This window comes from Pseudoalteromonas sp. CO325X, assembly GCF_004208955.1.
Taxonomy (GTDB): Bacteria; Pseudomonadota; Gammaproteobacteria; order Enterobacterales; family Alteromonadaceae; genus Pseudoalteromonas; species Pseudoalteromonas ruthenica.
This window is the reverse complement of record NZ_SGPG01000014.1, coordinates 461371-576713: the sequence shown is the minus strand read 5'-3', so window position 1 is coordinate 576713 and position 115343 is coordinate 461371. Positions and strand designations below refer to the sequence as shown.

Genomic DNA, 115343 nt, shown 5'->3' with positions numbered 1-115343 from the left:
CACCCACGGTAACGGTGAAGAAGGTACGGCCATGGAAGCCTTTGTTAAACGCGATGATTTTTGCTTTCTTTTCGCCGAAATTATCCAACGCCCAACGACGAGCCAGTTTTAACGCCGCCTCATTGGCTTCAGCGCCGGAGTTAGCAAAATACACTTGATCGGCAAAGGTTGCGTCGGTGAGTTTTTTCGCTAAGCGCAGAGCCGGTTCATTGGTCATAACGTTGGCAAGGTGCCAGATTTTACTGCCTTGTTCTTTCAGTGCGGTAACCAGTGCCGGATGACAGTGACCTAGGCAGTTTACCGCGATGCCACCGGCGAAATCGATAAATTCATTACCTTGTTGGTCCCAAACGCGAGAGCCTTCCCCTTTTACCGGAATAACCGCTGACGGGTTGTAGTTTGGCACCATTACTTCATTAAATAGTTCACGATTTACTTGCATGACACACCTTTATTTTTACTGTGCTTGGCTGAGTCATTGCTGCACCAAGCATAGATTCATTAAAACTTACTGCTATGGTGCCGTTAATCAAGTTCAATTTGCAGTGCCATATTGTTAAAATTGATTATAATAGCCATCAAATTAACGAAAAAGGCATGCAAAATGATTAACGCACAAGATGAAAAGTTGTTGTCCTTGCTGCGCACCAATGCTCGCGCCAGTATTTCTGACTTGGCCAGAGCACTGGATTTATCTCGTTCGACGGTACAAAGCCGGATGCAAAAGCTAGAAGAAAGTGGCGTTATAAAAGGCTACAGTGTGGAGTATGGTGACGCCTATTTATCATCCATGGTGTCAGCCCATGTGTCGATTAAGGTGAAACAAAAGCTCACCACGAAAACCAACATTGAACTCAAGCACATAGATGCGATTACCGACTTATATGCTATTAGTGGCGAGTTTGATCTGATCGCGGTAGTGCAAGCGCAAAATCTCGAAAAGCTTAGTCACTTGCTTGATGATATTGGCAACCTAGATGGCGTTGAGCGCACCAATTCATCAGTCATTTTAGAAACAAAATTCAAGCGCTAATGTAGGAAAATGTTGCCTTGAGGTTCAATAAATAACCTTAAAGTGCTGGCTTTTTGAACTCTTACACCAAAATATGACAAATTCATGCTTTAGTTGTAAAGAGATGTAAATACTCTATTGAGTGTATGTTCCTATTTGCGTAAATTCGGTTCCTTCATTCACAATGAAGGAAGGTCAATGAACAACAATAAAATAAAATTAAGCGCCTTGACCAGCGCAATGCTTATCGCATTAAGTGGTTGTGGTGGCAGCGACAGCGACGATCAACCTGTAGTTGATACTGCACCGAAAGCTGGGGAAGTCAGTCTTGAGGGAGTGAAACAATGGCAGCCGATGACCGGCACCTTGATTGCTCACGATCAAGATGGCGATGCTATCACGCTGACATTCTATGACGAAGACCAGACGGTTGCGGCCGAAGACGGTATCTATACGTTCTCACACGGCACTTTAGCACTTGGCGAAGACAAAGAGTTTATCTACACCTCTTTATCAGGACAGCCTGCTGTTATCAATTACGATGTATCCGCCAATGGTAAAACGTCGACTGGCAGCATCACTATCAGCGATGTTACTGGCGACCCCTTAGCAGCGCAGCAGTGGCACTTACACAACAATGAGCAGCGCGCTTTTGCTCAAAGTGATATCTTCAAAGAACAGCTTGCTGTGCTTAATGGCATCGCCGAGCAAGACCAAGAAGCGTACTTCGCCCAACTCGAGGATTCGTTTGTTTCTAGCCGCGCTGCCGGTGCGGACATGAATGTATTGGAAGCGTATAAACTGGGGATCACGGGTAAAGGCAGTATTGCCGTCGTGGTCGACCAAGGCGTGGAAATTGGCCATGAAGATTTGGCTGATAACGTGCTTGCTCACCGCTCTTTAAACCTGCGTGATGACGCCCTCGATCCAACTAACCCGACCGTCACCGGCGATAAAACATCGCGTCATGGTACTGCGGTGGCGGGTCTAATTGCGGCTAAAGCACACAATGGTGTGGGTGGTCGTGGTGTGGCCCCTGATGCGGGAATTATCTCCATGAACTACCTGGATATTCCCAACCAAAATGCCGCGCACATGGGCGCCTTGATCAGTGGCTTACCTGCCAGTGGTATCCAAAACCATGAGCAGGTAGTGTTTAACCGTAGCTATGGCTATAACCCACCGGCGTTCTTACCAGAGGACCCGTTCGAAGAGGCAAACATGGCCTACGCCAGCGATGTGTTGCGCGATGGCAAAGGTGCTTTAAGCATTAACGCAGCGGGTAACGACTTCGAAGAAGGCCGCCACAACGGCAATTACTGTAGTTCTTCAGGTGTTAATGACATCGGCCTAAGCTGTATTGATCTCAACGTTTCGCAGGCTAACCGTAGCTTACACAGTGTTTCTGTGGCGGCACTTAAAGCCAATGGCGAGCGTTCAAGCTATTCTATTGCCGGTAGTGCTATGTTTATTGCGGCCCCTGCCGGTGAAGACGGCAGCTGGGAGCCAGCAATGGTCACTACGGACGAAATGACTTGCTTGCAAGGTGCGTCGGGACTGCCGATGATGGATGCCCTAGAGAGTGCATGGGGTGTGCCGCTTTCGTTCCTTGAAGGATATAAGAACTTTGACTTCCCGGGTCACCCAATGAACCCAAGCTGTCACTACAGTAACTCTATGAGTGGTACGTCATCTGCGGCGCCAAACACGGCGGGTGTGGTCGCGCTACTGATGGAAGCTAACCCAGATTTGAGCGCTCGCGACATTCAACATATTTTGGCGACAACGGCGAGCATGACTGACGCTGATAACGCCGCTGTTACGCTCAATACGGCTAACGGCGAGTTTGTCGCCCACCAAGGTTGGGTAGAAAATGCGGCAGGTTACCACTTCAATAACTTCTATGGCTTTGGCCGTGTGAATGCGGGTGAAGCGGTTAAAATGGCGTTGAACTATGATGTTGACTTAGGCGAGCGTCTGCAATCAGACTGGCTTTCAGCGGGTGTTCAAAATGATGATGCATCATTAGCCCTAGTGGTTCCAGATAACAACGCGGCAGGCGCAACGCACAGCATCGAAGTGGCGGATGACTATACTATCGAAGCAATGCAGTTTAGCTTCACAGTAGCTAACGAAGAAATGCGCTCCGATTACCGTCACCCAGAAATCCCGGGCCTGATTCAAAGCTCTGCGGGTTCAGACTTGGCTATCGAAGTGACTTCGCCAAGTGGCACTAAGAGTGTGGTTCTTGCATCTCATCATGCGCAGCTTTACCCAGCATTGGATGCCAACTTTAACTTTGCTCAAGGTTATGTTCACTTGCCAACGGTGCATTTCCGCTCAAACGCTTTCTATGGCGAGAGTGCGAAAGGAACCTGGACTGTGAAAGTCGTTGATACGGCGCAGCCTAATCAAGTTGCGTTTAGTATGAACGGTCAAACCAGCGTAGTCTTCCCGAACGAGGCAGAATCTGTCCTCGAGGGATGGGGTTTACGTGTAACTGGTCGTCAATAAGGAGCATAATAATGAATAAGTTAACAACTCTTGCAATAGCGCTAAGCGCTGCGATTATGGCGCCAGTTCATGCTACAACGCTAAAATCGACTATGGACCAAGATAATAAGCTAAGCACTCAAGATGTGCCTGCGATCAGTGCCGCTAAGTTAGAGCGAAAGGCCAGCGTGGGTCTGTATGAAAAGGTGGACAATGTCCGTATCGTACCTGCTTACTTAGCCGATCCGGCTAAAACTGTGAGCGTGCAGGGCACGAATGCCTATGTGCAAGCCAATGATGGCGCTGTAGCCAGTGACCGTGAGGGGCTGTGGCAAGGCGATGTAATGCGCCACTCCCTACGTGGTGAATTTGCTACAGTAAGCGGCAATTTAGTGCTCATCCCTGCGGGCGATATTGACGCCGTGCTTAACACTTTCGACTTACAAATGGTTCAACAGTTTGCTAATGGCACCGTTTTGGTTAAGCCAGCGACGGCCACAGAATTGCAGCAACTTAATGACCAGCTACAAGCTTCTGATTTGGTTAAAGCCAGTAAAGTAGAAGTGTTACACAAGGTCGTTGATGCTTTCTAAGCACATTTAAGCGAAGTAAAAAGCCCCACTAGTTGGGGCTTTTTTGTTGGCGAATATGCAACTCACCATCAATATGCACGTCTCGTTGTGGGAATGAGATAACCACATCATGTTCGGCAAACTTTGCGCAAATTCCAAAACGGATATCGCTTTTTATTTTCCGTACGTTGGACTCGGCCTCCGCATTAACCCAAAAGACTGCATCGAAGATAAGCGCACTGTCGCCAAAATCTTCAAAGATAACGCTATGGGGTGGGTTATTGAGCACGGTGGGCACCTCTTCTAGCACTTCGGTGATAAGCTGAGCCACTAAATTCACATCACTGCCATAGGCCACGCCAACTCGAACATAGGTGCGCGCCATGGTATCGATCAGTGTCCAATTGGTTACGGTATTCTCTAGCAGCTGGCTGTTAGGAACCAGTAGGTGCACGCCATCGTTACGGCGAATACGGGTCGAACGGGTGTTAATCGTTTCCACAACGCCCTTGGCATCACCGACCTCTAAAAAGTCGCCGATACGGATGGGGCGCTCACCGATGAGGATCCAACCACTGATAAAGTTGTTTATAATATTCTGTGCGCCAAAACCAACGCCAATCGCTACTGCCCCTGAGACAAATGCGAATGCGGTGAGCGGAATATTAAGCACTTCAAGGGTGGTAAAGATGATAATAATGATGCACAGCACCAAATAAATACGTTTGAATAAAAGCGCCGCATCTGGCCCCATTCGCTTTTGTATAATACGGCGATGGATAAGCCGACCAATGTAGCGCACAACGAGCCACACGCCGGCGATGATAAGTGGGATTTGAATCAAGGTCGCTAGGGTAAACGCGGAGCCACCGTAGCTGAATATAACGGTATCCAAGGATTCAGTAATTTGTTTTAGCATAGGACTATCTAGCACCCTATTACTCCTTAAATAGGTGGTCAGTGAGGCGCTATACTACAAGGCTTTGGAGCCATCGCTGACACGCTCTCTTTGTTGTTGTGTTAATTTTATAACATAGACATTGCGGCCAATCCCATTAAATTCCTCATCGGTGATAACCAGGGTGTCATTGTCGTAAAACGTGACGGCTTCTTTTTGTGTTACCAAACCGAGATTGATCTTATCTATGGTACCGGAGAAAAAATTATCGCCTTGCCAGTTCTCGAACAGCCATAAATGGGTGGAGTCTAGCAATACCAGCTTTTTCCTATCTGGGCTCATGGCTGCGGATGTCACCCAACATAACTTTTCGGCGGTGGTACAGGTTTGAAACGAGGCGATAAATTGCGCTTCATAATTACCCGCGTGATTGCCAATACGGTACAAGTTCGTTTTACCATCAAATGGTTGAGTTCTATTTTTGGTAAATAAGTACAGTTGGTGTCGATACTCAACAAAGGCTTCTAAATCAAAGTTCTTACGTTCAGGCGTAAGCGGCTGCTCCCACAATTCTTTGTAGGTGAATTTAATGATCTCTGCGTTGGTTTCATCAGATTTAATATCAATGGGGTTTTCTATTTTATAAATTGTCAGCCAGCGGCGCAGATTATCGTTGTTACCAAAGTCGCCTAAAAAGAAATGACCAAATTCGTTTTGGGTCATGTCTTCCCAATCAATGTTCTTGGCATTGACCACTTGCACGCGCCGTTGCACTTTGCCTTTGTCATCGACCTGATAGAGAAATGGGCCATCGCCACTGTCGTTAATGGCCCACAAGCGGCCACGTTTATCAAACTCAATCCCCGACACCTCTTTAAGTTGTGGATCTAGAGTGACAAACTTGTTCTGGTATAACTGATAACTCAACCAGACAGCGCCGCCGCCAAGGACGATTGCACTGAGGGAAATAAGGGTAATAAGCGTTTTTTTTATCATAATCTGGATGGTGTGGAAAAACGCTGGGCATTATAGCAGGGCCAATGTAGGGATGCCTGTACCTGAGTATGAATTTTTTCAATAAAAAACGCGGCACTAGGGCCGCGTTATGATGCGCTTATAAAGCGTTTATTTACTCTTTGCTGTCTTCCACGAGACCACGGCGTTTAAGCAATGCATCGGTGGTTGGCTTTTGACCACGGAATTCAATGTAGCTTTGCATTAAATCACGGCTGTTACCACGCGAGAGTACTTCTTTGCGATAGTGATCACCGTTTTCACGAGTCAAGCCACCTTCGTTTTGCATATGTGCGAACGAGTCCGCTGCAAACACTTCTGTCCAAAGGTAGGCGTAGTAGCCCGCGCTGTAACCGCCAGCAAAGATGTGGCTAAAGTAGCAGGTTTTATAACGCGGCGGCACTGGGTAGTAATCAATGCCGTGTTTCTCAAGCGCGTTTTGCTCAAACTGGGCAAAGTCTTCAACCTTGGTACCCGGTGCAATAGAATGCCATTCCATATCCAGCAACGCTGCGGCTAGGTATTCAGTGGTATCAAAACCTTGGTTAAAGGTATGCGACTTCAATAACTTATCTAGCAGCTCTTGAGGGATAGGCTCGCCAGTTTTGTAGTGCTTAGCATAGTTAGCGAGTACGCTCGGCTCAATGTTCCAGTCCTCGTTAGCTTGAGACGGGAATTCAACGAAGTCACGGGCAGTGGCCGTACCGGCAAGCGATGGGTATTTTACATCGGAGAACAAACCGTGAATGGCATGACCAAACTCGTGGAACATAGTCGTTACTTCAGAGAAGGTCATCAGTGTTGGCTGACCTTCAGCTGGCTTGGGAATGTTCTGCGCGTTATAAATAACAGGCTTGGTTCCTTTAAGGTGGTTTTGCGATACATAGGCACTCATCCACGCGCCGCCACGCTTACCTTCGCGAGCATAAGGGTCAAGGTAGAATAGGCCAATTGAGCTGCCATCTTCATTGAACACTTCCCATACAAACACGTCTTCGTGGTAGGTTGGCAAGTCATTGCGCTCTTTCATGGTAATGCCGTAAAGCTTGTTCATAGCGAAGAACAGGCCGTCGTTAATAACGGTATTCATTTCGAAATAAGGCTTTACTAAGCTTGCATCAATGTCATATAGCTCGGCGCGCACCTTCGCTCCGTAATAAGCCCAATCCCAAGGCTTAAGCTCAAAGTCTTTACCGTCTTTTTTGATTGCTGCTTGAATGAGTTCAGCTTCAGATTTAGCTTTAGCGACCGCTTTCGGCGCAAGATCATCAAGCATAGTAAACACTGCATCCGGCGTTTTCGCCATGCGATCGTCTAGCTGGTAATGTGCCCATGATTCAAAACCAAGCAAAGCGGCTTTTTCTGCTCGCAGCTGCGCTTCTTTAATAGCAATTGGGCCATTGGTTTGTTGCGCGCGCTGCGATGACGTGCGCCACACTTTTTCACGTAGCTCACGATTTTCGAGGCTTGAAAGAATGGGCTGACGGGTGGTGTTGACCAAGGTGATCATGTAGCCGTCTTTGCCTGCTTTTTCCGCAGCTGCCTTTAAGCTGGCAATTTCATCTTCAGCTAAACCCGCTAATTGCGCTTTGTCTGTGACTAAGATGGTGTCTTGTTTGAATGACTTTAAGATATTTTGCGAAAACTCAGTGCTGAGCTTAGAAAGCTCAGAGTTAATCTCGCGCATACGTTGCTTTTGGCTTTCATCCAGCTTCGCACCCGCACGCACAAAGCGTTTATAGTAATATTCAACAAGGCGTTGGTCTTCTTTATTCAGCGTGTCTTTGTTGTCATAAACAGCAGCAACACGGTCAAAAAGGGCCTTGTTTAGATAAATATTGTCACGGTGCTCGGCCAATACCGGCGCCATTTTGGCATCGATACGCTGATATTCATCATTTGAGATCAGGCCCGAGAGATTGTTGAAAGCGGCGCGTACACGGTCCAAAATGGCGCCGGATTGTTCCATTGCAACCAAGGTGTTTTCAAAAGTAGGCGCTTCAGAATTGTTAGCGATAGCTTCAATCTCAACACGTTGCTCTTCAATCCCCGCATCAAATGCCGGCTCATATAAACTGGTATCAATCTTATCAAATTCGGGCGCCATATATTGCAATGGGCTAGGGCTTAAAAAGAGATTTTCTTGTACAGCGTCAGTGGTGGTTTTGGCTAATTGTTCGGTTTGAGCTTGGTTTTGTTCGTTGTTAGCAGGTTGCTCGCTACAGCCTGTAACTAGGGTAGTCGCAGCAATCGCTGCGGCAATCATAGATAAACGCATTGCTTACTCCATTATCAGGAAGTTATTGTTGTCAGTTATCGCATGAGCAAGCCACGTCCCCGGGAGAATGCAGTGACTTGCACTGTGTAATCATGAAAAGAAGGGTGGGGCTCTTTCATTTTGATAGGCTGTAACATTACTGGCAAAGTGTGCTGACAACAAGTAACTTGGCCTTAATTCTGCGCTTTTTCGTCGATTTGTTGGTGTTTTTTTCATCTTCAGCCATGCTTAACACCCAGGTAAAGCGTTAAATTCTTCTCCAACCCTATGCTTTTGTTCGATTGTGAAGTTTTTTGCGGTGGGTATACTTGCGTCGTAGTGAAGATTGAGTGCGAATTTGGTAGCCGAGGAGAGCAGGGTTGGACGTTTTTGTAGCGCGCCAAGCAGTATTTAACAAGCAACAGAAGGTGGTTGCTTATGAGTTGTTGTTTCGCGATGGTGAAGATAACCGCTTCCCGAATGTCGAGGATAAAACTGCGACAGCCAAACTGATCTATGACAATCAACTCAATCAAGGTTTATCATTTCTCACCGGTGGGCGAAAAGCACTGATCAATTTTGGTGAGCAATCGCTACATGCCCGTTTAGGGGAGTTTCTTCCTACCGATAAAGTGGTGATTGAGATACTCGAGACTGTTGAGCCCAGTGAAGAGCACTATCAGTTGTGTCGAGAGTTGTTTCACCGTGGCTTTCGTTTGGCGCTCGATGATTTTCAATACCACCCACAATGGGAAAAGTTTCTAAAGCTAGTGCGGCTTATTAAGTTTGACCTTATGCACAGCAGCTTTGAGGAAATAGACCAAACCCTTGCAGTGTTAAAAAAGTATCCAAATATAAAGTACCTAGCGGAAAAAGTAGAAACGCAAGAGCAATACGAGCAAGCCAAAGCACGCGGTTTTGATTTTTTTCAGGGCTATTATTTTGCTCGCCCGCAAATGGTTAAACAGCGCGATTGTGTTGCTCGTTCGGCATTGATCATGATGATTTACAGCATGACCCTCAAGCCCAATATTAATCTCAATAAACTCAGCGAGGTGTTTTCTCAAGACACCGCCTTAGCTTACAAATTATTACGCTTTATCAATTCTGGGCTGTTTCCGCTTAAAGAGCGTATGGACTCCATTAAGCAAGCTTTGGTGTATCTTGGCGAGCTGCGGGTGCGGCGTTTTGTGTCACTGATAGTGACCGCCCATATCGCCCACGAAAAACCGCTTGAGCTGACCAAGATGTCGTCAATTCGCGCCCGCTTCTGTGAGCTATTAGCAAAGCGTTATTTCCCCCACCTCAGTAGCAGCGCGTTCCTTGTAGGGCTCTTTTCACTCATTGATGCCATGCTCGATAGACCCATGCAAAGCATTGTAGAGCAATTGCCTTTCCCCGATGATATTGCCAATGCGCTAAATGGGGAAAACAACACCTTGTTTTATCTGCTCGAGCTGGTAAAAGCGTACGAGTCTGGCAGTTGGTGGGCGATGCAAAGAGCCTGTGTACCGCTTAACATCAGTGATGAAGGGTTGCCCAATTTACACCAATCGGCCATTACCTGGTCGCAAATGTTCGATGATTTGTAAAGCGCGTCGATAGCGCTTAGCACCCTGTTGTTTGGCGTGCATAAGTAGGTGGCTGATCGGCAGATTGCGCTTGTGTGTAAAGCACATAGCACTGGTCATCTTGCACCGCGCCGTCGTCATCAAAGTCATAGCCAATATAGGTAAAGTCAATGCCTTGTTCTTCAAATACCAAGGCGTCGCTAAATTCCACCCGCTTGACGACATCGGTGTTATCTAAGAAAAACCATTTCAACCTCACATCCGGGCTATCGTCGCTGAGGTCAATGACACCGTCTCGGTTTAAGTCAACATCAATCAGGTCATTGCGCCCGGTCACCGCAGTGGCTCGGTAGCTAGGCATCTGCGCCTTCATCTGCATCAGTGTATTCGCCTGCTCGATACTGGTTTGCGCATTGGTCAATACGGCTATGCGCGCATCATTTTGTAAATTCAAAAAACGCGGCAACACGGTGATACTCAATACCGCCAGAATAACTATCACGATGATGAGTTCAATCAAGGTAAAACCCTTTTGCAAGCGGTGCTTATTAGAGGGGGAACAACAGATGAAGGAATGCATGAAACTGATACCGCGTATAAATACAACCGTGCTATGGTAATGTTTTTTATCGACAATGTCAGCGCTATTTGTATCGTGGAGGGGGAGTGTCTAAGGCCAGTTTGTTCGCCGAACAAGGGTATTATCGGCAATTAATCACCGATGCGCGCCGCACTGAAATTGATGCGTTGCGTGGGCTTGCCATCCTTGGCTTGTTGTTCTTGAATGCCCCTTTTTTCATTTATTTCGATTATGGTTACATCGCACCGCCCGGTACCCATTTAGCCGACTCGCTACTCTATGGCATACAGGTTCTACTACTTGATGGGCGCTTTCGGGGACTGTTTGTGGCGCTCTTTGTGGTGGGGTTAATTATCCAGTGGCAGCGCCGTGCCACGGACTCGCGCGACGAACCTATGCACTATTTACGCGTCAGACTCTATTGCTTAGCGGTCATTGGTCTGGTGCATGGGATGCTATTGTGGGCAGGGGATATCTTACTCGGGTATGCCCTTGCCGGGCTGTTGTTAGTGACGATGTTAGATTCACCCGCGAAACAGCAGATGCGTCAAGGCATACTGTTTACTGTTGTTGGAAGTGCAGTGCTATTGACCTTAAGTGGGTTATACATTGAACCTGCACTCACCTATGACGACGAGCAATACCAAGGGTATCTCAATCAAGATAACTTTCACTTTTTAGCTACGCGCTCAAGCAACGCTATCAATATGCTGCTGATGACCTTGGTATCCCTATTTTCTGTGCTGTGGCTGGAGTTAGGGGCGATGCTGTTGATTGCAGCGACATGGCGCAGTGGTTTTTTATCATCGCCTTGGCCACATCAGGTGAAGCTCTCTGTCGGAGCTGGGTTGCTGCTCTGTTTACTGCTCAGCGGCATTCATCTTGGTTATGGTAATAGCTTTACGGCAACGCTAAGCCTTATTGCGAACTCCATTAGTGGCACAATCACGGCGTTGATTGCCTTGCATTGGCTCAGTCGTAGACGCTTACGTATGGGTGTAGGGATTAGGCTGCTTGCCAATGTTGGGCGCTTATCGCTCAGTTGTTATCTGGCACAAAGCGCATTGATGCTGGTCATTACCCATTACTTTGGATTGTATATCGCACAAAACTTTGCGCTAGCGCATTACGCGCTATTGGCCTTTGCCATTATCATTGTGCAATTGCTCGGTGCGAACGCGTATCTGCGCATCTTTACTCAAGGCCCCGTAGAATGGGTTTGGCGCAAAGCGGTAGAGCGATGGCGCTAATACCATCAACATAAACTATACTCAGCGCTAGCCAAGGAGTCCCTGTGAAAAACTATGTTATCTTATTTGCCATCCTTTATGTGTCATCTTGCTTTAGCGCACATGGCGCAATGCGGGTTCTGTTTGTTAACCCATCTACAGCGGGCGACCCTTTTTGGCATAAAGTAGAGACTTTTGCGGTGCAAGCTGCCGGGGACTTAGACATCAATTTAGACATTGTTTATGGCGACGGTCATCGAGAGTTTCAGCATCGAGCCATCGCCCGGTATTTAGCCACTCATCCTGCGCCGGATTATGCGGTGCTTATCAATTACCCCGGCGGCAGTGGTCAGTCTATGCAGTTACTGGAGCAGCGCGAGGTTTATTTTGTCACGTTGGAAGAGACACTGTCCCAACAAGAGCGGGAGCTTGTGCAAAAGCCTGGTGAGCGCTTCCATTATTGGTTGGCGGAGCTGTCCCATGACAACCAGCACGCAGGTCAGCAACTCGCTTCTTTTTTGCACAACAAAGCCGTTGAGCAAGGCATAGAGTCACCGCAGGTGGCGGCGATAGGGGGGCACTACGGAGGAGAAACAAACCTGCGTGTGAATGGATTGCGCGACTTTTTAGCAGACCACCAAGGGCAGCTAGTGCAAGTCGTGCATGGTCGTTGGCAGCAAGAAATTGCCCGTCAACAAACAGCCAAACTATTACGGCGCTATCCTGAGTTAAGTATCATCTGGTGCGCCTCGGACGCCATGGCGCTGGCGGCTGCACAACAAGCCCAGCAACATGGCAAAGTAGTCAATAAAGATATGTTTATCGGTGGTTTTGATTGGCTGGCCGACTCCTTGAACGCTATAGCCGATGGTAGGCAGACGGCGTCAGTGGGTGGACACTTTTTGATGGGGGCTTGGGCTTTGGTCAAGGCCTATGATCACCGCTTTTCAGTGTCAAAAAGTAGCACTCAAGAAGTGCGCTTTAAACTGGCAATCGCGCATCAGGGAAACGTCAAGCGCATCCTCCCTTTGGTGGACCCCGATAATTGGCAGCAAATTGATTTTAAAAGCTACACAAGAACCCATAACAGCACGCTTGATGAGTACCCCTTCGATGTGCAAAGTATCCTCAATCAACACTTTTAATTCTGATTTTTGTTGGTAACTGCTTTACAATGCGCAGGTGAAAAAGAAGCAATAAGTAGAACTATGAGTCAACCTACGCGCCTTAATAAATACATAAGTGAAACCGGATTTTGCTCGCGCCGTGAGGCGGATGCGCTGATCAGTGCGGGGCGAGTCAGCGTAAATGGTCATGCGCCACAAATGGGCGACAAAGTGACTGATGCCGACACCATTCACATTGATGGTAAAGCGCTTAAAACTAAGCCTAAACGTGTCTATATCGCCTACAACAAGCCAACGGGTATTACTTGCACCACTGAAAAGAAAATAAAAAGTAATATTGTGCGAGCGATTAACTATCCCGAGCGTATTTTCCCTATTGGTCGTTTAGATAGGCCCTCCGAAGGACTTATCTTCCTCACCAACGAGGGCGATATCGTCAACAAAATATTGCGCTCGGGGAATAACCACGAAAAAGAGTACGAAGTGCGGGTTGATAAGCCCCTAAATCGGCGCTTTGTTGAGCGTATGAGCGCGGGTATTCCCATTCTTGGCACTGTTACCAAGAAGTGTAAGGTTGAGCAAACCGGGCCGGATAGCTTTCGCATCATACTGACTCAAGGCCTGAATAGGCAAATTCGTCGCATGTGCGAGTATCTTGGCTATGAAGTAGTTACGCTCAAGCGCACGCGCATCATGAATGTGACATTAGCCGGGCTGAAAAGTGGCCAATGGCGCCATTTAAGTGATGCAGAAATGGCCACTATTAATGATCTAATAGCGGACTCTGGTAAAACCGAAGAGCATTCTAAAACTGAGCACAGTGTGCCCTCTGAGCAACATTCCAATACACCGAAGACTGCACCACCAAAGCGAAAAACCGTACCTCGAGCTCGCACAGCGCCTGTTCACAAGCCAAAAAGTAAGGCAAACAAGCGGGTGAAAGGAACATTGAGGCTAAAGAAATGATGCGCTTTATTGGCCTTGTGCTGCTTGTTTTTATAACCGGTTGCTCGCAATCAGACAAAGTGACGTTGCATGCTGGCGATTCTATTTTAGCGTTCGGTGATAGTTTAACCGTGTCAGTGGGTGCAAAAAACAGCACCTATCCCCAGCAACTCGCTCAGCTAACAGGGCTGGAAGTGATAGCCAGTGGTGTCTCTGGCGAGCAAACAGCGCAGGGCCTTGAGCGCTTTAAACGTGCACTCGACACGCACCAGGTTCAGGCGGTGGTGTTACTTGAAGGCGGAAACGATTTTTTGCGTAACCAAGATAGCGGGCAAACAAAAGCGAACCTAGGCGCGATGATAACGCATGCGCAAAGTAAAGGGATTGCAGTGATCCTTGTGGCGGTGCCGACCAAGTCTTTGTTTTTGTCTGACGCGCCGCTATATCAACAATTAAGCGAGCAGTATCAGGTGGTGCTGGTGGCAGATATACTGTCTGAATTACTAGGCGATAACCGTTTTAAATCTGACGCTATTCATCTTAATGACCAAGGCTATCGACGCCTAGCGTTAGCCATAGCCGATGTGATAGAGGTTGAACGCTAACGAAAAAAAGCCAGCTTAAGCTGGCTTTTTAATGACTGCTGATCTCATCCGTTGCGACGGTGGCTGTGTATGGCAAAGAACTTACAATAAAGCACCGGGACCACAACCAGCGTGAGTATGGTGGCAAAGCCGAGACCAAACATGATGGTCACCGCCATGGACTTAAAGAACACATCAAATAGCAGCGGGATCATCCCTAAAATAGTGGTGATAGCCGCCATGGAAACCGGTCTAACCCTGGAAACGCCAGAGTCAAATACCGCCTCATAAGGGTCTTTACCCGCAGCTAACTCGATATTGATTTGATCCAACAACACGATGCCGTTTTTAATTAACATGCCTGAGAGGCTCAATAGCCCCAGCAGTGACATAAAGCCAAAGGATGCGCCCATGGCCAGCAAGCCAGCGCTGACACCGACGATGGCCAAAGGCACTGTGGCCCAGATCACCAGCGGTTTACGCACCGAGTTAAACAGCAACACGGTGACCGCGAACATCGCTAGATAACCCAGCGGTAGCGAGCCAAAAATGGCTGAGCGTGCTTTGTTGGCAGACTCATACTCGCCACCCCATTGCAGTTCATAGCCACGGGGGAGCGGGATGGCTTCGATATCGCCACGTACACGGGCGAACAACTTCGCAGGGGTTTCATCGCCAAGCAAGTCGTGATCCGCCATCACGGTAATAGTGCGCTTGCGGTCGCGGCGCATAATGAGAGGGTCTTCCCAGCGAACGGTGAAATCATCCACCACTTGCGTCACTGGCACAAACACGCCCAATACGGGACTGTAGATTTGCAAGTCGCGCAGTGATTCAACGTTTAAACGCTCGTCTTCTGGAGAGCGGGCAATGATTGGCAACAACTGGGTGCCATCGCGATATAGTCCCACTTTCTTACCCGACACACTGGTGAGCAGCAACTCGTCTAAATCGGTTTTACTTATTCCCAAACGGCGGGCTTTTTGCTCATTGAGCTGTGGGCGGATGAGCTTTGTGCGGTGGCGCCAATCATCGCGAATGTGAAAGGCTCCAGCGTCACTTGCGAGAATTTGCTTCGCTTGTTCAGCCAACTGTCTTAACACCACAGGGTCGGGGCCAGAAAAGCGTGCTTCGATTTTGGCATCGGTCGATGGCCCGATTTCCATGCGTTTGAGCTTTAGTTTGGCATCAACAATATGGTTGCGCTCGTAGTCACGCACTTTAGCTATCATGGCTAATACGGCTTCTCGGTCCTTCACCCGAACAATCAGCTGACCATAGGCAGGGTACTGTTTTTCTGGTGCATAAGTCAGCATAAAGCGCGGTGCCCCTTGACCTATGGTGGCGGTGACCTCCTCAACCAACTCCTGCTCGAGTAAAAACTGCTCAAGTTTGGCGATACCTTTGCTGGTGGTGCGAATATCAGCGCCTTGGTAATGCCAATAATCTATGTAAAACATGGGCGTGTTAGAGGCAGGGAAGAATGACTGTTTGACCGATTTAAAGCCCACCACTGCGCCGACTAAAAGGATTAGCATTAATACGATAGTGGTTTTGCCGTAATGCATGGCATGGCGCAAGATAAACTTATAGCCACTAAATAAGAATCCTTGGTAGGGATCTTCATCGCCTGTTTGTGCTTGGTTGTTGTTCTTTGGGGTGCGGAACATCACATCAGCAAAAAACGGCGTAAGGGTGATGGCGGTGATCCAGCTCAGTAATAGCGAGATCATCAACACCCAAAATAAGCTACCGGCAAATTCGCCACTGGCATCCGAGCTCAGGCCAATGGGGGCAAAGGCGGTAATGGCGATAACCGTAGCCCCGAGTAAGGGCCATTTGGTTTGGTTAACGATATTGACTGCTGCCTTTAGTTTGCTTTGCCCGCGCTTCATATTAATAAGAATGCCTTCGGTGATCACAATGGCATTATCCACCAACATCCCTAGTGCGATGATCAACGCCCCAAGGGAGACGCGTTGTAGGTTGATATCAAAGAGCACCATAAAGATAAAGGTGCCGAGCACGGTGAGCAGCAAAATACCACCAATTAAAATACCGCTTTTAACCCCCATAAACAGCAGCAACACCACGATGACAATGGCCACCGCTTCGACCAGGCTGATAATAAAACTGGACACCGACTTGTCGACTTCCTGGGGTTGGTTGTAAATGGCCGCGACTTCCATGCCATGGGGGCGCTGATACTCCAGCTCCGCTAAATGGGCATCGATACGTTGACCCACGTCTACGACATTGACGTTGCTGGCAAAAGAAAGACCTATTAACAATGCCTGTTGTTGGTTGTAACGCACCATATGCGAGGGCACCTCAGCATACTCGCGATAGACCTTGGCGACATCGCCGAGATAGATGAGCTCGCTGGCACCGGGCTTAGAAATAAGCACATGTTCAAGTTCAACAACATTGTCAAACTCGCCGGTGGGATGCAGGCGAATAGACTCGCCATCGACCATAACGCGACCGGCGTTAGAAACGGTGTTTTGCGCTTGCAACAAGGAAAAGATGCGCTCAGGACTGAGTCCCAGTTGCGCGAGCTTATGGGTCGAGACCTCAACAATCACTTGGCTTTGCTGCTCGCCGGCTACGGTTACTTTGCCAACGCCATCGACCAGCACCAGTTCACGCTTGAGAAAATCAACATAGTCTTTAAGCTCATCATAGGAGTAGCCATCACCGGTCACTGCAAGGGTAACACCATACACATCGCCGAAGTCATCAATGACTTGGCTGGGGTACACCCCTGGTGGCATAGATGCCGAAACATCGTTAATTTTGCGGCGCAGTTCATCCCAAATTTGCCTTAGATCCTCTTTGCGATAGGTGCTTTTCATCTCCACCGTAATCTGGCTTTTGCCGTTAGAGGAAATGGAGGTGACATAGTCGACGTAGGGCAATTCTTGAATCGCGTTTTCGATTGGATATGTTACTTCTTCTTCGACCTGCTGCGGTGAGGCCCCAGGGTAGAGGGTAATCACCATGGCTTTTTTCAGAGTAAACTCTGGGTCTTCTAACTGTCCGAGAGAAAAGTAAGAGACCGTTCCACCAATGAGCAGAAACAGCGCAAACATCCAACTAATAACTTTGCGTTCAATGGCAAATGCAGCAAGATTCATTTATAGGCCTCGCTCTTTTTGCCATGGGCGCACCTGCATCCCTTCTTTGAGATAGTGTACGCCTGCGGCCACTACTTGCTCTCCGCTATTTAGGCCTGAGCGTATCTCTAGTCCGTCTCGGTGCATTTGCCCGACTTCCACCTGGCGTTTATGCACAGCGCCGTCTTTATAGACCCATACATAGCTGTTATTCGCTAGGCCTTGTTGCGAGTCTGAAAAGACCGCTTCCACCGGAATTTTATGCCATGACTCGGCATTTCCGGTTATTTTACTGATATCAATATACACATGGCCGCTCATCCCCGCTAACAAGTTAAAATCTTCGGGCACGGGTAATGAAAATACCACTTTGTAGGTCAGCGTAGCAGGGTCGGCTTGGGTGTCGTACTCTTTGATGGTGAGCGTATAGGCTTTATCTGGATAGCCGTCAAAGATCACCGTGGGTTGATACAAGGTATCCTTGTTGACGCGGGCCACCAACTTCTCGGGTACCTGGATAACTACGTCCATTAAATCTCGGGTTTCTAAGCGTAAAATATTTTGCTTTGCCTGAATGTTTTCAAAATTCTTAACGAATACTTTGGCAACGGTACCGGCGAAAGGCGCCCTTAACTCTGAGTTGTCTAAGTTAGTTTTAGCAATATTGAATGCCGATTCGGCAACTCGGGCGTTGGCGACTGCTTCATCGAGTTCTGCTTGGCTGGCAATGTTGCGCTCATAAAGTGTTTTTACGCGCTTTAGCTGCGACTGAGCTAGGTCATAACGGGCCTTGCGCTCTTCATACTGTAGCTGGAAATCTTCAGGGTCGAGCTTAGCGAGTAACTCGCCTTTTTCCACTTCCTGACCCGCTAACACCGGAAATTCTATGAGTTCTCCATTGACACGGAAGGCTAAGTAGGAGCCTTGGTGGGCGACTACTTCAGCAGGAAAGCTACGCATAACCTTTTCATCAGCGTGACCCACGCTAAAGAGTTTAACCGGCCTGATGGTCGGCTTTTTATCGGTTTTGGGCTGCTCTTGTGAGCACCCCGTTAGTGAAATCATCGCGAGCAAGACTAATACGAATAGACTGCGAGACATGAATGAGACTCCCTGTGAATAGTGTGTATGTATGCCAGTATAAGAGCACGCTGGTGCGTTAGCTTACTTTGCCGTAGACTAAAATAAAAATTATAAATTACTTATAACTTCATAAGGTAATGTTATGAAGCTGGAATGGCTAAAAGTACTTGATGTGTTATCTCAGTGTCGCTCGCTCAGTGAGGCGGCAAAGCGTTTACATAAAACTCAGCCGGCGCTGACGATGATGGTCAAGAAAATAGAGCAGAGCGTCGGTTTTGCTGTGGTCAATCGCGAAGGTTATCGGTTTTCACTCACTGAACAAGGTCAGGCGTTTTGTCGGCGTGCTCAATATGTGCTGCGCGATATGGACGAATTGAGTGAGTTCTCCAGCGAGCTCGCTAACGGTAATGAGCCAAAGTTTCGTATCAGTTACGAGCAAGTTTGTGTTGGCGAAGAGCTCAGTATTTTGCTGCGCGATTGCTATCATGCCTTTGCTCACACCGAGTTTGAGATTGACAGTGGTCGGCGATTCACCGCGCTAGAGCAAGTTAATAGCGGAAAAAGTGATTTAGGGATTGGCCCTTGGTTTGATATTTTTCACGCCACCGGCGACTTAGAAAGTTTGCCGCTTGGAGATATTGAAGTCGGTGTTGTGGCTTCACCGCAGCTTATTCTGCAAACTCAGATCAGTTACCGAGAACTCCAAAGTTACCCCTGTGTGGCGATGTTTGAAAGTGATCTGCATTTCGAAAGTGGGCGGATGCCGTTTTTAAATCAAGCGGCGATGATGAAGCTCGACGATATATTCGCGCTGCGCTCCATGTTGCTTGCGGGGGCGGGCTGGGCCTTAATGTGTCTCGATTTGTGTCAACAAGAAATAGCGACCGGGCAACTGCAAGTGATTCACCTTAGCGATAGGGAGCACGCGTTTCGCGCGCAGATTCGTGCGTTTCGTCGACATTCCCGTCATCACGGTCCCGTAGCTCGACATGTGTGGGCAAAATTGCAGGAAATAGCCCATGGATAAAGCCGCGATGATTTATCAAGTGGTCGCCGCCATTCCCAAAGGCAAGGTATGCAGTTATGGCGAAGTAGCCAAACGAGCTGGCTTACCTGGCTATGCCCGTTATGTGGGTCATACCCTTAAAAACCTACCCTCTGACTCTCGCTTGCCTTGGCATCGGGTGGTAAACAGCCAAGGCAAAATATCCTTTGCGCAAGGCAGTGAAGGGTTCACACGACAACAACAAGCACTGCTTGGCGAAGGCGTGCTTGTAATCGACGGGAAGATCAATATGCGCCGATTTGCTTGGCATATCTAACAGCGAGCTTGCGTTATTGGCAACTAAATAATGTATAGGTAAATGGCCAAAAAGTGGCAGGTACAGGCAACCAGCACGAATAGATGCCAGATGGCATGGCTGAGGTGGCGATGTTTGGCGCTGTAAAACAAGGTACCCACACTGAATAATACCCCACCCAATACCAACAACCACATCGCGCCACCGGGCAGTGCAAGATAAAGCGGATAGATAAACGCAAGTGCTATCCACCCCATCACTAAGTAGGTGGCCAAAGAAATTCTCGGTCGCGGGATTTTTGCGGTTAATTTGAATATCACGCCAAATAAAGCCAACCCCCAAATAGCAAACATGCCTATCCAGGCCCAGTATCCGCCTAGCGCAAGTAATAAAAAGGGCGTGTACGTACCGGCAATTAATAGGTAGATGGCACTGTGGTCAAGCTTTTTCAGGACGCGTTTGGCCTTGTCACTTACACTGGCGTGGTAAAGGGTTGAACTGACGAACATTAAAATGAGGCTGGCACCGTATACGCTGGTCGCTACCACAGCGGTTATGGATTCGCTGACGAGCACCATAGCGACCAAGGCCACAATAGCGAGTAAGGCACCAAGACCATGGCTTAACCAGTTTAACTTTTCTTCAAACGGGGAATAACCACTCACTTGCATCTGTTTTAACTCATTATTACTTGCTACGACGAACCAACTATAACCGTTCAGCGTACACATGTACACCCAAATAAAGGTGTTAATTCGGAACAAAAATTCGGTTGGTTTAATTCGCTAATTGCAGTGTGAAAAAAGCTAAAAAATAGTTTTTATTTTATGTGGCTAATTTTCCATTTTGCCTGTTGGAAAATAAAAGTTCATTTATTACATGCACTTAAAAAATTTATTGGTTCTGGCACAACCTTTGTAATAGATGATGCGACTAATTAAACAATACCTTAACAACAGGAACATCATCATGAAAACGTTAACCAAGGCAACAATTCTGACTTCCGCTTTATTTGTAAGTTCAATGGCAAATGCGAACTCTCTCACGCAAGAAATTGAACAGGCTGTTCGCTCTGCTGCAAACGAAGCGTATTCATCGCTCATCCAGTCACAGAAACAGGCACTACGTGATGCAACTCAGATGTTATTTTCCGAGCAGCGCCAAGCAGCTGATAAAGCGTCTGATAAAAAGAATGCGAAGGAGCAGGGTGATGACGCTTAATTTTGCCTTACTAGGGCTTATGCTGCTACCCGTAGCAAGTTTGTTTGGTACCTACCTAGGCATTAGTGTCTGCCGTAATTTCGGTTGGTGGGGAGAGTAGTTGTCCTCACCCTAACTATTTCACTGGCGAGTTGATCGGCATTAACAGACATGACGTAGTATACGCACTACTCACCGTCCTAGGATTTTTATGAAGTATGCCGTGTTCCCTCTGCCGCTGGTGTTGTTGCCGCAGGGCGTGACCAAGCTCAAAATTTTCGAGCAGCGATACATTCACATGGTAAAAGAGTGTCTGCGCGAACAACGCGGCTTTGTTATCACCCCATTAGCCAAGGAAAATGACGACCAGACAAGCGAATTTGGTTGCCTAGTTAAAATTATCGATTTTGACCAAGACCCGACAGGCCAGTTGTTGATCACTGTGCAAGGTGAAAGCCTGATGCGCATAGACAACATAACCTACCTCGATAACGGCTTACGCTATTGTACTCATCCCACTGAAATAGAGACTGCGACCGTGCCTGAGGTTGAACTAAGCGATTTGGCGCAGGCGTTAAAATGGGTGTTAGACAATAATCCAGAGCTCAAATGCCTATATGATTGCCCTAACTACGACGATGCTAAGTGGGTCGCTTATCGTTGGTTAGAGATATTACCTGTTGATTATAATCAAAAAAAGTTAATAATCCGTGATCACAACTTTGAACAACTGCTCGACTTCCTCCATACTGTAATTAATTTCAACGAGCGATGATCTATCGCGCCACTCCTTGCGTAAATCTCACAAATAAAAGCATTACTGAGGCAGCCAATGGGATTGCAAAGCGTGTTAGACAAGCCGTGTAACAAGTCTCCGCAGCAAAGTATTGCACCAAGCGGTGGCAATCAAAGCAAAGGAAGAAACATGGGCAGTGAAACTGAGCATTTGTCGGATGCGTTAGTGCGCGTCGCAGAGCATCGGGACAGAAGCGCATTCGCAACGCTGTTTTCTTATTTCGCACCAAAGATAAAACGCTTTGGCATTAAGCAATACAACAATGAGGCGTCGGCGATGGAGCTGGTGCAAGACACCATGACGTCAGTTTGGCGTAAAGCTCACCTTTACCACCCCAGCAAAGGCGCGGCGACGACTTGGGTTTATACCGTAATGCGTAATGCATCTTTCGATGCGTTGCGCAAGATGCGCAGCAACAAAGAAGATACCTTAAGTGAAGATATCTGGCCGTTGGTGCAGCATCATGAAGAAGAGCAAGACGTGTTTGGCGATCATTTGCAGAGCCAACTCTTGCAGCAGCATATAGACAAGCTTCCCATCGCCCAACAGGAGGTGGTTAAGGGAGTGTACTTTCAAGAAATGTCGCAAGAGCAACTTGCGAAGCAGTTAGGCGTACCAGTTGGAACCGTGAAGTCGCGGTTAAGATTGGCGCTCTCAAAGCTAAGAAATCACCTGGGAGCAGAGCATGATTAAATTTCACCCGAACACACAGTTGTTAGAACAACATGTGCTTGGCGCATTGCCAGCTTCGCTGAGCGTGGCAATTTCAGCTCACCTTGAGCTTTGCGACGACTGTTGTGACACTGTCGCAGCGTTAGAGCAGCGCATTGGTGAACAAACGTTTACAGACGACGCCGGTGAGGAGCTTGCCGGGTCACACGAACTGCTTGATGCGCAGATGAGCGCCATGCTCAGTGATATTACTGCAGATACAGACGTCGATGATTTTGCCATTCAAAGCGCAAAACGAATATCCGTCGGTGATAGAAACATTACTTTGCCACGTGCATTGAGCCATGTTGGCATGTCGAGGTTTGTTCAGGCCGGGAAGCTTGCGCGTTCGCGCCTGGAGCTTGATGAGGGCAGTATTCGCACCAGCTTATTGTACATTGCTCCAGGGGGGACGATTCCCGAGCACACGCACACAGGTTTTGAGTTGACGCTATTGCTTGATGGCACCTTCACCGACGAAGAAGGAGAATACCAACCGGGCGATTTTATATGGCTTGATCATAAGCACGACCATACTCCTTACACCGAACAGGGGTGTTTGTGCTTGGCAGTAGTCAATAGTGCACTACACTTCAATAAAGGCTTAAGTAAATTGCTGAACCCCATTGGCGAGCTTATATATTAATGGATAAATCGTTGAAAATAGGTATTAGTGCGTGTCTCACCGGTGAAAAAGTTCGCTTTGACTCAGGACATAAGCGCTCCAACTTTTGCATGGACGAGCTTGCAAAGCACGTCCAGTACGTGCCCTTTTGTCCAGAGGTGGCGATTGGTTTACCCATTCCTAGGCCGACCATTCGCCAGGTGCGCAAAGACGATGTGATAACGGTGTGTCGCCCTGATGGCAGTGGCGAGGTTGGCAATGACCTTAAAAACTACGGGCAGCAGGTGGCTCAGAATCAAGGCCAACATCTCGATGGCTTTATATTCTGTGCTAAAAGTCCTAGCTGTGGCATGGAACGAGTCAAAGTTTTTAATGAAGCTGGGACGGGCAATACTTCAGAGGGTGTAGGCTTTTTCAGCGCTGAAATAATGAAGGCTAATCCGCTGCTACCTTGTGAGGAAAATGGCCGACTCAATGACATGCACCTACGCGAAAACTTTGTTATGCGGGTTTATGTTTACCATAGCTGGCGCAAGCTGCGCGAGTCAGGATTAAGCGCTCATCGGCTGACTACTTTTCATTCTTTGCATAAATATCTATTAATGAGCCACAACTACCAAGCCTACCGTGATTTAGGGCGGTTGCTCGGCAGTATCGAAGGGGATGACATCGAAGCTATTGCCGATGAATATATCCTTGGTTTAATGAATGCGTTGAAAAAGCCTGCTTCGCGTAAGGCACACACCAATACTTTGATGCACTTGCAAGGGTATTTTAAACAGCACCTCGGTAAAGAGGAAAAGCAAGAATTACGTGCGGCAATCGAAGACTACCGCCAGGGGCTTGTGCCTTTATATGTGCCACTGACGTTATTGCGTCACCACCTTACGGTGCACCCAAATCCCTATTTAGCGCAACAAGTCTACTTTAATCCCCACCCAAACGATTTAAAGCTGAGGTATGGTATTTAAATGAGTTCATTGTTCTGGTTTCGGCGCGACATGCGCCTTTATGCAAACGAAGCTTTAATTGAAGCATTAAACAACGGCGCAAAAGACGCCGTTTTCTTTGTCTGCGAGAAACAGTGGCAACGGCACGACATGGCGCCCATTCAACGGGATCTCATGCTGCGACGTGTCGATTATTTGGGTCAGCGCTTGAGTGAGCATGGTATTCGCTTGCACGTATTGAATGTTGATGAATTTAGTGACGTACCCGCATCGTTGCAAGGGTTATGTAACAGCTTGAGTGTCAAGCATGTTTACGCCAACCGCGAATATGAAGTGAATGAACGCCAGCGTGACAGTCAATGTGCGCAATTAGCTCTTGAGTTTCATTGGTTTGATGGCGATGTAATTGCCCCGCCAGGCTCGGTGTGTACAAAAAGCGGCGACATGTTTCGCGTGTTTACCCCATTCAAGCGTCAATGGCTAAAGCAATATGAACAAAGCCACTTTTCATTGCCGTCATGGCCGTCGTTACATAACGCGATAAAGTGGCAGACGCCTCGTTGTTTGCAAAGTGACGGTGAATCGCAAAAATGGCCGGTTGACGATGATTCACTTAGCGCCATTGTTGAGCGCTTTATTGACGATAAGCTCACCACCTATGAACAGCAGCGAGACTTTCCAGCGATTAAAGGCACCTCCGGGTTGAGCCCATACTTGGCGTTAGGAGTGATCAGCGTTAAACAACTGCTCGTTAATGTACAGCAGCGCCACCCTGATATTTTGCAAAGCGCAAAAAGTAATCTCTTTAGTTGGGTTAACGAACTGATCTGGCGAGAGTTTTATCGCCATCTTATTGTTGCCTATCCGCGTTTATGCAAACACGCTAACTTTAACGCCAAGTACGACGCCGTGAAATGGCGGCAAAGCGATAAAGACTTTAACGCTTGGTGTGAAGGAAAAACGGGTTACCCTCTGGTGGATGCAGCAATGCGACAATTAGTGCAAACAGGATGGATGCACAATCGCCTACGTATGGTGGTGGCAAGCTTTCTGACCAAGCATTTACTGATCGATTGGCGCGCTGGTGAGCAGTTTTTTATGCGTCACCTGATTGATGGTGACTTGGCGTCAAACAACGGCGGGTGGCAATGGGCGGCAAGCACCGGCTGCGACGCGCAGCCTTACTTTCGTATTTTTAACCCAATAACGCAAAGTGAACGTTTTGATCCAGATGGCGAATTCATCCGTAAGTACCTACCAGAGTTAGAAAAAGTGCCTGCTAAGCAGATTCACTTTCCGCACCAATATCTAGCAGCAACTCAAAGCAACAAGTATTGGCCGGCGATAGTTGATCATAAAGCAGCACGCGAACGTGCCTTAGCACGATTTAAGGTGGACGATGAATAACGCGCTTGAGCAATTTGTGTCAGTTTATCAGCGTTTGGACAAGCATAACCTAGACTTGCTGCATGAAGTTTATGGCGAAGCCATTCATTTTCAAGACCCGCTTCATGAAGTAAAAGGGTTGCAGCAACTAAGGCGATATTTCGCCAACATGTATGCCAATGTTAATCACTGCACATTTGATATTAGCCAACAATTTGCCTTTGATAATCATGCATTCTTGTATTGGACCATGCGCTTTTCACACCCCAAGCTAAATGGTGGCAATGAGGTCTCCGTTGCAGGGCATAGCTTTTTGCAATTTGATCAAGGCAAAGTCATCCACCATCGCGATTACTTTGATGTAGGCGCTATGTTATACCGACATATCCCTTTACTTGGCAAAGTAATCAAGCTCGTTGACAACAAAGCAGGGAGTTAGGGTATGAAAGTATTAATCACAGGGGCAACATCGGGTATCGGTGAAGCCCTAGCTAAGCGCTATGCGCAGCAACATGATGTTATTGCGTGTGGGCGAGACGAACAAAAGCTTAAAGAGCTAGAAGACAGTCAAGGCCAAGGGCGTATTAAAGGGTTGTCCTTTGATGTCACCGAATTAGAGGCTATTAAATCAGCCACCACCAACATAGACGAGCTTGACTTGGTGGTGCTCAACGCCGGTAACTGCGAATACGTCGATGATGCGCGTCATTTTGACAGTGCATTATTCGAGCGCGTTATTACCATCAACCTACTGAGCCTTGGTTATTGCCTTGAGGCGCTGTTGCCGAAACTCAAATCCGGTGCCCACCTCGCCATTGTCTCCTCCAGTGTGACATATTTACCACTGACGCGGAGCGAGGCATATGGCGCATCGAAATCAGGCGCGACTTATTTGGCAAAATCCCTGGCTGTGGATCTCAAAGACATTGACGTGAGCGTTATCCACCCAGGTTTTGTGAAAACGCCATTGACAGATAACAATGATTTTCCTATGCCCATGGCCGTCAGTGCAGAGCAAGCCGCTGAGTACATGTATAAGGGGCTGCAAAAGCGCCGAAAAGAGATTCATTTTCCAAAAAGATTCACATTTATTTTAAAACTGCTGCGCGTGCTGCCTTGGCCGCTGTGGCGCAAAATTGCAAAAGGAATGGTGCGGTGAAAAAAATCGCAGTAATAGGTAGTGGTATCGCGGGCCTCAGTAGTGCCTATTTGTTGAGTAAAAAGTATCATGTTGATGTTTTCGAAAAGAACGATTATATCGGTGGGCACACCGCCACAGTGGATGTTGAAGTCGGGGGACGGCAATACAGCGTCGATACTGGTTTTATTGTTTTTAATGACCGCACCTATCCGCGTTTTGAAAAGTTGCTCGCTGAAATTGGTATAGGCCGCAAGCCTACGCAAATGAGCTTTAGCGTGCACAACGTGGACACAGGTTTTGAATACAATGGTCATACATTGACCACTTTGTTTGCCCAGCGTCGCAATTTATTGCGGCCGAAGTTCTGGCATTTGTTGTGGCAAATAGTACGCTTCAACCGGTTGTGTAAGGATCTTTATCACAGCGGCGAATATGAGCAAGGCGACACCTTAGGTCGCTTCCTTGATAGACATGGGTTTAACGATTTCTTTCGCAATCATTACATTTTGCCTATGGGGGCGGCGATATGGTCAACGTCTATCAAAAAGATGCAAGACTTTGGCATCGAGTTCTTCATTCGCTTCTTTTACAACCATGGCCTGTTAGATATTACCAATCGCCCGCAGTGGTATGTCATCCCTGGCGGTTCTCGCGAATACATCGGCCCGCTAACGAAACCCTTTAAAGACAATATCCATCTAAATGCGAATATAGAAAAGGTGTTTAGGCACCCAGATGGCGTGACGATTCATATGCAAGGCGGTGAGATTTATCACTATGACGCGGTGGTGTTTGCGTGCCACTCTGACCAGGCCCTTGCGTTGTTAGGCGATGCCACTGAAAGCGAGCAGCAAGTGCTAGGCGCGATGCCTTATACTGCCAATTCTGTTGTCCTACATACTGATACTAGTTTGTTACCTGAGCGTCGTGCAGCGTGGGCAAGCTGGAATTATCGCCTTGATAACAACACCGAGCAAGCCGCAGTTGTCACTTATCAAATGAATATTCTCCAAGGTTTGCACAGCAACCCACCGTTGTGTGTGACTCTCAATTGTGATGACGCTATTGATGATAGTAAGGTGCTGCGCCGTTTCACTTATCATCACCCTGTATTCAACAGCGACAGTATCGCTGCGCAACAACGCCGAGATGAGGTTAACCTCGCAGCTACTTACTATTGCGGCGCATACTGGTACAACGGTTTTCACGAAGATGGCGTGCGCAGTGCTGTGGATGTGGCCAAAGCGCTAGGGGTCGACTTTGAGCACTGAAACCGTGCAGGAACCGCTACTGACCCTAGGGTGCGCGATCATGCTTGGCGATGTGCGTCATCGGCGCTTCGAGCCCGTGTTCCATGGTTTTAATTATCCACTGTACATGATGTGGGTTGATACTCAGCACCCAGAGCAGCTTGATGGTATCCACCCTTTGGTTGGGACTCAGGGCTGGAAGGTGCTGCGGTTTAACCAAGGCGATTACTTGCGTGATGAGCAAGGCTCGCTGTTTGAACGCGCTGTGCATAAAGCACAGCAACTGGGCGTAGAGCAAGAGATAGCCCAAGTTTACATGTTGGTGCAGCTGCGCTGTTGCGGTATTTACTTTTCTCCGGCCAATTTTTACTTCTATCGTTATCGTGGTGACAGCGATTTCAGTGTCATGGTTGCCGAAGTGAGTAACACTCCTTGGAATGAGCGTCACTATTATTTAGTTGATTTACAAACTAAAGTGAACTTTAAAAAGCAGTTTCACGTATCGCCTTTTATGAATTTGGATATGCATTACCATTGGCGAGTGAAAGCCAAGAACCGGGCGATGTTTATTCATATTGAGAACAAACGCCAGCGGCAGAAATTATTTGATGCCACCATGCGATTGCAACATCAAGGGTTAGAGCGCCGTGCGTTCACTAAGGTGTTGCGGCGTTTTCCTATAATGACACTGAGTGTCATGCGCGGGATATACTGGCAAGCATTAAGGTTATTGTTAAAGCGTGTGCCGTTTTACGCTCACCCAGGAAAGAAAGATGGATAGAGTTACCCAAGTAGAAGCAAATAAATCAATCAGTTGGAAGTCTCAGATCGCTAAACGCTTTGTCTTGGCAGCAATGAGAACCTTAAAGCACGGCTTTGTAGAAATGCACTTCCGTGATCAGAGCTATCAGTTTGGCAATAACACCTCTTCGCTTAGAGCGCGTGTGGATATAAGCGATGCGCGTATGTTCGATGCGTTTGCCTTTGGCGGCAGTATTGGTGCGGCGGAGTCCTTTATAGACGGTCATTGGCAATGCGATAACTTGACTGCCTTGGTGGAGATTTTTGTTCTCAATCAAGACCAGCTCGATGAATTTGAAGGTCGCTTCGCCTTTTTTAGCGCGATCGCCTACCGACTCAAGCACTTGCGTAATCGTAACAGCACGCAAGGCTCGAAAAGGAACATTGTTGCTCACTATGACTTGGGCAATGAATTATACGAGTCGTTTTTAAGTGATGAAATGCTTTACTCCTGTGCCGTTTATCCTCAAGCAGATGCAACCCTTGAGCAAGCGCAGGCACATAAATTAAAGCTGATATGCGAACGTGTGCAGTTGGCCGATGGCGATCAGGTTGTCGAGATTGGCACAGGGTGGGGCGCTTTTGCTATCTATGCGGCTACCCACTACGATGTGCATGTAACGACTACAACCATCTCAGATCAACAACATGCCTATGTGCAGCAAAAAATCGCGCAACACGGTTTAGAAGATAAAATTACTCTGTTAAAGAAAGACTATCGACTACTTGAAGGACACTACGACAAGCTTGTCTCTATAGAAATGATTGAGGCGGTAGGCCATGAGTATCTCGGTGAGTTTTTCAGCAAATGCAACAGCCTTCTAAAGCCCAGTGGTGCCATGCTTATTCAGGCTATCACCATCAACGACCAGCGCTACAGTAAATACGTAAAGGAAACTGACTTTATTCAACAATACATCTTCCCTGGCGGGTGTTTGGTGTGTGTTGATGAAATGAGTAAGCATTTGCGTAAAAACACAGACCTGGTCATGCATGAATTACATGATATTGGCCTTCATTATGCTCGGACTTTAGCCGATTGGCGCACTCGCTTTGAGCAGGCGTGGCCGCAATTGCAAGGAGCTAAATTCAACAGCGCCTTCTACCGCCTTTGGTTGTATTACCTAGCTTATTGCGAAGGGGCATTTCGCCAGCGGGCAATTAGCACTGTGCACCTAAGCGCGCGTAAGCAAGGCTTCAACGGCGGTGGTGATCATGTGGCGCTTAGCTACTAATTTTATTTTGTTTCAAAGCTGCTGGTGGGCAGCTTTTTTTTGGCAAAACGATGCGTTGCCAATGATGGCGGCGCTGATTGTGTTGATGCTTGCGCTCTCTGAAAAGCGCAAGCGAGACATACTGTTACTTGCCAGTCTACCTGTAGCTTTGTTACTCGAAACGAGTGCTGCGCAATTCGCGCTACTGCAATTCGAAGGTCCTTGGATACCCTGGTGGCTCGTCTTATTATGGGTTTCTCTCCTGTTAACTATCAATCATTCATTGCGGTTCATTACGCGATTACCGCTGTGGCAATGCTTTGTCTTGTGCTGGGTATGTGCACCATTTAGCTACCTAGGTGCTGCTCGCTTCGACGTGCTGTCAACGCCCTTACCTTGGTGGCAATTCTACTTTGTGTATGGGCTGCTCTGGGCCAGTGCTTTTACCGTGATTATTGTGATCAATCGCTTTGCAGGACGCGTAGAAGATAATACCTAGTTATTACGGATGATTTTTCATGAAATACCTTCCTATCATTATGGCATTGACCCTGGGTGGTATGGCGCCATTACCGGCGTGGTCACAGGTATCCTTCAAGGCGGTTGGTGAAGGGGTTATGAGCTATATGTTCTGGGACCTATACCGCGCGAAGTTAGCAACGACCGATGGCGACTACCAAGCCGGAGAGCATCCAGTGCGATTGACCCTCACCTACCTCAGAGATATAGAAGCAAGCGACATTGTTAAAGCTACATTTGATCAGTGGCGACACCTTGATAAGGCGCAGTACGTCAGTGAATATGGCGATACGTTACAAGGCTTATGGCCGGATATCACAGAAGGGGATTCATTGGCTTTTGAGACCAATGAGCAGGGCGTGGGTACTTTTTATTATAACGGTGAAAAGTTACAAACCATCGAGCAACAGGCTTTTAGCGAAGCCTTTTTGGCAATATGGTTGTCGCCGGACACCAGCGAGCCAAAACTGCGTCAGAAATTAATAGGAGCAAGTGAATGAAGTCATTACGCGTTTATTTAGGTTTGTTTGTATTGGCGATGTTGACTGCCTGTTCGGCCTCCATCGAGGATTATAAAGGAACTGAACCGAAATTTGATTTTAAACAGTTTTTTTCTGGCGAGTTAGTTGCCTATGGCATAGTGCAAGATTACTCAGGTGAGGTCACACGGCGTTTTCGCGTTGATATGCAGGCCTCATGGCAGGGAAACAAAGGCGTTATTGACGAGCAATTCTATTATCAAGACGGCGAGCAGGACACGCGTGTATGGCGTATCGAGTTGGGTGAAAATGGCACCCTTACCGGGACCGCCAATGATGTGGTTGGCACCGCGCAAGGGGTGACCAGAGGCAGTGCATTCAATTGGAAGTACACTCTCGAAATTCCTTATGACGGTGATACTATGACGGTAGACCTAGACGATTGGATGTACCTTGTCACAGAATCGAGGTTGATCAACCGCACCGCAATTGATAAGTTGGGATTGGAGGTTGGCGAAATCACGTTGGTGATAGAAAAACGCTAAAACTCTGTGCCTAAGGGCTCTCCAGAGGAGAACTTTTTCAGAAAATGTGTGATTTGCGGTTGCCAAGTCAGTAAAAATGCATAATGATAGATTTGCTAAGGCAAAAAAATAACGAATAGGAATCAAACAATGAACAAAGCTCAATTAGTCGAAAAGATCGCCAGTGATGCAGAAATTTCAAAAGCAGCGGCGAGCCGTGCACTGGACGCGTTCACAGGTGCGGTGACTAACTCTTTGAAAGATGGTAACTCTGTCGCGCTAGTAGGCTTCGGTACTTTTTCAGTTAAAGAGCGTGCAGCTCGTACCGGCCGCAACCCTCAAACAGGCGCAGAAATCCAAATCGCTGCTGCGAATATCCCAAGCTTCAAAGCGGGTAAAGGTCTAAAAGACTCAGTAAACTCATAATCAGTTTACTAACAATTGTGAAAAAAGGGCGGTTTCGCCCTTTTTTACGTTTAAAGCTCCGCAATTCATAATTAGTCAATGAAATGCCAGCCGTGTCGTTGCTATCCTTTCAAGGCTTTATCGCCACGTCCTAAACCAATAGCTCCAGAACGCACCATTTCTATGACCTCAGTCTCATGACGCAAGGTATCCAAAAACGATTCTAGCTTCTCAGTACTTGCGGCGAGTTGTAATGAATAGCTGATGCGCCCCATATCCAAAATGGCGCCGCCAAATACATCAACAACTCGGGTTACTGCTGCGCGTGTGTTCTCATCTTGGGCTACAACCTTAACTAAGAGTAATTCACGCTCAATATGACTTTGTTCGGTCAGATCAATGACCTTGAGCACATCTACTAATTTGTTAACTTGTTTGAGGATTTGCTCAAGGATACGATCGCCGCCCTGTGTGGTAATAGTAATGCGCGATAACGATGCATCATCGGTGGTGCCCACCGCGAGACTATCGATGTTATAAGCTCGCTGGGAAAATAAGCCGACGATGCGCGAAAGTGAGCCAGGTTCATTTTCCAATAAGATTGATAATATTCTACGCATTATGCTTTCACTCCTTTTTTCAGCCACATATCATCAACTGCGCCTAGTTTGATTTGCATCGGGTAAACATGCTCTAGCTCATCAACACGCACATCTAAAAAGACCAATCTATCGCTGATACTGAGCATCTCTTCAATGGCGCTATCAAGCTCATCGGGATGATCAACGCGTATACCGACGTGACCATAGCTTTGCGCCAGTTTGACAAAATCAGGTAGGGACTCCATGTAAGACGACGAGTGACGGCCGCTGTACATCATATCTTGCCATTGACGCACCATGCCTAAGGAACGATTGTTCAGTGATACAACTTTGACCGCCAAGTTATACTGCAAACAAGTTGATAGCTCTTGTATATTCATCTGAATGGAGCCATCTCCAGTGATACATATAGACTCGCTATCACGATAAGCAAGCTTAACGCCCATCGCTGCAGGAAGACCAAACCCCATGGTTCCAAGGCCTCCGGAATTGATCCATTGGCGCGGCTTTTTAAAGGGGTAGTACTGGGCAGCAAACATTTGGTGCTGACCCACATCTGAACTGATGTAGGCATCGCCGTTAGTGGCTTTATAAAGCTTTTGAATAACAGTCTGTGGCTTGATTTTTTCACTGCCTGCACTGAAGCTAAGGCACTTTTGTTCACGCCAACGATTGATTTGCTGCCACCAATCCTCTTGGGCACTTCTATCAATGGCAATGTTCGATGTATTGATAGCGGTTAATAATTGTGTCAGGACAGTGTCTAAGCAGCCAACCACCGGAATATGAGCGCTGATAGTTTTAGAAATTGACGTTGGGTCAACATCAACATGGACTATGGTTGCGTCTGGGCAGAACTTATTCACGTTATTGGTAACCCGATCATCAAATCGAGCACCTAAAGCTAAAATAACATCGGCATTGGCCATGGCTTTGTTTGCTTCTAAAGTGCCATGCATGCCTAGCATACCAATAAAGTTCGGATGTTCACCGCTCAACCCACCCAGTCCCATTAACGTATTAGTACAAGGGGCGTTAAGCGTCTCTACCAGTTCGGTAAGCTTATCGCTGGTGTCGGAAAGAACGATCCCCCCCCCTGAATAAATGACCAATTTTTTAGCGTTAAGAACAGCATTGACCGCTTTTTTAATTTGTTTTGGGTGGCCTTTCTTGTTGGGATTATAGGTTCTTATCTGGATGTCACCTGGAAATTCAAATGGGAATTTCTGGGTTGGGTTAAGTACGTCCTTGGGGAGTTCAACAACAACCGGACCCGGGCGACCGCTACTGGCAATATAAAATGCTTTGGCAAGCATAGTGGGAATATCTTTTGCGCTACGGCAGTTGAAACTGTGTTTAACGATAGGCCGTGAGCAACCGACAATATCCGTTTCTTGAAAGGCATCGTCACCGATAAGGTTGCTGGGTACTTGTCCAGAGATCACCACCATGGGGATTGAGTCCATGTAGGCAGTAGCAATACCGGTTACGCAATTAGTCGCTCCGGGACCGGAAGTGGCCAAGACCACACCCACTTTTCCGGTCGCACGGGCGTATCCGTCAGCCATGTGCGTAGCCGCCTGCTCGTGACGCACAAGAATGTGCTCAAGGTCCTGCTGCTCAAAGAGCGCATCGTATAAATCTAATACCGACCCCCCTGGATAACCAAATATATATTGAACGCCTAGTTCTTTTAGCGCGGCGACGACTAACTCTCCACCGTTAAACTGTTGCTCATTCATCCTCATTCCTTAAAAAAAAACCCCCGCTTAAGGGCGGGGGTTTGTTAGCGTTATATGCTCGCTCACGTAGGCCCCGCAGTCTTGGTTAAGACCACCACGAGAATCACAACGAGAACGACAACATTAAACATGGGTAAACACTTTTATACTCAACAATGGTTTCTATTGTTAAGCTTTTGAAAGCACACTGTCAACCCCGAATAACACTAAATTTGAATAAAAAATACGTAATGAGAGTTTAAATTAACCTGTTTAGAATAAAGTTGCCCTAGTGATAAAGTTAAACGCAAAAAAAAGACCGGTATCGAACCGGTCTTAGTCAGGTTATTCAATCATCATGACCACCTGTATGCAGTGTTTTTTTCCTGCTTACAGACGCTCAATAACGGCAGCGGTAAAGTCTGTGGTGCCGTGCTCGCCACCCAAGTCGCGAGTGGTGCGGTCGCCACTTTTAATGACATCAGCAACTGCTGCACGAATTCGCTCTGCTTTATCACCCATGTCTAAGTATTCAAGCATTTGAATGGCTGCAAGAATAACCGATGTTGGGTTTGCCAGGTTTTTGCCTGCAATATCTGGAGCACTGCCGTGAACAGCTTCAAAAATAGCCGCGTCTTCGCCAATATTAGCGCCTGGGGCCATACCTAGACCACCTACTAAACCAGCACATAAGTCCGAAAGGATGTCACCGAACAGGTTAGTGGTTACGATAACGTCAAATTCCTCAGGATTCATGACCAGTTTCATACACGTTGCATCAACGATCATTTCCGCTGATTCAATATCAGGGTAACGCTCACCCACTTCACGAGCCACTTTTAAGAACAGCCCTGAGGTTGATTTTAAGATGTTTGCTTTGTGTACAGCTGTGACTTTTTTACGGCCTTCACGACGTGCTAACTCGTAAGCAAAGGTGACGATTTTCTCAGCGCCATCGCGAGTAATTTTAGACATCGCTTCGGCTTCGTTACCGTCCTCTGAAACCACCTGGCCTAAACCAGAGTACATACCCTGGGTATTTTCACGAATGGTGATAATGTCGATGTCGTCATAGCGCGCCTTGGTGCCAGCAAAGGACTTTACTGGGCGAACATTAGCGTATAGGCCAAACTGTTTACGAAGTGTGACGTTAATTGAAGTAAAACCTTCGCCTACAGGTGTAGTTAATGGACCCTTTAGCGTGATTTTATTACGGGAAATGGCTTCGAGCGTTTCTGGTGGTAAAAGTTCACCAGTTTTTTCAAGCGCGGCCAGACCAGCATCAATGTATTCGTAATCAAACTCACAACCGACGGCATCAAGAATTTCAATTGCCGCGTCGATAATGCTTGGACCGATGCCATCGCCTTTGATGACGCTAATGGTTTGCTTAGCCATGTAACCTATTCCTTAAAACTGATAGATGTGTCCACCAACGACGCCAACGCTGCTGCCAAGAACAGTAAAATGAACGTTTAGGGTGGATAAATTTACGTGAGAATTCAGGGCGTTTTATAGCAGCAAAGGCGTTATTTTTCCAGTATATGGCTTTTAAATATACCTTATACCGACTATAAATATGGTGAATTAAGCTCAGTTAGATGCCATTGTGTGGTGCGCAAGATAAGGCACGATCGACCAGCCGCTCGATTTTGGTGCTGGGCCCTTGCCAATCGACCATAGTTTGCTTAACCAACTGCTGTTGCCAAGCACTTGCCGTCGCCGGCCCGGAGAAGGTGTAAAACAAGATGATTTTTAACGTACAGCATAGCCGCGCATTGCTGTTCAACTGGTCAAATGGTTGTTGTTCACTGTTTAATAACGCATTGACCCACTCATTGCTGCCAATATGACGGGTCAAATAATGGCGCAACGCTTCGTTATCATAGTGTTGTACTCCAAGGAGCGTCGCCAACGGGCGCGCTATGTCTTGTTGCATGGGTGTTTTCAACGGGTTTAACGCAATAGTACGAGACAACCGCTGTGGGCACTCAAAAATAAAGAAATTGAAGTAACATAGCAATAAGGCTGATAGTCGCTCATGCTGGAGGTCTTTTGTTTGCCTTGCGATATCTTCAACGATGCGAATGGCACTGTGTACTCGAGCTTGTAGAAACTGTGCCATTGGGTGACACAGTTGCAGCATCTTTTCTTCCAACATCACTCGGGCAATAAAATCCCCAACGCTGTAAAGCCCTACCATGGAAAGCGCGTGCCGCAAAGAGCTGGCCTTTTGTGCACCGCGATTATATTGGCTCGCTTGCATCATGATTTGCGCAACGAGCGTGTCGTCTTGTGCGATGACTTTCTCAATATCGCTATAACCATGGGCACCACGAATTTGTGCGACGATGGCATCATGATCGCGCTGCGCCTGAGGGTCGGGGCTAGCGCGTTGCACAGGGACACTGGCGCGGGCACTCACTGACGACCAATTGCGGTAACGCACCGGTTGGCGGTATTGCCAGTGAGGGTTGGCGAGCAGTCGAAAACGAGACTTAGTCGCCTGCGCATCGGTGAAAATATACTGACCATCAGGGTGGCAGCCCATGTATAAATAGTCATTCTCTTCAAAGCGCTGTCGCGAACCAAGAAGTTGTGGAGAATAGAAGTTAACCAACGTATCGCAGTCTTGCTGTATGGCAACATTATGAGTGGCTTTATACAACTGCGCGCAGGCATTAAAGAGGTGTAACGGCCGTGCTGCTGTCATTTGCTCTGCTAAAATGCTGGCGCAGGCCACAATACGCGTATAACCATCATATAAAGGTGCGCGTTGATGGCTGATAATTTCGCGGCGATAGCGTTTTAGCTTGGCGATGATCTGCGTTAGCGCAGGTTGCTCTTCGCCACTGAGCGACAGCATCTTCAGGCTCAGTAATGCGCTTTGGCTAAACCTTTGGCGCTCTGCACTGCTTAGGGCCTCGCCATTATGACGCTTATTGAGCAGCGATAGTACTGATATGTCAGCGCTGAGCGCCGCCATCATCATTACTTGCGTATCACTGCGGTGATAATTATGAGCGCGGCACAACCCGGCTACGATGGCGACGCGTTTTAGACGTAGGCTCTGTGCATAAGCAAGGTTTTGTATGTGGGTCGATAGCAGCCATTGAAACAAACCGTTTTGCTTATGGGCTAACACACTTAAACGCTCGCTGAGACCGAGCAGGGCAGGGTATAAGCTAGGCCATTGCGAGCGCGACAGTGCGGCTTTGTCAAAGCGTACTACATAGTCAATAACGCGGTCGAACTGCTCGACGTATTTAGGATTGTAAGTCGACTTTGTCATAGGCAAGCTCGGCTTGCTGCCCCCATACTAAAAGCTTTTTATTTTTAAACAGCAGCCCGGTGCATTCATCTTTGGTGGTGATGCCATCGGCCTTTTTGTGCTGAGTGCGATAAAAGACTATTTGATAAATATCATCGCCTCGGCGTTTTACAAAGGTTAGATCCGGTGTACCTAAGGTATCAAGGACCTCTTCAATGGGCATTGAATCGGCAGAGTCGAGGCTCGCGATAAACCGTTTGTTATAGGCTTCTCTGTCCTGCCATACCATGGAGCCAGGGTCATCCTTGTAAAAGGTCATCACGAGTGTCGCTATCAGGGCATACACACCGATACCTAACACCACATAACGTAATACTTTTTTTAACATTGTGATACTGCGTCCACCAGCCAATTTAACTCAGTATACCGGGCTTGGCGCTGCTTTGCGAAGTCGAGTGCGGTGGAAGAACAATTTGCTGCGCCCCGTTGTGCACTCGAAACTGCTTTAGGCTTACGCCAAGATCAATATCACAGCGCAGCGATACCAAATGTAAAGCGCGCACGTACTGTGGCAAATTATTGGTTAATTGTCGCTGAATTTTATTTTCAGGTGCTTGCGCTAGGGCGTGTTGAACGCTGTCGTACTGGGTGAGTAATGCCTTTGCTGATTTTATACCTATGCCATTTACACCCGGGATATCATTGGTTTTGTCGCCGACCAAGGCGAAATACTGGGTCAGTTGCGCCACGCTAACACCGTATTTGTCCTGTACCTGCTGAGCATCGCGAAAAGATTTGCCAAAGTAGTCATATACTTTGATTTGCTCACTTAACAGTGGCAAGTAGCCTTTGTCGGTGGACACAATAATACATTGCATGCTCTGCGGCGCTTTACTGGCCAGGGTCGCTAATACGTCGTCCGCTTCTTCGTTATCTACACTCAATGAGCTTATTTGGGCGGCGTGAAACGCCTGCGCAAAACGGTCTAAATTGGTTTTTAGGCGCTCTGGCATCGGCTTGCGCGATATCTTGTAATCAGGGTAGTAAGCATGACGCCAGCTGCTTTGTCCATCGAAGGCCGCAACCGCATAATGGGGCTGATATTGGTGCATTAGCTTATTAATGGCGTTGCTGGTTCGCTGCAGCGCTGCGTCAATGGCGGCGTCGCTATCAGTACCATGTTGAGACTCGCACACCGCATAAATGCGCCGAATCAAGTTCAGCGCATCAATAAGTAAAAAGTGCATCATGTCTTAATGGTATAACAAGGGATGTAGGTGCTGCCAGGCAACTTCATGCGCCCTTGGGCCACAAAGGCACTTAATAAGGTATCCATCTTACGCATTAACTCAGGATCGCCAGATAGTTCAAACACCCCATGCTGTTTGATGGCGCGGATCCCTTCATCTTTAACATTGCCAGCAACAATCCCCGAGAAAGCACGGCGTAAGTTGGCGGCAAGTTGTTGCTTAGGCTGCTCTAAATGCAAGTTCAAAGACGCCATATTATCGTGGGTTGGGGCAAACGGTGCCTGGAATTCAGGCTCAATACGCAGCGTCCAATTAAAGTAGTAGGCATCACCTTGTTGGCGACGATAGTCGCGCACATCTTGCATTTGCGCTTTTAATTTACTGGCGACTAATGCTGGGTCGTCAATGATCACCTCAAATTTGTCCAGTGCTTGCTCGCCTAAGGTGTCGCGTACAAAGCTGACTATTTCATCGAAATAGTCTTTACTTTGTGCGGGCCCGGTAAGTATCACTGGCAGTTGTTGCTTTTGATTCTCCGGGTGCAACAAGATGCCAAGTAAATATAACAGCTCTTCTGCAGTGCCTGCGCCACCTGGGAAAATGATAATGCCATGGGCAACGCGAACGAAGGCTTCCAAGCGTTTTTCAATGTCCGGTAGAATGACCAACTCGTTAACAATCGGGTTGGGAGGCTCTGCAGCGATAATGCTGGGTTCGGTGAGGCCGAGATAACGCGGGTTGTCAACGCGTTGCTTGGCATGGCCTATCGTTGCGCCTTTCATTGGCCCTTTCATGGCACCAGGACCGCACCCCGTACATATGTTCAGGCCACGCAGACCGAGTTGATAGCCCACTTCTTTGGTGTATTTATACTCGATTTCATTAATAGAATGGCCACCCCAACACACTATCATGTTCGGATCGGTGTTCACTGGCATGGCATCGGCATTGCGAAGCATGTCGAAGACCATGTGGGTTATCGCTTTTGGATCGGGTTCTACCATCGCTTGGTGTTTTTGACAAATGAATAAGATATCGCGAATGACTGAAAAAATATGCTCATGGATACCACGAATGATATCGCCATCGACAAAAGCGGTTTCAGGGGGATTAGTCAGCTCTATTTTTATGCCTCGCTCGCGGGCGACTAAACGAATATCGAAGTCCTGAAAGCGATCGTAAATCTCGGCGCTGGAATCGGTATGACTGCCCACGTTAAGGACCGCGAGCGCGCAATTGCGAAAGAGTCGATAACGGTCAGTGGTCGATTGCGCGAGTAAATCCACTTCTAACTGTGAAAGAAGGTTTAATACGCCAGTAGGATTAAGCTGTACTTGCATTGCTGCTCCTTAATTTAATGCATGTGGCGAGTGCTAAAAATAGCTAGCACTTAAAAATAGATGGTCAGCTTGAGTTGTTTTTGACACAGTCACAGCAATAACGCAATGCCTTGGAGGTTAACTGGACAAAATTAACCGGTCTCTCCCTGCATTCTTCGCCTCATAAAGCGCTTTATCAGCGCGGTCGAAAGCACTGAGTGCAGTGTCGTCGGCGTTAATTTGGGTGACCCCAATAGACACCGTAATTTGCACCTGCTCGTTTTTGAACTTAAAAGGAATACTACGAATAGTGTGGCGCAGCTTCTCTAGCGGACGAACAACGTTATCGATAGACACGTTTGGCATCAGCATTACGAACTCTTCGCCGCCAAAGCGAGCAATAAAGTCAGTGCTGCGAATCGATTTTTTCATCGCCGTGGCCAATACCTGTAGGGTTTTATCACCGGCGCTGTGGCCATAATTATCATTAATGGACTTGAAGTGGTCGACATCAATGACCACCAAGCACAACGGGGTCTGATGGCGTTTAAAGTGTTTCAGCTCAAGATCCATGCGCTCATCAAAGGCAATACGATTTGGCAATTTGGTCAGCCCATCTTGCAACGACACCAGACGTTGGCGCTCAAGCTTGGTTTCATATTGTGCAACTTGCTGCTCCAAAGCCTCGACTTGAGATTGCATACTGTGCAACGCTTGGCTTAGGGTGTCCCGTTGCTGCGCCTCTAATTTCTCTTTACTCAGTAATTGCTCGGTCAGGGCAGAGAGCTTAGATTCAACAGTTTCTTTAAGCGTTTGAATATCGGTCGCTTGCGCGGTTTGCTCACTTAAGTGATTGATGTTTTCATCAATTTGGCGATATACAGCACTGATTTTGCTATCTAATTGCTTGGAGCGGTCGCTGGTTTTAGCAATGGCTTGCTGCAATTCCGACAGGTTGTGATTTAACGCGGCAAGAAAGTGCTGAGCAGACTGGCGCTCTTTACTCAGGCTCAAGACGATGACGCGCATAATTTCAACGCTGGCATTGAGTAAGTTATCGATTGTACTGGCAGCATTAATTTGTGATTTTAATTGCCGTAGATGCTCAGCCAATTCCCCTTCTAAGGAGATCTCACTACTCAGCGCGTTAAGCTCATCAATTAAGGGCTGTAGTTGAGTATTATCGCTTGTGTCATCATCCCCTTGCTGACTACGACTGGCCATTACTTGGTCGTATATGGTGACTAATCGCTCTAGTATCGGCAAAAAGTCGACAGCGGTTTGTGCGTCGACCAGCTCAGTATTAAGTAGATGGCGCAGGGTGCGTCTTAGCTCGGCGGGAATACCTTTACGCTTTTGCAAATTCACGCCGGCCGCCTGCACACCCTGATGCAAGGCACGAAAACGCGCTTCCAGATTGGCTTCATGGCGAGACAGTAAGTCAGTGAGCTCGTCTATCACAGGGAGCAGGTCTTGATAGTTGGCGCCTTTGTGTAACAACTTTCTAAATGCGGCAAGACGGTTATCTAGCTCGATATCCATGCCTTTACACACCAAGGATAACTTGGCAATAAATTGCGCGAGGGTACGAACTTGCTCTTGGCGGGTGTTCTCGATTGTTTGCCGTTGGGAGACGGCGGAATTAAGCTTTTTTCTTAAGGCGTCGAGCTGCTCAGACACACCCGTTTTCCTTCTGTCTTACTATAGATTTTAGTGTACAACAATTTTCTTCGCTTTTCTGAACTACTCACCGATTTTTTGTTGTGAATCAGTAATTGGGCGCAAATGCTTGTTGTTTGTGCGCCCGACTTGGTAGGGTGGCGGCCATAGTATCATTTCTCTTTAGGTTTGAACGTGAAAAAAGCTTTACTGGGGGCCGCTATGGTTGCCCTTAGCCACTGCGCGCTGGCAGATACGCAATACACATTAACTATCGATGACGGTACACATCATTTGGGTGATGTACAGGTCCAATTTGATAAAATCGGACAAAGCTATATCGATGCCAAGCTACCAGCATGGCGCACGGGGCGCTACGACATATTAAATCTCGCCAATGGTGTGCGTTATTTCGAGGCCCTAGACAGTGAAGGTGATACGCTGAAATGGCAAAAAGTAGATAAAAGCACGTGGCGCATTTTTTTGGATAAACCCACAGCGGTGACCTTAAATTACCAAGTGTATGCCAATCAACTAGGCCTGCGTTCGCGCCACATTGACGACAGTCACGCTTTTATCGATGCCTCTGGCTTTTTTATGTTTAGTGAAGCAACCCGCAACGAGCCTGTTTCTGTGCAGCTTGATGTTCCTAAGCAATGGCGCTCCGTATCGGGAATGGATAATGGCGACAATGACCATCACTTTATCGCCAATAATTACGATGTATTGGTGGACTCCCCCATAGAGAGCGGTATTAATAGCCATTATGAATTTACCGTTGACGGGCGCGATTATGAGCTCGTGATTTGGGGCCAAGGTAACTATGACGCCGAGAAAATGGTCACTGATTTAACCACCTTGGTAAAGACCGGTGATGTCATTTGGGATGATTACCCGTACCAGCGTTATGTGTTTATGGTGCATGCAACGTCCGGCGCTCGCGGTGCGACTGAACACTTGAACTCGACCATCATTCAACGTCATCGCGACAAGTTCGCCAAGCGTGAAGACTATTTGGGCTTTATTGCCACCGCAGCCCATGAATTTATTCACACCTGGAATGTTAAAGCTTATCGCCCTGAAGGGTTAGTACCCTATGATTACCTAGCGCCTAACTACTCGCGTTTATTGTGGCTTGCTGAAGGGTCGACCAGCTATCTTGAGGATCACCTTTTGCTGCGCAGTGACTTAATGAGCAAAGAAGAGTTTTTTAAAGATTTGGGTAAGCGCATAGACCGCCACTTGAAGACGCCAGGACGCGAGGTCCAAAGTGCAGCACATACCAGTTTTGATAAATGGATTAATGCTGGCGGCGATCATGGTCGTAACTTTAGTACCAATATCTACTCTGAAGGCTCGCTGATCTCCATGGTATTAGATTTAAAGCTACTAAGCGACTCTGATGGCGCAGTGAGTTATCGTGATGTACATCGTGAACTGTATAAGCGCCATCGTCTGCCTGAAGGGTTTAACGAGGCGGATGTGTTGGCTATTCTAAACGATATCAGCGGCCAAGATTACACGCAGTGGTGGCAAAACCATGTTGATAGCCCATTACAAGTAGATTTTGATGCTTTATTGGCGAAGGTGGGGCTGCTGCGAACCTACTCAGAAGATGCCAAACAAAGCCCATCGCTAGATGTGCAAGGTAAGCTTGACAATGGCTTGATTGAGTTAACCCATGTGCGCAGAAATGGCGCTGCTTGGCAAGCGAACCTCACAGCAGGGGATAGCATCGTGGCTATCAACGGCAAGCGAGTCAGCAGCGATTTAGCTACCTTGGTTGAGCAATTCGCGGTGGGTGAGCAAGTTGAGATCACTTATTTTCGCAGAGATAACCTAAGAACCACCACGCTTACACTCGGTGGCGAATACAATGAAGCAGCGACTATCAAGGCCGTCGATAACCCGACAGCGGCGCAACAAGCGCTTTTCAAAGCCTGGATGGGAGTTGATTTAATCTAGTCGCATAAATGTGGCGTGCGCTTTAACTGCACGCCACTCTTATTAATGAGAGCGAGAGTCTAATGCTGAGCATGGCTCTTGAGATTTTTAATCAAGTTTTTCCTCGCCATGATTTGTGCTGGCAAGGTGGTCAGCGCCAGCCACTGTTTTTGCAGTGGGTAGGGCTTGGGTTTATTTCGTCCTTTTGCGGCGATATCGCTGTCAAAAAAGTTATCTTGAGCGACGGGATAAGGTTTAATACTGACAACGTCAACACCGGTTTCCCAGCAATATTGAATATCGGTATCTACCGGGCGGCTGATCTTGGTACTATGAGCTAATAGCTGTTTCGCACCTTGGCGGCTAATGACATAAGCACAGCAGCCACTCATGGGTTTATCATGCACCACTAAGTGCTGTTCACCACTGATTTGGGTGCTGTACTTCACTGGCCGCTCCCGGCCTTGATAACTGCATAACTTAACGATATCGATAGCCATGTTGGTGTTTATGATTGCCGAAATACTGTCTGCTAAATCACCACACAAGGTAAAGTCGTCCTCTAAAATTACCGCATACTCAGCCCCGCTTTGTATCAAGGTTTGCCAACAGCGGCGATGGCTTAAATAACAACCAATTTCACCGGCACTAAGAGGGCGATAAAAATGACGGCGATTAGCCGCCTCGCTGTAAACAGCAGACACTTGCTCTGCAGTTAAGGTTTTGCCGTTAACCGCCTCTATGCGTTCAAAGTCAAGTTGTTGGGCGTGAAGCTGTTGCTCGGCGCGAGCCAAGCGTTCTTGGCTGCCAGCCAAGTTAATGACATAGATAGGAACCATCATCCTCTCCTGTGATGGGTATGGGGCCAGTGTGGCGAATATTTAAGGCAGTAAGATGTAGAAAAAATGACAACCAGATGACATCAGCGGCCGCTGTCCTTTTTAAGAGGCCGCTGTAGCAGTGGTATTTATGCCTTATTTAACGCTAGTTCCTACCTCATAAGAGGTCATCCATGGGGTTCGTTTTGATAAAGATTTACCAGTATGTATCGAAACAACGGGGGCAGACTCATCAAGCACAAAGGTCGTGCGTAGTGAGTTGGCAGACTCTTTTTGCTTTTCAAACCAATTTTCGCCCAAACACTGACGAGTGAACTCCACCGCTTTGTTATGAATGCTAAGGGCTTGGGTTTTATCCTTATAACTTTCTTGGCAATGATAGTTCATGGTTTTATCATTAAGGGCGCTTATTTGGCAGCTTTCACCAATTAAGTTGTAGCGTGATTGCCAGCTATCCATGTACTTTGATTGAATGCGTCCCAGCTTCAACCCCTCAAATTGGTTGTCATATGCACCAACAAGCGCTTCTATTTTGTCGCAGGGACTGAGTTGGTCGACATATGCTTGATTCTCTTTTTGTTGCGGGCTGGTGCAACCACTAATAACAACCAGCGCCGCTAAGGTAGGATAAATTGCCTTCATGCCAATGAGTTCCTTAATTGGGGTACCCACAGGATACCCAACCAAAGGCCATGCTGGCAATATTTACTGTCAATTAATAGGTCTTAGTGGCGTGATTGTAAACAACTGACCACCTCAGACAACGACAAGCCTTGTCGTTGCAACAGCACGATTAGGTGATAAAGCAAGTCAGCGGCTTCGTTGGTCAGTTCCTGGTTATCATTTTTCATGGCAGCCAGGGCCACTTCGACGCCTTCTTCGCCCACTTTTTGACAGCTGCGGCTGAGCTCTTTGGCAAATAACGAGGCGGTGTAACTGCTTTGCGGGTCGCTGTCCTTACGGGCAACGATAATTTGCTCCAGCTCGGCTAAAAACCCTAAGTTGGGTTTTGCATCGCCAAAACAACTTTGCGTGCCTAAATGACAAGTGGGCCCATCTGGGCGAGCAAAGACTAAAATGGAGTCTTGGTCGCAATCAGTGTACACGCGCTCAACGTGGAGGTAATGCCCAGAACTTTCTCCTTTGGTCCACAGGCGCTGTTTCGAGCGTGAATAGAAGGTGACCTTTTTACTTTCTAAGGTGTGCGTTAACGCCGCTTGATCCATAAACCCTTGCATGAGAATTTGTCCGGTATCAACATCTTGAATCAGCGCAGGAATTAACGGCGCTTTGGCAAAATTTACTTCGTTTACATTGCTAATATCTAATCGCATAATCGAGTCGCTATGTTGTTATCGGCGAGGTGACGTTTTAAATCGCCAATATTAATAAGGTTTTTGTGAAACACGCTGGCCGCCAAAGCGCCGTCAACATTGGCTTGGTTAAAGACATCGCTAAAGTCGCTGATGGTCCCTGCGCCTCCAGAGGCAATCAACGGCACATCGCAATGTTGGCGTACCTTGCTTAGCTGGGCAATATCATAGCCGTTGCGCACACCGTCCTGATTCATACAGTTTAGTACGATTTCACCGGCTCCGAGGTGCTGCACGCGCTCGACCCATTCCAAGGTGTTGTAGCGGGTACGCGACGAAGCATTGGGATCGCCGGTCAGTTGATACACCAAGTATTGGTCGGTGTCCTTGTCGTAAAAACTGTCGATGCCCACCACCACACATTGTTTGCCGAATTCATCGTGTAATTCGCGAATAAGCTCGGGACGTGCGATGGCCGGGCTATTGATGCTGATTTTATCGGCGCCGCGCTCCAATACACGGGCTGCATCAGCCACTGATTTTATACCGCCGGCAACACAAAAGGGGATATCGATGTGCCGGGCGATGCTTTCTACCCAGTTTACATCTAACAGGCGTTTTTCGACACTGGCACTAATCTCATAAAACACCAGTTCATCGGCGCCTGCTGCACTATAAGCCTCTGCCAAAGCGAGTATATCACCGACTACCTCATGGCCTTTGAACTGCACGCCCTTAACTACTTGGCCGTCTTTGACGTCTAAACAGGGGATTATGCGTTTTGATAGCATGCCAGCGCCTCCTCAACGTTGAATGCGCCATCAAGCAAGGATTTACCTAGAATAACGCCTTGCGTACCTATGGCCTTGAGTTTGGCAATATCCTCTAAGGAGCTTACGCCCCCGGAGGCTTGGATGCGTAAACGGCTGTTATGCTCTTGCAGTTGCTGATAAAGCGCAAATGAAGGCCCGCTCATGGTGCCGTCTTTGGAGATATCGGTGCATAAGAAATCCTGCACCCCGAGATCACTGTAGTAGTCAACTAAGCTAAACAACGAGACATCTGCACTTTGCAGCCAACCGTGTGTTGCAGGGGCCCAGCCAGTGTCCGTTTTATTCACATCTAAGGCGATAACAAAGTGCTGCGCGCCATATTCACGGATCCACTGGGCAACTTGCTGTTGCTCGTTCACCGCCTTGGAGCCGATAACCACTTGCGCTGCACCGGCTTCTAGCCACTGCTCGACATCGGCGCTGCTACGCACACCGCCGCCGATTTGATAGGGAACCTTTAGCTGTGCGGTCGCTGCTTGGATTTGCTGCCATTGCTTTTTGCTTGGGTCGCGCGCGCCTTCTAAATCGACTAAGTGTAACTTTTGTGCCCCTTGGGCCTGATATTCGCTTAATCGCGCTTGCAAATCAAAGGGGTAGAACTGGGCTGTATCGTACTTGCCTTGAAATAAGCGCACGATTTGTTGTTGTAATATATCTAATGCTGGAATAATCATACTCAATCCTTAGACTTGCCAATCTATGAAGTTCTGCAATAACCGGGCGCCGACTTTTGCGCTGCGCTCAGGGTGAAACTGCATGCCGGCAAAGTTATTGTCGGCGACAATCGCGGAAAACTGTTGTCCGTATTCACTTGAGGCCAAGGTCGCTTGGTTACAGGCATGGGCAAAGCTATGTACAAAATACACTTGGTCGTCGCTGCTTACCCCTTTAGTTAACGGGTGTTCACGCTCGATGTGCAGGCGATTCCAGCCCATATGCGGTGCACTGAGCGTACCCACCTGCAGCTCACTAACGTGCCCAGGAATAACCCCTAAACACGGCGTATCTCCCTCATCGGTATAGTCACACTGCATTTGCATGCCTAAGCAAATGCCAAGCAGTGGCCGCTGAAACTCGCTGATCGCTTGCTGCCAGCCGCCTTGCTTTAGGCGCTGCATAGCTACCTTGGCGTGGCCGACACCCGGTAACACTGCGCGCTCAAATGTGGCCAACTGCTCCGGGGAGGTGATCACTTCGACATCTTGTCCTAAGCGCTCAAAGGCGAAGCGCACCGAATTAATGTTGGCGCAGCCGGTATTAATGATGGCAATCATAACACCCCCTTTGAGCTTGCCATTTGCTGAGAGCTATCAAGGGCGATGGCCATGCGCAGGGCCCGAGAGAAGGCCTTGAACAGCCCCTCCACCTGGTGGTGGCAATTGCCCGGTGAAACAGACAAAATCAGCGAAATCGCGGCATTGTCACTGAGACTTTTGAAGAAGTGCTCGACCATTTGCACATCCAAATCACCGACTTTATCGCGGCTAAAGTCGGCATTCAGCACGAACGATGCACGACCAGAAAGGTCAATTTGCGCCTCGGCTTTGCACTCATCCATCGGCAGAGCAAAGCCGTAGCGGGCAATTTGTGCTTTCGTGCCGAGGGCTTGGCGCAGCGCTTGACCAAGGGCAATGCCGACATCTTCCACTAGGTGGTGCTCATCAATGTGTAAGTCGCCACTGGCGTTAATATCCAAAGCGATATTGGCGTGGGTACGAATTTGCTCCAACATATGGTCGAAGAAACCAAGCCCAGTGCTGATAGTGCCTTGGGCGTTACTATCTAGATTGACGGCCACGGAGATTTGCGTTTCTTTGGTATCGCGCGATACCGCACCGCTGCGATTAGCGCTGGTCAGCTCGGTGACAATCTGCGGCCAATTATTGTTATAAAGAATACCGCGTATACACAGGTTTTCTGCCAACCCGAGATCGGTCTGGCGGTCGCCAATCACATAAGAGCGATTCAGATCCACTTTACCTGAGCGCATCAGCTGCGTCAGTAAACCGGTTTTCGGTTTACGACAGTTGCAATTATCGCTATCGAAGTGAGGACAAATTAATACCTCGTCAAAGTGGATACCTTGCGAGCTAAAAATCTCCATCATAGCGTTATGGGGCAGACTGAAGTCTGCTTGTGGGAAGCTCTCAGTTCCTAGGCCATCTTGGTTCGATACCATGACTAACCGATAGCCGGCATTTTGCAGCGCTAATAACGCTACAATAACATCCGGCAGCAGCTTAAGCTTTTCCAGTGAGTCGACTTGTTTATCGCTGCTCGGCTCCTCAATCAGAGTGCCATCACGGTCAATGAATAAATACGGGTTGCTCATTGTGGTTCCTTGGTTGTTAGCGCTGGGATGGTTAAGCTATCCAGCCAGGCTTTTACTTCATTTAACTCTTGTTCATTGCCAATGGAAATACGTAGCCAATTATCCTCACCAAATAAGGTAAAAGGGCGCATTACCAAGCCGCGCTCATAGGCCAGGCCTATCGCGGCTTTATCTCTGAGCTGGAGGGTGACAAAATTTCCCTCGCCAGTGAGTACTTGGCTAATCGCCGCGCTGCTTTGCAGCCAATCGACTAGCTGGGCCTTCAAGGTATTGAGAATACTCACCTGTCGGCGCATGGAAATGATGTTGGCACTACTTACGGCTTGTTCAGCAATGTCAGCGATAACTGTGGCGACGGGGTAGGGAGCGATCACTTTGCGCAGCGGTGCTAAGGTATCTTGCTGCGCCAAGGTAAAGCCGGTACGCAGCCCCGCTAAAGCAAAGGCCTTGGAAAGGGTGCGCAGCACCACGATGTTGGCGTTCGTTTTAATGAGCTGCGCAGCACTGTGCTGATAACAAAACTCAATGTAGGCTTCATCGACCACAACAATGGCGCGCTTGGCTAAACGCTGAGCCAATTCGGCGATTTTGTCAACGCTGATAAGAGCGCCAGTGGGGTTGTTGGGGTTACAAATAAACACCAACTTAGCATCACCGACTAACTCGCTGAGCTCGCTGGCACTGGCTTGTTGTAGTTGTGCTTGGCTAAGCTCATTAATGCCGATGTTATGGGTGTCGGCGCTGACTTTATACATGCCATAGGTGGGCGCAAACAGCGCAATACTGTCAACTCCGCTTTGGCAGTAGGTGCGCATCAGGAGTTCAATGCCCTCGTCAGCCCCTCGGGTCATTAACACTTGCTCTGGTTGCAGCTCGCTGTAGCGGGCATAGGCCTCAATCACCGCTAGCGGTTGTGGGTCAGGATAACGATTCAAATTACTTGCGCTGACGTTGTAGCTTTTGCTATACGGGCTTTCGTTGGCGTTGAGCCACGTAGTGCCGCTGAGCTTTTCACTTTTTGCCGAGCTGTACGCCTTTAATGCGGCGATATTATCCGGTAGTAACTCTGTAGTCATGAGGACGCTCCTAAACGTACGCGAACTGCATTGGCATGTGCATCCAAGCCTTCAGCTTCGGCGATTGGAATAATGGCGTTGGCCAAATCAATAAGACCATTTTTAGTCACTGTTTGCACCGTGTAGGTGCGGTAAAAATCGAGCAAGCTAAGGCTCGAATATACTTTCGAATACCCATAGGTCGGTAACACATGGTTGGTGCCCGAGGCATAGTCACCGGCAGATTCAGGGGTATAATCGCCGACAAAGATGGAGCCAACATTCTTTATGTTGTTTAGGTACGGGGTGCTGTCGCCAAGTTGCAAAATTAAGTGCTCGGGGCCGTAAAGATTCGAGATGCGCACCGCTTGGTCAATATCAGTCACTTTAATTAGCGCTGAGTGTGCAAGCGCCTGACGGGCAATATCGGCGCGACTCAAGGTGGCCAGCTGTCGCTCTAAGGCACGCTCAGTGGCGGCAATGACCTCATCGCTGTCACTGAGCAAAATTACTTGCGAGTCAGGGCCATGCTCGGCCTGCGACAGCAAATCGGCGGCAACGTATTCACCATTGGCGCGACTATCGGCAATAATCAGCACTTCGGAGGGCCCGGCAGGCATGTCGATGGCAAGACCAGGCACCTGTTGTGCAGCGAGCTGTTTGGCCATGGTGACATACGCATTGCCCGGGCCAAAAATTTTATTCACTTGCGGGATAGATTCACTGCCAAAGGCCATCGCCGCTATCGCTGCGGCTCCGCCAATTTGCATGATTTTCGTGATGCCACATAGCTTAGCGGCATAGCGAATAGCCGGGTGTACTTGCTCACCCCCTTTGACTGGGGTGGCCAATACCACGGTGTTGGCACCACTGAGTTGTGCCAACACCCCTTGCATTAGCACCGAAGAGGGCAGCGGCGCACTGCCGCCCGGTACATAAATGCCCACCGCGTCAATGGCCTCATAGCGCAACTCACAAGAAACACCCGGTTGCGTACTCAGGCTGATTGATTTCGGTTGCTGCGCTTGGTGAAAGCGTTTGATGTTGGTGTATGCTTGCTCAATAGCCGCTTTTAATTCTTCGCTCAACTGTTGCTGGGCATCGATGATATCCTGTTGTGGACATAAGATATCCGCTTCTGGTGAGCGCTTATCGAGCTTTGCGGCAATGGCTTTGAGTGCACTATCACCTTGTTGTTGCACCTTGGCCATGATGTCTTCACAGATGGGGCGCACATTATCGGCAGCAGCAACTCCCGGGCGCTGTAATAGCGCCTGCTGTTGTTCGCCGCTCAAAGAGTTCCACACAATCATGCTAGTTACTCCATCATCTTTTCAATGGGCATGACTAAGATAGAGTTAGCACCGAGGGCCTTGAGCGACTCCATGGTTTCCCAAAACAGTGTTTCGCTGCTAACCATGTGCAGGGCCACGTAATCATCGCTGCCAGCGAGCGCAAGCAAGGTGGGTTGTCCGGTCCCAGGAAGCAAGGCGCAGATGTCATCAAGTTTGGCCTTCGGCGCGTGCATCATGATGTATTTGCTTTCCTTCGCTTGTTTAACACCGCGTAGGCGCGGCATCAGCTTGTCGATAAGCGCCAGCTTATCGCTATCGGCTAGCTCCTGATTTTGGATTAGGCAGGCATTGGACTCTAAAATAGTGTCGCCTTGCATTAGGCCGTTGGCCTCCAGGGTGGCACCGGTCGATACCAAGTCACAGATGGCATCAGCCAGCCCAGCTCGCGGGGCAACCTCGACCGAGCCGGTGAGCATAACAACACTGGCGTCAATGTTTTCACGTTCTAGGTACTGGCTTAGAATTTCAGGGTAGGTGGTGGCGATACGTTTGCCGTTGAACCATTGCTTGTCTTGTGCGCCGAGCTCCTGCGGCCAGGCTAACGCAAGACGACAGTAACCGAAGTCTAATTTTGCCAGTTTCTTAACGGCAAAGCTGGCGCTGCTGTTGCGGCGTTCGGCTTGCACCTCTTCGAGTACGTTCTCGCCTACGATCCCCAAATCGCACACGCCATCCATAACTAAGCCAGGGATATCGTCATCACGTACCCGCAGCACGTCGATAGGCATGTTGGTGGCGTGAGCAATTAAGCGCTGCTCACGCAGATTAAGTTTAACGCCAAGTTGCTTAAGCAGGTTTTGGCAATCTTTGGAAAGACGCCCTGACTTTTGGATTGCGATGCGTAAACGTTTGTTGTTGCTCATAATTCATTTCCTTAATAGGTAAAACTAAAAACCCCGAGGGGGAACCTCGGGGCGAAAATGAATCTTGCTATATCGTCGCCAGAGGTTCCTTTTAGGAATAACCCCCCAGCGAAAGACCTGACAGGCTATTCGGTGCTGTGGTGATGATGATGAATAGTTGTCAGAATCGTTGTCATGGTCGTATGCTCGTTACTGTGTTTGCGTTGTTTGTTGAATACGCATATAGATAATCATAGTTTTTATAAGTAGTGCAACTACTTTTTTACAAAAATTAAAGTATAAGGTATAACGGCCGATAATAGTCTATAGGTACAACTACTTTGTTAGTGTTGATAAAAGGAAAGCGGTATGGATGTTATGATCCCTTTTTTAGGGCGGATAACGCGCCTAGAAGTGCACCACAATGGCGCTTTTCACGTTGCCGGTGTTAAAGATAACAAAGTTGCGAAGGTGCGCAACGAGCGCAAACAAGACAAGGAAGCGCGTGGGCAGGAAACCTTTGTTGAAGACACGCAAAAGAAAAAAGGCAAGGACTCATCGCCTCACCTCGATACCTGGGCCTAGCGCTTAGAAGTAAAGGTGCTCTTTGATTTCACCAGCTACTTTAATCTCACACTTGTCACCCGATTTATTATTGGAGCCTTGGATCACCCCGGCAATAGCGCCAAAAGCACCGCCTTGCTCCTGAAGTACCGAACCGAAGTAGCAGTAGCTGGAAAACTCCTCGCCTTTGTACTTGGTACTCATATTCAACGTAGGCGTATATGGAGGGAAACTGCCCTTCATCGCTGGGTCACCATTAATACTAAGCTCTAATTTATTTTTATCGACATTGTATACGCCACCGAATACATAATCGGTGCCGTTTACTGAAACCGTTTTATCTTGGGCAACACGTGGTGGGGTCGATTTACAGCCACTGAGAAGTGCAGCGGCGACAACGGCAGAGACAACGACTAATTGTTTCATTGTTAAGTCCTTTTAGAGGGTTGTTTTAGCGCCAGAATATTAACCGAGCGTTGCCAAAATGACAACATAATATTGGCCTGTTGGTAGCCACTGATTTTTTCGTTATCATGTGCGCCTGTCCACCGAGCGCAATATCCATGACCATCGAGCAGTTATTCTCGCAAACCGGGCCTTTGGCTCTCGCACTGAAAGGCTACCAACCTCGCCAAGCGCAAATAGACATGGCGCAGGTGTGTGACTCGGCATTAAAGCATTCTCAACAAGCGATTGTTGAAGCCGAAACCGGCACCGGTAAAACCTTTGCTTATTTGCTTCCGGCGTTGGTGAACAAAGGCAAATATATTATCTCCACGGGCTCAAAGGCGTTACAAGAACAACTCTATCACCGCGATTTACCCACTGTCTACAAAGCGTTGGGCAGTGCAAAAAAGAAAGCACTATTAAAAGGGCGCGCTAATTATGTGTGCCATTATCGCCTTAATCAACATGTTGCCCATGTTCCAAGTGACGACGCCGATATCATGCATCAGTTAGCCATGGTGGCAAAGTTTGCAGCACAAACACGCAGTGGCGATATTGCCGATTGCGTGGGCATCGAAGATGATGCCAAGGTTCTGCCATACGTCACTTCCACTGCTGATAACTGCCTTGGGCGCGAGTGCCCAGATTTCGACAGTTGTTTTATTCGTAAAGCCCGTCAACGCGCCGCAGATGCCGATATCGTCGTCATTAACCACCACTTATTCTTTGCTGATATGGCGGTGAAGGACAGTGGTTTTGCCGAGTTGTTACCTGGGGCCGATGGCTATATTTTTGATGAGGCCCATCAATTGGCCGATATCGCCAGTGACTACTTTGGCGAAACAATATCGACGAAGAAAATTCTCGCATTTATCACCGACGCGCGAATGCTTTATCGCAGTGAATTACGTGATATGTTGCAACTGGGAAAGACGCTGGACAAATTAGAATCGGCAACCAAGGACATGCGTTTGGCCTTTGGCAGTGACGGCGGGCGCGGAGACTGGCGAAAAGCGCTGACTGATAAAGCCCTGTGTGACGCGATTCACCGTGTTAATAAAGACTTAGCATTTTTAAACCAAGTGCTTAAGTTATGCTTAGAGCGCAGTGAATTGGTGGAGCCGATGTTAGAGCGCTTGATGACATTGAAAGGTCAACTCGATCGCGCTTTTGATGTCTCAGTGCGTGGCTATAGTTACTGGTATGAAGCCACTCGCTACCATTTGACCATTCATATTACTCCGTTGAACATAGCGGCCAAATTTAAAGAGATGCTTAGTGAGCGAGAGGCGGGTTTTGTCTTTACCTCTGCGACATTATCGGTCAATGACAGCTTACAACATTTTAGCGATGCGCTGGGTTTATCTCCTTCGCGTACATTGATGCTGGCCAGTCCTTTTGACTATCAACGTCAGGCATTGCTTTGTTTACCCCGCTATCTACCTGAGGCTAATTCCGATGCCATGCCAAGGGCGTTGGTAGGCATTTGTCAGCAAGTTATCCGCGCCGCAAAAGGGCGCTGTTTTTTGCTCTTTACTTCCTATCGCGTCATGCACATGGTCGCTGAGGTGCTATGCCAACAAATGGACTATCCAGTGTTTGTGCAAGGGCAAATGTCTAAGCGCTTGTTGCTTGAGCGCTTTACTCGTCATGGCAATGCCGTATTAATGGGCACCGCGTCGTTTTGGGAAGGGGTAGATGTGCGTGGCAGCGCACTGAGCTGCGTGGTGATAGATAAACTGCCTTTTGTGGCCCCCGACGACCCATTGTTACAAGCGAGAATGCAGGACTGTGAGCAAAGTGGCGGCGAACCGTTTGCGCAGATTCAACTGCCAAGAGCAGTTATAGCGCTCAAACAAGGGGTTGGCCGGCTGATCCGTGATAGCCAAGATCGCGGTGTTTTAGTATTATGTGATAATAGAGTGATCACCCGCGACTACGGCCAAGTCTTTCTAAAAAGCTTGCCGAATATGCGTCGTAGCCGTGATATGAATGAAGTAAACGCCTTTTTAGCAGCAATAGATTAACCATGACCAACACCATTTTAGCCATCGATGCTTCCACAGAAGCGCTTTCTATCGCCTTAACCCACCAAGGACAGCAATATTGTTTCTTTGATGTCTGCCCACAGCAGCACAGCCAACGTATTTTAACTGAAATAGACACGCTACTTGCCAAGGCCAATTGCTCGCTAAAAGAGGTGGATGTTATCGGCTATTGCGAAGGGCCGGGTAGCTTCACCGGCGTGCGCATCAGCGTCTCAGTGGCTCAAGGGTTGGCATTTTCAGCGCAAAAGCCCGTTGTCGGTATCTCTTCGCTGGCAATGATGGCGCAGCAAGCCATGGAGCAACGTGGTGTAAACCAAGTCGTCTCGGCCATTGATGCGCGTATGGGCGAGCTTTATGTGGGGGCTTTTGAGAATATCAATGGCCTTGCCACGCTGGTAGGCACGCAGCAAGTGGTGAAGCCAGAAGCACTCGCAGTCCCTTTTGATGCCGCCTTTGCGGTTGGCACCGGGTGGCAAAGTTACCCCGATTTAGCTCACTCAGTAGCCGGCATTAGCGTTGATGAGCATATTACGTTACCGAATAGTCAGTTTATGCTGGCGCTGGTGGCAGAGCAATTTGCACAAGGCCAACATCACAGTGCCAGTGAAGCGCAGCCAGTGTATGTTCGCGACACGGTAACGTGGAAGAAATTACCCGGACGCGAATAAACATTGCGCAAGCTCACTGTTTATATCACACTCAATAAGTCGCTAGATTTTTATATATTAATGGTATGACGATACGTACGGTCAATTCACTCACGACTAACCCAGCGCTGGAACTGAAAAGAAATCAACAGCCTGTGGGAGATGGGCGCGCTCAAGAAAAACCGGCTGTAGAGCAGTCGGCGTCGTCTGTTAAAGACTCCAGCCAAGGTCGTCGCTTAGCGGATGCCTTATATCGTCAGACTATTTACGACCAACCTGCCAATACCCGCACCAGTAATGCGATTGCCACGTATAAAGAATACGCGTTTTTAGAGCGTCGCCAAGAAGTACAGTCCATGCTTAGCGTGAGTGTTTACGCATAACCTGAGCTTCGTTTTTAAATTATGGACATTACCTCTCATTAACGTTAACTTAACTGCTCTTAGAAAATAATAATAAAAGTTGATTAACTCGTGCTTCACCGCGTATTTGATGTACTTGCTCGCGGCGCTGCCAAGTTAGCGGCCAACACCGTTATTCTCTCGCTGCGAGAAGGGTACATAGCCCTGATCCCATTCTTTATTATGGCGGCGCTAGTTTCTTTGGTGACTCACTGGCTTGGCTACGAGCATTTACAGGGCCCTTATGCCTATTTGTATTCTTTTAATAACCTAATATGGACGTTATTTCCGATAACGACATTGCTGTCATTTAGTTACTATTTGGCGAAGAACCTCAAGTTAAATACCTTCGCCGCACCGATTTTAGTGCTTACTTGTTTTTGTGTCGCTACGGGCTATATCTACGCGCTTGATAGCGGTGGGGTGGGTATAAATAATCGCGCCGGTGTGCTGTACACCATTCTTATGCCGATATTTTGTTGTTACCTGTTGCGCTCCGCATTGAGCTTACGTTGGCTTAGAATTATGTCTGTGGGCAATGTCAGCTTGTTTTTGGTCAAGCATCTTAATTTGATGCTGCCCTATGTGCTGACCGTTTTTGTGACCTTTGTTTTATTTCCTTACGTTGACTCTGGATTGGCCGCTTGCTTGTCGTGGTTAAGCGCAAGTCACAGTGATTGGAGCCAATGGCAACAGTTAATATCGCAAATTATATTTAGCCACGTGTTTTGGCTGTTTGGTATTCATGGTGATAACACTTATCACATACTTGCCTCAGCAGAGCTCACAGGCTTCGAAGTGGTGCCTGGCCTGGATAACTACAGCTTCTTATCGACCTTTGTAGCTTTAGGTGGCAGTGGTGGCATTTGGGGCTTGCTAATCGCTTGTTTATTACAAGGAAAACAAAGCCATGAGAGCCAGATTGCTAGACTAAGCGCGCCATTTTCATTATTCAATATCAGTGAAATAATGATGTATGCGGTGCCTGTGGTGTTTAATCCATTTTTTATTATTCCTTTTTTACTCTGTCCATTGGTGAATGCGGCCATCGCCTATGCGCTGCTACAAAGTGGCGCTTTAACCCTAAGCAATATTGACTCGATACCCTGGTTCACTCCGGTGCTATTAAGCGGCTACTTATTAACTGGTAGCTTTATTGGCGTGGCACTGCAAGTGGGATTGGTGGCTATCAATACGCTTGTTTATTTACCCTTTGTACGCGCCAATAGTGCCCATAATATTAGCGGGCGTGAGCTCGATATTTTAGTGAAGCGAGTCAGCGCAGGAAGGCAACTTGAGCGCCACGTTGAAGCGCAATTCGCAAAGCGTAACACCGCGCAATTTGCAGACCAACGCCAGCTACATAAGGTGATCAGTGCCCTCAAAGAAGGCACTCTGTGTTTGTACTACCAGCCTAAAGTGGATAACACCACTCATAAAATCATTGGCTTCGAAGCGCTATTACGCTTAAAGCAAGCGGACGGTCAAATCAAAGCACCGTGGTTTATTGACGTGCTTGAGCGCTTTGAGATGATGGATGTGGTGGACAGCTTTGTAATTGATCAGTTAGAGCTTGATTTATTGCAGTTTCAGCGCCATCAGATGAACCCTAAAATTAGCTTTAATATTTCTCCCGATAATTTGATTAACCGTCGTTACCGCCGCGTACTCAAGGCGTTCTCCAAGTTTCCTGGGCAAGTTGAGGTTGAGATTCTTGAGTCGTCCTACAACAATAATTTTGAACGTACCAAAGAAATTGTCGATAAATTGCGCGCCGCTCAGATTTTATGTGCGGTAGATGATTTTGGTACCGGCTACTCATGTTTAAACATTTTAAGTAAGCTTAATGTCGATACCATCAAGTTTGACCGCAGCTTGCTTCCGGTTAACGCCGAAGACAAGGCCACCTATTTATATGAAAATATCTCACAGCTTTGTAACAAGTTAGGATTTAGTGTTGTCGCTGAGGGGGTGGAGTCGCCATTTCACGTTGACTACATAGCAACGCTCCCTGTGAATCTGATGCAAGGCTATTATTTTGACATGCCACTCACGCTTGAACAGGCGATGCGCAGATACAGTAGCTCTCAAGCTGTGATTTAAAGCAATAAAAAAGCCGCTCCAAGAGCGGCTTTTGGGTCTTCAGTTTTCAGTAGGGTTGTTAAACTATGTTAACAAGCAATAAAACATTAACGCATGATCACAATAAGATCAACAATGTTATTTATTGTTAATAAAGTTAATTAGCTTTTGTGCGATGTCAGTGTTGTTTTGTGACCCTATAAATTGTTCTGCGCCGTTGCCATAGGCAAACACAGGAACATCAATAGCTGTATGACCAGAGGTGGTCCATCCGGTAAAACTTGCTTCATTGATTAACTTTTTAACAGTCATGACCAGCGCATCTGTACCCACATTCTTCGCTTGGGTGAGTAAAACCTTACGTGCTTCGGTAAATTCCAACGCCGTAGTTTGTTGCCATACGGTGGCCATATCGTCGCTCGCCAGCAATCGCTCAGCAATGACACCCGCTGTGGCCGTTACACCTTTAACCACATCGGCGTGCCACAAGTATTGGCCATTAGCACCTATGGTCAAGCCACCGGTGGAGTGATCGGCTGTGATCACCAACAATGTATCTGGGTGGGCATCAACATAGGCTTTGGCTTTATCAATAGCATGGGCGAAATCGTCCATTTCTGCCATGGCACAAGCAATATCATTGGCATGGCCGCACCAATCTATTTGACTGCCTTCGATCATCACAAAGAACGGATTCTCATTGGCTGCGAGCAACGACAGTGCCTTATCGGTCATTTTCGTTAATCGTTTACTCTCTCCATCGAGGGCAAAGGGCAGACCTTTAGCGGCATACAGGCCCAAGGCTGGAATTTGCTGTAATTGTTCTAATTGACTGAGATTATCGCTGTATTGATAGCCTTGAGCGATAAACTCATTTACTAAACTTCTATCTTCGCGAATAAAGTACTGTGTACCCCCACCAAGCATTAAATCCACTGGCAGAGCGCCTTTGATTTTATTATCGAAGAAATCATTGGCAATGTCATCGTAGTTACGGCGAGACTCGTTATGTGCAGCAAAGCTTGCAGGGGTCGCATGGTTGATCTGCGATGTGGCGACAAGCGCGGTCGTCATTTTGCGTTCTTTGGCTATCTCAAGCATCGTTTTAAGATCATGCTTTTGAGTATCCACAGCGATGGCGCCATTGTAGCTCTTCGTTGCGGTGGACAGAGCCGTCGCGCCAGCCGCGCTGTCAGTGACGATGGTATCGTCATCAGGATAGGTGTGTGCCATGCCCACGAGGATGGAATCGAATACGGTGGGCTCTACCACCTTGGTGCTTTTATCATCAACGTAGTAGCGATAAGCGCTGGTGTAAGCAGGGCCCATACCATCGCCAATCATATAAATAATGTTCTTAGGTGTTGCTTGCTCTGCGTTGGCAAAAAAACTTGCGCAGATCATCGAAGCGAATGTTAGAGTGCGTTTCATAATTTAGTCCTGTTGTGGCTTGGCAACATTTTAAACCCACAAATCAATAAATAAACCGCAATGCGGCAAAAAGGAGTTCAAGTGCCTAGTTTTTCGGTCAAACTGCGCCATCTTCGGCTGCAAGGACAAAGCAACACAGAGTTGGCAATCACAAATAACACTGACACCGTGGTGATCGCCGTGCATGGATGGCAGGACAACAGCAACAGTTTTTTGCCTTTAATGTCTGCCCTAGGTAAGGATTTACCGGTTTATGCAATTGATTGGCCCGGACACGGTTTATCGCAGTGGCGAGGCCAAGACGCACATTATTATTTTATTGATTATGTTGATGACCTTCATCAACTTGTGATGCGTTGCAAGGCCAAATATGTGCACATCATCGGACACTCCCTCGGCGCTATGGTGGCTTCATTGTACTGTGCGTGTTTTCCAGAGCGTATCACCTCACTTTCGCTCATTGAAGGCGTTGGCCTGGTCACCGCAGAGGAGCCTGAGACTAAAAATGTATTGATTCAGGCGCTAAAACACCGAGCCCGCGCAAAAAAAGGGGCGATTTATGAAAGTGCTGAACAGCTCTATGAGCGCCGCGAGGCCGTCAGTGATTTCAATATTGATATTGCTCGGCAACTAATGGCGCGTAATATTGTTAAAAAAGAGCGAGGTGTGATGTTAACAACAGATCCGCGATTAAAGCATTATTCCGCTTTTCGCTACACTAAAGCGCAAGCGCATGCTTTGTTAACACCTATAAAAGTACCCACCTTATTGATAAAGGGGGCGCAAGGTTATTCCATGGTGCACCAAAATGAGCAGGAATTTAGTAAGTGCTACAACGACTTAGTTACACATACAGTCGATGGTGGCCATCATTGCCATATGCAAAGCCCGAAACAATGCGCGCGCCTTATTGGTGCGCACTTGCATCAAAATAGCGCAGAATAATTGTAACTTTGCGATAAATGTGGGAATATCAAAGCAATTTAGAGCAATTGCTCAATTGTGAAAGATAGCAACTTAGATTAAGGTTAGTACTGTTGTGGCGATGAATTCTCAAGCCTGCTAAAAGCGTGGCAATGTTTATCACTCTACAGCGAACTATATGGGCATTGGTTAAGTGTCGTGCTTACTATTTGCCAAACTTATGACTGCTAAGACAAATCATTATAAGAACAAATTAATAGGAGCTTAGTGTGGAAAAAATCTGGCTAAAGCGATATCCAAAAGGTTGCCCAGAGACCATCGATCCCGCTCATTACGACTCTTTACTGTCATTATTCGAGAAAAGTTTTGCGGATTACGCCCAATTACCAGCATTCAAAAATATGGGGGTTACGCTGAGCTATGCTGAGCTAGACCAAGCAACTAAGAAAGTAGCGTCCTACATAAATAATGATCTGGGCTTAAAGCCAGGTGCAAAAGTGGCAGTAATGATGCCCAACTTATTGCAAACACCGGTATCCATACTCGGTATTTTACGGGCGGGGTGCGTGGTTGTTAACGTTAACCCTCTTTACACTGCGCGTGAACTGGAGCATCAACTAAATGACTCCGAAGCGGACGCCATTTTTATTCTTGCCAACTTTGCTCACACTTTGGAAAAAGCACTGGGAAAAACCAATGTTAAACACATAGTGGTAACCCAAGTGGGTGACATGGTGGGCGGCCTTAAAAAGCATCTGGTTAACTTCGTTGTTAAGCATATCAAAAAGATGGTACCGAGCTTTGAGCTGCCAAACCCCATTGCTTTCTCGGACGTGTTAAAAAACGGTGACGCCAGCCGTTATACTCGCCCAGAGATTACCTTGGACGACCTCGCGTTTTTACAATACACGGGTGGTACAACTGGGGTGTCTAAAGGCGCTATGCTTACCCACGGTAACATGGTGGGCAACTTAGAACAGGTATCCGGTTGTCTCGATAATATTTTAGATAAAGGCAAAGAAATCGTGGTTACGGCGCTGCCGCTGTATCACATCTTTGCACTGACGGCGAACTGCTTAACCTTTATGAAGTATGGCGGGTTAAACCTACTCATTACCAACCCACGCGACATGAAAGGCTTTGTAAAAGAGTTGAACGACAATAAATTCACTGTCATGACTGGGGTAAACACCTTATTTAATGGTCTTCTTAATACCGATGGTTTCGCCGATGTAGACTTTTCCAATTTAAAAATGTCGCTCGGTGGCGGTATGGCGGTCCAGCGTCCAGTTGCTGAACGCTGGCAGAAAGTAACTGGTACGCGTTTGGTGGAAGGCTACGGTCTTACCGAGTGTGCGCCGTTGGTTACAGTTTGCCCATATGACTTGGAAGGCTACAACGGCTCTATCGGTTTGCCGGCACCGAGCACAGACATCAAATTGATGCTTGAAGATGGTCAAGAAGCACCCGCTGGCGAGCCCGGTGAACTCTGGGTTAAAGGCCCTCAGGTAATGAAAGGTTACTACAACCGCCCTGATGCTACCGCAGAGTGCCTGCGCGACGGCTGGTTTGCCACCGGTGATATTGCCACTTACGATGACCAAGGTTTTTTCTATATTGTTGATCGGAAAAAGGATATGATTCTGGTATCCGGTTTTAACGTGTTCCCGAACGAAATAGAAGAAGTGGTCGCATCAATGGATGGCGTGCTTGAAGTCGCCGCTGTTGGCGTCCCTCATGATGTCAGTGGTGAGCAAGTTAAATTGTTCGTGGTGAAAAAGGATGCAGCCATTAGTGAGCAAGACATCATTAAGCATTGCCGCGAAAACCTGACCAATTACAAAGTGCCTAAATTAGTTGAGTTTAGAGAGGAATTGCCGAAAACCAACGTCGGTAAAATACTCAGACGCGCACTTAAAGACGAATAAGAATAAACAAACAAACCGGCAATCGCCGGTTTGTTTTTTAAGGAGTACAAGTGGATTACCAGTTAATCACTGAACAGGCTGAACTAGATAGCTTTGTCAATGCTATTAGTCAGGCTGAGACCTTGGCAATAGACACTGAATTTATGCGTCGGCGCACGCTTTATCCCGAAATCGCACTCCTGCAAATTTTTGATGGTCAACATCTTGCTCTTATTGACCCGTTACAGCCTCTTGATTTCACCCAACTTTGGCAGTTACTTAAATGCGAACAAGTGTTAAAAGTGCTGCATTCCCCCTCTGAGGACATCGAAGTTTTCCAAAACTTTGCCGGCTTTGTGCCAGCGCCGCTTTTCGATACCCAGTTTGCATTGCAATTGTTAGGGCAGGGGAACTGCGTGGGGTTTGCGGCGATGGTGCATTCACGCCTCAATATAGAGATTGATAAAAGCGAGTCGCGAACCAATTGGCTACAGCGGCCGTTAAGAGAAAGCCAGTTAGCCTACGCCGCCGCTGATGTTGCGCATCTATTGCCTTGCTATAACGAATTAGTGACACAGATAAGGGCTCAGGGGTGGTTTGATTTGGTGATTGCAGAGTCGCAGTTGTTGTCGAAAAAGCGCGCCCATCAAATACCTGATGAGCAGCTATACCGAGAGGTGAAAGGGGCTTGGCAGTTAGCGCCACGGGATCTAGCGATACTCAAAGAGCTGGCCATGTGGCGCCGACAAAAGGCACAACGAAAGAATTTAGCGCTTAATTTCGTGTTGAAAGAAGCCAATATGGTAGAGATCGCCAAGCGTCGGCCTGGCTCACTCAATAGTATGCGTAATATCCCTGGCGTCGAGCCGATGGAAGTGAATCGTTCAGGTAAAGAAATCCTCGCTTGCATCGAGCGGGGCAAAGCGGTGCCTGAGCAGAGCCTTCCTAGTCGCGTAACGCGATTAATGGACTATCGTGGCTACAAACAAACGGCTAAAGATATTAAGCAAAAGATAACCACCGTTGCCAAGCAAACCGGTATACCTGCCGACGTATTTGCCAGTAAAAAACAAATTAATCAACTTATCAGTTGGCATTGGAAGTACGACGAGCAGGAACGCGAGCAGCTATTAGCGCCTGATTTATTGCAGTCTTGGCGTTTTGATTATGTACGCGAAGCACTTGCTGATTGGGTGCTTACTTCCAACGAGTGACGATAACTGAGTTCGTTATGCCTACGTGGTTGCTAGTGGTATTGCTTATTGGGCAAATATTTATCGGGTTCTTCGCTGCGATGACGATGATGTTCATGGCCTGCGCCGAGAATGCACCGACCCTCTCTAAGCGGTTGAACCGCCTTTTAGTCAGCTTATGGGTTACGTTTATAATCGCCTTGGCAGTGAGTGTGGGCATCATCATTGTTGGGCTTATCAACGCCGCGCAATACAGCTATGCGTTGCTCATCCCTTGGCCTTTGCTGTTGCTGATAGCGATTATCTGGAGCTGGGTCAGTCTGCGTGCAAAAAGAGACAAGGATAAAAAAAGAGGCTAACTTAGCCTCTTTCTTGTGATTTGCGCTGATACGTTATTTTTCGTCATCAGGTAGCGTGACATTGAGCTCCAACACCGCTAAGTCGTCTTCATTTTGCTCTAGCTGCACTTGCACTGCTTCGGCATCAATGGCCACGTATTTACGGATCACTTCAAGGATGTCTTGTTTTAGCTGCGGCAAGTAATCAGGCGTGCCGCGCTGTGAGCGCTCATGAGCGACGATAATTTGCAGCCGCTCTTTAGCCAGCGATGCGCTGGATTTTTTCTGCGAACGAAAATAATCTAGTAATGACACCTTATCCTCCAAAAATCCGTTTGAATAGACCACGCTTCTCAACGTCCAAGAAGCGGAATTCAATTTGCTCACCGAGTAGACGGTTGATGGCATCTAAATAGGCTTGACCGGCATCTGACTCAGCGTCCAATACCACAGGCTGACCTTGGTTTGAGGCATTAAGCACCGCTTGTGACTCTGGGATAACACCCAACAAATCAATAGCCAAAATCTCGTTAACGTCTTCAACCGAAAGCATTTCACCTTTTTGTACGCGCTCTGGATTATAACGGGTAAGCAGCAAATGCTCTTTTACCGGCTCTAGACCTTCCTCTGCACGACGTGATTTACTCTGTAAAATACCTAGGATACGGTCCGAATCGCGTACTGATGATACCTCAGGGTTGGTGGTCACAATGGCTTCATCTGCAAAATATAGGGCCATCATTGCACCGGCTTCAATGCCCGCTGGCGAATCACACACAATATAGTCAAAGCTCTCTTTCATTTCATTGAGGACTTTTTCGACACCTTCTTTGGTTAACGCGTCTTTGTCGCGAGTTTGCGAAGCGGGAAGCAAAAACAGCTTATCAACACGCTTGTCTTTAATAAGCGCTTGGTTGAGGTTTGCTTCACCATTGATCACATTAACAAAATCATAGACCACGCGGCGCTCACAGCCCATGATTAAATCAAGGTTGCGCAGGCCAATGTCAAAGTCAATGATCGCCGTTTTAAAGCCTTTAAGGGCAAGGCCTGTGCCGATTGCGGCGCTTGAAGTTGTTTTACCAACGCCACCTTTACCTGAAGTAACGACAATAATTTTTGCCATGTGTTTTATCCTTTAACCAAAGCTGATAAATGAAGTGAGTCATCGCGTTGGCGAACTTGGGCTGGCTGGCCCCATAAGTCCCCTTGTAACGAATCACTGATCCAATAGCTGCCATTGACTGAAACAAGTTCGGCTTCAAGTTTTTGGCAGAAGATTGTGGCGTTTGCGTCACCTTGCGCACCGGCAATAGCTCGGCCTCGCAAAGTGCCATAAATATGAACATGTCCGTCAGCAATGACCTCGGCGCCATGGCTGACAGAGCCCAAGACAATCAAATCACGTCCTTTAGCATACACCTGCTGACCTGAACGCACGGTGCCTTCTACAACCAAGGTTGGTTCATTTTCTACTTTGGCTGTAGCTTGTGGAGAAGGAGCTTTTTGCTGGCTTTGTTGTGCGTCTTTAGCGTAGTTAAGCACCGACAAGCCGGCTTCTTTCGCACTGCAATGTTGACTGTCACTGCCACTGCATACCCCAACTGGGTTAAAAGCAAGGCGTTTTAATGTGTCTCTTAGCTGGGTGAAATCAAGCGTTGCATCTTGGATTGCTTCAAGATTTATAACGATGGGCGCGCCTGCGAAAAACTTCGGAGCTTGCGCTATTTTAGCATCAAGCTGTTCAGATAAGGCTGCAAGATCCGGTGTTAATAACCGCAACACGGATAACGTGAAGAGATTCCCTTTTAATTCGAATAATTGTTCCGACATAAGCGCTCGTATTCGTGTGGCCGAATTATTTGTTGTCGCTTATCTGTGGCGTTGCCATTTTTAACTTGGCAGTCGCAAACAGTGATGAGCGTTGAGCTTTGGCCACTAAACTTACCACATAGATTAGCTCTCATGGTATAGTGTCAAGGTGTGTTTCGCAACAATTTAAAGGCCTTAAGATGCTGTGTGCCATATACAAGAGCAAGAAAAAAGCAGATACCTATTTATATGTACCCAAACGTGATCATTTTGACGATGTTCCTGAGCCGCTGATGGACAGTTTTGGGTCGCCAGAATTTGTGATGTTGATTAATTTAGCAACAAAAGAGCGTTTGGCGCTTGCTGATATTGACAAGGTTAAGGCTGAATTAAGCGACAACGGGTTCTATTTGCAACTACCACCGCCAACTGAGAATATGTTGGACGAATTAAGACAGCAAAATGGAGTAGAGCGTGATTAACACCATCAGCAAGTATATAGCCAGCGCTTTCAAGCCTGTTGCCTTATCCACCTTATGTGTGGCTGGAGCAGCAACAATTACTTTTCCGTCTCTGGCAAACTCGCAGGTAGCAAGTGTTGAACAACAACAGGTGCAGTTTGACGCCTATGTTAAAAAACTGCGCTCAGAAGCGCTGGAAAAAGGCTATGACGCAGCCTTAATTGATTCGGCGTTCGCCACTATAGAGTTTAAGCCTAAGGTGATCAGCGCCGATAAAAACCAGCCTGAGGTCAAAGAAACCTTAGAGACTTATCTACCAAAACGGGTGCCTCAGTGGAAAATAGACCGCGCCCGTAAACTCTATAAAGAGCATAAACAGACACTGGAAGAAGTGGCTGATAAATTTGGCGTGCAAGCCCGCTTTATCGTTGCGTTGTGGGGGTTAGAAAGTAACTTTGGTCGTATTCAAGGTGGCCACCCAGTGATCTCAAGTTTAGTGACACTGGCTTATGATGGCCGCCGCGAGGCGCTATATAAACGCCAACTTTGGGCGGCGTTAGATATTCTTAAAGACGGCCATATCGACCTTGAACATTTCAAGGGTTCTTGGGCCGGGGCTATGGGGCAAACACAGTTTATGCCAAGCTCCTTTAATGCCTATGCCGTAGATTACAACGGCGATGGCCGCAAGGATATCTGGACCACCGAGGAAGACGCGTTCGCCTCCATTGCTAATTACTTAAAAAGCGTGGGCTGGAATGACTCGCTGACCTGGGGACGGCAGGTAAAATTACCCGAGGATTTTGACAGCAACGCTATATTGCAGCGCGGTACCCGCAGCCATAAGCAATGGTTGCAGTACTGGCGTGAGTCCGAGCGCAGTTTAGCGCAGTGGCAAGCACTCGGTGTGCGGCGCATGGATGGCAGCGACTTACCGCAACGTGATATCACAGCGGCGATGGTGATGCCAGATAATGTCGATGGGCGTATGTATTTAGCCTACGATAATTATAAAGCACTAATGAACTGGAACCGTTCATATTATTTCGCCACCAGTGTCGGCTATTTATCCGACCGCATCGGTTACCCGCCGGTGGAGTAACTTCACACTGGCGTGGCAACACGCTAATTTGCTACACTACGCCCCGGTTCAAAGGGGCGTTTTTATGTTAGAAGATAAGTTTTGGCAGACCAAGTCGTTGGCACAGATGAGTGAGCAAGAGTGGGAAGCGATTTGTGATGGCTGTGGTAAATGCTGTTTAAATACCTTTATTGACAGCGACGAAGAACAACAAGAAGACTTCGCTGCCACCACCGAGCTGCGCCCCGGCGAGCAGCTTATCTATACCAACATTGTGTGTCAGTATTTGGATAACAAAACCTGCAATTGCACCGAGTATGCAAACCGCCAGCGCTTAGTTCCTTCATGTGTGAAGCTCACCAAAGACAACATCGACGATATCTTCTTTATGCCTAACAGTTGCAGTTATCGACGACTGCAAGAGGGTCGTGGCTTGGCCAGTTGGCACCCGCTACTCAATAAGGGCAAAAAGTCGAAGATGCACAGCGCCGGGATCAGCGTACGCAACAAAACAGTGAAAGACTGTGATGTTGATCTTGAGTACTTCGAAGACCATATCGCTCAATGGCCACAAAATGACTGCGATTAACGTTTTAGACTCAAAGCGGTGATGAAAGCTGAGCGCAAGCGCTCACCCTCAGTGGTGATAACGCCTGTTCGGGCTTAGTCTACTCAATGTCGAGTTGCTAATTTCATTGGCCGATATGTTTGCTTAGTCTTTACTTTCCTGTCGCAGATTCATCCGTTAGCGATACAAAAAGCCGAATGTTAGTTGCATATGGTTTGGAACGTTCCAGTAAATATTCTGTGATCTTGTTATGTGGATGTGTAGAATCCGAGACAACAAGTAGAAGGAGAACAACACGTGAGTGAGATGAATAATAATCAGGCTTACGTTGCATCGGCAGATAAACAAAGCAACTACACTTTGCCGCTTGTAGCGATGACCACCTTGTTTTTTCTTTGGGGCTTTATCACCGTTTTAAACGATTTACTGATCCCCAGATTGAAAGCAGTTTTTGACTTAACCTATACCGAAGCCATGCTGATCCAGTTCTGCTTCTTTGGCGCGTATTTCATTATGTCGTTGCCAGCGGGTTACTTAGTTAAGCGATTTGGCTATAAGAACGGTGTTGTCAGTGGCTTAATCGTTGCCTCTATCGGCTGCTTACTGTTTTACCCAGCCGTCGCCGTACACGAGTATTGGTTGTTTTTAGGCGCACTATTTGTGTTAGCTTCTGGGGTGACCATTCTACAAGTCTCTGCTAACCCCTATGTGGCCGCATTAGGCCCGGCGCAAACCGCCTCCAGTCGACTCAATTTGGCGCAGGCTCTTAATTCGTTAGGCACCACTGTGGGGCCTATTATCGGCAAAATTTTATTGTTTGGCGGCAGTGCTGCGCTGGTTACCGAGGCTGCAACGGCGGACACGGTAAAAATTCCTTATTTAATGCTCGCCGCTGCGCTATTAACGATTGCCGTTGTCTTTGCAGTGTTGAAGCTACCCGTGATCAAAGAGCACACTGAGGAATTCGACTGCAAAGCCAAAAATCACTCTTTATTCGAAGCACCTCACTTAGTTTTCGGTGTTGGCGCTATCTTTTGTTATGTTGGCGGCGAAGTGGCCATTGGTAGTTTTCTGGTTAATTACTTTGGCGAAGCGCATATTGCTGGTCTAGCTGAGCACGAGGCGGCCCATCTCATTTCTTATTACTGGGGCGGTGCCATGGTCGGGCGCTTTATTGGCTCGGCAGCATTACAAAGAATTGCGCCGCACAAAGCACTACTTTTTAATGCTGTGGCCACCATTGTATTACTGCTTGTCACTATTAATAGCCAAGGGATGGTGGCCATGTGGTCTGTACTGGCTATCGGCTTGTTTAATTCAATTATGTTCCCCACCATTTTCACACTTGCTATTGCGGCGCTTAGCTCACTCACCAGTCGCGGATCGGGGTGGTTATGCTTGGCCATTGTTGGTGGTGCGTTAATTCCTCTCGTCCAAGGTTATGTAGCCGACACTGTGAGTTTGCAGTTAAGCTTCTACGTGCCGCTTGTGTGTTACGTATATATCGCTTGGTATGCGATGAGTACACCCAAGTTACAAGGAAAGTGGCAAGAGAAAATCGAAAAATAGCAGTACGATATATTTAAGCTTTGAAACACCGCCCTGATGCTTGTCAGGGCGGTTTTGTTTTAAGGTCGGTGAATACGTATTCATTACCCCTATTTACTCGTACTAGCTGGAACGTTCCATTTTATCTTTCACCTATTTTTTGGCTCCCAACAAGCTTGCTACCAAACGTTCTCCTTTGTAATAAGGGGTATACACAGACGAGTTCGCGCACGAGCGCCTGTGCGGCCAGTTAACGTCACCTATATGGCACAATTGTTACAGCTGTAATTAAACTGTATTAATAGCGCAACACCACTGTCACTTTCCTTCTCTACACTCTCGCACATCTTACATTCGTGTCGGATTTCCGGCTAAGCATTCGAGCTAAACATAAGGTGTATGCGATGAAAGGCGTTAAACCCCTGATATTAGCCACAGTTGTGGCGGCCACCAGCCCCGTGCTGATGGCTAATGAACTGGACACTGTTAAAAACAAAAGCAGTAAAATTAATGAGTTAGCGAAAAAATCTCAAAATAAAATCGATAACATCGCTGATTCAATGCAAAACCGCTTGCAAAAGTTTAAGGCACTCAACAAAGAAATAGACGGCCTCAGCGTCTACAACGCGCAGTTGCAAAAGCAAATTGCCAATCAAGTTGAAGAAATGGACAACCTTAACGCGTCGATGGACCAAGTATCGGTGATCGAGCGACAAATCACGCCACTGATGTTGCGAATGATCAATGGCCTTGAACAGTTTGTTGCCCTAGATGTGCCTTTTTTACAGCAAGAGCGCAGCGAGCGTATTGCTAAGTTACATGCGTTGATGGACCGCGCTGACGTGGCATCAAGTGAAAAGTTCCGCCGTGTGCTTGAAGCCTATCAGGTTGAGGTCGACTATGGTCGCACCATCGAGGCCTATACCGCTTTACAGGATGTAGATGGCAAAGAACGCGAGGTTGATTTCCTGCGCATTGGTCGCTTAGAGCTTATTTATTTGACCCGTGATGGCCAGCAAGCCGGCGCCTGGGATAAAGAACAAAAAGCATTTGTAAAACTGGATGATTCGGCCATTAGCCAAATTAACAAAGGTCTGCGTATTGCGCGTAAACAGCTAGCCCCAGACATGTTAACCCTGCCTATCCAAGCTGCGGAATAAGAGGTACCGACAATGAAATTAATGAAACAGTTTACCCGAAGCGCAGCCTTAGTTGCCACTTTGGCGTTATCGCACTCTGCTTTAGCCGCAGATGCTATGGATTTAGATGCGCTATTAAAAACACTCGAGCAGGGTAAAGTTGCCCAGTCTGCGGAAAATAAAGAGCGTGAGCAGGCATTTATGGCCCGCGAAAACGAACAATTACAGATGCTGCGTCAGGCTGAGCAAACTCGCAACGCCAAGCTTCAAGAGTCTGAACAATTAGAAACGCGTTTCGAAGAAAACGAAGTAAAACTCGCGCAGCTATCCGATACCTTGCAAAACCGCATGGGCACACTTAAAGAATTGTTTGGTGTGCTGCAGCAAGAAGCAGGCGAGAGTGCCAATAAGTTTGCTACTTCTGTTATCTCAGCACAGCTTCCAGGGCGTGATGAGTTTATGGAAGAGATGGCCCAAAAAATGGGGTCAAGTTCGAAACTTGCCTCTATCGAAGACATCGAGAAGGTGTGGTTTGAGTTGCAGCGAGAGATGACCGAGCAGGGCAAAGTCACACGCTTTAATACCGAAGTGATCGTTGCCGGCGGCGCCAAAGAAAACAAAGAAGTGCTACGTGTCGGCGCATTTAACCTTATTGCCGATGGCAAGTACCTTGAGTACAACAATGTCACTGACACCTTATCTGAATTGACTCGCCAGCCCGTAGACCGTTATACCGCCAGCGCACAAGACTTACAACAAGCCACTGACGGCTTTGTACAGTTCGCGCTGGACCCAACGGGCGGCTCTATTTTGGGCCTACTAGTACAGGCTCCCGGCACTGAAGAGCGGGTGCATCAAGGCGGCACTGTGGGCTATGTGATTCTCGCGGTTGGCGCATTGGCACTATTAATCGCCATTGAGCGATTCATTTCTTTGCTTATCATTGGCAGCAAAATCCGTCGCCAGCTTAAAGACGATGTAGCTCGTGATGATAACCCGCTTGGGCGTGTGATGAAGGTGAAAGACCAATACCCTCACGTGGCGCACGATACTCTTGAGCTGAAACTGTCCGAAGCAATTTTACGCGAGATGCCAAAAATCACGCGTAACCTCACGCTTATTAAAATCATCTCCGTGGTGGCGCCGCTGCTGGGCTTACTCGGTACGGTAACCGGTATGATTAATACCTTCCAAGCCATTACTTTGTTCGGCACCGGCGACCCTAAGTTAATGGCTGGGGGCATATCTCAAGCCTTGGTGACAACGGTACTCGGTTTGGTCGTCGCCATACCGACGGTATTCCTTTATACCCTGCTTAATACACGCTCAAAGAACTTGTTGCTCATTTTGCAAGAGCAAAGTGCCGGCCTTATTGCTGAGCGCAGCGAAAAGGGAGCGTAAATCATGGTGCTATTGATTGATTGGATCAATGCAATTCGTGATTTTCTCGATACGGGTGGCCAGGTGCTCCTGGTCATCGGCATCCTCATCTTTGCCATGTGGTTGCTGATTTTGGAGCGCTTTATGTACTTCTTCCATGGCTATGGCAAGTACAAAAAATCGGTGCGCACGCAGTGGCAAAACCGCAGTGAGCGTAACAGCTGGAATGCCGAGCAAATTCGCCAAGCGATGATCTCACGGGCAGGAATGAAGCTTAACGCTAATCTTGCTCTGATCAATGTCATGGTTGCACTGTGTCCGCTGCTCGGTCTACTAGGTACAGTAACTGGCATGATTGAGGTATTTGACGTTATGGCTATTACTGGCACCGGCAGTGCCCGTTCCATGGCCTCTGGGGTGTCGAAAGCGACTATCCCCACCATGGCCGGGATGGTCGGCGCGTTGTCTGGGGTGTTTGCCTCAACATTTTTACAGCGCCGCGCCAAACGAGAAGTCGAATTGTTAGAAGATAAAATGGTCTTGGACCACTAGTTGCGATGATGCCTGTGCTTGGGCACAGGCAAGGAGAAAAAAATGAGAGCCCCTTTAGGTAAAATATTTCAAGAAGAAGAAGCAGAAGAAATTAACATGACGCCGATGCTGGATGTGGTCTTCATCATGCTTATTTTCTTTATCGTTACCGCGTCTTTTGTCAAAGAGTCGGGTATTGATGTAAACCGCCCAGAAGCGGCAACGGCGGTGAAAAAGGAGCGCGCCAATATTCTTGTCGCTATCTCCGATAAGGGCGAGGTGTGGATCAATAAACGGGAAGTAGACGTGCGCGCGGTGCAAGCGAATATCGAGCGTTTAAAAGCCGAAAACCCGCAAGGCAGCGTGGTGATTCAAGCAGATAAAAAAGCCACCACAGACACCTTGATCAGGGTGATGGATGCCGCCAGAGCTGCGGGCGTATTTGACGTGTCGATTGCGGCTCAAGAGGCCTAAGGAGCTGCCATCATGCGTTATTTTATCGCCCTGATAGTCGCTGCGGTGGTGACCTTTATGCTGTTTTTAGGCATGCAGGCATTAATTTCCGGTGGCGAGGGGGCCATGACTGAGCCAGCTAAAGGCAACGTACTTGATTTTGTGCGCCTTAAGCAAGAAGAAACCGTCGAGAAAAAAGAGCGTAAACCGCAGAAACCACCGAAGCCAAAAGAGCCGCCACCACCGATGGACTCGCCGCAAACACAAAGCAGCGATCCTAACGCCAGCAGCGGTAATTTCGACTTTGCTGCCGATGTCAGTGCTGATGTCGACATTGGTAAAGGCTTGGCGCTAGAAAGCAGCGACGGTGAGTATTTGCCCATTGTTAAAGTCTCGCCTGTGTATCCACGCCGAGCTTTATCACGCGGTATTGAAGGTTATGTCATTGTCGAATTTACAGTGACTAAACAAGGCACCGTACGCGACCCGAAGGTACTTAAAGCCGAGCCTGAAAGTATTTTCGATAGAGCTGCAATGGATGCGGCTAAAAAATTCAAATACAAGCCGCGTATCGTTAATGGCGAGGCGGTGGAAGTGGCAGGGGTGCAAAACCGCATCACCTTCCAAATAAATGGTTAATGAATGTGCCCTTTAGTGGGCACCTGTTGCGATTAAGAGGTTTACCATGACAAAACTGAACTCATTGCTGCTATTTGCAGGGTTAACATCGGCGACGTTAGTGTTGCCGAGTATGGCCAGTATGATCCCATCGGTGGCGCTCGCCAGCGCCCATGCAGAGCAAAAAACCAAACGCGTGCCGGCGCTGCGCGATAAGGTTTATAGCCAATTAGCGCGGGCACAGAAGCTCGCTGATGACGGGGATGTAAAAGGCGGGCTAGCGGCACTTGACTCTGTTAAAGAGCGTGCTTCAAGCATGAACAGCTACGAAAAGGCCATGATGTACAATTTTTATGGCTTTATTTACTACAATGAAAACCGCTTGGATGAAGCCATTGATGCTTTTGAAAATGTTGTTGCTCAGACGGATATTCCTGAGAGTTTAACGCTCAGCACGCTGTTCTCATTGGCGCAGCTGTCGATGGCCAACGATGATTATCAAGGGGTGATTGATTACCTGACCCGTTGGGATAAGGTCAATACCAAAGCGCAGCCTGACAGCTATTACGTGCTGAAATCTCAAGCCTATTACCAAATGAGCCAATATCAGGATGCATTGGCAGCGATAAACACAGCTATTGCACTTGCTGAAAAAGACGGGAAAACACCGAAGGAAAATTGGCTGGTATTGCAACGCGCTTTGTATTACTCATTACAACAACCAGAGCAGGTTGTGGCGGTGATTGAGAAAATGATTGCGCTGTACAACAAGCCGGAGTACTGGCTGCAATTAAGCGGTATGTATGGCGAGGTTGGACGAGAGAAAGAGCAACTGGCTACTATTGAGGCTGCTTATCAGCAAGGCTTTGTAACCAGCAAATCGGATTTACGTAACTTAGCCCAAGTATATATGTTCAATGGCTTACCTTATAAGGCTGCGAAAGTTATGAAAACCGCGCAAGCCAAAGGTGTCGTCGCAGATAATGTTAAAAACAATGCCTTTATAGCAGAAGCTTTTGTACAAGCCAAAGAAGAGCGCAAGTCCCTTGCTTACTTTGAAAAAGCGGCTAAGCAAAGCCAAGAAGGTATTTATGACCAACGCCTCGCTGAGGTGCACTTGAATCTCGAGCAATATGCAGAGGCGGCGGATGCGGCCAGGGCAGCTCTGGAAAAAGGGGGGTTACAGCATGAGTCTAATGCGTATGTGGCGTTAGGGATGGCGCAGTTTAACTTACAGAACTTTGACGCCTCTATTTTGGCCTTCGAACAGGCGGAGAAACACAAGCGCTCTGAGCGTTTGGCGCAACAATGGATAAAATATGTAAAAAATGAAAAGCTGCATGCTGAGACATTAAAGCAGGCGCTTTTATAAAAGTGTTTTATGATTAGGTATAATAGAGTTAGTTAATATAAATATCAAATAACTGTGCCTGGTCTTTAACAACCATAATCGCAACACCAAAGCCGCCCTCGGGTGGCTTTTATCTTTTTAAGTAATAATATTAATAACTTAATCATGTCATCATATGTTTAAATAAGTGTCACTTCATTGTCATAAAGCCACCGTATCGTATGTCGTAACTTTTAAATGCGTTAACAATAATTGACATTCAACGGAGTATAACAATGAAACTATCTGACTTATTCAAGGTCAGCCTAGTGGCTTCAGCAGTCACACTGGCAGCATGTGGCGGCGATGTAAATATTACACCAACAACTGTTGATAACAGTGTCGACAACTCAGTGACCAACCCTGATGGTGGTGACAATGGTTCTAGCGTTACTTGTGCAAGCTATACACTTGATGGTGCCACGTTCACAGGTGAAGCCGAAGGAAAGAACTGCGTATATAGTCAAGCTTTTGCAAGTAACGCAAAAGAAATCACTAGCTCTTTTGTTATCCCAGCGTTGGATGATGAGGGTGCCCATATTTTTGAAGGCGCTTTATTCATTGGCGATGACGTTGATACTTCAACGGGCGCTGTTATTGATGGCGATGGCCCAACCCTTTCTATTGAAGCTGGCTCGACGATCGCATTTACCAAGCCAGAAAGCTTTATCCGCATAGCGCGCGGCGCAAACATCGAAGCAATTGGCGAAGTAGACAAGCCGATTGTATTTACAAGTATTGCTGAGGTAGATGGTGATGATACCACCACTGCACAAATTGGCGACTGGGGTGGCGTTCAGATTAATGGTCGCGGGCATTCTATCCGCTGCTCTGCTGATGCGGCAGCTCAAGATATGTGTAATCACGCAGCTGAGGGCATCGTTTCATACTATGGCGGTAATGACCCGCAGGATAACAGCGGTGTACTTAAACACATCGTTATTAAGTATGCGGGCTTTGGTGTTGAGGGTGATGAGCTCAATGGCCTTACTCTTAACGCGGTAGGCTCGGGAACAACTATTGATTACGTTCATGTGCACAACGGTTTCGACGATGGTATCGAACTATTCGGCGGCAGCGTTGATTTGAAACACATTGTTGTTACAGAAACTGGCGATGATGGTATTGACTGGGATGAAGGCTGGAAAGGACGAGGTCAATACATTCTCGTGCGCTCTAACAGCTACGGTAACCACGGGTTTGAAACAGATGGTGCCAAGGTTGACCCTCTATCAACGGATGGCCAGGACTTAGTGACGACGGTTTCTAATCCGACAATCGCTAACGCAACCGTAGTCACCACAGGTGATCAAGGTGAAGAAGGTCGTCGCACAGGTGCCGGTATGGAAATGAAAGAGTGGGGTAAGGCACAACTTGCGAACATGTTATTTGTGAACTCCTCAAACGTTGATGGTGCTGGATGCTTCGACTTGTACAACGAAAAAGACCAATCTGGTGCAGCAGGTGTACACGCTAATGCCAATAATGGCGACATTGCCTTCATGAGCTCTGTATTTGCATGTGGTAAAAACTTCGAACAAGTGAATACACCACTTACCGGCGACCTTGCGAGCTTCGATGTAGAGAACTGGTTCAGCTCAGGTGAGAATAATCAACTTATCGGGTTTGCAGATTTCAATAATGTCGTCGCCACAGACGGTGTTTCAACTAAGACCTCCATTACAGATGCAGATGGTAATGTGGTGGCAGTAACACCAAAAGATATGAGTGAAGTAGATTCATTCTTTACTAATGCTGGCTACATCGGTGCATTACAAGAGGGTGAAACGGGCGAGTGGGCTCAGTTTGTAGCTGCTTCTTTAGCTCGCGCTGGTAATTAATCTAGACCAGTTCTGATGTAAAAGGCGCTTCGGCGCCTTTGTTGAAAGAATTTACGGTTTAGAGGATGAAAAAAATGAAACAACAAAAGCAGTTTAAAGCGAATTTGATTACTTTATCCATGCTCTCTCTCTTCTCTTCTTTTTCCTCTTACGCAGCTGATGCTGAAGACGCGATAAATGAAGGTGCAATTGAAGAGGTTGTAGCGACAGGAACACGCTTGAAAGGCAGTGCTAGTGCAGTAATCGAAGAGCGCAAGAACCAGGCATTTGTCGCCGATATTATGGGTTCTGAGCAGATCTCACGAACCGGTGACAGCGACGCGGCGTCAGCACTTAGGCGGGTTACAGGTTTATCATTAGTCAACGATAAATTCATATACGTTCGCGGCTTGGGTGAGCGCTACTCGAGTGTGCGATTAAATGGTGCAACCGTACCTAGCCCCGATTTAACGAGAAATGTAATTCCTCTTGATATTTTTCCTTCCAGTATTATTGAATCTTTGGCGGTACAAAAAGCCTACTCTCCCAATATGCCAGCAGCATTTGGTGGGGGAGACGTTAATATCCGCACAAAAAGCATTCCCACTGATACGGTCTTTAAAATTGAAATCGGTGCAGCGTATAAAGACACCAACGATGACGGTTACACCTACAGTGGTGGCAGTGACGATTGGTTAGGCAGTGATGATGGCACCCGCGCTATGCCGGCGCTTGTGCGTAATGGTCTCAATACCTACATAAATGGGTTATCGGATATCTCAATCCGAAACATCCGTGATGTTGAGTCTAAAAAGTTGGGCTCTGACATTGGTCAACAGGCCGCTATCGCGTTCAATAAAGAGCTAACAAAAGCACTTCCTCGAGATTTTGGGTTGGAGCAGGAAAATTTAGACCCTGATGCCAGTGTTAAAGCTGTTTATGGGGATCGCTTCGATGATTTATTTGGCTTTGGTGGGTCTTTTGGCTTTCTAGCATCACTCGCATATGAAAACGAGTGGTCGAATTCCGATGAGTTTAGTGCCGTGCTCTCTTCTGTCGAAGCGTCTGATTTTGAGTGCTCACAAGATGATTTCACGTGTTACTCAGCCACTGATAAAGAAGTTTCAACCAAGCACAATATTAAACTTAACAGCTCTGTTAATGTTGGTTATAAGCTCGATGGTCATGATGTGACTGCGACCTACATGATGTTACGCGATAGCGAAGACGAAGCGTCTGTCTCTCTCTATCAAGAGCCTTCAAAGTCCTTGAGTATTGCTGATGGGCAGCTTCAACGTAGCCACCTGACGTCTTTTGAAGAACGTGAATTAAATATCTTACAACTTCGCGGTATGCATAACCTCGACTGGGGTTTTCTCTCTGGAGTCGGCGTAGATTGGCAGTACACCGATTCGAAAGCAACCACAGACATACCTGGCGAGCTTGAAGTGACTGTTCGTGATGAATATGAAAATGGTGAATACCAACGAACTTTCTATAATGGCAGTTTAGGTGGCAACCCTTATCTATATCGTTTCGTAGAACTCGAAGATGATGTAGAGAATTGGGGGGTGAACATCAACAAGATGTTCTACTTTGATGGAGGTAACTTGGAGGTTGCTGGGGGTGGCTACTTTATCGAAAAGACACGTGATTACCGCACTGACTTTTTCAACTATCGATTTGGTCAGACCCAGGCCTTAGAACTCGCGCAAAGCGAAGAACAAGCTCTTAATATTGGTAGCTTTTTTGCTGATGATTCGGTGGTCGATAACACCGATGTGGAGTTGTTATTCCAAGAGCCTACAGCGGATGACTACCTAGCAGCGCAAATGATCGACGCCTATTACGGCTCATTCGACCTCACCTTCGCAGAACATTGGCGTTTGAGTGGGGGTGTAAGATACGAGGATTTCCGTCAGGTCGCGCTTGCATTTTCACGCTCTGCCTTTGACCCGGCGCTGCTTGCAGATAAACTCAGTGCTGAGGCAATAGAACAAGCAACGGTCATGGAGGACGAGTATTTTACGTCACTGTCGATGACATACAGCCAGGAAGCTTATCAAGTTCGATTTGGCTACGGTAGCACTGTGGTTCGACCTGATTTACGAGAGCTTAGCCCGGTGCAATTCCAAGACCCATTGACTGATTACCGAACATTAGGTAATCCATATTTAGAGTCGAGCCATTTGGATAACTATGATGCGCGTATCGAGTTCTATATGGACAATGGCGACAACTATTCAATAGGCGCATTTTACAAAGATATCGATAAGCCCATTGAAGCTTTACTTACCGAAAGTGATGGTCGTTTTACGTTGCAATTCGACAATGCCGACAATGCTTACGTCTATGGTATAGAAGCTGAGTGGCTCACAGAGCTGCACAGTGACATCCTTGGTGGGGCCTTTTTCACCTCAGGAAACTTAACTCTGAGCGATTCAGAGGTTGAGATCTTGGAATCTCAACGTGGTGATTTAACAAACCTCACTCGTCGCATGACTGGTCACTCAAAATACGTGGCGAATTTGCAGTTAAACTACGACTCACATAATGGCATGCATCAAGCCTCTCTCATTTACAACGTATTTGGTGATAGGATTCTAGCCGCTGGTGTAAATAACTTCGATGATGCTTACGAACAACCTTTACACTCTTTGGATTTGGTCTATAGCTATTACCCAACATTCAATACTACTTTAACATTTAAAGTGAAAAATATGTTGGGCCAAGACTTTGAAGTTGAACAAAATGATGTCCTCATTCGTTCAGCGACTAAACCAACAGAGTTTAGCCTTAGCTTTGCTTATGAGTTCTAGTTTCAGGTAACAACAAAGAAAGCCCAGCCAGTGCTGGGCTTTTTTATATGCGTATTAACGGCATTTAATAGTCGCATAAAGAGGGTAACACTGGTTTTTGCTGCCCGTACTTTTTTTAATCCATGCACTGCCATACCAGTCATAATCAGCATAAGACGATTCATCTTCACCACAGGTAACGGTACTTCCAGAGACTTCCTGATTGTGACCGCGTGCTTCACAAAAGGTGTTGCCATTGGTTGAGCTCACAAAGAAGGACTCTAAACGCCCATTAACCCACACTTTCGGGCCATAATAGGTCACTGTTGAAGCGGCTAATGAACCTTGTTTGTTGAGCATATTCACTTCAGCGCGCGTAAAGCTTACTTTCTCTTGGTCTGGTGCTGCCAAATTGACCGCTGAGCTTTGAGCTGAGGCTGTTGATGATAGTGCTGCGACAGTCAGTGCCGCGATAGAGGTTACGAATAAATTCATGACTATTTCCTTGTTTAATTGTTAATGCACACCTCCGACTGCCTGTGTACCTACTTACTACACCATCAAGTGTTTTCAAAATAGCGACAGAATAGTTAATAAATTGTGACTAGCGAATCGGGTGATATTAGCTATATGAAATAATTTTAAGTTGTAGCCAACCCCCCTAGTGCCCAAGGCCTTGCAGTGCTATTGTCGGAGATTCTCAGTGCTCGCTGGGTCTCACGCAATATGAATAAACTTGTAAGTAAGAGGAATCTGTAATGAAAAAAGTAGGCTTAGTAGGCTGGCGGGGGATGGTTGGCTCCGTACTGCTAGAGCGGATGCAACAAGAAAATGATTTTACTCATATTGATGTGAACTTTTTTACCACTTCACAGACAGGACAGTTGGGCCCCGCAATTGGCGGCGATGCTAAACCTTTATTGAGCGCCTACGATGTTGACGCGCTCAAGGGCATGGATGTTGTTGTGACCTGTCAAGGTGGCGATTACACCAATGAAGTCTATGGTAAATTGCGCGACAGTGGTTGGCGCGGGTATTGGATTGATGCCGCCTCGGCGCTGCGTATGAGCGACGAGAGCATTATTGTGCTCGACCCGGTGAATCATGATGTTATCGAGCAAGGCCTCGAACAAGGTGTAAAAACCTTCGTCGGTGGTAATTGCACGGTATCGTTGATGCTATTGGCATTGGGGGGCTTGTTTGAACAAGATTTAGTTGAGTGGGTCAGCCCCATGACCTATCAAGCGGCCTCCGGCGCCGGTGCGCGCAATATGAAAGAATTACTTAAGCAAATGGGTGATATTCATGGTGTCGTTGCCTCGCAACTTGCCGACCCTGCCAGCGCTATTTTAGAAATAGACAAGCTAGTTGCGAATAAAATGAAAGATGGTTCACTGGATTATGATCAGTTCGGTGTGCCACTAGCAGGTAGCTTGATCCCGTGGATTGATGTGCCAATGCCGTCGGGGCAAAGCAAAGAAGAGTGGAAGGCTGAAGTAGAAGCCAATAAAATTTTGGGTTCCTCGAAGCAACCTATCCCGGTTGATGGCTTATGCGTGCGTGTAGGCATGATGCGCTGCCACGCTCAGGCACTGACCATCAAATTGCGTGAGGATGTTAGCGTTAGCAAAATAGAGCAAATTCTTGCGAGTCACAACGAATGGGTCGATGTCATTGCCAACGAGCGTGGTGCATCGAGCGAAGAGTTGAGCCCTGTCAATGTCACAGGGACTTTACGAATTCCTGTTGGCCGCATTCGCAAGCTCAGTATGGGGCCTCGTTATATTAGTGCATTTACGGTGGGCGATCAGCTACTATGGGGAGCGGCAGAACCGCTTAGAAGAATGCTGAAAATTATCTGTAACGGGTACTAAGCTGCTGTAAATAGGGCACTTTTGTGCCTTTTTATTATTCCTAGCTAGACTTTTACCAGCGCATTTCCTAGTATACCTGCAATGTGTTGGTAGGAGTCTTGCCTGTGCGTTTTATTGTTGGCTTATTTGTCCTTGTTAGTGCGCTCAGTGTGTCTGCTCACGAGTTGAAGGGCAGCTTACCAGATCATTACCCTCCTTATAGTATCGTGGGTGATACCACCAAAGGCATTATTCCTGACCTATTAGTGGCGCTGAATTCGTTTAGTGATCATGCCTATAAAGCGCAGCCAAATACCTCACGGCGCTCATTAAAGTTGTTACACGAAGGGCAAATTCATTACCGCTTTGATTCCCAGCGCTGGGTTGCAAACGCCAGTCACTATTATTGGAGTGACGCGATAGTTGAAGTGAATGATGTGTTGGTTTATCCGGCAAGTGGCCCAGCAATCAATGATATAAAACAACTGCAAAGGTTAGCAAACGACCGCCAAAAGCCGCTGCGAATTGGAACCCGCTTCGACTACCACTATCCAACTTTAATGCCACTGCTTAATAACGGCAACATGGTCCGTGATAACTTTTACTCAGAAATAAATATGCTTAAGGCCCTGGCCGATAAAGAGCATGGGCAACTCAGTGCTGTTGTAATTGCAGAACATGTTTATGATTACCTGCTGAGATCAAGACCTGAGCTGGTGGGTGAATTAATTAAAAGTAGCCGCCCCATAGACACGGCTCTTTACCAGTTTCAGTTTCCAAAAACCGATAACGGGCGTATCAATATGCTCTATACCAACCGCTTGTTAGATAAGTTAAGGCGTAATGGCGAGTTGGAAAAAATAGTTAATAACTATACCCAGTAATAGGTTTATTTAAGCCACTGTTTAATAAGTTCAGCAATTGCCTTATGATGGTCCTGCGCATAGCAAGAGATAACTTGTTTTTGGCGCTTGCTCTGGTCCAATTTTGACTGCTTTTTTTGATGTAAGCGTGCGAAGGGACCTTGTTTTGATTTATCATTCATTGTTTTCTAACTACTGCCTAATGACTAAATTCAGCTATATTTTACCTGTGGTGTGTATGCTCTCCCTGAGTGCTTGTAAGGGCGCCCAGCGTTATCATGAAACCCAATCTCAACGCTTAGACGAGTGTGCATATAAAAATGATGATGACTATTTCGCGTGCTTAGAGCAACAAAAACAGAACTATCAGCGGTTTCAACAACAGCGTCAACAAGAAAATAATTAAGCTAAATATTTCATAGTGTTGAAATACCTACCTATACGTTTAACTTCCGCTTTAAAAACATTTATGCTGGCATGGACGTTAACAACAAGAAAAAGCGTTTTACAATACGCGTTACACTAATAACAACCTTCATATTTGCTTGTGCCTTCACGGCTATTGCGGCTATATCACTACACTATTATTTTAGTAGTAGTCTTGCAAAAAATGCAGCGACAACGCAGTTTGAATTAATCGCTACTCAGGTCGCCAGCCAAGCGCGACGTCAAGAGCAGGCTGCGGTAAGCCTCGCCAATGTAATTAAGCTGCAAAATATTCGTGATGTGAGGTCCATTAGCGGCGAGCAACTAGCTCGCTTTAGTGCTTTATTAAGTGCCCAAGAAGAGGTGTTTTCATTATTTTACGGCTTTAGTAACGGCGATTACTTTGAAATATCTAATTTAGAGTCCACTCCCGGGATTAGGCGCGTGTGGGGTGCCGCTCCTAACGACCGCTGGGTTGTTGTACGAATATATGGTCAGGGTGGCGATAGGAAAAGGTATACCCAATTTCTCGACTCCAAGCTTAACGTTCGAATACAAACTGAGGAACCAACAGACTACGATGCTCGGCAAAGGCCGTGGTTTAAGAACGCATCACATCAAAGTGTAAATAAAATGCCCCCCTATATGTTTAGCTTTATATACCGCCCTGGCACGAGTTACGCGATTACCGGCAAAAATAACGCGGTAGCGGGAACCACCGTGTTGCTATCTTCTTTGTCTAGATACATGGACATACCTGATTATACCCTAACCGGCAATGGCTATTTATTTGATGACAATGGGGAAGTCAGCATAGAGCAACGTGTTGATGCGCCATCAGAACTCAACGTGACACCCATCACCTTAGACGACCGTCAGCGTGCTTATTTAGATAAAGTCGGTACTTTGCGAGTAGGGGTTATGGATGATTACCCTCCATTTGAGTACTCAGTATCGGGCCAACCTCGGGGTTACAGTGTTGAGCATATTCGTTTATTGGCGAGGAAACTGGGGGTCGAGCTGCAATTTATCAATGGCTATCGGTTTCCGGAACTAGTGGAGCAGTTAAAGTCCGGCAAAATAGATATGCTACTTGGACTTATGAAAAACGAAGAGCGTGAGCAATTTTGTGTATTTGCAAATGGCCACTATGAAACAAGGATAATTGCCACCATGCGCCAGGGGGAGACACAAGGGCAACAACGTTTAAGTGACTTCAAAGAGTTGCGAATTGCTGCGCAAAAAGGCTACGCAGTGACAAAGTTTTTAAAGGCGTATTTAGGCAACGCCGACTTTATTGAATACAACGATACCCTCGATGCGCTAAAGGGTCTTAACAGAGGGGAGGTTGATGTTGTGTTCGATGATGAGGTGGTTATCAACTACATTCAAGTTTACTTCTATATTGAAGGGCTTGAAAAAACAACCCAAATTAGTGAACTAAAATCACAAAGTGACTTCAACTTTCATCACACGGTAAGAAAGGATTTAGCGCCGCTGATGACGTTTATAAATCGGGCTATTAATGAACTAGAACCAAGTTTGAAAGGAGATCTAAAACAAAAGTGGTTAGACTTTGACAGCCCCAGACGGCGTGCAGAGCTTTCACAGTTGCCCTCTAAGCAGTTACTGGATATTGCCCAACAAGCACCCCTACGCGATCGCATGCACGAAATAGAAATTGGTAACAAAACACATTATGCCTATATATCGCGTGTTGAGGGGCTCATTGGTTCTGGGAATCAGGAATACATCGCGCTCATAGTCAGCGAGGATGAGGCCTTGTCGCAACTGCAATGGCAAGTAAAAAAAGCCATGTTAGTGACCTTATTTGTGTTATCTATAGTTCTGATCATTATCTCCCAAATAGCACGCAATCTAGCCAACCCCATTCAACGCTTAATTGAAGAAAATCAAAAGATTGGTCAACGAGACTATGACCATGTTCATTATGTTGACTCTCGTATTGAGGAAATTCACCAACTTTCATCGGCCATGGTTAATATGTCTGAATCAATATGTGACTTTGAGGCCGGACAAAAGGAATTGCTCGATGCATTTATTCAACTTATTGCTCAGGCGATTGATGAAAAATCGCCATACACAGGGGGGCATTGTGCTCGCGTACCAGAGCTGGCGATGATGTTGGCACAAGAAGCGAATAATCAACAGAAGGGACCATTTGCGCATTTTGGTTTTAATTCCAAAGAGCAGTGGCGTGAGTTTGAAGTAGCTGCGTGGTTACATGATTGCGGTAAAATTACGACACCGGAGCATATTGTCGATAAAGGCTCTAAGTTAGAGTGTATATATAATCGAATTCACGAAATACGTATGCGCTTTGAAGTGTTATACCGCGATGCACGCATTGATTATCTTGAAGCCGTAAATAGAGAGCCTGAAGAGCAACTAAGGTTTTATGCAACGCTTCAACAGCGGCAAAAGCAACTAAAGGAAGATTTTGCTTTTGTTGCCAAATGCAATGTCGGTGGAGAAATGATGTCTGAACAAGACCGCAGCAGATTGGAGTCGATAGCAGAGCAAACATGGTACCGAAATTTCGATGATTGCCTTGGGCTATCCCCGGCCGAACAGCGTCGGATGAAAGGTTTTGAGCACACCACTGAAGGTCAAGAGTATTTACTTGCAGATAAAAACTGCCATATATTTGCGCGTAATGAAAGAGAGTTTAGCCGTAATTTAGGCTTTGGTTTTAATATGGAACCAACAGAAAATAAAAAAAATCTGGGCGAGTTATATAACTTAAAAATAGGCCGGGGTACTTTGACGAAAGAAGATAGGTATATTATTAATGAGCATATTATTACGACCATTCGCATGTTAGAAACTCTGCCATTACCAGAGGATTTACAGCGTGTACCCGAATATGCTGGTGCGCATCATGAAAAGTTGGATGGCGGAGGGTATCCGCGAGGATTAATTGCTGAGCAAATGTCAGTGCCTGCACGGATCATGGCCATTGCCGATATTTTCGAAGCACTGACTGCAAATGACCGGCCATATAAGGAAGCAAAAACCTTATCCCAGTCACTGAAAATTATGAAATTTATGGCGCAAGATAGGCATATAGATAAAGATCTATTTGCTTTGTTCTTAACGAGCGGCGCTTACATGCATTACGCAAGGCAACATCTTAACGACTCGCAAATTGATGACGTTGATATCAAAGATTACATAATCGGCTAGCCGTCATTGTGCTGTTTGTTGTCTGAAGAAAGAACACGTCATCAGACAAATGAGTTTATTTGTTTTGATTAATGATTTGAATAAGAGGGCAGTGAAAGCGACCCTTTTTATTTTATCGTTTGAATCATTTTTTCTACAAGAACCCGCTATGTGGACAGGTTAAATGTAAAAGGTAGAAGGCCCTCGAGGATAAGAAAATAGCAGAATCAACGTTTAAGTCAAAGAAAAGGGTAGCCGAAGCTACCCTTCTTATTTCTATTGATAGTGACGAATTTCCTTAATGAAATTCGCCACTATGAGACTTTCAAAAAAGAAGAAACGATCAAGCTATAGGTTCACAGCTCCAAATCAAAGTCATTTTTTGCTGCAATTTTTAGGGCTTTAATCATCCCCTCAATATCCTGTAGCTTTTCATCATATATGACTTCTTGGTCTTCATCGGTTGTCATCGACGATAACTTATCCAAACGTTCTTCATAACACTTTAAAGCTTCGTGAATGATATGATATTCGCTAACGATTAACTTCATACCTTTAGCTGGCATTTGCGAGTTCCTCTTTTGTAACTAACTTAACTCTTGATCTATCTAAACCTAGTTCTTCTAATATGCCTAGATACTTCTTAAGAGTCATATTTTTTGCAGGGGCAATCATGTAATGACCTTCATGGCCAGGTCACTCAAGATAAACAAGCTGCTATGGACATTCCTAAGCTATCTAAAGGAGTGTTAGCGAATATCAAAGCGGGGACCAGACACCTAACAGCTGAGCAAGCTTTGTTCATTGCTGGCGAGGTTGGACTAAATCAAGAAGAAGTGATCATCAACTTGGGGATCGAAAAATCTAAATCAGAGGAAGAAAAAAGCGTTTACGAATCCTTGGCAAAAAAGATTAAAGCAGCAGGCCATTCTGCGGCGATGTTGTTGCTTGCTGCTGGGTTGGTATTGGGTGTAGCCCAAAATGAGCCTGAGGGCTCTCTCTGTACATTATAGCCTATAATTTATGTTATGTTAAATCGCCTATTCCGCGAAAGGCGGGGTCACCGTATGACCAGATATTTGAGCTGCCGCAATGGCGATCCCTAGTATGCAAGCAGCACTAATCATTTTTATTGCGTCCTTTAAGATTGATTTCTCTTTTTCACTTTAAGATTTTTCTATCGCCAGTTCCAAAAGCGCTTCTTTTGTATCTATTCCTATTATCTCGGCAATAAAAATACACTGATTTGCATTGAGGTACCTTTTACCAACTTTAATATCCCCAATGTTTCCATGAGTTAATTTTGGAACTTGCCTTGCCACTTCTGCGTCAGTGCTTATGTCTAAGACTTCCTTGTACTTTTCAAGGGCTTTTGACAAGGCCCTTTTCGACTCCTAAATATTCTAGAGCCCAACTTGTTGTGATATTGCATTATTTCAATTAGTGCGCGAATTCAACTCCGAAGTGCACCACTCGCTAAATTAAGCCGCTTTGCGTAATCTTTCGAATACAACTGCTGGCTGTTTATACCCCAGACATTTTCTTGGTCTGGCATTTAACGCGCGTTCAATCTCAGCAATTTGCTTGTCTGTTACCGTGCGTAAGTCAGTGCCCTTACGTATGTATTGACGCAGCAAGCCGTTAAAGTTTTCATTTAGTCCACGTTCCCATGAAGAGTATGGATTGGAGAAATAGATATCCGTTTTCAGTTTCTCTGCAACCTGTTCGTGCTCACAGAATTCACACCCATTATCTGCCGTTATGGTATGAACGTGACGGCGATAACGCCACAACATGCTAACCATAGCTCGGCTCACATCAGCCGCACACTTTGCTGGTACTTTACGTATCAGATACAGCTTACTTTTGCGTTCAACCAAGCTGACTATCGCCCCTGTTCCTTGCTTACCTAGAACAGTATCGACTTCCCAATCCCCAAACCGTTTCTTTCTGTCGACAATGGCTGGTCGGTGCTCAATCCCTACACGGTTAGGGATGATAATGCGCTTTTCTCGGCTACCTTTTCGGTAACGTCGGTGACCTCGTCGCAATTGCTTATACAACTTACCGCCACACAATTTATCACGTTGCACATAGCCATAAATCCACTCATGGCTCACTCGAAGACCGATAATATTTCCTACACCGGCGATCTGCTCTGGACTCCACTTCTGCTCTAATCCGAACTCAACAAAGGTAATTGTCAGCTCTGGTACAGAATACTTCGCTGCCTGACGCCGCCGTTTATGAGTTTTAGCCTGAGCTACCTCGGGCAGATAATGATTCTGGCGAATTTGATTGCGTCTAACTTCTCGACTGATGGTGCTATGACTCACTTTTAATCTCTTTGCGATTTGCCGATAACTGAAACCCTCGCGTAAGTAGGCTTCGATCTGGTATCGTTGTTCTTCGATCAACTGCTTGTAACTCATGGCAATACTCTAATTGTTTGGCGACGTTAGAATACCACCAACAGGCAGTTGATCGTCTGTCACCCATTAACCATGAGTGGTGCACTTATTATCTGAATTCGGGTCTAATTAACAGTGCTTTAACTGAATACTATCAGCCCAAGTTACTCTTCAGCCCCGATAATTACTCATATATAAGAAAAAATAGAGAACCTATCTAAATTAAACTGGTTTAAATGAATGGTAAGTGAGGTCGGAAAATGACCACTTTAAAAGGTGGTCTTTGAGCCAAAACGGAATATTTAAAGACTATTTTGAACTGGCTGAACACCAGACCCCCAAAGAAAAATACCTTTATGTGGTGGACACGAAATACCCTTTGAAGTTTCTAACCGGGGGAAGATCCCTATCTAGTGTATTAAGTCGAGCACCAAAGATACTATCTAAAATACAGGATGAATACGGTGATGAAATGAAGAAGGTTAAAGACTACTACACCTTAATGAAGAATGAAGTACAAGTTGTTGACGTAAGTCCATATATTGGTAGATGATTTTTGCATTATGAGCGCAGGCAAATTTAGAACCGAGCTAGGATAGTGGCAGTTTATTCTACCACTTCAGCTATCTAACTTTCACAAACTAATCGCTCATCAACTCGAAGAGTATGTAAGTTAGAGTCTTTCTTAACGATCAACTTTACGTCACTAGCGGATTCATTCGTAGTTGCTGTTGGTCTAGTACCTCCACCACTACCAGCAGCCATAGTCACCACAGGCAATGTTAACCCAATTGCCAAAAATACCTTTTTCATTTCTATCATCCTTTTAATTCTTTTGTTTGGCTAATCCAGCCAAATTCTATCTCTATTAGCTTTAATATCAATAGCCAGAAGGGTTTATACGTTTTGCTCGGCATTACTGCCATGGTTGGAATTATCAGCCGTATTGATTTTAAAATAACCACGTGTTATTATCCTGTTGCTCATGGAGCTTTTTTGTTACAAATTTATATAGGGAGTTTAACTTTGAGTAAAAACATTAAAAGAGCACTTATAGCATTTCTCATTTCAGGAACATTCTCAGCGTTTGCCGCTACGTGTACGAATTGCCACAAAGCTGCAGATGGCATTTGGATTTGTGAGAAATGTGAAAAAAACGAAATCGGTGGTCAATAAGGAAATTATGGAATGAAGAATTCAAGAAGATTAACAGTCGCTTTAGTGATGGCAACAACTTTTGGCTTCGCATCCACAGCTTTCGCGGCGTGGGAATGTACAGGGTGCTATAAGCCAGTTGGCAATAACGGCTGGGTTTGCACAGACTGTAAAGAAGTTGGTGACAAAGCTGACAAAAAAACATAACTTTCAATTATTTCAATATGTGGGAGGGACTTCTCCCACTCTTTCAATGATGTTGATTAACATGAGAAAATCTTGGTTTATCTATTTTAGCCTGATTATATTGTGTGCCTTCTTAACTAGCCGTTATTTTTCTAAAGAAGCAGACTTAAATGATATCACTGTCAAACCAGTCAATAAGTCTATATCACAAACAAACAGAGTACACCCCAACGACGATGCGTCACCAATAACAAACCGAAATGATGAAAATAAATTGCCTGGAGAGTTACCACAACACAGCATGAGGCATCAATCAGATTCTAAAATTGCGACTGCCGATATTACAGATAACCTAAGAGGTTTTGGAGCATATAAGATAGAAAGAGATTCTGATGAGTACACCAGTTTATATAGTAAATACCAAGAAAAGAATTTTACCTATTTCATAGATGAAGCAACAAAAGGTATTATCTTTTCAAACGAGCACCCTTTAGGCGGAGTTGAATTCATACATTTTGATATAGAAAAAGCTCAAATGCTAACTACGCAGGATGATCAGCTTTTTTATGATGCCCAGAAATTATTTGAGGCAGATTCAACTATAGAAAGCTCTGCATTGAGTTCTGAATTAATAGACTTGGTAATCAAGTTGCAATACAAGTATAATATTACTGTTATAAATACTCAATGCAGGGATTATATTTGTTTCATTGAAGGGATATATAAAGATATAGAAGACAGACATAAATTCACTAGGGAAATTGAAAAATATGAAAGTATAAGGTTTACTACAGTAAGTTTCGACTCCTCACTTGAAGGAAGATTCATCAGCCACATTTATATGGATATTTAAATGAAAAAAATAATTAAAGAAATAATGATATGCTTATCTTTGGCTTCCATATTGTTTATTGCAATAAGCTTCTCGATATCATATTTTGATAGTAAGAAAAACTATATCGAAGGAAACTTCTCTCACCTCGTCAATATAGATAGCAATGTCCAACATGTGATTTATACAGTGGAAAGCTGCCCAGCCTGCCAAGCTTTAAAAAGTTACCTAGATGATAAAGGCATTCAATATTTCGAAAAGGAAATTACTCTAAACCCAGTTTATGGAGAAGAGTTTGACACACTAGATTTATCAACTGTACCTGTAATTATCACGGAAAAATATGCCATTATTGGTTTCCATAAGGAGATAGTCGATAAAGAATTTGGCATTTAGTCTACGTTAGATGAACATGCTGGACAAATGCATGAATGTTAGTTAACCACCCGTCAGGCCTGACGGTAGTACCTCTATGGATACTATGCCGGCAAAATGCTTTTGTTGCTTCTTCAGCATGTTAAACGCTGACCCTTCTAGTGGCAAAACTCTCATTGCGAGTAAGTTCTATATAACAGGATTTTCTTTCACATAGTCATGATATTTTTCATTTTTCTTCATTTTTGCTGACCCCCTGCACTCTAAGCATTTTGTTATCGCTGCTTAAGTGAGACAGATTTTACGAAGCTCCGGTGGTCAGTGTTAGCGCCGTCTATGGCGCTTGTTTTGACAATAGAATAAAGGCCGTAAATGGACAAAACTATTACTAAAAAGCGGACTACGATTCGCAAAAAGCTCCTAATTGGAGGTTCTTTGGCTGCAATAATTTTACTTACAACATATACGGTCAAGAGCTCGTTCGAAACGCCGATCAAAAAAGTAGAAATAGCAGGCCTAGAGTTAGCAACCGTTGAAGTAGGACAATTATCAATCGAAGTCGCCGGTGTTGGTACGGTGCAACCTAAACAACGAGTTCTTCACTCAGTGCTTGATGAAGGGGTGGTAGCAAAAATAATTAAACGCGCAGGAGATTATGTACACACTGAGGATGTAATTGCGGTTGTACATAACAACAAGATTGCAGAGTCGATTCGAGGGCTTAGAAATAAACTCGTGCTCAAAGCAGCCGAGAAACGTGAATTAGAGGTTACTCATCGCGTTGATCAGCTCGAAATTACAGCCGAAATTGAAAGCTTAAAATCAGAAGTCGATGTAACCAAGGTAGTATATGAAAGCCAGCAGACACTGAGCAAGAGTGGGGTAATCTCCAAAATCAACCTTATGAAAGCGCAAGTGGAGTTAGATAGCAAAACGAGAAAACTCGCATTTTTGAAGAGTAAGAAAGAAGAGCAGCGAACCATCCATCAACTAAAAAAACAAAATAATCAGGTGGAATTGGAACAGCTTCAAGCAGAGCTAGCAGCATTAGAACGAATTGAAGACTCTCTCACGGTCAAAGCAAGTATTTCTGGGCTTGTGTTAGAACAAGAGCTGGAAATAGGTCAGAAAATTGAAAGTGGTGCAAAAGTCGCCGTCGTCGGCGGGACTCATGATTTACTGGCACTTGTTAAACTCCCGCAATCACAGGCGCAGCAAATCACTATAGGCATGCAAGCCAAGGTGAAACTGGTTGGTGCCAACAACACTGAATACCAAGCTCAAGTAGTGCGTGTTGAGCCCAAAGTACAAGATGGCTACCAGTTTGTAGAGCTAGCCATAGGCGAGCACGACAACCAAATATTCCCCCTACAAGACGTACACGCAACAATTGAGTTATCGCGTGCTCAGGACAGTTTATACGTCAAACAGCCTTACGGTGCTCATGCCAACAAGGTTGCTAAGGTATACGTGATTGACAGCGAAGATAAGGCAGTATTGCGCTCGGTGACGTTCGGAGCGCACTCAAATGGATACATAACAATCAAAGATGGCCTGCAAAGCGATGAAAGAGTCATTGTGTCAAACACAGCTCACTTTGCTGGCGCCAATGAACTGAAATTGTTTTAGGAAACGATATGGATACTTTAATCAAACTAAACAACGTATCGAAAAAGTTTAGAACTGAACGCGTTGAAACAACGGCTGTGAATGCAGCGTCTATTGAAATTAAAGCGGGTGATTTACTCTCTATTACAGGGTCATCAGGCTCAGGTAAATCATCTTTGTTGGCGTTGATGGGGTTGCTTAATAAGCCCTGTGAAGGACAAGTGCTGATTGATGGTTGTGACATCTCAACCCTAAGTAACTCGCAACTAGCTATGCTTAGAGCGTCCCATATCGGGTATGTGTTCCAGTCATTCAACTTAATAGATGACCTCACGGTATATGACAACGTGGCTATGCCTTTGAAATATCAACCTAAAGGCAGTTCGGGCATGTCCGTTGAAGAAGCAATAGAATTGGTAGGGTTATCCCATAGAGCACAGCATTACCCTTGTGAACTTTCGGGTGGTCAACAGCAACGAGTGGCGATTGCACGCGCGGTTGTCGGTTCCAGCAACATAATTTTGGCAGATGAGCCAACGGGTAATCTCGACTCTAAAAGCAGTGAGATGATCATGGACTTATTGCTTAAGCTAAACAATGAAGGCAAGGCCATTTGTTTGGTTACACACGATCCAGCGTTAGCTAAGTTGGCTGATCGGCAATTGACGATGACTGACGGCGTGTTGAGCGAAGTCGTGGAGTAGGCTATGAAGAACATATTCACTAAATACTGCTCCTATTCGATTACCTACATTGTTAGCTTGGCGTTCGCTATAGGTCTGTTTGTTGCACTCTTTAATGCAGCGAGCCTCTCTCTTTTTAAGCCACTACCTTTGAAAAATGCAGAACAATTTCACGTTCTGCAAAGTGAGATAATTGTAAATGGCACCATGAATATTTTCTTCTCAAACGCCCACTATGGTGCAGCGATTAACAAGCAGCTGGGCAAAGATAAGAACCTATACCTATACAAAGGCGTTGCTTCTGACGGTAGCGCCACAGGTGTTGATCATGCTTCCTACTCGGTTGGTTTATTCAGGTCGTTAGGCGTAGCACTCAAACAAGGTAGGTACCCAGAATTGAATGACTCTCAGCAAGAAGTGTTGGTGACAGAGAGTTATATTCAAGCGCAAGAAGGAAGCGTGTCGCTTAATAGTGTGATCATGCTCAATGGGCGGTCATATAAAGTCGTGGGAGTCGTGGACTCTAATGCAGTGGCATTAGATGGCTTGTCAAACGTAAAGCCTCAATTGTTTATCGGGCAGGATTTCGAGTCGTTTGGGGTGAATAAGCCAACAAAGTTTGATAATGACCTTAGAATGCTCGTGCAGGAGGCTGGTGGCTCAGCCAATGTAGACAGTGAAGTAAAGCGTATCGTGAAGAATATCGAGCAGGAATATATCTCACGGTTCCCACCAAATACAAAGCTTACTGTTGAAACTGACACCTTACTCAACTTCACAACCAAAAACAGTAAAGATATGGCAGCGTTACTCGCCATATCTTCATCGGCTATGTTGCTATTGATTTTGGTCAATCTGTTTAGTGTGGTTGCTGAGCGCGCTACCAAGCTGAAATCGGAAAACACCACTCGCCATATATTCGGCGCAAACACCGCCGATCTAATTAAGCACGTAAGCAAAGAATCGTTATTGCTTGCATTAATATCTGCACCTTTATGTGTTGGTGTTTTGTTAGCAGCGAATGTCGTGTTGGTTGACCTAGCGCAGGATAAGCTTGCCCGCCTAGGGGAGTTAACTATAAACGCTGACGTAGTTGTGCTTCTCGTAATGAGCTATGCCTTGGTGGTGTTTATTACAACGCTGATCTTATTTTTATTGTCGTTGCCAAGAACAAAAAACTTAACCTTTACCAATAAAGGCACCGCTGGAAAGGGCACTATTAAAGGTAAGTTGGTGTTGGTTGGTGTTAAGTTCTTCCTGGCCAGCGTATTGAGCATGCTATTTGTGTTCATTGCTCATGATGCTGCAAGACAGGCTTTCAATGAATACGGGTTTGATGCTAACGAGTCTGTTGTAGTGATGTTCAACATAGACAGTAAACGTATTACTAAAGGCGAAGTGGAATCTTTTGCCTCACAATTAAAGCGAGAGCAGCCCAATAGCTATGTATCGAGCCGACAACTTGTGTCTGCTTGGCAAAGCATTAACTTCATCGGTTTGCCTAATGCTACTCAGAATGACGAAAAGATGGTGGATGTTAAATATGTCGAACCTCAATACCTTGAGAGTATGGGTTTAAGGTTGCTAAGTGGTGCCCCATATAACCGCGAGACTGGTACGAGGGAAATTTTGGTGAGCCAGTCGCTAACCGAGGTGATGGGGGAAGCTTTAGTAGGAAGTGACGTGGACATGGGCGGCAAGACATACCGTGTGACTGGGGTCTACAGTGATATAAAAATGCCCAACGCCGATCCAACAGGACAACCCTATCAAATCTACCTTCCTATAGAGCAATATGAATACAAAGGTAGGGTGGTACTGACGGTAAAAAACCCAGCAGATTTCTCAAAGATGGCAATAGAGGCTGTCGTTGCAGACTACCCTGCTATTAGCATTGAGGGCATTACCACTTATGGTCAACTCAAGTCAGAGCTGGTATCTCATCCTGCGATGATCTTTAACATCATGCTTGGATTGCTAATCGCTACATCAGTGATCACCCTTTTGGGCATCTCCAGCTTGTTGTGGTTCATGATGCAAAATGTAAAGCATGAACTAGGTGTTCGTCTCGCATACGGCGCAACACTTAAGAGTCTGATGACCCATTATTTAAAATTCACGGCACCTGTCGTACTCGTTGCTGTGTTGATTGCCATTGTTGCATTAGCAGACACCCAACTGACTGACAGTCTAAGTGTTCACATCACGCTGGAGCAGATGCTGGTGGTTGTAGGTGCTGCATTTGCAGTGCTGATCATAGGCACGTTCCTGCCCATCTACAAATTTTATAAATCCAATTCATTGACTGAGTTAATGTCGTAGAGTTCATAAGGGGAAGTTCAAGAACATTTTACATATTGTCTCTTAGGTAAAATGTCCGATACTAGACAGTATCGGACTTTATGGTAAGCTATGCCTTATATTATTGTAGTCCAGTTGTCAGTATGCCTACGCCACTAGTCGATACCTTTAAACAACTTCGCTATCAAATAGCGCATCTTGAAGATGATACGTTGCGCAGCGAATACCCTGAACTCGCTGCATTTATAGCTCAACAAAGCTTAAACGTTGCTGAAGTTAAACAAGACTTGCTGTTTATCTACCGGTTTTTATACGTATATGGTCGAAAGTCAGATGCCACTTTTACTCGGTTTCGTAATGAGATAGAACGTTTTGCTTTGTGGACTTGGTTTAATAAAACATGTTCTTTGTTTTCTTTGAAACGAGAAGATATTGAGCACTACATTGATTTTGTTGTTGAACCAGATAAAGCCTGGTGTTCCGACTCAGTGCAATGGCGCTTTAAACAGCATCAAGGTTTACGTAAAGCCAATGAAAAATGGCGACCGTTTATAGCGCGTGAGACAAAGCCATCGCAACAAAGTTTAAATGCCACTTTTACAGCACTTAATGTATTTTATAAATTTGCTATTTTAGAAGAGCAAGCGTTCGCGAACTTTGTCCCAGTAGTTAAAAAGAACTGCCCCTATTTAGTTGTTCAGTCGCAAATCAATCAACCGGATACTCTCAGTGATTTACAGTGGGAATATGTACTGCGTGTAACCGAAGAGCAATGCCAGGATGACCCTGATCTAGAACGTAATCTTTTTACTTTAGCCTGTTTGAAAGGCCTGTATTTAAGGATCTCTGAGTTGTCTGAGCGTACTAATTGGTCTCCTGTTATGTCGCACTTTTGGCAAGATGCTGATGGCTTTTGGTTTTTGCGTGTTATGGGCAAAGGTAACAAACTCCGTGATGTTACGTTAAGCCAAGATTTTATTGCGTATTTAAAACGCTACCGTTTGTATAGGGGGTTAAGTGCCCTCCCCCGTGTTGATGAGCCCTACCCACTTATTCACAAAATTCGAGGTAAAGGTGGTATGACGGTTAGACAAATTCGCCGCCTTGTTGCGCAAAGTTTTGAATTAGCCAGTTCAGCATTGGTGGCCGATGGCTTCACTGAGGAAGCGGAAAAGCTACAAGCAGCAACTGCTCATTGGCTACGCCATACCGGGGCAACTCATGATGCTGCTTCAAGGCCGCTCAAGCATCTTTCTGAAGATTTAGGTCATGCAAAAATTGCGACCACGGATCAAATTTATATTCAAACGAATATCAAAGAGCGCGCCAAGTCAGGTGTTAAACGTAAACTTTAGGAACTGCATTTATGGAATATCAATTGGCAGCTGCCCTGGGCTTAGCATTTTTTATTTACTCAGTTACCTTTCGTAGATTAGCTCGGGCCGAATTAACTGGCCCAATGTATTTTGTCATAGTCGGTACCGCGCTTGCGTGGGCATTTAGCGATGCAATGAAAGTGGATCAGCCATTGAGCGCGCTATTACCATTAGTTGAATTGACACTTGCGGTATTTCTTTTTACTGATGCAGCCAAGACGCGTATCAATGTACTAAAGTCGCAGTTTAAATATCCCTTGGTGCTATTGTTTGTCGCTTTACCAATAACCTTTTTTGCTACGTTTGCTTTGGGGTATTTACTTTTTCCGCATATGCACATTATTGCCTTGGCACTATTGGCCATCATCTTAACACCTACAGACGCTGCGCTTAGTAAAGGTTTGCTCGAATCGCAAAGTGTTCCAGAAAAAATACGTGAAGCGATCAATGTAGAAAGCGGTCTCAACGACGGGATGTGCGTACCTATATTTTTGTTCTTGTTTCTTTCTTGGCAGCACGGTGAGTTTCAAGGCGCGGCGACCATGCTTACATTTCTCATTGAAGAAATAGGTATCGCACTCATTGTTGGGGTCACTGTTACCTATGGGGCACTAAAGCTTACTCAGGTAAGCGCTACTCGCCATTACTTTGAGAAATCATCGAGTCCATTTTTAGTTTTGTCCGTAGCTGTTAGTGTGTTCACCCTAGCCCAACTCCTTGGCGGCAGTGGCTTTGTTGCGGCATTTGTTGGTGGTTTGGTATTTGATAAATTTTATCGTGCCGACGATGATGAAAAACTAATAGAAGACAGTGAGCATATCGCAGACTTCTTTGCCTATCTTATCTGGTGTTTATTCGGTGCATATGCCTTCATCCAACTTCAAACAATAGATATAAATATCTATAAAGTATTATTTGCATTATTAGCTGCAACCTTAGTACGTGTGGTACCGGTGATGTTGAGCTTAATTCCTTTTAACGAACTGTCATTAAAAGAGAAATTTACGCTCGCTTGGTTTGGTCCAAGGGGGCTGGCATCGATTGTATTTACGCTAATGGTGTTAGAGTCTACTGAAAATGGCTTAGCAGAGCTCGCGACACTCACCATTTTGATGAGTGTCTTCATTCATGGGATCACCACTCGCCCGATTGCTAATTCCTTTAAAAATAGAAATTAACTAAGCACATTCGCTAGCACCTCTATTGGGTGCTTGGGCTTAAATTGTGCGTACCGTTTTACTTGGCTTCGGCATGAGAATCCCGTTGCTAATAACCGCGAAGGATCCGTGTGCTGAACGGGTTGTTGCCAACTCAATTCATATAAAGTACGGCTGTTCTCTTGGTTTTGTACTTCATGGCCGTAAGTCCCTGCCATGCCACAACACCCTGTTGCCTGAGGTTTAAGTAGTAAGCCAACACGAGAAAATATCCCCTGCCAAACATTGGCGCTGTGTGGAAGAGAAGTTGTTTCACTGCAATGACTGAGCAAAGTATAAGCAGGTGTTGGTTCGAATACTGTCTGCTTAAACGGTTGATCTTCAAGCCATTCATGGGCAACGAGGACTTCAAAATCACCTCGGTTGTCACCCAAGATAGTGGCATATTCATCGCGGTAACATAACACAAGGGACGCATCGAGCCCGACCATTGGGATACCGAGTTCACTGACCTGATTTAAAAAGTCGGCAGAGGTTTTAGCGGTTTTGGCGAATTTGGCTAAAAAACCTTTTACGTGTTGCGGTTTACCATTAGGCTTGAACGGCAATAAAATCGGCTGTTTGCCTAAAGCTTGTGCCACTTTAACAAAGCTTTCAACAAGTTCTGCTTCATAAAAGCTTGTGAATGGGTCTTGCACTATCAACACATAGTCGCGTTTTTGCTGCGCATCTAAGGAATTAAGGTATTGTAAATCAAACTTGCGCAACTGTTGCGTACGTTTGGCTAAATTTGGGTGACTTGGTGTAGGCGTATTTACATAACCTAAAGTCGCTTTAATCGCTTTTTGAACAAGGTTCGATTGCATAACAGGGGCTGTTACGCTCGAGAATTTAGCCAATAGTGGCGCAGTTTGCTCAATACTTGCTACTAAATAATCTTTTGCAGGCCGGTTATACAGGCTGTAGTAATAATTTAAAAAGCGCGCGCGGAATGTAGGCACATCGACTTTGATTGGGCATGCGGTTGTACACGCTTTACATGCTAAGCACTCATCCATTGACTGCTTCACTTCATGAGAAAAGTCATACTCGCCACTGCGCTTTGCTTTTGAATTTAAAAAGCGTTCCCACCATGTGGGCCCTTCTTTTTTAGATATGGCTTTTTCTTCTTGCAATAAGTCAACGCCCTGCTCGCTTTGTAACCTTAACCACTCACGCATTAATCCCGCGCGACCTTTTGGCGAAAAGCGTCGATCGCCTGTGGCTTTATAAGATGGGCACATCGGTGAGGTTGCATCATAATTAAAGCATAAGCCGTTACCGTTACAGTTCATGCTGGTATCAAAACTATCACGCACCGCGATATCAATTTGTCTATCAAACCAACCGCGCTTTTTGTCATCCACACTCACTAATTGATCATTTGACTCAAGGGGCGTACAAATTTTCCCTGGGTTCATTTTATTGTGAGGGTCGAATGCGGCTTTGATACGTCGTAATTCATTAAATAGCTGCTCACCAAAAAACTCGGGGCCATATTCACTGCGATAGCCTTTACCGTGTTCTCCCCACATCAATCCACCATACTTAGCGGTTAATGCAACGACTTGGTCTGAAATCGTGCGCAAGGTTTTTTCTTGTTCAGGGTCACACATATCTAACGCGGGTCGAACATGTAAAACACCGGCATCGACATGACCAAACATGCCGTAGTGTAAATTGTGGCTATCAAGTAATGCTCTAAATTCAGCGATAAAATCAGCTAAGTTTTCTGGCGGCACGGCGGTATCTTCAGCAAAAGCTAATGGCTTTTGCTTGCCTTTGGTGTTGCCTAATAAACCTACGGATTTTTTACGCATAGCGTAAATTTTCTGAATCTCCGAGACATCATCTGTGAGCTGATAGCCGATAACGCCAGCGTCTTTGTTGGCAATTAATTTATCGAGCTTAGCGCATAAGGCGTCTATTTTATCGCGCATATCTTCTTTGCGCTCAGCATTGAACTCGACCATGTTCAGCCCCTGCATGTCTTGGCCGGGTACATCTGTAATTAAGTCCGATACTGTATGCCAAATAATGTCTTCGCGCGCTAAATTAAGCACTTTGCTGTCGACCGTCTCAACGGACGTCGCTTCGGCATCGACCAAAAATGGGGAGTTGCGCAGTGCTGAGTCGAAACTATCGTATTTAATATTAATCAGCGTTTTGAACTTAGCGATGGGCGTAATGGTGAGTTTTGCTTCACTGACGATTGCCAATGAACCTTCGGAGCCGGTGATCAACCGACCGAGGTCAAACTCAGACATGTCATCGCTGAGCACATGCTCAAGATCGTATCCGGTTAAAAAGCGGTTGAGTCGTGGGAATTTTTTAAGGATTTGTTCCCTATTGCCAACGCTCACATCAAGAGCCGTTTTATATAGCTTGCCAACTGAGGTGTCTTGCTCGGCAATCAACTCGGCCTTTTCGCGACTAATACGCTGTGTTTCCAGTTCGCTGCCATCGGCCAAAAAAGCCTTTATTGCTAACGTATGGTCAGAGGTTTTACCGTAGACTAAGCTGCCCTGGCCTGACGCATCAGTGTTGATCATCCCACCTATAGTGGCGCGATTACTGGTCGACAAATCAGGCGCAAAAAAGTATCCATAAGGACGCAAAAAGTCATTAAGTTGGTCTTTAATGACGCCGGCTTGCACCCGTACCCACCCTTCTTGTTCATTGATTTCGATTATCTGCTGCATGTGACGAGATAAATCGATAACGATGCCTGGTGTTAATGACTGACCATTAGTACCCGTGCCACCGCCGCGCGGGCCAAACGTAAGTTCAAGAAACGGATCATGCGAGGCGATATTGAGGGCTAGTTGAATATCTTTGTTCGTTTTTGGAAAGATCACGCCTTGCGGTATTTGCTGATACACACTGTTGTCGGTTGCAGCAAGCAATCGCGTGCCATAAGTGGCATCGACTTCTCCGCTGAAGCCTTCTTTTTTTATAGTTTTTAGGTAATGCAGTACCAGCTCGGAACTGACTTGCTCTACAGTTAACTTTGCTATCATGCTGGAATTGTTCTTGGTGACGGACGCGCACATTATACCATGATGCGGCCAGTTCTAAATTGAAGAATGTACAGATTGTTACAAATTGGAATGCCTGTTCATACGCTTTCCTGCTAAGGTAAGATCAATACTTTATATTTAGGAAAGTCAGATGAAAAAGGTGATAATGAACCTAGCTGCCGCGCTGTGTTTTGTACTGGGGATAGTGTTTGCTGTGGTACCAGGGCCGTCAGTCATTTTCTTCTTAATAGGCTTAACGCTACTTGCGGTACATTACCCAGGGGCTCGAAAATATTTACGTTATTGCCAAAGTACCTTGAGCAAAGGGTGTCAGCTATTAGATAGAAAACTAGCGAAGCGATAACAATAAAGGGCGAGAAACTCGCCCTTTATTTTGTCAGATTAGCCTTTAAGCTTCTCTGCTAGGTATAGCCAGGTTTCTAGCACCGTATCCGGGTTTAACGATACAGAGTCGATACCCTCTTGCACTAGCCATGCGGCAAAGTCTTCATGATCGGAAGGGCCTTGACCGCAAATACCCACATATTTACCTTTTGCTTTGGCTGTTTTTATCGCCATAGAAAGTAGCTTTTTAACAGCAGGATCACGTTCATCGAACAAGTGCGCGATTAAACCTGAATCCCTATCAAGGCCGAGGCTGAGTTGGGTTAGGTCATTAGAACCAATTGAAAAACCATCAAAGTGCTCTAAGAATTCTTCAGCTAGCAACGCATTTGAAGGTAATTCACACATCATAATGACTTTGAGGCCGTTATCACCGCGTTTTAAACCGTGCTCCTCAAGTAATTCGATAACACGTTTGCCTTCGTCCACTGTGCGAACAAAAGGAATCATGATCTCAACATTGGTTAAACCCATGTCGTTACGAACACGCTTGATTGCTTCACACTCAAGAGCGAAGCAGTCGCGGAAATCTTCACTCACGTAACGTGAAGCGCCACGGAAACCAATCATTGGGTTTTCTTCGTCAGGCTCATATTGCTGACCGCCAACTAGGTTTGCATATTCGTTAGACTTAAAGTCAGACATACGAACGATGACGCGTTGGGGTGCAAAAGCACAACCTAAGGTAGCGATACCTTCTACTAGTTTGGCGATGTAAAACTCGCGAGGAGATTCATAACCAGCAATGATATCGTTAATTTCAGCCTGCAATTCGCTAGATTGAGCATCAAAATTCAACAGCGCTTTAGGGTGAACACCGATCATGCGGTTAATAATAAACTCTAAGCGTGCGAGACCGACGCCAGCGTGAGGTAAACGGGCAAAATCAAACGCACGGTCTGGATTACCCACGTTCATCATTATCTTCATTGGCAATTCAGGCATCTCGTCTACCCGAGATGTAAGAACATCATACTCTAGTTGACCTTGATAGATATAACCTGTATCGCCTTCAGCACATGATACCGTTACTTCTTGGTTTGCTGTAATCAGATCTGTGGCGTTACCACAGCCTACTACTGCCGGGATACCGAGTTCACGCGCTATGATGGCTGCGTGGCAAGTACGCCCACCTCGGTTGGTAACGATAGCCGCAGCCCGCTTCATGATAGGTTCCCAATCAGGGTCTGTCATATCGGTGACAAGAATATCGCCTTGCTGCACTTTGTCCATTTCATCAATTGAGTTGAGAACACGTACTACCCCGGCGCCAATTTTATGGCCAATTGCACGTCCTTCTGCGATCACCGGCGCTTGGCCTTTCAGTTGGAACCGCTCCATGACATTGGCATCTTCATTTGAGCGCACAGTTTCTGGACGAGCTTGAACGATGTATAGCTTACCGTCGTTGCCGTCTTTCGCCCATTCAATATCCATAGGACGACCGTAATGCTTCTCGATGATGACCGCCTGCTTGGCAAGTTCCATCACTTCTTCATCGGTGATTGAGAAGGTGTTGGATAACGCTGGGTCGATATCAACGATTTCTACCTGCTTGCCATGGCTTTCATCGCTTGAGTACACCATCTGGATAGCTTTTGAGCCGATATTTCGGCGCACGACCGCAGGCTTACCATTGGCTAAGGTTGGCTTATGGACATAAAACTCATCTGGATTCACCGCGCCTTGTACGACCATTTCGCCCAAGCCATAACTTGAAGTCACGAAAACCACATCTTCAAAGCCTGATTCAGTATCAATACTGAACATAACGCCGGACGCTGCTTTATCTGAGCGCACCATACGTTGAATACCGGCCGATAACGCCACACCTTTGTGGTCGTAGCCTTGGTGCACGCGGTATGAGATAGCACGGTCGTTAAATAAAGAGGCGAATACGTGTTTGATCGCGGTCATTACTGAATCGATGCCGCGCACGTTAAGGAAAGTTTCTTGCTGGCCCGCGAAGGAGGCGTCGGGCATGTCTTCTGCAGTGGCCGATGAGCGAACTGCGAATGATACGTCTTGAGCTGGGTCACCGTGTAATTGCGCGTAAGCGTCACGGATAGCTTGGTCCAAGGAGGCTTGGAAAGGGGTGTCGATAATCCACTGACGGATTTTGGCGCCAACTTTGGCTAATTCATTTACATCTTCAACGTCTAGTTTGTCTAGTGCGTCGTGGATGCGAGCATTCAATCCAGATTGCTCAAGAAACTCGTTAAATGCTGATGCGGTTGTTGCGAAACCGCCAGGCACTTGCACGCCCGCGTTCGCCAGGTTGGAAATCATCTCACCAAGTGAGGCGTTTTTGCCTCCAACCCTTGGCACATCTTGCATACCAAGCTCTTGATACCAGAGAACGTATTCTTGCACGGAACTTTCTCCAAAAAACAAATTGTAAGTTTGGCCGCAAACGCGACCTTTTAAATGAGGCGCTAACATTCTACACTGGCAACCACTGATGCGTAAACCGTGTACTGGCGGTTTATACCAAGATACTAATAAAAAAGGACTCTCATGCGTAGCGCGTTTTATATATCCGATGGCACCGCTATAACCGCTGAAACGTTCGGCCATGCCACGTTATCGCTATTTCCTGTAGAATTTAAACACATCACCATTCCGTTTGTTGAAACCGTCGAAAAAGCGCGGGAAGTGAAATCTCAGCTCGAGCAAGCGGCCAGTTTCAGCCATGAAAAACCTATTGTGTTTTTGACGTTTGTTAACCCAGAACTCAGTGAGATTATTCAATCGAGTAATGCCATTTGCTATGACTTTATTTCCACGTTCAGTGCGCAAATTCAGAGGGAGCTCAATGTTGAGCCGGTGCCCAAAGTGCATCGCACGCACAGTATTCACGAGCAATCTTATGACTATCGTATTGCCGCCGTTAATTATGCATTGGCAAATGATGACGGTGCGAACATAAAAGATTACGACCAGGCTGATGTGGTGCTTGTGGGCGTAAGCCGCAGTGGTAAGACACCAACAAGTCTCTATTTAGCGTTGCAGTACGGCATTAAGGCGGCGAATTACCCTTTCACTCCAGATGACTTAGAATCTGGGGAGTTGCCGCGATGTTTGCAGCCGTATAAGGACAAGCTGTTTGGATTAACCATTGAACCGCAACGCCTTGCGGCTATCCGTAATGAGCGCATGGCCAATTCCCGGTATGCATCATTGCGACAGTGTCGGATTGAAATCCGCGAAGTAGAAATGCTCTATAAGCGTTTTAAAATTCCCCACTTCAATTCTACTCATCATTCAGTGGAGGAAATCTCCGCTAAGATAATGGCGGAGTCTGGCCTACAACGTCGTAAATATTAAAAAAAGCGCCATGTTGGCGCTTTTCATTTTACTTGCGGGCATCCTTTAAAAGGTCTGCCACTAAGAAGCCAAGTTCGAGAACCTGGTCGGCATTAAGGCGAGGGTCGCATTGGGTGCGATAACGCTGAGCTAGGTCTGCATCTGACAACCCATATGCACCACCAGTACACTCGGTCACGTGTTGACCAGTCATTTCTAAATGAACACCGCCGGCATAAGACCCTTCTGCTTTGTGAACAGCGAAAAACTGGCTGATCTCGCGCAGAATATTGTCAAAGCTTCGAGTTTTATAACCGGAGCTAGCCTTTTCCGTATTGCCATGCATCGGGTCTGAGCTCCAGATGACCTTACGCCCTTCTTGCTGAACTTTACGTACCAAGGCTGGCAGTTTTTCTGGAAGCACATCAGCGCCCATGCGTGTGATAAGCGTTAACCTACCAGGAATATTTTCCGGGTTGACGGCGTCAATCAAGCGAATGAGCTCGTCTGGGTCCATGCCTGGGCCGACCTTCACGCCAATCGGGTTTTTAATGCCACGGAAAAACTCAATATGGGCATGATCTAACTGGCGTGTGCGCTCGCCAATCCATACGAAATGCGCCGAGCAATCATACCAGTCACCACTGAGGTGGTCGCGGCGGGTCAACGCTTGCTCATAGCCTAACAGCAGTGCTTCATGAGACGTGTACAAAGCTGTTTCTGTGAGTGATGGAGCATTGGTGGAGTTGATACCACAGACTTCCATAAACTCTAACGCATCCTGGATTCTGTCAGCCAGCTGTTGGTATTTATCCTTCAACGGGTTAGCAGCGACAAAGCTCATGTTCCAGCGGTTTACCTGGTGTAAATCAGCTAGACCACCTTGAGCGAAAGCTCGTAATAAGTTCAAGGTAGCGGCGCTGTGATGATATGCCTTCATTAGCCGCTGTGGGTCTGGTACTCGCGCTTGCTCGGTGAATTCGTAACTATTAATAATGTCGCCACGGTATGAAGGCAGCGATGTACCGTCTTTTGTTTCGATGTCTGCTGAGCGCGGTTTAGCGAACTGCCCCGCCATACGAGCAATCTTGACGACCGGACACTTGCCACCATAGGTTAGCACCACGGCCATTTGCAGCAGGGTTTTAAATGTGTCGCGGATATTGGCTGCGTTAAAATCGTTAAATGATTCGGCGCAGTCTCCGCCTTGTAACAAAAACGCACGGCCTTCGCATACATCTTCTAGCTGCTTGAACAAACTTCTCGTTTCTTCAGCAAACACTAATGGCGGAGCATTATTTAATTCGCTCTCAACTTTTCCCAGTTGGGCTTCATCTGGGTATGTGGGTTGTTGGACGATTGGTAAATCTCTCCAACTATTGGGACTCCAAGGTTTCACTTTTTATCTTTCCTCATTCCTATTGTTACCTCCCCTCGAAAGTACCGAATGGCGGGCGCTGACGCAAGGGGTAAAGGCGCTGTTCGTTAAATAAATTACAAGAATCAGAAAAATGGCATAATGAACACATCATACATAATGTGCTTATTAGTTTACCTCATCATCAACGGGTTTTTGAAATGTCTTCTAACAAATGGGTAATTGCGACCTCACATAGATGGAAAACCTGAGCAAATCCCTCATCTTCACCATAATATGGATCTGGAACATCCTCAAAAGGACAGTTCGGGTAATACCACAGCAGCTTTTCAATCTTAGCTGTAGCATCAGCTGGTCTTAGAGCAAGCGCATTTTCATAATTACTTTGATCCATCACCAGTATTAGGTCTTGCTCATAAAAGTCTGCCTTTTGCAGCTGTTGTGCCCTAAGAACGCTTAGGTCTACGCCCTTGGATAAGGCATATTCAGTTGCCCTTTTATCAGGGGGTGAACCCACATGGTAGCTTGCGGTCCCCGAGCTGGTTACGGTTACCTGATTTAGCTGTGAATCTCGAATTAATTTAATAGCAATACCGTGGGCGGTTGGCGAGCGACATATATTCCCTAAGCATACAAACATGATTTTCATTAGTTACTCCTTTAAATGTGATTCATTCATTTTATTTAGCCACAGTGGTTAATGTAATTCTATCAATGAACACATCATACTTTATAATCTTCCATTTATATCTTTACATCTGTGTCTGTTGATATACCAAATTTATCAAAGACCATTTGCTTTAACTGATCTATCAGGTATCCTCCATAGTATGATGTGTTCGTTATAGTTTTGACTAATGAGTTCAGTAAAAACACAGCTTAGAGCAATATTCGATTTAACTGGTGATTATTTACAAGCGCTTACCGAAACGATTAAAAAGCAGCCCATACACCATAGTCGATATTTTGAATTACCTGCACCGACTACGGATGACGAACGTCAAGCGTTGAGCTCTATTTCAGTAACCGCTCACGATGGCCAACAAGCATTGTTACGCATCTGCAATTCCTACACTGACTTTTATAAACAACAAGGTTTAAGTAGCAAAATGGCGCGCCGCCATCCAGGGTTAATTGTTTTAGCTAAACAAAGTGAGTCTGAGCTGGTTCCATATATAGACAAGATAAATGAGCTAAAAATGGAATTTAAAAAGTTAGTGCTTACTTACGATAACAATGATGCCCGCTTCGATGCGGTTCATAGCGCAGTACCAGGCCTACAAACGTTGTCGTTTTATCGACGTATACATTATGAAGGCAACTCCCCTTCTTCCGTGCGCTTTACTTGGATGAAAAAGCATTCCACCAAGTCTCTATCACGTAAGTTAGCACTTACTATGTTACAGCGTAGCAGTGCTTACTCAAATCCGAGGATGATAGACCAAACTCAGTGGCAACGTTTGGTGGAACAGGAGAAAGCAAAAGTGGCCAGTCTCAGTCATAACGAAAAGTTACGTATTCGTCGGCCTATCCGAGTGACACCTGAGGTAAATGTAAGATTCAGCGACGCACGTCGATATCATGTCAGCGGTGCGCTGCCTTTTATTGTCTTTGATGACAACCCGGACTTGAAACTAGGCGAATTAACTTCATACGCTTTAAAAGAGGATCCTAGAAAAAGAGAGTATGAGTACCTAGTTGAGCGTCTTTACTTGGCAAAGGGTGAGTAAACACTCACTCACCCTTATTTTTTTGAGGCATGTTGGTTAGCGCCTGAATTTACTTTTCGACAATTTCCTCTAAGCGTTCTTCATCAATAACTTCGGCATTTTCAACAATTCGTTTTCCACCCTGGATTTCAATGCGCTTATGTTGTTTATTCAGAGTCAGTATTTCTTCACAGAACTCATCTGAAGGATGCATTTCATACACGTAGTCAATTATCTTGCCGGTGTTGTCATCTTTAACATTGGAAATGCTGTAATCTGATATTGCCCCCTTATCGATGAGATCTTTCATAGTTGTCGTCATATCTCTGCGCAGGGCTTTGAGTTTATTGTCGGTAATTTCATCGTCGGCATAAATCGAGCCGTACTTCTCCATAATTGAGATTAAGCGAAAGTGATAAGTTTTTCCTGGCGCAGCGTAACGCCACAAGTGATACAAACGCAACATCATCCATCGAGACAGACCGCGCTTTAATTCTTGAGCTCGGTTAAAGTAGTAACCCTTATACTCCAAGTTATCAATCATGTTATGCACGAATGCATTCAAACATGCCACGCACTTAACATTACCGCCCTGCCCTTTCTTACCGCTGAAATGCAGCGAAGAAAGAAAATTCATATTGGACTCGTAAAAAGAATCATCAATATGAGAGTTGCGAGTGTCGGTTGCCGAATACTTAAAAGACAACTTCGAACCTTGTAACGCTTCAAGTGATTCTTTGATTTGTGGATATGGCATTGACTGACCAACAGCTTTTAACTCTTGAGCCAATTCATTCATGGAAAAGATCACCGCATATTGAATGCCAGACTTGAAGTTAATCTTTACTATTTTACCTTTCGACGCCAATCTTATTAATGCGCGTTCAACTTTTTCTTCTCTGTCAGAAGGCCACACTAAACATTCTACTTCTTCACCATCTTGTCGGGTGCTAACAACAGCTGGGGTAATTTTTATTTCCCCTTCATAAAGGATGCCGTCTAGTTTTTCAGATATTCTCCGGGTAATAATGGTTTTCTTGGGAGCTTCTTCTAGAGGAAGCTTCTTATGGCCTGAACGAACAAAGCGTCCCCATAAGTCGTAATGGTTAAATGTATTAGAATATGCTCTTAATCCGTGAGCCGCAGAACTTTCAATAGAAATGCGAACATCTTTGTTGTCCGTAAAAAGGGCTAAATTTTCATTATCGGTTGCGCTCTCGACGCCATTAATTTGGCCTCTTAATGAATCAGGCAAGTTTTCAACCGAGATATTGACCTTCCGGCTCATTGTTATTTTCCGTTTATTCGGTGCTATCAGCAATATCAACACATAATGCTGCAAAAGTTAATCATCTATGTTAGTAAAAAACTGATCCAACTTGAAGTTAGTTACCTGAGATCAGTTTTTTACTAACAGCCTCTTTCTGTAGGCATACTTTCTCTGTTTCAGATCACAATTTTACTAGCTCAGCGCTGTTAGATCGAATTTTTACTAACTAAATTTAGGTTTTCGCTCTTGGACCGCCGTTTATGGTACAAAAAAACAGCAAAAATCGCTTCTTCATCAACGCACTGTGTATAACTAAGTTTTCGCTTAGTATGGATCTGATCTGTAGCAAGTAAAGATCCGATCTTTTAGGACTGACAAGGCTTAGAACCACTGTTCATTGTGCATAAGCTCCGTATTAGAGATAGTAAAATAATGATCTCACGGGCGCTTTTTGTGGATAACCTACTTAATATTATGTGCATAACTAGGCAGGTTAAATTTAAGTCAGTAAAAACATGATCTCGCAGCTAGTAAGAATCAGATCTTTACCAGGTAAAATTACGATCTAACAATTTTAAATTTATTATTAGATAACAGTAAGTTACCTATCTATTTTGCAACCTTAACCTATTACTACCTATATATTTAAACCTATTTACCCTACTTATTACCTTAAGGGATTTATTCATAAAAAATTTCTTTGATTTAATTTCAATCAAAAAATAGAATGTCGTCTAAAATATATGTTTACAGGTAAAGTAGTGGACATTATACTAAAGCCTCAAATTTAGGGAAGCTAGTATGACAATCAAACAAAGTGCGCTAAAAACATATCAGTTATTGAAAGCCACCGCTGATGTAGCTGAAAAGTCATTAGAAGGGCGAATACAACATTATCGCGCCCACCTTAAGTCAGAAGAAAAAGAGCTGCGAACATACACCCAAAAAGCGGCCGCTGATTTGTTAGGCTGTAATAACCGAACCTTAAAGCGACGTCATGATCAGGGCGATTTTGATCATATTGAAATACGTCGAGGTGCAAATGGTCACTATGCTTATACGTTGTCAAACATCTACGCCATGGCCGAAGTCATGGGCATTGATGCCGACCACCGTGATAAAGATGATAAACTGCAAGTCATTGTTATCAACTCCTTAAAAGGAGGATGTGGCAAAACCACAAGCATGGTGAATATAGCTGCTGCATTGGCCACCACCAATATTAAACGATATCGAATAGGTATCATCGATCTTGACCCTCAGGGCTCCTCTTCTAGCTTCTTTCCCCCTAGTGAGCCAGATCCCATTACCGTTGGCGATCTTATGCGTGATTGTATCGATTTAGAAGAAAATGAAACCTGGGAGCAAATCGTCAGCGATGCGTTTCTACCAACGCACATCCCTAATATTCGTGTCCTACCATCAGGTATGGATGACTTCTATTTTGAGCATGAAATAGCCACTATTTTGCGCGAAAGTGCCAACTACGACCAAACGCGGCATTACCATAAATTGCTTGAAAAGGTTATTGAGCCGGTAAAAGAGCAGTTTGATATCATCCTAATTGATACCGCTCCATCACTTAACTTTATGTTTTACAACGCGTTAATGGCCTCAACCTCCATGCTTATCCCGGTTCATCCTGAGGCTGTAGACTTTGACGCAAATAATAAGTATCTCAAGCGCTTAGGTGAGATTTATCACACTGTCGCGGCGCTCGGTCACGATGGCTGGGATTTCATGCAGTTTTTGGTGACCAATTACGTCAAGGGAAACCATTCGCAGCGAGATATTGTTAAGGATGTCCGCTCGGCCTTTGGTCGTCAGGTGATGAGCTACCCCATTAACCACAGCAGTGCCATTACTGCTAGTTCATCATCGTTCAATACCATATTTGATCAGAAAACATCAGATAGCTTGGCAAGTAGAGAATCGCTAGTAAAAGCGCAGGAAAACATTAAAGATGTGGTCGATGAATTAGAGATGTTAATACGCTCTAATTGGCCGTCCACTCAGTCTCAGTTAGAGGCGACTAAGTAAGGCACTGTCATGGCAAAAAAACGTAAAAATGATACTCGAATAGATCCGTTCGCAACAGCGGTAGAAAATAGCAGCCTTGATCAACTTTTAGAACAAGCACAAGCCGGTGATGTTATTAGCATGCCAGCACCGAGCGATCCGCAGCGTACAATTCGCTTAACGTGTGAGGTGATCCCCCACGCTGAAATAGAGCAGCGTACCAAAGTTTATGGTAAAAACCGCCGAGTTCAGGCCCTGCTGACAGAGAAGTCTGTGGCTGACATTTTACCCGCAATTGCAGAGGATGGACGCAACCAGCACCCGGCTTTGGCTTGGGAGCATGATGACGGTTTATTTGTGCTGGCGGGTTCTCGCCGCCGTAAAGCCTGTATTCTCGCAAAAGCTGACTATTTGGTATTAAGCTCTGCAGATTTCAACGATGAGGACGCCAAAATACTCGCGGTTTCTTCAGATCAGTATATTGCGCCAAGTTTGTGGGAGTTGGGGCAAGCATATGTATACACCCGTGATGAGTTACAGCAGCAAGGTAAAAAAGGTTCTTATCGCGAAATAGCGGCCCTCGAGGGAGTGTCACACACCGCTATCGCTGATGCCATAAAAGCGTATGAGTGTCTTCCTCACGATGTTTTGGCGCTCTACCCTACTGCCAACTACGTCGGTCGCGAAGTCGCTAAGAAACTGATTCAAGCCAAAGAGAAAGACGCAGAAAGCTTTAATGAGCGTGTTAAACAATGCAGAGGCCATTTTAGCGACCAGCATTTTGACAGTGACGATAAGGCGGCATTAGCCGTTACTAAGTATTTGTGCGATGTTGAGCAGGCTGGAAAACGTACGCAAGATATTGATTTAGGAAATGACTTTGTGCGTGTACAAAAGCATACTAAAAGTGGTGATGTAACCATAAAAATCGATAATAAAGTGCTAACAGATAAACGCTTTGCACAGTTGGCGAAAATGCTAGAGAGCTTTAATTAGCCCTCATTCTTTATAAGTAAGCTCCAATCGGGGCTTACTTTTTTAAACCTTTGTACCTATTTTGTTTATTCCTCGCTAGTTCATACTTTTTCCTTCCCTTTAAAGGCGATATACTGGCATATTTGAGTTCCAGAGTAGGTCCATGGCGTCGTCGTTAACCAAAGAGGATTTATTAGCTGTTTTTGCTGAAGTGAATGAGCAACAGCAGTTTACATTTCCACTTTCCGAATTGGCATTAAAACGATTATTCACTAAAGGTGTGTATAGTCGTGCTCAGCAAATGTTGCGAGATGAGCAAGTATTGTGGGTAAAGGCAAATGATGACTACACGCAAATCGATGCCCAAGTGATGGACGACGATGGAACCACCTACGATCAGCAGATTCGTCTCAATGTCACAGCCCAAGTCGCTGATGTTGAAGCGCACTGCAGTTGTGATGCTAAAGTTCGTTGTAAGCACGTGGCCTCGGCGTTACTGCAGTTGAAGTTACAAAGCCAAGGTGATTATGCTCATCAATACCGTATCGAAGATTGGTTTAATGAGATAAAAAGTGATGGCTCTGCGTCTGATATGCAAAATCACGGAATTGCCTTTGAACTACATCCTCATCATCAGCAACTAACTTTGACCGCTAAAGTCGCGGCACTAAATGAAGATAATGAATACACCCAAGGGCGAGCGTTAACCGAACAACAAAGCCACGCCCAAGTGACGCCTAAAGGGGTATGTGAGCAAGACTTTCGGCTGTTTTCTTGGATCCGCTCACAAAACCAGCCTGGCAAGTTAACCCTTCACTCCCAGTGGGGTGAAAGAGCACTTTTGCAGCTACTGAGTAACGCTCAGCTGTTTTTTGAAAAGGAGCGTCAGCCGTTACAACTGGGTAAGCCTATAGCGCTTAGTTATCAATGGCAGGTTAAGAATGATATTGCTCAGCTGCGCGCAAATTATCCTAATTTCAACGCCGAGCGGGTATTACCGACCTCCCCACCTTATTACGTTAATACTGCGGAACACCAGGTTCATGCTTTGCAAACTCACCTTAGTGCAGAGCAAATACAGGCGTTAGCACGCTTTCCACAGGCCGAAGCCCGTGAAGTGGACGAGCTGGCTAAACGACTAATGAAAACGCTTCACCTGAGAACTTTGGTGAATCAAAAAAAAAAGTTAACACCTTACTTTAATCTGCAATTTTTAACTGCCCAGGTGCCCTATAAAGTCCGCCTAGTGGCAAAGGAGAAAACGCCAGCGGTAACCGTACTGCAAAATTTAGGATTGCAACCATGTAAAGCCCCTTTACAAGATGAGTATATATTTATTCCGCGTTCGCGCTTACATCAACAGCAGTGGCTGTTTGAATTGAATACCCAAGTGCAGGCGCTAGGCGGTACGGTGACAGGCCTTCCCAAAGCTGATGTGAAGAACACCACCTCAGCGCGCATTATCGCCCAGGTAAATGCGTTGCACGGCCATCGCTTAGAAGTGCAGTTTGTTATTAACCATCGCGCTAAGGACTATCCATTGACCTTAGCGCAAATGCAGTCGGTGCCAGCCTATACCACCCAGCATTACTTTATTGCAGTAGAGGAACGTTACTTTACTATTACTGCTGCCACTGCTGAATGTATAAGGCAGTATCTTGCCCGCTTTGCTCGTGGCAAACATCAGCCGCACTGTACGCTTCCTCGCAGTCTTTATCAGCAACTACAACAAGAACAATCATTTGAGCTACGAGTGGATACTCAGTTGCAAAAGTTGCTCGCTCCGGCCACCTTGAAGTCGCTGAAAAAGCCGCAGTTACATCACAGTGTTACTTTGCGAGAGTACCAACACTCAGGCGTTAATTGGCTGCAATTGCTCGCTGCACAAGGTTTAGGTGGGGTATTAGCGGATGATATGGGGCTAGGTAAAACATTGCAGGTTATCGCCTTCCTGAGCACCATAGAAAATACCCAAAAGCCCCACTTAGTCTTGTGCCCAACGAGCTTAGTCGCGAATTGGTACAACGAAATTCAACGCTTCTGTCCGCATATGGAAGTCGATGTGGTTATCGGTCACAACCGTACCGCACAATTACAGCAGCTAAATTGTAAGAATGTTATTGTCACAACCTATACGCTATTTAAACGTGACTTTGCGTTTTATCACGGTGTGCAATTTAACACCGTGGTGTTAGACGAAGCGCAGGCGATAAAAAACGCGCAGTCACAGTTAAGCATCAAGGCCAAGCAGTTACAGGCCCAAACACGAATCGCACTCAGCGGCACACCCTTTGAAAACAATTTGCAAGAGCTCAAATCGGTATTTGACTTCGCTTTGCCCGGATTGTTAGGCAGCGACGCTCAGTTCAAAAGTAACTTTCTCGAAGCCACTGATGGGCTAGTAGCGCTGCAAGAGGCTATAAGACCTTATTTGCTGCGCCGAGCGAAAGCAGATGTACTCTGCGAACTACCTAGCAAAACTGAGCTGGTAAAACAGCTCGATATGTTACCCGCACAAGCTCAGGTTTATCACAATTATCACCGCGCTTTACACGATAAACTCGCCCATTTAGTGGCGCACCAGGGGGTGGGGAAAAGTAAGTTACAGTTCCTTGATGCACTTTTGAAACTTCGTCAAATTTGTTGCCATCCGCAGTTAGTTGATGACGCGCACGAAGCCAGCAGTGCGAAGCTACAGTGGTTAGCCACGCATTTACCGCATATGCTCGCTCAGGATCATCATGTCATTATCTTTAGTCAATTTACCTCAATGTTGCGTTTAATTGCCAAGCAGTTGACCGACTTAGATGTTGATTACGCGATGCTCACCGGTCAAACTCGTGACCGCCAGCACCAGGTGGACGAGTTTCAACAAGGGCATAAACGCGTGTTTTTAGTCAGCCTTAAAGCCGGCGGCAGTGGCTTAAATTTAACCCGCGCCGATACAGTGATCCATTTCGACCCTTGGTGGAACCCTGCTGTAGAGCATCAAGCAACGGACCGCGCTTATCGCATGGGCCAAGATCGCTCCGTCTTTGTGTATAAGTTAATTATCGCCGATTCCGTGGAACAGCAAGTGATGTCTTTGGCAGATAAAAAGCGTCACTTGGT

The 115343-nt window shown here is 46.2% G+C and carries 108 protein-coding genes (2 of these 108 only partly in view); 67 read left to right on the top strand and 41 right to left on the bottom strand.

Features of this window, described 5'->3' with window-relative positions:
* Nucleotides 1-442, bottom strand: partial view of an aspartate aminotransferase family protein gene (locus EXT46_RS07960; protein WP_130146474.1) — the 5' end (the start) only. The gene continues 764 nt to the left of window position 1, outside the view; the window shows 442 of its 1206 coding nt (coding positions 1-442); its start codon is at nt 440-442; its stop codon lies beyond the left edge, outside the window.
* Between the two features lie 162 nt (nt 443-604).
* Here EXT46_RS07960 and EXT46_RS07955 point away from each other — a divergent pair, with 162 nt between their 5' ends.
* The 3 genes from EXT46_RS07955 (at nt 605) to EXT46_RS07945 (ending at nt 4098) form a co-directional block, all read left to right on the top strand.
* A complete protein-coding gene (locus EXT46_RS07955) occupies nt 605-1033 on the top strand; it encodes an Lrp/AsnC family transcriptional regulator (RefSeq protein ID WP_022946785.1) in 429 nt (142 codons plus the stop codon).
* 177 nt (nt 1034-1210) lie between these two features.
* The gene (locus EXT46_RS07950; protein ID WP_130146472.1) at nt 1211-3526 is read left to right on the top strand and encodes a S8 family serine peptidase; all 2316 of its coding nucleotides are present in this window, start codon (nt 1211-1213) and stop codon (nt 3524-3526) included.
* 11 nt (nt 3527-3537) lie between these two features.
* Entirely contained in the window at nt 3538-4098 is a 561-nt protein-coding gene (locus EXT46_RS07945) for a hypothetical protein (RefSeq protein ID WP_130146470.1), read from the top strand.
* 28 nt (nt 4099-4126) lie between these two features.
* On the opposite strand, the gene EXT46_RS07940 is transcribed toward EXT46_RS07945, so the two are convergent.
* From EXT46_RS07940 to EXT46_RS07930, 3 genes are all read right to left on the bottom strand, one after another.
* Entirely contained in the window at nt 4127-4996 is an 870-nt protein-coding gene (locus EXT46_RS07940; protein WP_045979947.1) for a mechanosensitive ion channel domain-containing protein, read from the bottom strand.
* A 54-nt stretch (nt 4997-5050) separates the two neighbouring features.
* Complete coding sequence (locus EXT46_RS07935) at nt 5051-5971, bottom strand: hypothetical protein (RefSeq protein ID WP_130146468.1); 921 nt, start codon at nt 5969-5971, stop codon at nt 5051-5053.
* Nucleotides 5972-6104: 133 nt separating this feature from the next.
* On the bottom strand, nt 6105-8267 hold the full coding sequence (locus EXT46_RS07930) for a M3 family metallopeptidase (RefSeq protein WP_130146466.1): 2163 nt from the start codon (nt 8265-8267) through the stop codon (nt 6105-6107).
* 359 nt (nt 8268-8626) lie between these two features.
* On the opposite strand from EXT46_RS07930, the gene EXT46_RS07925 reads away from it, so the two are divergent.
* On the top strand, nt 8627-9838 hold the full coding sequence (locus EXT46_RS07925; RefSeq protein WP_022946791.1) for an HDOD domain-containing protein: 1212 nt from the start codon (nt 8627-8629) through the stop codon (nt 9836-9838).
* A 16-nt stretch (nt 9839-9854) separates the two neighbouring features.
* Here EXT46_RS07925 and EXT46_RS07920 read toward each other — a convergent pair whose 3' ends face one another.
* Nucleotides 9855-10397 carry a prepilin-type N-terminal cleavage/methylation domain-containing protein gene (locus tag EXT46_RS07920; RefSeq protein WP_051034508.1) on the bottom strand — a complete coding sequence of 181 codons (543 nt, stop codon included), beginning with the start codon at nt 10395-10397 and terminating at the stop codon, nt 9855-9857.
* Between the two features lie 86 nt (nt 10398-10483).
* On the opposite strand from EXT46_RS07920, the gene EXT46_RS07915 reads away from it, so the two are divergent.
* The 4 genes from EXT46_RS07915 to EXT46_RS07900 all read left to right on the top strand — a co-directional run bounded on the left by EXT46_RS07915 (nt 10484) and on the right by EXT46_RS07900 (nt 14303).
* Nucleotides 10484-11647, top strand: coding sequence for a DUF418 domain-containing protein (locus EXT46_RS07915; protein WP_130146464.1), 1164 nt, complete (start codon nt 10484-10486; stop codon nt 11645-11647).
* Between the two features lie 44 nt (nt 11648-11691).
* Complete coding sequence (locus EXT46_RS07910; protein WP_130146461.1) at nt 11692-12771, top strand: ABC transporter substrate-binding protein; 1080 nt, start codon at nt 11692-11694, stop codon at nt 12769-12771.
* Between the two features lie 63 nt (nt 12772-12834).
* Nucleotides 12835-13719, top strand: a complete 885-nt coding sequence (gene rluF, locus EXT46_RS07905; protein WP_130146459.1) for a 23S rRNA pseudouridine(2604) synthase RluF — start codon at nt 12835-12837, stop codon at nt 13717-13719.
* Nucleotides 13716-14303, top strand: coding sequence for a GDSL-type esterase/lipase family protein (locus EXT46_RS07900; protein WP_053909386.1), 588 nt, complete (start codon nt 13716-13718; stop codon nt 14301-14303). Before rluF ends, EXT46_RS07900 begins: the two co-directional genes overlap by 4 nt.
* 44 nt (nt 14304-14347) lie before the next feature.
* On the opposite strand, the gene EXT46_RS07895 is transcribed toward EXT46_RS07900, so the two are convergent.
* Both EXT46_RS07895 and EXT46_RS07890 read right to left on the bottom strand, forming a co-directional pair.
* A complete protein-coding gene (locus EXT46_RS07895) occupies nt 14348-17419 on the bottom strand; it encodes an efflux RND transporter permease subunit (protein WP_130146457.1) in 3072 nt (1023 codons plus the stop codon).
* Nucleotides 17420-18499, bottom strand: a complete 1080-nt coding sequence (locus EXT46_RS07890; protein WP_130146455.1) for an efflux RND transporter periplasmic adaptor subunit — start codon at nt 18497-18499, stop codon at nt 17420-17422.
* A 124-nt stretch (nt 18500-18623) separates the two neighbouring features.
* Here EXT46_RS07890 and EXT46_RS07885 point away from each other — a divergent pair, with 124 nt between their 5' ends.
* Together EXT46_RS07885 and EXT46_RS07880 are read left to right on the top strand one after the other, a co-directional pair.
* Entirely contained in the window at nt 18624-19508 is an 885-nt protein-coding gene (locus EXT46_RS07885) for a LysR family transcriptional regulator (RefSeq protein ID WP_130146453.1), read from the top strand.
* Nucleotides 19501-19803 (top strand): MGMT family protein, encoded by a 303-nt coding sequence (locus EXT46_RS07880; protein WP_130146451.1) that lies wholly within the window; start codon nt 19501-19503, stop codon nt 19801-19803. Before EXT46_RS07885 ends, EXT46_RS07880 begins: the two co-directional genes overlap by 8 nt.
* Before the next feature lie 23 nt (nt 19804-19826).
* On the opposite strand, the gene EXT46_RS07875 is transcribed toward EXT46_RS07880, so the two are convergent.
* Nucleotides 19827-20513, bottom strand: a complete 687-nt coding sequence (locus EXT46_RS07875) for a hemolysin III family protein (protein ID WP_346428462.1) — start codon at nt 20511-20513, stop codon at nt 19827-19829.
* A gap of 238 nt (nt 20514-20751) precedes the next feature.
* Here EXT46_RS07875 and EXT46_RS07870 point away from each other — a divergent pair, with 238 nt between their 5' ends.
* The 15 genes from EXT46_RS07870 (at nt 20752) to EXT46_RS07800 (ending at nt 31804) form a co-directional block, all read left to right on the top strand.
* Entirely contained in the window at nt 20752-21003 is a 252-nt protein-coding gene (locus EXT46_RS07870) for a hypothetical protein (RefSeq protein WP_053909390.1), read from the top strand.
* A gap of 190 nt (nt 21004-21193) precedes the next feature.
* Nucleotides 21194-21757, top strand: a complete 564-nt coding sequence (locus tag EXT46_RS07865) for an LON peptidase substrate-binding domain-containing protein (protein WP_130146449.1) — start codon at nt 21194-21196, stop codon at nt 21755-21757.
* Between the two features lie 150 nt (nt 21758-21907).
* Complete coding sequence (locus tag EXT46_RS07860; RefSeq protein ID WP_240701104.1) at nt 21908-22471, top strand: sigma-70 family RNA polymerase sigma factor; 564 nt, start codon at nt 21908-21910, stop codon at nt 22469-22471.
* Nucleotides 22464-23135 carry a ChrR family anti-sigma-E factor gene (locus EXT46_RS07855; RefSeq protein ID WP_130146445.1) on the top strand — a complete coding sequence of 224 codons (672 nt, stop codon included), beginning with the start codon at nt 22464-22466 and terminating at the stop codon, nt 23133-23135. The genes EXT46_RS07860 and EXT46_RS07855 overlap by 8 nt, the downstream gene beginning before the upstream one ends.
* The gene (locus tag EXT46_RS07850; RefSeq protein ID WP_045979960.1) at nt 23135-24085 is read left to right on the top strand and encodes a DUF523 and DUF1722 domain-containing protein; all 951 of its coding nucleotides are present in this window, start codon (nt 23135-23137) and stop codon (nt 24083-24085) included. Before EXT46_RS07855 ends, EXT46_RS07850 begins: the two co-directional genes overlap by 1 nt.
* The gene (gene phrB, locus EXT46_RS07845) at nt 24086-25471 is read left to right on the top strand and encodes a deoxyribodipyrimidine photo-lyase (protein WP_130146443.1); all 1386 of its coding nucleotides are present in this window, start codon (nt 24086-24088) and stop codon (nt 25469-25471) included.
* Complete coding sequence (locus EXT46_RS07840) at nt 25464-25889, top strand: nuclear transport factor 2 family protein (RefSeq protein WP_053909393.1); 426 nt, start codon at nt 25464-25466, stop codon at nt 25887-25889. The genes phrB and EXT46_RS07840 overlap by 8 nt, the downstream gene beginning before the upstream one ends.
* 3 nt (nt 25890-25892) lie before the next feature.
* Complete coding sequence (locus EXT46_RS07835) at nt 25893-26609, top strand: SDR family NAD(P)-dependent oxidoreductase (protein WP_130146441.1); 717 nt, start codon at nt 25893-25895, stop codon at nt 26607-26609.
* Nucleotides 26606-27862, top strand: a complete 1257-nt coding sequence (locus tag EXT46_RS07830; protein WP_130146439.1) for an FAD-dependent oxidoreductase — start codon at nt 26606-26608, stop codon at nt 27860-27862. Before EXT46_RS07835 ends, EXT46_RS07830 begins: the two co-directional genes overlap by 4 nt.
* 40 nt (nt 27863-27902) lie before the next feature.
* Nucleotides 27903-28622 (top strand): DUF1365 domain-containing protein, encoded by a 720-nt coding sequence (locus tag EXT46_RS07825; RefSeq protein WP_130146554.1) that lies wholly within the window; start codon nt 27903-27905, stop codon nt 28620-28622.
* Nucleotides 28615-29877 carry a cyclopropane-fatty-acyl-phospholipid synthase family protein gene (locus EXT46_RS07820; protein WP_130146437.1) on the top strand — a complete coding sequence of 421 codons (1263 nt, stop codon included), beginning with the start codon at nt 28615-28617 and terminating at the stop codon, nt 29875-29877. The genes EXT46_RS07825 and EXT46_RS07820 overlap by 8 nt, the downstream gene beginning before the upstream one ends.
* Nucleotides 29858-30355 carry a DUF2878 domain-containing protein gene (locus EXT46_RS07815; protein ID WP_130146435.1) on the top strand — a complete coding sequence of 166 codons (498 nt, stop codon included), beginning with the start codon at nt 29858-29860 and terminating at the stop codon, nt 30353-30355. Before EXT46_RS07820 ends, EXT46_RS07815 begins: the two co-directional genes overlap by 20 nt.
* Nucleotides 30356-30374: 19 nt before the next feature.
* Complete coding sequence (locus EXT46_RS07810) at nt 30375-30875, top strand: chalcone isomerase family protein (protein ID WP_240701103.1); 501 nt, start codon at nt 30375-30377, stop codon at nt 30873-30875.
* Nucleotides 30872-31399: a DUF3833 domain-containing protein gene (locus EXT46_RS07805; RefSeq protein WP_130146433.1), complete on the top strand. Its 528-nt coding sequence runs from the start codon at nt 30872-30874 to the stop codon at nt 31397-31399. The genes EXT46_RS07810 and EXT46_RS07805 overlap by 4 nt, the downstream gene beginning before the upstream one ends.
* A 129-nt stretch (nt 31400-31528) precedes the next feature.
* Entirely contained in the window at nt 31529-31804 is a 276-nt protein-coding gene (locus EXT46_RS07800) for an HU family DNA-binding protein (RefSeq protein ID WP_053909399.1), read from the top strand.
* A 101-nt stretch (nt 31805-31905) separates the two neighbouring features.
* Here EXT46_RS07800 and ilvN read toward each other — a convergent pair whose 3' ends face one another.
* The 8 genes from ilvN to EXT46_RS07760 form a co-directional block, all read right to left on the bottom strand.
* Nucleotides 31906-32403: an acetolactate synthase small subunit gene (gene ilvN / locus EXT46_RS07795; protein WP_053909400.1), complete on the bottom strand. Its 498-nt coding sequence runs from the start codon at nt 32401-32403 to the stop codon at nt 31906-31908.
* Nucleotides 32403-34127 (bottom strand): acetolactate synthase 3 large subunit, encoded by a 1725-nt coding sequence (locus tag EXT46_RS07790; protein WP_053909401.1) that lies wholly within the window; start codon nt 34125-34127, stop codon nt 32403-32405. Before EXT46_RS07790 ends, ilvN begins: the two co-directional genes overlap by 1 nt.
* A 369-nt stretch (nt 34128-34496) precedes the next feature.
* Complete coding sequence (locus tag EXT46_RS07785; RefSeq protein WP_022946820.1) at nt 34497-35504, bottom strand: isocitrate dehydrogenase; 1008 nt, start codon at nt 35502-35504, stop codon at nt 34497-34499.
* A 199-nt stretch (nt 35505-35703) separates the two neighbouring features.
* Entirely contained in the window at nt 35704-37398 is a 1695-nt protein-coding gene (locus EXT46_RS07780; RefSeq protein ID WP_130146431.1) for a hypothetical protein, read from the bottom strand.
* A complete protein-coding gene (locus tag EXT46_RS07775) occupies nt 37373-37765 on the bottom strand; it encodes a DUF3192 domain-containing protein (protein ID WP_022946822.1) in 393 nt (130 codons plus the stop codon). Before EXT46_RS07775 ends, EXT46_RS07780 begins: the two co-directional genes overlap by 26 nt.
* Nucleotides 37766-37790: 25 nt before the next feature.
* On the bottom strand, nt 37791-38627 hold the full coding sequence (gene xni, locus EXT46_RS07770) for a flap endonuclease Xni (RefSeq protein WP_130146429.1): 837 nt from the start codon (nt 38625-38627) through the stop codon (nt 37791-37793).
* Nucleotides 38624-39967 (bottom strand): nucleotide 5'-monophosphate nucleosidase PpnN, encoded by a 1344-nt coding sequence (ppnN, locus tag EXT46_RS07765; RefSeq protein WP_130146427.1) that lies wholly within the window; start codon nt 39965-39967, stop codon nt 38624-38626. The genes xni and ppnN overlap by 4 nt, the downstream gene beginning before the upstream one ends.
* A gap of 117 nt (nt 39968-40084) precedes the next feature.
* Nucleotides 40085-41626 (bottom strand): GGDEF domain-containing protein, encoded by a 1542-nt coding sequence (locus EXT46_RS07760; protein ID WP_130146425.1) that lies wholly within the window; start codon nt 41624-41626, stop codon nt 40085-40087.
* Nucleotides 41627-41800: 174 nt separating this feature from the next.
* Here EXT46_RS07760 and EXT46_RS07755 point away from each other — a divergent pair, with 174 nt between their 5' ends.
* Entirely contained in the window at nt 41801-43570 is a 1770-nt protein-coding gene (locus EXT46_RS07755; protein WP_240701102.1) for a PDZ domain-containing protein, read from the top strand.
* 59 nt (nt 43571-43629) lie between these two features.
* Here EXT46_RS07755 and EXT46_RS07750 read toward each other — a convergent pair whose 3' ends face one another.
* From EXT46_RS07750 to hisG, 10 genes are all read right to left on the bottom strand, one after another.
* Nucleotides 43630-44391 (bottom strand): glycosyltransferase family 25 protein, encoded by a 762-nt coding sequence (locus EXT46_RS07750; protein ID WP_082079340.1) that lies wholly within the window; start codon nt 44389-44391, stop codon nt 43630-43632.
* A 132-nt stretch (nt 44392-44523) separates the two neighbouring features.
* Nucleotides 44524-45030 carry a hypothetical protein gene (locus tag EXT46_RS07745; protein ID WP_022946828.1) on the bottom strand — a complete coding sequence of 169 codons (507 nt, stop codon included), beginning with the start codon at nt 45028-45030 and terminating at the stop codon, nt 44524-44526.
* Nucleotides 45031-45113: 83 nt separating this feature from the next.
* Nucleotides 45114-45722 (bottom strand): bifunctional phosphoribosyl-AMP cyclohydrolase/phosphoribosyl-ATP diphosphatase HisIE, encoded by a 609-nt coding sequence (hisIE, locus tag EXT46_RS07740; protein WP_022946829.1) that lies wholly within the window; start codon nt 45720-45722, stop codon nt 45114-45116.
* On the bottom strand, nt 45713-46492 hold the full coding sequence (hisF, locus tag EXT46_RS07735; RefSeq protein ID WP_130146423.1) for an imidazole glycerol phosphate synthase subunit HisF: 780 nt from the start codon (nt 46490-46492) through the stop codon (nt 45713-45715). The genes hisIE and hisF overlap by 10 nt, the downstream gene beginning before the upstream one ends.
* A complete protein-coding gene (locus tag EXT46_RS07730) occupies nt 46474-47208 on the bottom strand; it encodes a 1-(5-phosphoribosyl)-5-[(5-phosphoribosylamino)methylideneamino] imidazole-4-carboxamide isomerase (RefSeq protein ID WP_022946831.1) in 735 nt (244 codons plus the stop codon). The genes hisF and EXT46_RS07730 overlap by 19 nt, the downstream gene beginning before the upstream one ends.
* 9 nt (nt 47209-47217) lie before the next feature.
* Nucleotides 47218-47808, bottom strand: a complete 591-nt coding sequence (hisH, locus tag EXT46_RS07725; protein WP_053909407.1) for an imidazole glycerol phosphate synthase subunit HisH — start codon at nt 47806-47808, stop codon at nt 47218-47220.
* Nucleotides 47805-48866: a bifunctional histidinol-phosphatase/imidazoleglycerol-phosphate dehydratase HisB gene (gene hisB, locus EXT46_RS07720; protein WP_130146421.1), complete on the bottom strand. Its 1062-nt coding sequence runs from the start codon at nt 48864-48866 to the stop codon at nt 47805-47807. Before hisB ends, hisH begins: the two co-directional genes overlap by 4 nt.
* Nucleotides 48863-49942 (bottom strand): histidinol-phosphate transaminase, encoded by a 1080-nt coding sequence (gene hisC, locus EXT46_RS07715; protein WP_130146419.1) that lies wholly within the window; start codon nt 49940-49942, stop codon nt 48863-48865. Before hisC ends, hisB begins: the two co-directional genes overlap by 4 nt.
* Nucleotides 49939-51234: a histidinol dehydrogenase gene (hisD, locus tag EXT46_RS07710; protein WP_130146417.1), complete on the bottom strand. Its 1296-nt coding sequence runs from the start codon at nt 51232-51234 to the stop codon at nt 49939-49941. The genes hisC and hisD overlap by 4 nt, the downstream gene beginning before the upstream one ends.
* Nucleotides 51235-51239: 5 nt before the next feature.
* On the bottom strand, nt 51240-52139 hold the full coding sequence (gene hisG / locus EXT46_RS07705; protein ID WP_053909411.1) for an ATP phosphoribosyltransferase: 900 nt from the start codon (nt 52137-52139) through the stop codon (nt 51240-51242).
* A 348-nt stretch (nt 52140-52487) separates the two neighbouring features.
* Between hisG and EXT46_RS07700 the strand changes: the two genes are divergently transcribed.
* Nucleotides 52488-52703, top strand: coding sequence for a hypothetical protein (locus EXT46_RS07700; protein ID WP_053909412.1), 216 nt, complete (start codon nt 52488-52490; stop codon nt 52701-52703).
* Nucleotides 52704-52706: 3 nt separating this feature from the next.
* Here EXT46_RS07700 and EXT46_RS07695 read toward each other — a convergent pair whose 3' ends face one another.
* Entirely contained in the window at nt 52707-53108 is a 402-nt protein-coding gene (locus EXT46_RS07695) for a hypothetical protein (RefSeq protein ID WP_022946838.1), read from the bottom strand.
* Nucleotides 53109-53239: 131 nt separating this feature from the next.
* On the opposite strand from EXT46_RS07695, the gene EXT46_RS07690 reads away from it, so the two are divergent.
* The 4 genes from EXT46_RS07690 to EXT46_RS07675 all read left to right on the top strand — a co-directional run bounded on the left by EXT46_RS07690 (nt 53240) and on the right by EXT46_RS07675 (nt 58328).
* Nucleotides 53240-55156 carry an ATP-dependent DNA helicase gene (locus EXT46_RS07690; RefSeq protein ID WP_130146550.1) on the top strand — a complete coding sequence of 639 codons (1917 nt, stop codon included), beginning with the start codon at nt 53240-53242 and terminating at the stop codon, nt 55154-55156.
* 2 nt (nt 55157-55158) lie between these two features.
* Nucleotides 55159-55845, top strand: coding sequence for a tRNA (adenosine(37)-N6)-threonylcarbamoyltransferase complex dimerization subunit type 1 TsaB (gene tsaB / locus EXT46_RS07685; protein ID WP_130146415.1), 687 nt, complete (start codon nt 55159-55161; stop codon nt 55843-55845).
* Between the two features lie 65 nt (nt 55846-55910).
* Nucleotides 55911-56207, top strand: coding sequence for a hypothetical protein (locus EXT46_RS07680; protein ID WP_130146413.1), 297 nt, complete (start codon nt 55911-55913; stop codon nt 56205-56207).
* 90 nt (nt 56208-56297) lie between these two features.
* A complete protein-coding gene (locus EXT46_RS07675; protein WP_240701101.1) occupies nt 56298-58328 on the top strand; it encodes an EAL domain-containing protein in 2031 nt (676 codons plus the stop codon).
* 117 nt (nt 58329-58445) lie between these two features.
* Here EXT46_RS07675 and EXT46_RS07670 read toward each other — a convergent pair whose 3' ends face one another.
* The gene (locus EXT46_RS07670; RefSeq protein ID WP_130146411.1) at nt 58446-59738 is read right to left on the bottom strand and encodes an alkaline phosphatase; all 1293 of its coding nucleotides are present in this window, start codon (nt 59736-59738) and stop codon (nt 58446-58448) included.
* An 81-nt stretch (nt 59739-59819) separates the two neighbouring features.
* Between EXT46_RS07670 and EXT46_RS07665 the strand changes: the two genes are divergently transcribed.
* The 4 genes from EXT46_RS07665 (at nt 59820) to EXT46_RS07650 (ending at nt 64121) form a co-directional block, all read left to right on the top strand.
* Nucleotides 59820-60683 (top strand): alpha/beta hydrolase, encoded by an 864-nt coding sequence (locus EXT46_RS07665; RefSeq protein ID WP_165381087.1) that lies wholly within the window; start codon nt 59820-59822, stop codon nt 60681-60683.
* Nucleotides 60684-60931: 248 nt separating this feature from the next.
* The gene (fadD, locus tag EXT46_RS07660) at nt 60932-62590 is read left to right on the top strand and encodes a long-chain-fatty-acid--CoA ligase FadD (protein WP_130146407.1); all 1659 of its coding nucleotides are present in this window, start codon (nt 60932-60934) and stop codon (nt 62588-62590) included.
* A gap of 50 nt (nt 62591-62640) precedes the next feature.
* Nucleotides 62641-63783 carry a ribonuclease D gene (gene rnd, locus EXT46_RS07655; RefSeq protein ID WP_130146405.1) on the top strand — a complete coding sequence of 381 codons (1143 nt, stop codon included), beginning with the start codon at nt 62641-62643 and terminating at the stop codon, nt 63781-63783.
* A gap of 17 nt (nt 63784-63800) precedes the next feature.
* A complete protein-coding gene (locus EXT46_RS07650) occupies nt 63801-64121 on the top strand; it encodes a hypothetical protein (RefSeq protein ID WP_130146403.1) in 321 nt (106 codons plus the stop codon).
* Nucleotides 64122-64154: 33 nt separating this feature from the next.
* On the opposite strand, the gene minE is transcribed toward EXT46_RS07650, so the two are convergent.
* Genes minE through minC form a run of 3 tightly spaced genes read right to left on the bottom strand, consistent with a single transcriptional unit; the run spans nt 64155 to nt 65933 of the window.
* Nucleotides 64155-64415, bottom strand: coding sequence for a cell division topological specificity factor MinE (gene minE, locus EXT46_RS07645; protein WP_022946848.1), 261 nt, complete (start codon nt 64413-64415; stop codon nt 64155-64157).
* Between the two features lies 1 nt (nt 64416).
* Entirely contained in the window at nt 64417-65226 is an 810-nt protein-coding gene (gene minD / locus EXT46_RS07640) for a septum site-determining protein MinD (protein WP_022946849.1), read from the bottom strand.
* Nucleotides 65227-65231: 5 nt separating this feature from the next.
* Complete coding sequence (minC, locus tag EXT46_RS07635) at nt 65232-65933, bottom strand: septum site-determining protein MinC (protein ID WP_130146401.1); 702 nt, start codon at nt 65931-65933, stop codon at nt 65232-65234.
* A 179-nt stretch (nt 65934-66112) separates the two neighbouring features.
* Here minC and EXT46_RS07630 point away from each other — a divergent pair, with 179 nt between their 5' ends.
* From EXT46_RS07630 to EXT46_RS07575, 12 genes are all read left to right on the top strand, one after another.
* Nucleotides 66113-66394: a YcgL domain-containing protein gene (locus tag EXT46_RS07630; protein ID WP_022946851.1), complete on the top strand. Its 282-nt coding sequence runs from the start codon at nt 66113-66115 to the stop codon at nt 66392-66394.
* A gap of 91 nt (nt 66395-66485) precedes the next feature.
* A complete protein-coding gene (locus tag EXT46_RS07625; protein WP_239448703.1) occupies nt 66486-67475 on the top strand; it encodes a lytic murein transglycosylase in 990 nt (329 codons plus the stop codon).
* 64 nt (nt 67476-67539) lie between these two features.
* A complete protein-coding gene (locus tag EXT46_RS07620; RefSeq protein WP_130146399.1) occupies nt 67540-68043 on the top strand; it encodes a YcgN family cysteine cluster protein in 504 nt (167 codons plus the stop codon).
* A 276-nt stretch (nt 68044-68319) separates the two neighbouring features.
* A complete protein-coding gene (locus tag EXT46_RS07615) occupies nt 68320-69591 on the top strand; it encodes a sugar MFS transporter (protein WP_082342070.1) in 1272 nt (423 codons plus the stop codon).
* A 383-nt stretch (nt 69592-69974) separates the two neighbouring features.
* Complete coding sequence (locus tag EXT46_RS07610) at nt 69975-70730, top strand: DUF3450 domain-containing protein (protein WP_130146397.1); 756 nt, start codon at nt 69975-69977, stop codon at nt 70728-70730.
* 12 nt (nt 70731-70742) lie between these two features.
* Nucleotides 70743-72110, top strand: coding sequence for a MotA/TolQ/ExbB proton channel family protein (locus EXT46_RS07605; protein WP_130146395.1), 1368 nt, complete (start codon nt 70743-70745; stop codon nt 72108-72110).
* A gap of 3 nt (nt 72111-72113) precedes the next feature.
* Nucleotides 72114-72641, top strand: coding sequence for a MotA/TolQ/ExbB proton channel family protein (locus EXT46_RS07600; protein WP_022946857.1), 528 nt, complete (start codon nt 72114-72116; stop codon nt 72639-72641).
* Nucleotides 72642-72683: 42 nt separating this feature from the next.
* Entirely contained in the window at nt 72684-73094 is a 411-nt protein-coding gene (locus tag EXT46_RS07595) for a biopolymer transporter ExbD (RefSeq protein ID WP_130146393.1), read from the top strand.
* A gap of 12 nt (nt 73095-73106) precedes the next feature.
* Complete coding sequence (locus tag EXT46_RS07590; RefSeq protein WP_022946859.1) at nt 73107-73712, top strand: energy transducer TonB; 606 nt, start codon at nt 73107-73109, stop codon at nt 73710-73712.
* Between the two features lie 46 nt (nt 73713-73758).
* Nucleotides 73759-75063: a tetratricopeptide repeat protein gene (locus tag EXT46_RS07585; protein ID WP_130146391.1), complete on the top strand. Its 1305-nt coding sequence runs from the start codon at nt 73759-73761 to the stop codon at nt 75061-75063.
* A 254-nt stretch (nt 75064-75317) separates the two neighbouring features.
* Nucleotides 75318-76922, top strand: coding sequence for a hypothetical protein (locus tag EXT46_RS07580; RefSeq protein WP_130146389.1), 1605 nt, complete (start codon nt 75318-75320; stop codon nt 76920-76922).
* Nucleotides 76923-76996: 74 nt separating this feature from the next.
* Nucleotides 76997-79720 carry a TonB-dependent receptor plug domain-containing protein gene (locus EXT46_RS07575; protein WP_130146387.1) on the top strand — a complete coding sequence of 908 codons (2724 nt, stop codon included), beginning with the start codon at nt 76997-76999 and terminating at the stop codon, nt 79718-79720.
* 54 nt (nt 79721-79774) lie between these two features.
* Here the strand turns inward: EXT46_RS07575 and EXT46_RS07570 are convergent, their stop codons facing one another.
* On the bottom strand, nt 79775-80194 hold the full coding sequence (locus tag EXT46_RS07570) for a hypothetical protein (RefSeq protein WP_130146385.1): 420 nt from the start codon (nt 80192-80194) through the stop codon (nt 79775-79777).
* Nucleotides 80195-80457: 263 nt separating this feature from the next.
* On the opposite strand from EXT46_RS07570, the gene asd reads away from it, so the two are divergent.
* The 4 genes from asd to EXT46_RS07550 all read left to right on the top strand — a co-directional run bounded on the left by asd (nt 80458) and on the right by EXT46_RS07550 (nt 86048).
* A complete protein-coding gene (gene asd, locus EXT46_RS07565) occupies nt 80458-81573 on the top strand; it encodes an aspartate-semialdehyde dehydrogenase (RefSeq protein ID WP_130146383.1) in 1116 nt (371 codons plus the stop codon).
* A gap of 104 nt (nt 81574-81677) precedes the next feature.
* On the top strand, nt 81678-82436 hold the full coding sequence (locus tag EXT46_RS07560; RefSeq protein WP_165381085.1) for a transporter substrate-binding domain-containing protein: 759 nt from the start codon (nt 81678-81680) through the stop codon (nt 82434-82436).
* Between the two features lie 181 nt (nt 82437-82617).
* The gene (locus EXT46_RS07555; RefSeq protein ID WP_130146379.1) at nt 82618-82821 is read left to right on the top strand and encodes a hypothetical protein; all 204 of its coding nucleotides are present in this window, start codon (nt 82618-82620) and stop codon (nt 82819-82821) included.
* Between the two features lie 71 nt (nt 82822-82892).
* Entirely contained in the window at nt 82893-86048 is a 3156-nt protein-coding gene (locus EXT46_RS07550) for an HD domain-containing phosphohydrolase (protein WP_130146377.1), read from the top strand.
* Nucleotides 86049-86383: 335 nt separating this feature from the next.
* On the opposite strand, the gene EXT46_RS07545 is transcribed toward EXT46_RS07550, so the two are convergent.
* Entirely contained in the window at nt 86384-86593 is a 210-nt protein-coding gene (locus EXT46_RS07545) for a hypothetical protein (RefSeq protein WP_053909433.1), read from the bottom strand.
* Nucleotides 86594-86686: 93 nt separating this feature from the next.
* Between EXT46_RS07545 and EXT46_RS07540 the strand changes: the two genes are divergently transcribed.
* Nucleotides 86687-87040, top strand: coding sequence for a hypothetical protein (locus tag EXT46_RS07540; protein ID WP_165381084.1), 354 nt, complete (start codon nt 86687-86689; stop codon nt 87038-87040).
* 153 nt (nt 87041-87193) lie between these two features.
* Here the strand turns inward: EXT46_RS07540 and EXT46_RS07535 are convergent, their stop codons facing one another.
* Together EXT46_RS07535 and EXT46_RS07530 are read right to left on the bottom strand one after the other, a co-directional pair.
* Nucleotides 87194-87406 (bottom strand): hypothetical protein, encoded by a 213-nt coding sequence (locus EXT46_RS07535; protein ID WP_130146374.1) that lies wholly within the window; start codon nt 87404-87406, stop codon nt 87194-87196.
* A gap of 102 nt (nt 87407-87508) precedes the next feature.
* Nucleotides 87509-88459 carry an IS30 family transposase gene (locus EXT46_RS07530; RefSeq protein WP_130146372.1) on the bottom strand — a complete coding sequence of 317 codons (951 nt, stop codon included), beginning with the start codon at nt 88457-88459 and terminating at the stop codon, nt 87509-87511.
* 262 nt (nt 88460-88721) lie between these two features.
* Here EXT46_RS07530 and EXT46_RS07525 point away from each other — a divergent pair, with 262 nt between their 5' ends.
* Nucleotides 88722-88991: a hypothetical protein gene (locus tag EXT46_RS07525; protein WP_130146370.1), complete on the top strand. Its 270-nt coding sequence runs from the start codon at nt 88722-88724 to the stop codon at nt 88989-88991.
* 74 nt (nt 88992-89065) lie between these two features.
* On the opposite strand, the gene EXT46_RS07520 is transcribed toward EXT46_RS07525, so the two are convergent.
* Complete coding sequence (locus EXT46_RS07520) at nt 89066-89251, bottom strand: hypothetical protein (protein ID WP_130146368.1); 186 nt, start codon at nt 89249-89251, stop codon at nt 89066-89068.
* 93 nt (nt 89252-89344) lie between these two features.
* On the opposite strand from EXT46_RS07520, the gene EXT46_RS07515 reads away from it, so the two are divergent.
* From EXT46_RS07515 to EXT46_RS07480, 8 genes are all read left to right on the top strand, one after another.
* A complete protein-coding gene (locus tag EXT46_RS07515; RefSeq protein ID WP_165381082.1) occupies nt 89345-89614 on the top strand; it encodes a hypothetical protein in 270 nt (89 codons plus the stop codon).
* Between the two features lie 61 nt (nt 89615-89675).
* Nucleotides 89676-90632, top strand: coding sequence for a hypothetical protein (locus EXT46_RS07510; protein WP_130146363.1), 957 nt, complete (start codon nt 89676-89678; stop codon nt 90630-90632).
* Entirely contained in the window at nt 90633-91007 is a 375-nt protein-coding gene (locus tag EXT46_RS07505; RefSeq protein WP_130146361.1) for a glutaredoxin family protein, read from the top strand. It begins immediately after the preceding gene.
* Between the two features lie 351 nt (nt 91008-91358).
* Complete coding sequence (locus EXT46_RS07500) at nt 91359-92615, top strand: HlyD family efflux transporter periplasmic adaptor subunit (protein WP_130146359.1); 1257 nt, start codon at nt 91359-91361, stop codon at nt 92613-92615.
* Between the two features lie 8 nt (nt 92616-92623).
* Nucleotides 92624-93298, top strand: a complete 675-nt coding sequence (locus EXT46_RS07495; protein WP_130146357.1) for an ABC transporter ATP-binding protein — start codon at nt 92624-92626, stop codon at nt 93296-93298.
* Between the two features lie 3 nt (nt 93299-93301).
* Entirely contained in the window at nt 93302-95599 is a 2298-nt protein-coding gene (locus EXT46_RS07490) for an ABC transporter permease (protein ID WP_130146355.1), read from the top strand.
* A gap of 122 nt (nt 95600-95721) precedes the next feature.
* Nucleotides 95722-96933 (top strand): tyrosine-type recombinase/integrase, encoded by a 1212-nt coding sequence (locus EXT46_RS07485; RefSeq protein ID WP_130146353.1) that lies wholly within the window; start codon nt 95722-95724, stop codon nt 96931-96933.
* An 11-nt stretch (nt 96934-96944) separates the two neighbouring features.
* Complete coding sequence (locus EXT46_RS07480; RefSeq protein ID WP_130146351.1) at nt 96945-98132, top strand: cation:proton antiporter; 1188 nt, start codon at nt 96945-96947, stop codon at nt 98130-98132.
* On the opposite strand, the gene EXT46_RS07475 is transcribed toward EXT46_RS07480, so the two are convergent.
* Nucleotides 98129-101170 (bottom strand): FAD-binding and (Fe-S)-binding domain-containing protein, encoded by a 3042-nt coding sequence (locus EXT46_RS07475; RefSeq protein WP_130146349.1) that lies wholly within the window; start codon nt 101168-101170, stop codon nt 98129-98131. The genes EXT46_RS07480 and EXT46_RS07475 overlap by 4 nt on opposite strands.
* A 151-nt stretch (nt 101171-101321) precedes the next feature.
* Between EXT46_RS07475 and EXT46_RS07470 the strand changes: the two genes are divergently transcribed.
* Nucleotides 101322-101534, top strand: a complete 213-nt coding sequence (locus EXT46_RS07470) for a PGPGW domain-containing protein (protein WP_022946889.1) — start codon at nt 101322-101324, stop codon at nt 101532-101534.
* A gap of 38 nt (nt 101535-101572) precedes the next feature.
* Here EXT46_RS07470 and ppsA read toward each other — a convergent pair whose 3' ends face one another.
* The gene (gene ppsA / locus EXT46_RS07465; protein WP_130146347.1) at nt 101573-103948 is read right to left on the bottom strand and encodes a phosphoenolpyruvate synthase; all 2376 of its coding nucleotides are present in this window, start codon (nt 103946-103948) and stop codon (nt 101573-101575) included.
* 144 nt (nt 103949-104092) lie between these two features.
* On the opposite strand from ppsA, the gene EXT46_RS07460 reads away from it, so the two are divergent.
* On the top strand, nt 104093-104902 hold the full coding sequence (locus EXT46_RS07460; protein ID WP_022946891.1) for a pyruvate, water dikinase regulatory protein: 810 nt from the start codon (nt 104093-104095) through the stop codon (nt 104900-104902).
* Between the two features lie 28 nt (nt 104903-104930).
* Here the strand turns inward: EXT46_RS07460 and EXT46_RS07455 are convergent, their stop codons facing one another.
* Together EXT46_RS07455 and EXT46_RS07450 are read right to left on the bottom strand one after the other, a co-directional pair.
* Complete coding sequence (locus EXT46_RS07455; RefSeq protein WP_053909445.1) at nt 104931-106280, bottom strand: 3-deoxy-7-phosphoheptulonate synthase class II; 1350 nt, start codon at nt 106278-106280, stop codon at nt 104931-104933.
* A gap of 163 nt (nt 106281-106443) precedes the next feature.
* Nucleotides 106444-106908: a low molecular weight protein-tyrosine-phosphatase gene (locus EXT46_RS07450; protein ID WP_130146345.1), complete on the bottom strand. Its 465-nt coding sequence runs from the start codon at nt 106906-106908 to the stop codon at nt 106444-106446.
* Nucleotides 106909-107116: 208 nt separating this feature from the next.
* Here EXT46_RS07450 and EXT46_RS07445 point away from each other — a divergent pair, with 208 nt between their 5' ends.
* Complete coding sequence (locus tag EXT46_RS07445) at nt 107117-107989, top strand: DNA replication terminus site-binding protein (RefSeq protein ID WP_130146343.1); 873 nt, start codon at nt 107117-107119, stop codon at nt 107987-107989.
* Between the two features lie 49 nt (nt 107990-108038).
* On the opposite strand, the gene EXT46_RS07440 is transcribed toward EXT46_RS07445, so the two are convergent.
* A complete protein-coding gene (locus tag EXT46_RS07440; protein ID WP_022946895.1) occupies nt 108039-109256 on the bottom strand; it encodes a replication protein A in 1218 nt (405 codons plus the stop codon).
* Between the two features lie 783 nt (nt 109257-110039).
* On the opposite strand from EXT46_RS07440, the gene EXT46_RS07435 reads away from it, so the two are divergent.
* The 3 genes from EXT46_RS07435 to EXT46_RS07425 all read left to right on the top strand — a co-directional run.
* Complete coding sequence (locus EXT46_RS07435; RefSeq protein ID WP_130146341.1) at nt 110040-111278, top strand: AAA family ATPase; 1239 nt, start codon at nt 110040-110042, stop codon at nt 111276-111278.
* Between the two features lie 9 nt (nt 111279-111287).
* Complete coding sequence (locus tag EXT46_RS07430) at nt 111288-112253, top strand: transcriptional regulator (RefSeq protein ID WP_130146339.1); 966 nt, start codon at nt 111288-111290, stop codon at nt 112251-112253.
* A 142-nt stretch (nt 112254-112395) separates the two neighbouring features.
* Nucleotides 112396-115343, top strand: the 5' portion of a protein-coding gene (locus EXT46_RS07425; RefSeq protein WP_130146337.1) for a DEAD/DEAH box helicase. 97 nt of this gene lie beyond the right edge of the window; 2948 of the gene's 3045 nt are visible here — the first part of the coding sequence; its start codon is at nt 112396-112398; its stop codon lies beyond the right edge, outside the window.

Bases quoted from the DNA above. Each gene is read 5' to 3' on its own strand.
- EXT46_RS07955 (WP_022946785.1), top strand. From the start codon at position 605: ATGATTAACGCACAAGATGAAAAGTTGTTGTCCTTGCTGCGCACCAAT.
- EXT46_RS07950 (WP_130146472.1), top strand. From the start codon at position 1,211: ATGAACAACAATAAAATAAAATTAAGCGCCTTGACCAGCGCAATGCTT.
- EXT46_RS07945 (WP_130146470.1), top strand. From the start codon at position 3,538: ATGAATAAGTTAACAACTCTTGCAATAGCGCTAAGCGCTGCGATTATG.
- EXT46_RS07940 (WP_045979947.1), bottom strand. From the start codon at position 4,996: ATGCTAAAACAAATTACTGAATCCTTGGATACCGTTATATTCAGCTAC.
- EXT46_RS07935 (WP_130146468.1), bottom strand. From the start codon at position 5,971: ATGATAAAAAAAACGCTTATTACCCTTATTTCCCTCAGTGCAATCGTC.
- EXT46_RS07930 (WP_130146466.1), bottom strand. From the start codon at position 8,267: ATGCGTTTATCTATGATTGCCGCAGCGATTGCTGCGACTACCCTAGTT.
- EXT46_RS07920 (WP_051034508.1), bottom strand. From the start codon at position 10,397: ATGCATTCCTTCATCTGTTGTTCCCCCTCTAATAAGCACCGCTTGCAA.
- rluF (WP_130146459.1), top strand. From the start codon at position 12,835: ATGAGTCAACCTACGCGCCTTAATAAATACATAAGTGAAACCGGATTT.
- EXT46_RS07900 (WP_053909386.1), top strand. From the start codon at position 13,716: ATGATGCGCTTTATTGGCCTTGTGCTGCTTGTTTTTATAACCGGTTGC.
- EXT46_RS07895 (WP_130146457.1), bottom strand. From the start codon at position 17,419: ATGAATCTTGCTGCATTTGCCATTGAACGCAAAGTTATTAGTTGGATG.
- EXT46_RS07890 (WP_130146455.1), bottom strand. From the start codon at position 18,499: ATGTCTCGCAGTCTATTCGTATTAGTCTTGCTCGCGATGATTTCACTA.
- EXT46_RS07885 (WP_130146453.1), top strand. From the start codon at position 18,624: ATGAAGCTGGAATGGCTAAAAGTACTTGATGTGTTATCTCAGTGTCGC.
- EXT46_RS07880 (WP_130146451.1), top strand. From the start codon at position 19,501: ATGGATAAAGCCGCGATGATTTATCAAGTGGTCGCCGCCATTCCCAAA.
- EXT46_RS07875 (WP_346428462.1), bottom strand. From the start codon at position 20,513: ATGTGTACGCTGAACGGTTATAGTTGGTTCGTCGTAGCAAGTAATAAT.
- EXT46_RS07870 (WP_053909390.1), top strand. From the start codon at position 20,752: ATGAAAACGTTAACCAAGGCAACAATTCTGACTTCCGCTTTATTTGTA.
- EXT46_RS07865 (WP_130146449.1), top strand. From the start codon at position 21,194: ATGAAGTATGCCGTGTTCCCTCTGCCGCTGGTGTTGTTGCCGCAGGGC.
- EXT46_RS07860 (WP_240701104.1), top strand. From the start codon at position 21,908: ATGGGCAGTGAAACTGAGCATTTGTCGGATGCGTTAGTGCGCGTCGCA.
- EXT46_RS07855 (WP_130146445.1), top strand. From the start codon at position 22,464: ATGATTAAATTTCACCCGAACACACAGTTGTTAGAACAACATGTGCTT.
- EXT46_RS07850 (WP_045979960.1), top strand. From the start codon at position 23,135: ATGGATAAATCGTTGAAAATAGGTATTAGTGCGTGTCTCACCGGTGAA.
- phrB (WP_130146443.1), top strand. From the start codon at position 24,086: ATGAGTTCATTGTTCTGGTTTCGGCGCGACATGCGCCTTTATGCAAAC.
- EXT46_RS07840 (WP_053909393.1), top strand. From the start codon at position 25,464: ATGAATAACGCGCTTGAGCAATTTGTGTCAGTTTATCAGCGTTTGGAC.
- EXT46_RS07835 (WP_130146441.1), top strand. From the start codon at position 25,893: ATGAAAGTATTAATCACAGGGGCAACATCGGGTATCGGTGAAGCCCTA.
- EXT46_RS07825 (WP_130146554.1), top strand. From the start codon at position 27,903: ATGCTTGGCGATGTGCGTCATCGGCGCTTCGAGCCCGTGTTCCATGGT.
- EXT46_RS07820 (WP_130146437.1), top strand. From the start codon at position 28,615: ATGGATAGAGTTACCCAAGTAGAAGCAAATAAATCAATCAGTTGGAAG.
- EXT46_RS07815 (WP_130146435.1), top strand. From the start codon at position 29,858: ATGTGGCGCTTAGCTACTAATTTTATTTTGTTTCAAAGCTGCTGGTGG.
- EXT46_RS07810 (WP_240701103.1), top strand. From the start codon at position 30,375: ATGAAATACCTTCCTATCATTATGGCATTGACCCTGGGTGGTATGGCG.
- EXT46_RS07805 (WP_130146433.1), top strand. From the start codon at position 30,872: ATGAAGTCATTACGCGTTTATTTAGGTTTGTTTGTATTGGCGATGTTG.
- EXT46_RS07800 (WP_053909399.1), top strand. From the start codon at position 31,529: ATGAACAAAGCTCAATTAGTCGAAAAGATCGCCAGTGATGCAGAAATT.
- ilvN (WP_053909400.1), bottom strand. From the start codon at position 32,403: ATGCGTAGAATATTATCAATCTTATTGGAAAATGAACCTGGCTCACTT.
- EXT46_RS07790 (WP_053909401.1), bottom strand. From the start codon at position 34,127: ATGAATGAGCAACAGTTTAACGGTGGAGAGTTAGTCGTCGCCGCGCTA.
- EXT46_RS07785 (WP_022946820.1), bottom strand. From the start codon at position 35,504: ATGGCTAAGCAAACCATTAGCGTCATCAAAGGCGATGGCATCGGTCCA.
- EXT46_RS07780 (WP_130146431.1), bottom strand. From the start codon at position 37,398: ATGACAAAGTCGACTTACAATCCTAAATACGTCGAGCAGTTCGACCGC.
- EXT46_RS07775 (WP_022946822.1), bottom strand. From the start codon at position 37,765: ATGTTAAAAAAAGTATTACGTTATGTGGTGTTAGGTATCGGTGTGTAT.
- xni (WP_130146429.1), bottom strand. From the start codon at position 38,627: ATGATGCACTTTTTACTTATTGATGCGCTGAACTTGATTCGGCGCATT.
- ppnN (WP_130146427.1), bottom strand. From the start codon at position 39,967: ATGCAAGTACAGCTTAATCCTACTGGCGTATTAAACCTTCTTTCACAG.
- EXT46_RS07750 (WP_082079340.1), bottom strand. From the start codon at position 44,391: ATGATGGTTCCTATCTATGTCATTAACTTGGCTGGCAGCCAAGAACGC.
- EXT46_RS07745 (WP_022946828.1), bottom strand. From the start codon at position 45,030: ATGAAGGCAATTTATCCTACCTTAGCGGCGCTGGTTGTTATTAGTGGT.
- hisIE (WP_022946829.1), bottom strand. From the start codon at position 45,722: ATGCGATTAGATATTAGCAATGTAAACGAAGTAAATTTTGCCAAAGCG.
- hisF (WP_130146423.1), bottom strand. From the start codon at position 46,492: ATGCTATCAAAACGCATAATCCCCTGTTTAGACGTCAAAGACGGCCAA.
- EXT46_RS07730 (WP_022946831.1), bottom strand. From the start codon at position 47,208: ATGATTATTCCAGCATTAGATATATTACAACAACAAATCGTGCGCTTA.
- hisH (WP_053909407.1), bottom strand. From the start codon at position 47,808: ATGATTGCCATCATTAATACCGGCTGCGCCAACATTAATTCGGTGCGC.
- hisB (WP_130146421.1), bottom strand. From the start codon at position 48,866: ATGAGCAACCCGTATTTATTCATTGACCGTGATGGCACTCTGATTGAG.
- hisC (WP_130146419.1), bottom strand. From the start codon at position 49,942: ATGACTACAGAGTTACTACCGGATAATATCGCCGCATTAAAGGCGTAC.
- hisD (WP_130146417.1), bottom strand. From the start codon at position 51,234: ATGATTGTGTGGAACTCTTTGAGCGGCGAACAACAGCAGGCGCTATTA.
- hisG (WP_053909411.1), bottom strand. From the start codon at position 52,139: ATGAGCAACAACAAACGTTTACGCATCGCAATCCAAAAGTCAGGGCGT.
- EXT46_RS07700 (WP_053909412.1), top strand. From the start codon at position 52,488: ATGGATGTTATGATCCCTTTTTTAGGGCGGATAACGCGCCTAGAAGTG.
- EXT46_RS07695 (WP_022946838.1), bottom strand. From the start codon at position 53,108: ATGAAACAATTAGTCGTTGTCTCTGCCGTTGTCGCCGCTGCACTTCTC.
- tsaB (WP_130146415.1), top strand. From the start codon at position 55,159: ATGACCAACACCATTTTAGCCATCGATGCTTCCACAGAAGCGCTTTCT.
- EXT46_RS07680 (WP_130146413.1), top strand. From the start codon at position 55,911: ATGACGATACGTACGGTCAATTCACTCACGACTAACCCAGCGCTGGAA.
- EXT46_RS07670 (WP_130146411.1), bottom strand. From the start codon at position 59,738: ATGAAACGCACTCTAACATTCGCTTCGATGATCTGCGCAAGTTTTTTT.
- EXT46_RS07650 (WP_130146403.1), top strand. From the start codon at position 63,801: ATGCCTACGTGGTTGCTAGTGGTATTGCTTATTGGGCAAATATTTATC.
- minD (WP_022946849.1), bottom strand. From the start codon at position 65,226: ATGGCAAAAATTATTGTCGTTACTTCAGGTAAAGGTGGCGTTGGTAAA.
- minC (WP_130146401.1), bottom strand. From the start codon at position 65,933: ATGTCGGAACAATTATTCGAATTAAAAGGGAATCTCTTCACGTTATCC.
- EXT46_RS07630 (WP_022946851.1), top strand. From the start codon at position 66,113: ATGCTGTGTGCCATATACAAGAGCAAGAAAAAAGCAGATACCTATTTA.
- EXT46_RS07620 (WP_130146399.1), top strand. From the start codon at position 67,540: ATGTTAGAAGATAAGTTTTGGCAGACCAAGTCGTTGGCACAGATGAGT.
- EXT46_RS07610 (WP_130146397.1), top strand. From the start codon at position 69,975: ATGAAAGGCGTTAAACCCCTGATATTAGCCACAGTTGTGGCGGCCACC.
- EXT46_RS07605 (WP_130146395.1), top strand. From the start codon at position 70,743: ATGAAATTAATGAAACAGTTTACCCGAAGCGCAGCCTTAGTTGCCACT.
- EXT46_RS07600 (WP_022946857.1), top strand. From the start codon at position 72,114: ATGGTGCTATTGATTGATTGGATCAATGCAATTCGTGATTTTCTCGAT.
- EXT46_RS07595 (WP_130146393.1), top strand. From the start codon at position 72,684: ATGAGAGCCCCTTTAGGTAAAATATTTCAAGAAGAAGAAGCAGAAGAA.
- EXT46_RS07590 (WP_022946859.1), top strand. From the start codon at position 73,107: ATGCGTTATTTTATCGCCCTGATAGTCGCTGCGGTGGTGACCTTTATG.
- EXT46_RS07585 (WP_130146391.1), top strand. From the start codon at position 73,759: ATGACAAAACTGAACTCATTGCTGCTATTTGCAGGGTTAACATCGGCG.
- EXT46_RS07580 (WP_130146389.1), top strand. From the start codon at position 75,318: ATGAAACTATCTGACTTATTCAAGGTCAGCCTAGTGGCTTCAGCAGTC.
- EXT46_RS07575 (WP_130146387.1), top strand. From the start codon at position 76,997: ATGAAACAACAAAAGCAGTTTAAAGCGAATTTGATTACTTTATCCATG.
- EXT46_RS07570 (WP_130146385.1), bottom strand. From the start codon at position 80,194: ATGAATTTATTCGTAACCTCTATCGCGGCACTGACTGTCGCAGCACTA.
- asd (WP_130146383.1), top strand. From the start codon at position 80,458: ATGAAAAAAGTAGGCTTAGTAGGCTGGCGGGGGATGGTTGGCTCCGTA.
- EXT46_RS07555 (WP_130146379.1), top strand. From the start codon at position 82,618: ATGACTAAATTCAGCTATATTTTACCTGTGGTGTGTATGCTCTCCCTG.
- EXT46_RS07550 (WP_130146377.1), top strand. From the start codon at position 82,893: ATGGACGTTAACAACAAGAAAAAGCGTTTTACAATACGCGTTACACTA.
- EXT46_RS07545 (WP_053909433.1), bottom strand. From the start codon at position 86,593: ATGCCAGCTAAAGGTATGAAGTTAATCGTTAGCGAATATCATATCATT.
- EXT46_RS07530 (WP_130146372.1), bottom strand. From the start codon at position 88,459: ATGAGTTACAAGCAGTTGATCGAAGAACAACGATACCAGATCGAAGCC.
- EXT46_RS07520 (WP_130146368.1), bottom strand. From the start codon at position 89,251: ATGAAAAAGGTATTTTTGGCAATTGGGTTAACATTGCCTGTGGTGACT.
- EXT46_RS07505 (WP_130146361.1), top strand. From the start codon at position 90,633: ATGAAAAAAATAATTAAAGAAATAATGATATGCTTATCTTTGGCTTCC.
- EXT46_RS07500 (WP_130146359.1), top strand. From the start codon at position 91,359: ATGGACAAAACTATTACTAAAAAGCGGACTACGATTCGCAAAAAGCTC.
- EXT46_RS07495 (WP_130146357.1), top strand. From the start codon at position 92,624: ATGGATACTTTAATCAAACTAAACAACGTATCGAAAAAGTTTAGAACT.
- EXT46_RS07490 (WP_130146355.1), top strand. From the start codon at position 93,302: ATGAAGAACATATTCACTAAATACTGCTCCTATTCGATTACCTACATT.
- EXT46_RS07485 (WP_130146353.1), top strand. From the start codon at position 95,722: ATGCCTACGCCACTAGTCGATACCTTTAAACAACTTCGCTATCAAATA.
- EXT46_RS07480 (WP_130146351.1), top strand. From the start codon at position 96,945: ATGGAATATCAATTGGCAGCTGCCCTGGGCTTAGCATTTTTTATTTAC.
- EXT46_RS07475 (WP_130146349.1), bottom strand. From the start codon at position 101,170: ATGATAGCAAAGTTAACTGTAGAGCAAGTCAGTTCCGAGCTGGTACTG.
- EXT46_RS07470 (WP_022946889.1), top strand. From the start codon at position 101,322: ATGAAAAAGGTGATAATGAACCTAGCTGCCGCGCTGTGTTTTGTACTG.
- EXT46_RS07460 (WP_022946891.1), top strand. From the start codon at position 104,093: ATGCGTAGCGCGTTTTATATATCCGATGGCACCGCTATAACCGCTGAA.
- EXT46_RS07450 (WP_130146345.1), bottom strand. From the start codon at position 106,908: ATGAAAATCATGTTTGTATGCTTAGGGAATATATGTCGCTCGCCAACC.
- EXT46_RS07445 (WP_130146343.1), top strand. From the start codon at position 107,117: ATGAGTTCAGTAAAAACACAGCTTAGAGCAATATTCGATTTAACTGGT.
- EXT46_RS07440 (WP_022946895.1), bottom strand. From the start codon at position 109,256: ATGAGCCGGAAGGTCAATATCTCGGTTGAAAACTTGCCTGATTCATTA.
- EXT46_RS07435 (WP_130146341.1), top strand. From the start codon at position 110,040: ATGACAATCAAACAAAGTGCGCTAAAAACATATCAGTTATTGAAAGCC.
- EXT46_RS07430 (WP_130146339.1), top strand. From the start codon at position 111,288: ATGGCAAAAAAACGTAAAAATGATACTCGAATAGATCCGTTCGCAACA.